This is a genomic window from Sphingomonadaceae bacterium OTU29LAMAA1, from assembly GCA_024072375.1.
GTDB lineage: Bacteria > Pseudomonadota > Alphaproteobacteria > Sphingomonadales > Sphingomonadaceae > Sphingomonas.
Window position 1 is genome coordinate 849,621 of record CP099617.1, and the last position, 115,343, is coordinate 964,963.

A 115,343-nucleotide genomic window follows, 5' to 3' on the forward strand; every position below is an offset into this window, starting at 1 on the left:
GCAACGTCTCGTAATGCTGGCGCGCGAGGATTTCCGTCGGCGCGAGCATCGCCCCCTGCGCCCCCGCCTCCACCGCGATCAGCAGCGCCATCGCCGCGACCAACGTCTTGCCCGACCCGACATCGCCTTGCAGCAGCCGCAGCATCGGCGCGGTCTGCGCCAGATCGCCCTCGATCTCCGCCACCGTCCGCGATTGCGCGCCCGTCGGCGTATAGGGCAGTTTCAGCAGATCGCGCAGTCTCCCGTCGCCGACCAGCGCCCTGCCCCGCCGCTTACGCGTATCGGCGCGAACGAGCGTCATCGCGAGCTGGTTGGCGAAGATCTCGTCGTAGGCGAGCCGCTCGCGTGCCACCTTGTCGGCGGGATCGTCGTGGATGCGCTGCAACGCCTCGCGCCAGTCCGGCCAGCCGCGTTTCGCCTTCAGCCCCGGCTCGATCCATTCGGGCAGGACAGGCGCACGGTCCAATGCCTGTGCTGCGAACCCGCCCAGCCGGCGTGAGGTCAATCCCTCCGACAGCGGGTAGATAGCCTCCCGCTCCCGAAAAACCTCATCCGGCTCACCCAGATCGGGATGGATGATCTGGAGCATCTCGCCATAGCTTTCGAGCTTGCCCGATACCCGCCGCGGCTCGTTCAGCGGCAACAGCTTCTTCACCCAGCCCGACGATCCGCCGAAATAGACGAGGCTGACGTAATTCCCCTTGGCATCGACAGCCTGCACACGCGTCGGCCCACGCCCGCTACTGGTCCGATAATCACGCGGCGTCAGCGTGATCGCGATCACCCGCCCCGCATCCGCCACGTCCAGTTCCTCCCGCGGCAGCCGGTCGATCCATCCGCTCGGCAGGTGGAAGGCGACGTCGACCACCCGCTCCAGCCCCAGCCGGTCGAGCGGCTTGGCGAGCGCGGGGCCGACGCCCTTCAGGGCGGTGACTTCGGCGAACAGCGGATTGAGGATATCGGGGCGCATGACTACATGGCTGCTATACCCGACCCGATAACCGCCGCCAGCGGTCATCGGGCTATTTGCATTGGAAGCCTGATGGATCACGCCATCCGTTTGAAACGCCTGAAGTTCCGAAGCTGGCATCGCGGCACGAAGGAGGCCGATCTGATGATCGGCGGCTTCTTCGATGCGCATGGCGCGGGCTGGACGCCGGAGGAACTCGACTGGTTCGAGGCGTTGCTGGAGGAACAGGACGTCGACATCATGGGCTGGGCGATCGGCTCGCTGCCCTGCCCGCTCGAATGGAACGGCCCGATGATGCAGCAGATGCGCTCGCTGAGTTACGTCCCGGTAACGCGGTGACGGAAGATAAGTAGCGATAGCCCCTCCCTTGCAAGGGAGGGGTTGGGGTGAGTGGAGACCTGGCGCTACGTCACCAGAGAGACCCCGATTGACCGTATCGCTTGGACCCAACCCACCCCCGACCCCTCCCTTCCAGGGAGGGGAGGAGCATAGATGCCCGACCTGAAGACCATCCTCGGCGCCAAGACCCAGCTGACGCTCGCAGGCGTTCCCGCCGGTTTCCAGCCTGCGCTGCTCGCCGATCTCGCGCGCGCGGCGGCGCATTCCGGCAAGGGCGGTCGCGCCGTCTTCATCGCGCCGGACGACGCGGCGATGCGCGCGATCGCCGCAACCGCCGCCTTCTTCGCGCCCGAACTGGAAGTCATCAACTTTCCAGCTTGGGACTGCCTGCCCTACGATCGCGCCAGCCCGACGCTGCGGATCATGGCCGAACGCATCGCTGCCCTGTGGCAGTTGCAGCGCGCGTCGAAGGCGCCGAGGCTCGTCCTCACCACCGCCAACGCCGCGACACAGCGGGTCCTGACCCCCTTCCGCATCCGCCAGCTGGTCGCGACGCTCGAACCCGGCGCACGCATCGACCGCGACGACCTCGCGCGACTGTTGCAGGCGAACGGCTACGTCCGCACCGAAACTGTCCACGATCAGGGCGAATATGCCGTCCGCGGCGGCATCGTCGATCTCTACCCCAGCGGCGAGGAACAGGCGCTGCGCCTCGACTTCTTCGGCGACGAGATCGAGACCGTCCGTACCTTCAGCCCCGAAGACCAGCGCACCACCGGCCGGATCGACGGCTTCACCCTCCTGCCTGCCTCCGAAGCGCTGCTCGATGAGGAATCGATCAAGCGCTTCCGCACCCGCTACCGCGACAAGTTCGGCGCGACCGCGACAGGCGATCCGCTGTATCAGGCGATCAGCGACGGACGCCGCCTCGCCGGCATGGAGCATTGGCTGCCGCTGTTCGAGGACAAGCTGGCGACTTTGTTCGACCACCTCTCCGCCGACGACGTCATCGTCCGGGACTTCGGCGTCCCCGGCGCGATCGACGCGCGGATGGAATCGATCGCGGATTATTACGAGAACCGCCAGCGCGCCGAGGCCGCCCAGCCCGGCAGCTATCGCCCGCTCGCCGCCAAGTCGCTCTACCTCGACGCGAAGGAATGGGCCGCCGGCCTCGACGCCGCGCACGCGCACCTGACCACGCCGTTCCACGAACCCGAAAGCGCCACCGTCCTCGACTTCAATGTCGATGGCGCCCGCGACTTCGGCCCCGAACGTGGCAACGGCACCAACATCTACGAAGCGGTCGTCGATCACCTGAAGGCCTTGCGCAAGCAGGGCAAGAAGCCGGTGCTCGCCAGCTATTCGATCGGCGCCCGCGAACGGCTCGGCAATCTGCTCAAGGACCACGGTCTCAACGGCGGCAAGGCGGCGGACAGCTGGCAGGAAGCGCTCGGCGTCGCGGACATCTCGAAGAGCGCCGGCGTCGCGCTGGTCGTGCTGCCGCTCGACCACGGCTTTACCGCGCCCGACGTGGCGGTGCTGACCGAACAGGACATGCTCGGCGACCGGCTTGTCCGCCGCGCCAAGCGCAAGAAGTCGGCCGACGCCTTCCTTGCCGAAATCGCCGCACTGACGCCGGGCGACCTTGTCGTCCACAGCGACCACGGCATCGGCAAATACCTCGGCCTGACCTCGATCCCCGTCGGCAAGTCCCCGCACGATTGCGTCGCGGTCGAATATGCCGGCGGCGACAAATTGTTCGTGCCGGTCGAGAATCTCGAAGTCCTCTCCCGCTACGGCTCGAACGAAGAGGGCGCGTCGCTCGACCGCCTCGGCGGCGAGGCATGGCAGCGCCGCAAGTCGAAGATGAAGGAGCGCATTCGCGAGATCGCGGGCGAACTCATCAAGACCGCGGCCGAACGCGCCTTGCACCCCGGCGACGTGCTGGAACCCGACGCGAGCGGCTACCCTAGCTTCGTCGATCGCTTCCCCTATGCCGAGACGGACGATCAGGACCGCGCGATCGACGATGTGCTCGGCGACCTGTCCGCGGGCAAGCCGATGGACCGGCTGATCGTCGGCGACGTCGGCTTCGGCAAGACCGAGATCGCCCTCCGCGCCGCGTTCGTCGCTTCGATGGCGGGCAAGCAGGTCGCGGTCGTCTGCCCGACGACGTTGCTCGCCCGCCAGCATTACAACAACTTCACCGCTCGCTTCGAAGGTTTCCCGATGAACATGGGCCGCCTGTCGCGGCTGGTGCCCGGCAACGAGGCGAAGCAGACGAAGGAAGGCCTCGCCGCCGGCACGATCGACGTCGTTATCGGCACGCACGCGTTGCTCGCGAAGAACATCGACTTCAAGCGCCTCGGCCTCGTCATCGTCGACGAGGAACAGCGGTTCGGCGTCACCCACAAGGAGCGGCTGAAGGCGTTGCGCGCCGACGTCCACATGCTCACCCTCACCGCGACGCCGATCCCGCGCACGCTCCAGATGGCGATGAGCGGCATCCGCGAACTGTCGGTGATCCAGACCCCGCCGGTCGATCGCCTCGCGGTCCGCACCTACATCATCCCGTGGGACCCGATCGTGCTGCGCGAGGCGCTGCTGCGCGAACATTACCGCGGCGGCCAGAGCTTCATCGTCACGCCGCGCGTCGCCGACCTGCCCGACCTCGAGGAATACCTTCGCAACGAGGTGCCGGAGATCCGCTACGTCGTCGCACACGGCCAGATGAGCCCGACAGAAGTCGAAGAGCGGATGAGCGCCTTCTACGACAAGAAGTTCGAGGTGCTGGTCTCGACCACGATCATCGAAAGCGGCATCGACATCGCCTCCGCCAACACGATCATCGTCAACCGCGCCGACCGCTTCGGCCTCGCCCAGCTCTACCAGCTCCGCGGCCGCGTCGGCCGGTCGAAGACGCGCGCCTACGCCTATCTCGTCACCCCGCCCGAACGGCAGATGACCGAGACGGCGGAAAAGCGATTGAAAGTGCTGTCCGACCTCGATTCACTGGGTGCCGGCTTCCAGCTCGCCAGCCACGATCTCGACATCCGCGGCGCTGGCAATCTGCTCGGCGACGAACAGTCGGGGCATATCAAGGAGGTCGGCTACGAACTCTACCAGGCGATGCTCGAAGAGGCGATCATGGACGCCAAGGCCGGTGGCCTCGCCACCCGCCCGCGCGATTTCAGCCCGCAGATCACCGTCGACGCGCCGATCCTGATCCCCGACGATTACGTCCCCGATCTCGACCTGCGCATGGGCCTCTACCGCCGCCTCAACGAACTGGAGGAACATCGCGAGATCGAAGCGTTCGCCGCCGAGATGATCGACCGCTTCGGCCCGCTGCCCGAGGCAACGGAAAACCTCATCAGCGTCATCATGATCAAGCTGAACGCAAGAAAGGCGTGCATCGCCAAGATGGACGTCGGCCCGCGCGGCGTGCTGGTCGCGTTCCACGACGACACCCCGCCCAATGTCGCCGGGCTGCTGGCGTACGTGGAGCGCCTCAACGGCGTCGCCAAACTGCGTCCCGACAGCAAGCTGGTGCTGCAACGCGCCTGGCCCGATGCCAAGTCGCGGCTCCACGGTGCATTACAACTATCGAGGGGGCTGGCAAAAGCGGCAGCCTGACCTACTCGGTCCTGCCCCCTTGGGAAAGGAATACAGGAATTCTAGCTGCTGTGGTCGGACACGACCTTCCAGCCGTCGGGCTTCCGTTCGAACAGCAATGAGGTCATGCCGGTAGCCTGCTTGCCACCGGGATAGGCCAGGGTCCATCGTGCCCATAGCATCCGGTGCGTTGCATCGACCCGCCGTGTTCCAAGCATTCGGAACGACAATCGGCCGCGTTGTTTCGTATCGGCGCCATAGGTCCTGGAATAACGCGCGGCGATGGCCGCCTTGCCGCGGACAAGCCCCTTGTCCGTGACGAACACGGCGTCGTCGGCATAGATGGCCAGGAACCGCGGCACGTCGCCTGTGCTCCAGCCGACGGCGCTGTCCTGCATCACCGCCCGTATGGCGGCGTCCGGGTCCTGCGTCCGGGCAACCGGCGCCGCAGACGTTGCGAGCACGATCAGAGGTATCAGCATTTTTCTGTCTCCAGCAATCGGATCAGTGATGCCTCATCCAGCGGCTCGGCCAGCAGATACCCCTGATAGAAAGTGCATCCTTCCTGCGCGAGCGCCCGACGCTGGGCCTCGGTTTCGATTCCTTCGGCAATCACAGCCAGCTCCAGCGAGCGTGCCAGCGTCATGACTGCACGCACGACACCGCGATGGCGGGCGGTGCCTTCAATGCCATGGACCAGCGCCTTGTCGAGCTTCAGGTAATCGAGCGGCAGTGCCGTCAGATAGGCGAGACTGGAATATCCGGTACCGAAATCGTCGAGGGCGACCCGCATTCCTGCGACGCGCAACGCGGAGAGTACGTCTGCGGCCGTCTCCAGATTACGGATCGCGCCGGTTTCGGTGATCTCCACCGTCAGCCTTTCGAACGGCACACCGCTCGCGGCGACGCGATCGAGGAACAATGCGGCGAAGCCCGGCCGACCCAGATCCCCCGCGGTCAGATTGAGCGACACGCGCAGACCGGAGAGGCTGCATGGCCAGCGCGCGACCCGGCCGAGCACCAGCCCCTGAATATGATCCGACAATGCGATGCCCAGATCGGCACGATCCGCCGCCGCAAACAGGGCGTCCGCGCCCAGCGGGCCGAGCCGTCCGTGATTCCATCGGGCGAGCGCTTCCACGCCCGTGACGTGACGCCCGTCGATAGGTGCTTGCGGCTGGAACAGCACGTCGATCTCGCCGCGCTCGATCGCCAGATGCAGGTCGATGGCAAGCGAGTCCAGCGGTGCGGCGCCTTCCGGTCCGGCGATCCGGATCATCGCACCATCGCTCGCCTTTGCCGCGACGAGCGCCTCGCCCGCGCGTCGCAACAGCCGGGCCGCGTCGTCACCGGAATCGCTTTCCGCCATGCCCCAGCGGCTGCCGAGCACCGCCTGTCGCACGCCTACCGCCAGCGGCCGCGCCAGGGCGGCATCCAGCGCCGCGGCGAGTCGGGCAAGAACAGCAGGGGACGCCGCCGCCGCAACGATGATGTCACCGCCCCCCGGCGTAATCACCATCGCCGCAGGCCCCAACAGGCTCTGCGTCACGGCCTCCACCTGCGCCCGCGCCTCGGCGATCAGCGTGTCGCCAGCGGCACGCCCGCGCGCGGCATTGAGAATATCGAGTCGCGACAAGGCGATCATCAGCACACCGACATGTGCACCCTCGCCCAGCCGCCCGGCGATCCATGGCCCGATGCCATCGTGCTCGATATGATCGCCGAAGCGTGATCCGCGACGGTCGGCCAGATCGCGCATCGCATGCCGGACCGCGAAGCGCAGGACGTGTCGCAACTCGTCCGCATCGCCGCGATCCACATAGAAGTGCGTCGCGCCGCCAGCGAGGATTTCGTCAAGGTCGCCGTTCTCCGCGGTCAGCACCAGCAGCACGCCGCCGGTGGCCCCGACCAGACCACCCAGCGCTCGCACGTCGGGCAGTGCCATGGCCACGTCGCGACGCGCGTCGACCATCATCACGCCTGCGCCGCTTGCGAGCGCGCGGCCGGCGACACCCTCACCGCCACCATCGGCAATGACGGACCACCCCTGATCCTGGCACTGATCCCGGACGAACGCGGTCAGTTCGTCCCGATCGTCGATCGATACGATGAACAGCGTCGCATGACCGGCGTCTTTCCCCATCGATCCCAGCGTAGGCAGGCGAACGTTAACCGGCAATGGAAAGCCGGCGGTCGAGGGCGAAATGGAACCGACTTGTCCCGCGACGGTTGACGGCCTAGCTCCGTGACATGACAAGCCCCCTGCCCCTTGACGATCCATCGCCGGTCGCCGGCCCTCGCGTCGGTGCGCCGATGGCCCTTGTCGATCCGCAGGGACGCACGATCCGATACCTGCGCATCTCGGTGACCGACCGCTGCGATCTGCGCTGCCGCTATTGCATGGCCGAACAGATGACGTTCCTGCCGCGCGCGAAACTGCTCAGCCTCGAGGAAATCGCGATCATCGCCGAACGCTTCATCGCGCGTGGCGTCAACAAGATCCGGTTGTCGGGTGGCGAACCGCTGGTCCGCCGCGATGTCGGCGACCTTGTCCGCCGGCTCGGGCGCCATGTCGGCGCCGGTCTCGACGAACTGACGATGACCACCAATGCCACGCGGCTGGCGCAATACGCCGCTGAGATGGTCGATGCGGGTATCCGTCGGATCAATGTCAGCCTCGACAGCCTCGACCCTGACCGTTTCCGCTACATTACGCGGCACGGCGACGTGACACAGGTGCTGGCCGGAATCGCCGCTGCGAAGGCGGTGGGGCTCGCGGTCAAGATCAACATGGTCGCTCTTGCCGGGCTTAACGAAGACGAGATCCCGGCGATGCTGCAATGGTGCGTCGATCAGGGCCATGATCTGTCGCTGATCGAGACGATGCCCTTGGGCGCGATCGACGAAGATCGGACCGATCGCTTCGTCCCCCTCACCCGCGTATTCGACGATCTTTCCGCTCGCTTCCCGCTGCTTCGTGATACCCATCGCACGGGCGGGCCCGCGCGCTACTGGCGGGTCGGCGACAGCGCAACCAGGCTCGGCCTCATCTCCCCCCTGACCGCGAATTTCTGTGATGGTTGCAACCGCGTGCGGCTGACGACCGAGGGCAAGCTGTACATGTGCCTCGGCCACGACGATCAGGTCGATCTGAAGGGGGCGTTGCGCGATGGCGGCATCGACGGCCTGGACCAGGCGATCGACCGAGGGCTGTCCCGGAAGCCGGCCCGTCACGATTTTCGAATCGAGGCGGGCGCCGCACCGGCGGTGGCACGCCATATGAGCGTTACCGGCGGATGAGCCTTTATGAGCGGCGGGCGCTGGTCGCCTCGCCCACTAGCCCCGCGCAGGCCGCGGCCGCCGAGCTGGCGGACGCCGCCGACTGGGTCGACCCCGCCGACGCCGACGTCATCATCGCGCTCGGCGGCGACGGCTTCATGTTGCAGACTTTGCATGGGCTGCTCGATCGTCGCAGGTTGGCGGTGCCGGTGTTCGGTATGAACCTCGGCACGGTCGGTTTCATGATGAACGAGTGGCGGCGCCACGGTATCGGCGAGCGGCTTGAGCGGGCAAAGCCGTTCAAGGTCACGCCGCTGGTCGCTACGGTCACCGGCGTCGACGGGCGGGTCCATCAGGCCCCCGCGATCAACGAGGTATCGCTGCTGCGCGAGACGCGTCAGACCGCCAAGCTGGAGGTGACGGTCAACGATCGCGTCGTGCTACCCGAACTGGCGTGTGACGGTATCCTGGTCGCGACCCCGGCGGGCTCGACCGCCTACAACCTGTCCGCGCAGGGACCGATCCTGCCGCTCGGTTCGAATATGCTCGCGCTGACGCCGATCAGCCCGTTCCGTCCGCGTCGCTGGCGCGGGGCGATTCTGCCCGACAAGACGCGCATTTCGCTGCGGGTACTGGATTCCGCCAAACGGCCGGTATCGGCGGTCGCGGACCAGCGCGAATTTCGCGACGTTGCCGAGGTGTCGGTCGCGATCGACCGCTCGCGCGAGCTTACCCTGCTGTTCGATCCCGAACATGCCCTCGACGACCGGATCACGATGGAGCAATTCGTCGCCTGAGCGCTGGTTCGCGAAAAACCGGCGATACGGGGTTGCATCACGATTTCTGCCGGGTATAGACGCGCTCCACGACGACGTTCCCTGATAGCTCAGCGGTAGAGCTCTCGACTGTTAATCGAGCGGCCGTAGGTTCGAATCCTACTCAGGGAGCCATTTTCCATATATCGTCGAATCAGGCTGGCCTCTGCGGCACGGGCTGCAATATCGCCCTTGCGATACGCCTTGCGAACCGACATCATCGCCCCAGACGAGGAACGCCGACGTTCCCTTTCGGAGAGGTTGACGATGATTGTTCTCGAAGTCGCGATCGGTGCCATGGCCGCCGCCCTGCTGGCTGTTCCCGTGCTGATGGCCGTGACCGGCAAGAGCAAGACGGCCACTGGAGACCCGCAGTCCCGCTGAACCACCCTCCGATCAATCGACGTTAACGGCGCGGTGGTCATTCTCGGGTATGTCGTCGCGAGACATATTTCCGGATCGACAGGATCATTCCCTTGGACACGCCGTCCCGTACCGCCAGTGCGCAACTCGTCGCATCGATTCACCAGCCGTGGCGCGCATCCGTGCACGAATGTCTCGATCGCTGGCGGCGTATGGACGCCGCGGCGCAGGCATCGGCGTATCTGGTACTGGAAGGCCCGGAGCCGAGCGTCCGACGAACCCTGAACGGTGCCGATATCGCAAGGCTGTGGCCACAGGCCTGACCGCCGAACCCACAACCGGCCATCTTGTAGGCCAGCTCTCGATGGGCGGGGTTGGTTTGAACGCATTCGGCCGGCATCGGTTGAATGAGTCGAACCGGAGGAACAGGCGATGAGACAGGCGACCGGCATGCTGCGCGTGAGCACCCGTCGGCAAGGACTGGTGGAGATGACCGCAGACGTTCGGCAATGGGTTGCTGCCCAAGGCTTTAGCCAGGGGCTATTGACGCTGTTCTGTCGCCACACGTCGGCATCGCTCGTGATCCAGGAGAATGCCGCTTCTGCCGTTCGGCGCGATATGGAGGCCTACTTCAGCCGGCTGGCGCCGGAAGGCGACATGTACGAACACGATGACGAGGGGCCGGACGATATGCCTGCGCATCTCAGGACGGCATTGACCGGGGTGCAATTGTCGATCCCGATCGTCGATGGCGCACCGGCGCTCGGCACGTGGCAGGGCATCTATCTGTTCGAACATCGCACCAGCCCGCACGATCGCAGCATCGCGCTGCACGCGATCGGCGAATGACCTTGCCCGCGCGCCGCCAGCCGCGGCGAAGCGTTGCGCGGCGGAGCCAAGTCGTTCATCGCTCGTTCCACTAGACACGACTACAAGCGGCAGAGTTCGCCGCATCCGCGAGCGAATGGAGAATTGGAGTCATGATGCATCTAGGCCGCAAGGCTGTGGTGGCGGCACTCGCCGCTTCCACCCTGATGGTCGCGGGCTGCGCGACCGAAACTACCTATCGCCCTGCCACCGGGCAGGGCTTCAGCCGCACCGGCTACAGCGATCGCCAGGTCGAACCGAACCGCTTTCTCGTCAGTTTCGCCGGGAACAGCGTCACGTCGCGCGATACCGTCGAACGGTATCTGCTGTTCCGTGCCGCCGAGCTGACGTTGCAGAACGGCTATGACTATTTCGTCATGGCGAACCGCGATACCGATCTGCAATCCCGTACGTACAGCACGCCCGGTTTCCGTGGCGGCTTCGGCTATGGCGGCTTCGGTGGCTATTGGGGCCCGTCATGGCGCTATTATGGCCGCGGGTTCGGGTGGCGCAGCTGGGACCCCTGGCTCGGTGGCGGCTTCGGTCCGTGGGGCAATGATTTCGACGTCCGCACCATCGACCGTTACGAAGCGACCGCCGAGATCGTGATGCGCAAGGGACCGATCCCGAGCGATAACCTGCGTGCCTTCAACGCACGCGCCGTCGTCGACAGCATCGGACCAAGCGTGGTGTTGCCGAAGTAACGTTCGCTTCCTCGGACCCGAAGAAAAAGGCCGGATCACCTGTGGTGTTCCGGCCTTTTCATGTCCGTTGCAGACGCCGCCAAAGCGACAGCCTGCTCCTCCGCCAAGGCGGAGGAGGCGTGAGACGTTACGCGGTCACCGCGCCGTGGCAATGTTTGTACTTCCGTCCGGAACCGCACGGGCACGGCGCGTTGCGGTTGACCCGCCCTTCCCAATGTTCGGGATTGTCGCCCATCGGCGCCTCCGGCTGCATCATCTGCATGGGTGGCATCTGCGTCGTGATCCGGCCCATCGTGCCCGCATCCACGTCGTTCGAATTGTCTTCGCCCGTGAACGGGTCGAAATGCGTGGTGATGAAATCAGGCAGCTCCGGGAGTTCCGGCGGCGCCTGCAGCTGGAACTGCGCATGCGCGATCGTCTTCGTCACATCCTCGCGGATCGCATCGAGCATCCGCTGGAACAGCGAGAACGCCTCCTGCTTATATTCGTTGATCGGCGTCTTCTGCGCATAGGCGCGCAGATGGACGACCTGACGCAGCGCATCGAGCGTCGCCAGATGCTCTTTCCAGTGATGATCGAGGTTCTGGAGCAAGATCGACTTTTCGACCTGCGTCCAGGTTTCGGGTTCCAACTCCGTCGCCTTGGCCGCGATCATCGCATCGGCGGCCTCGCGCACGCGCTCCTCGACCACTTCCGGATCGATCGCATCTTCCTTCAGCCATTCGTCGATCGGCACGTCGAGATTGAGGATCTCCGCCAGCCCCGTCTTCATGCCGGCGATATCCCATTGTTCGGGATAGGAATTGGGCGGGCACGCCCCGCCGACGATGACGTTGACCGTCTCGGCGCGCATGTCGGTGACGACGTCGCCGACCGCATCGGCATCCATGATGTCCGCGCGCTGTTCGTAGATCACCTTACGCTGGTCGTTCATCACGTCGTCGTATTCGACGACCTGCTTGCGAACGTCGTAGTTGCGCGCCTCGACCTTCTTCTGCGCGGTCTCGATCGCCTTCGACAGCCACTTGCTGCCGATCGCCTCGCCATCCTCGATATTGTTGCGCATCATCTTGGCGAACAGCGTGTCCGGGCCGAAGATGCGGAGCAGATCGTCGTCGAGGCTGAGGTAGAAGCGTGACAGGCCGGGATCGCCCTGACGGCCCGAACGGCCACGCAACTGGTTGTCGATGCGGCGGCTTTCGTGGCGTTCGGTGCCGAGCACGAACAGCCCGCCGGCGGCGAGCACCTCCTGCTTCTCGACCTCGATCTCGGCCCGGATGCGCGCGGCGACCGCCTCGTAATCCGGCGTGCCCTCATCGAATTCGGGATGCTCGTCGAGCATACGGAATTCCAGATTGCCGCCCAGTTTGATGTCGGTGCCGCGGCCGGCCATGTTGGTGGCGATCGTCACCGCGGACTTGCGGCCCGCCTGTGCGACGATATGCGCCTCCATCTCGTGGTAGCGCGCGTTCAGCACCTTATGCTCGACGCCCTCCTGCTGCAGGAATTCGCTGAGCAACTCCGACTTCTCGATCGACACCGTGCCGACCAGCACCGGCTGCCCCAGCGAAGCATGCTCGCGGATCTTCTTCGCGATCGCCCGGAACTTGTCGTTGGTATCCTTGTAGAATTCGTCTTCCTCGTCGACGCGCTGCACCGGCACGTTGGTCGGGATGGTGACGACGTTCATCTTGTAGATGTCGTAGAATTCCGCCGCCTCGGTCGCCGCGGTGCCGGTCATCCCCGACAGCTTGGGGTACATGCGGAAATAGTTCTGGAACGTGATCGAGGCCATCGTCTGGTTCTCGGGCTCGATGTTGACGCCTTCCTTGGCCTCGACCGCCTGATGCAGGCCGTCCGACCAGCGCCGGCCGTCCATCATGCGGCCGGTAAATTCGTCGATGATGACGACCTTGTCGTCCTTGACGATATAGTCGGTATCCGCCTTGAACATCATGTTGGCGCGCAGCGACTGGTTGACGTGGTGGACGACCTGCGTGTTCTCGAAATCGTAGAGATTGGCGCCCTCCAGCAGGCCTGCCGCCTCCAGCATCCGCTCGATCCGCTCCGTCCCGCTTTCGGTCAGGATGATCGACTTCTGCTTCTCGTCCTTCTCGTAATCGTCGGGGTTGAGCTGCTTCACGATCGCATCGACGCTCATGTACAGCTCCGACTTGTCGTCGGTCGGACCCGAGATGATCAGCGGCGTGCGCGCCTCGTCGATCAGCACCGAATCGACCTCGTCGACGATCGCCATCGCGAAGGGGCGCTGCGTCATCGACGAGCGTTCGTACTTCATGTTGTCGCGCAGGTAATCGAAGCCGAATTCGTTGTTCGTGCCGTAGGTGATGTCGCTGTTGTACGCATCGCGGCGCTGCTGGTCGGTGAGATTGGGGATGATCGTGCCCACGGTCAGACCGAGGAAGCGGTACACCTGCCCCATCCACTCCGCGTCGCGCGCGGCGAGATAGTCGTTGACGGTGATGACGTGGACGCCGTCGCCCGGCAGCGCGTTGAGATAGGTGGCGAGCGTCGCGACCAGCGTCTTGCCCTCACCCGTCCGCATCTCCGCGATCTCGCCGCGGTGCAGGACGATGCCGCCGATCATCTGCACGTCGAAATGGCGCATGCCGAGCACGCGCACCGCCGCCTCGCGCACCGTCGCGAACGCTTCGGGCAGCAGGTCGTCGAGCTTGGTACCGTTCGCCAATTGCTCGCGGAATTTGGTCGTCTGCGCAGCGAGCTGATCGTCGGACAGCGCCTGAAGCGTCGGTTCGAACGCGGCGATCTTCTGCACGATCGGGTTCAGGGATTTGACGTAACGGTCGTTGGACGAACCGAACAGGGATTTGGCAAAGCCGCCGAACATAACGATATTCCTGGTTCTGAAGCGCGCACGGCCCAATGAGACACGGGGGCGCGCAGCGTACATGGATCATGAAGATGTGGGATCGGCCGCAGCCGGTGCAACGTCGCGGCAGGCTATTCGCGCCGGCGGCTCGCATACAGCGGCGCGAATGACACGACCGCGCTGGCACGGGATATGACACCCGCAGCCAATTCGACCAGCGTGGCCAGCGCGTGCGGCGGCCGGCAGGATACCTGCGCGGCGCGCACTTGGGCCTGCACCGTCGCCGTGGCGCTGGCGACCGCATGCGCCGCCGCCGGTGCGCGCATCGCCGAGTGGCCGCCGGTCAGGGCGGACAGCAGCGCGGAGAGAAGCAGCAGCAGGTTCACGGGGTTCGCCATAGGATGCGGTCGCCGTCCCGTCCACTCCGGGCTGCGCGACCCAACACCCGAAATCCGCGATCAGTCGGGGATTTGCCATACGACCCGCCGCGTGAGGGTCCGCAGCGGCGCATCCGGAGCCGTCGCCGGATAGCGTGCGCTGCGCAGGATCGCGCGACACGCCGCACGGTCGAGGCTGGCGTGCCCGCTCGTCGCCGCGATCGTGCAGTCGGTCGCGCGGCCGTTGCTCGCCACCTGCCAGCGGATGGTCACGGTCCCTTCCTGGTTCCGGCGAAGCGCATCCGCCGGATAATCGTCCGCCGTGATCCATTCCGCGGGATCGGTGCTGCCCTGTGCCGCCCGCCTTGCGGACCGGTCCCAATGCGCCTCGCGTCGGGCGATCTCGCGCTCCATTTCCCGTTCGCGCGCCTCGGTCGTCCGATACACCACGATTCCGCCGACGATAAGGGCCGCAACCAGCAGCAGCGATATCCCGCCCAGTACCACGATCATCAGCGTCTTGCCGTCGCCGACGAGCCCCGCGCCCGGCGGTCTTGCGGGCCGAACATCACCCTTCAAGATGACAGGTGCCGGCGGAGGTTCATCGATCATGCGTCTTTGCCCTGTCTTGGAAGCAGCCTATGGCACGGCCATGTCTTCGTCCATCTCCCCCCTCGCCACGCCCTTCCCCGCCCTGCCGATGATCGCCGGCGTCGTGCCGCATGTCGCACGTGCGCAGTACAAGACGTGGGACCGCTGCGACCTGACCTTCGTCACGCTTGCCGAGGGCACTACCGTGGCGGGCGTGCTGACCCAGAGCCGCTGCCCCTCACCTGAAGTCGAATGGTGCCGCAAGGCGCTAACGCTGGGCACCGGGCGCGCGCTCGTGGTCAACGCGGGCAACAGCAACGCCTTCACCGGCAATCGCGGCCGCACCGCGGTGGAAGCGATCGCCGCCCGCACGGCACAGCACCTCGGCTGCCAGCCATCCGACGTCTTCGTCGCCTCCACGGGCGTGATCGGCGTCCCCCTGCCGGTCGACAAGGCGGAGGCGGGGCTCGACGCCGCCTTTGCGGCGCAGCCCTGCGACTGGCAGGCGGCAGCGGAGACGATCGGCACCACCGACACCTATCCCAAGGGCGCGATGACGACGGCGATCGTCGATGGTCGCACGGTGACGCTGGTCGGCATCATTAAGGGGTCGGGCATGATCGCGCCCGATATGGCGACGATGCTCGGCTTCGTCTTCACCGACGCCGCGGTGGAACCCGGCTTCCTGCAAGCCGCGCTGAACGCCGCCAATCGCAACACCTTTTCATGCATTACCGTCGACGGCGACACCTCGACCAGCGACACGGTGCTCGCCTTCGCGACCGGCGCGGCCGACAATGCGCCGCTCACCGGACCCGACAGCGACGGCGCGGACGCCTTCGCCGCCGCGCTCGCCGACCTTTGTGCGCAACTTGCGCTGCTGGTCGTGCGCGACGGCGAGGGAGCGACCAAGCTGATCGAGATTGCCGTCACGGGTGCGGAGAGCGATCGCAGCGCACACCGCATCGCCATGTCGATCGCCAATTCGCCGCTGGTGAAGACGGCCATCGCGGGCGAGGATGCCAATTGGGGGCGTGTCGTCATGGCGGTCGGCAAGGCGGGCGAGCCGGCCGAGCGCGACACATTGTCGATCCGTTTCGGCAATACTCAGGTCGCGCGCGATGGACTCGCGGTAGACGGCTATGACGAAGCGCCCGTCGCCGCCCATTTGAAGGGCCACGAGGTCGAGATCGGCGTCGACCTGGGACTTGGCGATGGCGTTGCGACGGTTTGGACTTGCGACCTGACGCACGGCTATATCTCGATCAACGCCGACTATCGGAGCTGACATGCGCCACCATCACCACGACGCCGTCGTCGCGCTCATGCGGCAGGTCGCGGCGGACATCGTCATGCCGCGTTTCCGGAACCTCGCCGCCGACGAGGTGGAGGAGAAAGCGGCGGATGACATGGTCACGGTCGCGGATCGGCTGAGCGAAGCGGCACTGACCGAAGGGCTGGCGGCGCTCGATTCTGCAATCCGCGTCGTCGGCGAGGAGGCGGTGGCGGCGGATGCCTCACTGGTCGATGGTATCGATCGCGGCGCGGTGTGGATCATCGACCCGATCGACGGCACCAACAATTATGCCAGCGGCATCGCCACCTTCGGCATCATGATCGCGTTGGTCGACGATGGCGAGACGCAGGCCGGCTGGATACTCGATCCGGTGACCGGGCGGCTGTGCCATGCGGTACGCGGCGGCGGTGCGTACATCGACGACGGGCGCGTCCATGCGCAACCGGGCAATGCCGAGCGACCATCGTCGGTGATCGCGACCTATCATTTGACCGACGACGAGCGAGCGGCACTGATCGCGCGCGCCGAAAAGGCCTTCACCGTCGCGCCGATGCCGCGCTGTGCCGCGGAGCAATATCCCCGGCTGGTGCTGGGGACCAACGACATCGCGCTGTTCCAGAAGACGCTGCCATGGGATCACGCGCCCGGATCGCTGTTCCTGCGCGAAGCCGGCGGCGTCGTCCGCCGTCCGGACGGGACGGATTACCGCGTCGGCGACCAACGCCGCGGCATGATCGCCGCCGCCTCGCCGGCGTTATGGGAACAGGCGCGAGAAGTCCTGTTCACCTGACCGATAAACAAAAAAGCCCCTCCCCTTCAGGGGAGGGGTTGGGGTGGGGGAAGTCTCACCGAGACGAAAGCTAGGTGACTCCTCCGCCCCAACCCCTCCTCTGAAGAGGAGGGGCTATCGATCGCGAATCCTTACGCCAGCGCGCCCTCGAGCCAGGCCTTCAACCGCCCCTTCGGCTCAGCACCGACCTTCGTCGCCGCCGGCGCACCCGCCTTGAACAGGATCATCGTCGGAATACCGCGCACCCCGTAACGCCCGGGCGCATCCGGATTCTCGTCGATGTTGAGCTTGGCGATCGTCACCTGCTCACCCAACTCATCGGACAGCTCTTCGAGGCTCGGCCCGATCATCTTGCAGGGACCGCACCACTCCGCCCAGAAATCGACGAGCACGGGGCCATCGGCCTTCAGCACGTCGGTGTCGAAGCTGGCGTCGGTAATTGCCTTGGTAGCCATGGATAATCTCCTTTGCACCCCATCTAGGGTGACGCGAACCGCCGCTCAACCGTCGACGCCCTAGCTTTGCTCCCGCGCCCGAAAGCGCGGCTTGTGACGATCCAGCAGCGCGGGCTCTAGCGCGAACAATCGCGGCCCGCCCGTGTACAGCAACGCCGCCTCGATCCGCCGCTCGGGAAAGATCGTCGCCAGCGCCGCCGCATAGGCCGCCATCTGGTCGAGGTGATAGGTCGGCACGTCCGCCAGCGTCTCCGGCACCCGCCGGCCGGTCTTGAAATCGACCACCCGCACGTGATCGTCCGCGATCAGCAGGCGGTCGACCGTGCCGGACACAACCAGCCCATTGGTGAGCGTCGCTGCGATCGGCGCCTCGGCAAGGCTGTTCGGCCCGAACAGGTCCGCAAACGCCGGATCGTCGAGGATCGCGAGCACGCTGCCGACGATCTCGCGCCGGATCGCGGCCTCGCTCACGCCACCAGCGGTCGCCAGCCAGCGCTCCGCACTCGCGGCCCGGTCGGCCGCCAACACGGGTGGCAACCGTTCGAACAGCGCGTGGATCAGGCGCCCCCGCTCGGCCGCAGCACGCATTGCCGGGCCGGGCGGCGGATCGCTCACCTCGTCCTCGCCCACAGCCGATGGCGCGAGCGGGCGCGACGGCCGGCTCTCGACGGGCGCCAGCCGATGCGCCCAGTCCGGCAGCGTCACCGGTTCTGCCGCATTCGCCTTCGCCGCAGCCCGCGATTTTGCTGGCGCCTGCACCTCGCTGCCGGTGAAGCTCCTGACGCCCTCCCCCTCGACACCCAGCGCATCCAGCGCCCGCGCCGCCGCCGCGTACCAGCTCGATACGGGCGGCTCGCCCTTCGCGCGGACTCCCAGCGCGCCGCCGATCACCAGTCGTTCCTCCGCCCGCGTCGCCGCGACGTAGAACAGCCGCCAATGCTCCTCGAGTTCGCGCCGCTCGATCGTCGCGATCGCCTCGTCCAGCGGCCCGCCCCGCTCCGCCGACCGCGGCCGGAAGATCGGAATCGGCTGCGCGCCCGGCTCCGGCGACCAGCGTACCAGGGTCCGCGGCGCCGCGGTCGGATCGACCGTCGCATCGGCCAGGATGACCAGCGGCGCCTGCAATCCCTTCGCGCCATGCGCCGTCATCACCCGCACGGCGTCCAGTGGCGCGGACGGATCGCGCACGATCTCGACATCGCCGCGATCGAACCAGTCGAGGAACCGCTGCAACGACGGCGTCGATGTCGTCTCGAACGACAGCGCCGCGTTCAGCAGTTCTTCGATCGGATCGCGCGCCTCCGCCCCCAGCCGCCGCAACAGCTTGCGCCGCCCGTCGAGCGTCCCCGACAGCAACTCCTCCAGAAACTGATACGGCGTCGCAATGTCCGCCCGCGACAGCATCGCCCGCAGCGGCGCGAGCCGCTCGTCGGGCAGCGTCAGCGTCAGATGCCGCCACAGACTGCCATGCTCGCGCGGCGCGGCGTGCATCAGCTCGTCCTGCGTCCAGCCGATCAGCGGCGACACCAGCAACGCCGCCAGCGACAGATCGTCCTCCGGCTGCAACACGAAGCGCACCGCCGCGAGCAGATCCTGCACCGCCAGCGGCGCGTTCAGCCGCAACCGGTCGACGCCGGCCACCGGCACACCCTCGGCATACAGCCGCGCGACGATCAGCGAGGCGAGGTCGCCGCGCCGCTTGACCAGGATCATCACATCCTCGGGCCGCAGCGCTCGGCCCTTGCTCTCCAGCATCAGCCCGCCGTGGATCCACTCGCGCACCGCCCGCGCGATCCGCACCGCCTGCTCGCGGACGGCGTCGTCGATCCAAGCCTCCTCGTCTTCCTCGCTCCCGCCGACGACCACCGGAGCCCACAGCTCGACCGTACCCGGCCCCGGCACCTCGCTGGCATGCTCCTGCACGTCGCCGATCGCGCCCAGCCCGGGCTCACCGGCGGCGGCGACCGCCGCATCGACGAACTCCAGGATCGGCCGCGTCGAACGGAACGAATGCGTCAGCGACAATCGCTGGAACGGCAGCCCGCGCTCCACCTCGGGCCAGTCCTCATTGCCCTCGACCTCCGCGGCACGATTGGCGAAATGCCCCTCCGCCCAACGGAAGTTGATCGGATCGGTCCCCTGAAAGCCGAAGATCGCCTGCTTGAAATCGCCCACGGTGAACAGCGTCCGCGTGGAGGGTGCATGCACGCCCCGACCGACGAAGAACTCGCCCGCCAGCGCCGTCACGATCCGCCATTGGTTCAGGTTGGTGTCCTGCGCCTCGTCGATCAGGACGTGCTCGGTTCCCTGATCCAGCTTGTAGCGGACCCATTCGCCGATACCCGGCTGCTCCAGCAGCCGCACCGTCACTCCGATCAGATCGTCGAAATCGACCGCCCCCGCACGTCGCTTCGCCGCCGCATAGGCCCGCGCATAATCGCGCCCCACCTCCAGCGCATCCGCCAACAGGTCGGCGTATGCGGCGCGTTGCGTCAGCGACAGCAGGTCGAGGCAATGGTCGCCCAGCGCCCCCGCCAGCTCGGCATAATCCGGCTCCAGATCAACCAGCTTCTTCGACGCCTTGCGCGGCTCGTTCTTGCCGGTCAGCACCACGCCCGCCAGCTCGCCGAGCGTCAGCGCGCGATCCTCCGGCGCGGCGGCAAGCCAGCGGTTCAGCGTCTCGGCATGCCCCACGCCCGTCGCCGTCGCCCAGGCGCCGTTCGCCGCCGCCAGCCGCTCGACCAGCGATTCGTCGATGCAGTCGCACCCCGACGCCAGCGCCTCGCCGATATCCCCCTGCGGCAGGTCGAGCGCCCGCCGCAGCCACGGCCCGATCCCGCTCGGCAACGCCTCCAGCGCCGCCAGCGACCGCGCACAGGCGAGCAGGAAGCTCTCCGCCCCCCCCTCGCCCATCCGCAGCGACAGCGCCCCGATCGTCGCGATCGGTGTCTCGCGGCCGTCCCGCTCGGCATCGACCAGCAGCATCGCCAGCGTTTCGCGCGCCAGCACTGCTTCCTCGCGCGCCTCCAGCGGTCGAAATCCCGGGGTCAGCCCCGCCTCGACCGGGAACGCCGCGAGCAGGCTCTGGCAGAAACCGTGGATCGTCTGGATACGCAGTCCGCCGCCCGGCGCATCCAGCACGCCCGCGAACAGCGTCCGCGCCCGCGCCTGCAATTCCAGCGTCGCGCGCTCGCCCAGCGCCTCCAGATCGGCGGCCAATTGCGGTCCCGGCATCCGCACCCAGGCGGCCAGCCGGTTGCTGATCCGCTGCGCCATCTCCGCCGCGCCTGCCTTGGTGAAAGTCAGGCAAAGGATCGCGCCCGGATCGACGCCGCGCAGCAGCAGGCGGAACACCCGCGCCGCCAGCACCTGCGTCTTGCCCGTCCCCGCCGACGCCGACAGCCAGACATGCGCCTGCGGATTGCTCGCCGCGGCCTGCGCCCCCTTCAGCCGGGGCAGCGTGGCGAGTTCAGTCCCGGCCATACCATTCGTCCCTGCGCATCAACTGGTCGTATTCGGCGTAAGGCGCATATTCCGGCACCAGCTTGGCGGTGAAAGGTGCATCGCCGGTCAGCCATTCCGCCGCCGCGTTCCTGAACTGCTCCATCGCGATGCCGACGAACTGGTCGGTCACGATCTTGTCGCGCTTGCCCTCCGCATCCACTGGACTCTCGATATAGCCGAACTGATCCCGCTTCTTGCCGAGAGACCAATATTCGAAGCCACCGGCGCGTCCCGCCACATCGGCAAACCCGCCGCGCTCTGCGATCGCCCCCAGCAGCCCCAGTTGCAGACTATACCCCGCCCGCACAGCGGCCGACGACGGCGGCTTGCCGGTCTTATAGTCGACGATCGCCAGACTGCCGTCGGGCAGGCGATCGACGCGATCGTAACGGCCCGACAGCTTCACCCCCGCCACCTCGATAAAGCCCTGCCCTTCGGCAGACGCGACCTTGCGCCCCTCGCCATCCTGCGTCGCGACGGTCCGCGCGATCCAGTCGATCGCCTCGACCAGCCGCGGCCGCCACAGCGCGCGCATCATCGGATGCGTTCGCTCGTCCTCCAGCATGGCATTCGCGCGGTTCATCAAGGCATCGGCGGCGCAGGCATCCAGCTTCCACCATTGCTCCAGGATGTCGTGCACCGCCGTCCCGCGCCACGCCGCGCTCGGATCGGCATCGACCGGATCGAGCGGCATCAGCTTCAGCACCCTCCGCGCGTAAAATGCATAGGGATCAGCCTTCAACCGATCGATCTCGGTCACCGATATCGCTTTCGGCCGCAGCACCGCCGCCGGCATCGGCGCGGGGCGATCGGCAGGCTCGTGCGCTTTGGGATCGTCGAGCGCCAACGCCCAGCCCTCCAGATCGCGCGCCCGCACGAAGCGGTCCCCCGCCATCGCCTGCAACCGCAACCACAGTCGCGACGCCAGCGCCGGCGAAGACGCATCCCGCCGCGCCCGCGTTACCAGCGCTTGCGGCGCGCCCAGCGCCTGCCCGAACTCATGCGCGGCGACACCCACCGCACGCTCCAACCCCGGCAGCCCCAGCGTCGCGCGTATCCGCGGCGCCAGCCACGGATCGGGCGCGGGCCGCCCCGGCCACACGCCCTCGTTCAGCCCGCCCAGCACCATCAGGTCGGCGGTCTGCAACCGCGCCTCGAGCAAACCATAGATCGCGATCCGCGGATGCCCGACGCCCGACCCCGGTCGCACCGCGACCTCATCCAGCAGCCCGCGCAGCAGCGGTACCAGCCCATCCGGCGCCACCCGCGGCGGCCCGACGACGGCTTCACGCTCCAGAGCGTCGAGGAACTCCGCCGCCGCCCTCCCCGCGGGCCCCGACCACAGATCGTCGCCGCACAAGGCCTGCGCCGTCTCGCGCAATACCGCGAGCAGCCCGCCGAGCGGCTGCGCCCCCTGATCGAACACCAGCTCGATCGGCTTCAGCAGCGCCACCGCCTCGCCGAACCACGCCGCCGCGCGATCGCGTTTATCGGCCAGCAGATGCCCGGTGATCCCGTCCAGCCCCGCCGCCGGCCGCGGTCCACGCAAACCGCGATCGACTCCGCGCGTCCCGTCCAGCCACGCGCCACGCACCGCACGATCGTTCGGATCGTTGCGCACCAGCGGATGCTTCAACAGCGCCAGCAGCGCCATCGGTGCGAACCGCTGCGCCGCCGCCTCCGCCAGCGCCAACAGCAGCGTCCCCGGCGGCAGGATCGACAGCGGCCGCCCCGCCGTATCGTTGGCATCGATCCCCCAGCGCCGCAGGTGCACCGCCACCCGCCGCGCCAGCGCCCGATCCGGCGTCACCAGCGCCGCCGTCCGGCCTTCCTCCTCCAGCGCCCCGCGCAGCGCGAGTGCGATCGTCTGCGCCTCTTCGGCCGGGGTCGCGAGTTCGGCCGCGCGGACACCGGTCAGCCGCCGGTCCTCCGCCTTCAACTCGGTCCATTTGCCCGTGAACGCCGCCGGAGCCAGCGCATTGGCGATCGCCCGCCCACGCACCGCGCCCGCATCCGGCCCCGCCGTCCCCGGCCAGTTCACGACCTCGCCGCGCCCGACGCTCATCCGGTCGAGCATCAGCTTCAGGTGGAATTGCGGATGCGTCTCGATCGACCGCGGCACCCGGCCCGTCTCCGGATCGGGCTTGTGCGGACCGAGCGCGTCCCATTCCTCCTGCGGCATCGCGAGGTCGAGGCCGGCGAACACCGTCATCCCCGCCGGCGCCTCGGCGACGCAGCGCAACAGCCGCATCACCGCCGGTGCCGGATCGGTGATGCCGGCCGCGCAGACGAAGCCGACGGGCGGCGCCACGCGCCAACGCCGCTCCAGCCGGTCGAGCAGCATCCGCCGCCGCGTCGCCGCATCGATCCGCCCCAGCCGCGCCAGTTCCTCCGGCCAACGCTCCAGCACGATCGTGAAGGTCGACAGCGCGCGCTGCCAATGCTCGGTCAGTTCGGGCGCGAGGTCGATGTCGCGCAGGCGCTCGGGCGCCACCTCCTCGACCAGCAACTGGTCCAGCGTGTGGCACAATTCGCCCGCCAGCCGCACCGCCTCCGCAGCATCGATCGGCACCCCGGCGCGCGTCCGCTCCTCGAACACCAGCCGCGCCAGGATCATCCACCGCTGCATCGCATCGACCGCGGGCGGCGGCGGGCTCGGATCGTCGACCGGATCGAGCGCCGCGCCGACCGCCTCGCCCAGATCGGGGCTGCCCAGCGTCACCAGCCGCGGCAACAGCAACCCGCCGCCGCTCGCCCGCACGAAGGCATCCGTCACCGCCCGCGCCGCACGGTTGTTGGGCAGCAGCACCAGCCCACGCGCCAACGCCATCGCATCGCCCGCCGTCCGCCGCATCAGCCCGGCAACCAGCGTGTCGGCAAACGCCTTGTGCGACGGAATGGTATACAGCTGCGGCTTGCGCCTATCAGCCATTGGCGATCACCGCCTCGGCCTTCGGGATCGCCGCGGGCGTGCCGACGTCGAACCACAGGCCCTGATGCACCTGCGCATAGGCCCGCCCTGCCTCGATCGCACGGCTCCAGAACAGGTTCGTCGAGAACGGCCCCTCCGGCCAGTCGCGGATGATGCGCGGGTGCAGGATCTGGATGCCGGTATAGACGAACGGCGCCGCCGCGCCTTCCTTGCGCCGTCCGACGATCCGGCCATCCGCGGCGACCCGGAAATCGCCTTGCCCGTTGTGGTTGTTGGCGCGCGCATACGGCACCACCAGCAGCAGCGCGTCCATGATCGCATCGTCCCAGCGCGATGCGAGCAGCTTGATCGCGTCGACCGGGCCGTCGACCCACAGATTGTCGCTGTTCACCACCAGCACCGGCGCATCGCCCAGCAGATCGCGCGCCTGCACAAGCCCGCCGCCGGTCTCCATCAACTGCCGCCGCTCGTCGCTGACCACCACCTCGATATCGTCGAAGCGGCCGGTGACATGCGCCTCCAGCGTATCGGCAAGGTAATGGACGTTGACCACCGCCCGCTTGACGCCGGCGGCACGCAGATGGTCGAAGACGTGGTCGATCAGCGGCTTGCCCGCCACCTCGACCAGCGGCTTGGGTCGTGTCGCCGTCAGCGGGCGCATCCGCTTGCCCAGCCCCGCCGCCATCACCATCGCCGTCGCCGGCACGATGCCGCCCGGATCGGGACGGATGGTCCTCTGCTTCGTCACGCGCTCAATGCCGCCGGATCGCCACGCAATTCGGGCGGGACGTTGTCGTCGAACCACCGTGCGACGGGCGCCAGCACCGGTTGCGACAGATCGCGCTCTAGATACGCCCAGACCCGCGGACAGAGCGTCGGATAGCGTAGCTTCCCGTCACGCTTCCACAGCCGCGTGAAGATGCCGATGATCTTCGCATTCCGCTGAGCCCCAAGCACATGATACGCCGCCATGAAATCGTCGCCGGCCCCGGTCGCCGCGCGATAGCGTTGCAGCATCGCCTCCTCGACGTTGGGATCGACATCGCGGCGCGCATCCTGCAACAGCGACACCAGGTCATACGCCGGATGCCCCGCCAACGCGTCCTGGAAGTCGAGCAGCCCCAGCGACTTGTCGGCACCGACCAGCATCAGGTTCTCGGCGTGATAGTCCCGCAGCACCGTCACCGGCTCGTCGATCAGCGCATGATCGAACACCGCGTCCCACGCCGCGCGATAGCCCTCGGCATCGACCTCCAACCCCACCGCCGGGCAGAACCATTCGACGAACAGCCCCGCTTCACGATGCAGCACCGCGCGATCGTACGGCTCCAGCCCCTCCGCCGGATGCGCGCGCAACTCCACCAGCAGGTCGATCGCCGCGGCGTAGAAGGGCAAGGCGGCATCCTCGCCCGCATCCGCCGTCTCGCGCAGCCGGACGTCACCGAAATCCTCCAGCAGCACCAGCCCCTGGTCGAGGTCGCTCGCATGGATTGCCGGCGCCGCGAACCCGCGCCCGCGCAGCCATTCGGCGATCGCGATGAACGGCCGCGGGTCCTCATGCGGCGGCGGCGCATCCATCAGGATCGCGCTGCGCCCTTCGCTCGCCACCCGGAAATAGCGGCGGAACGAGGCATCGCCGGCGACGGGGCTGATCGCGCCCGACCAGCCATGCTGCGCGAGGAAAGCGGGGGCGCCAGCGGGCGGGGTCATATCGGCCATCGCCGCCTCCAACCCGCCGGCACGTCCGCTGTCAAGATTCGTCCGCCGTCCGGTGCTGCGGTCAGGGTGAGCGCCAGCGCGTGCGGCCAATATCCCGGCGCCCGCTCTGGCCATTCGACCAGCAGCAGCGTGTCGGACAACGCCTCATCGAGCCCCAGCTCCGTCATCTCGTCCGGGTCCTCGATCCGATACAGATCGACATGCAGCACCGGCATCCGCACCTCCGACAGATCATAGGGCTGCACGATCGCGAAGCTGGGACTCGGTGCCTCGCCTTGCAGCCCGAGCGCGGCTAGCAGCCCGCGCGCGATGCTTGTCTTTCCCATGCCGAGCGAGCCCTGGAGGGTGATGACATCCCCCGGCTGCACCACTGCCGCCAGTGATGCGCCGAACGCCTCGGTCGCGGCGGCGTGGGGAAGGTGGATGCTCATACCACTACTCCCCCATCACCCCGGACGTGTTCCGGGGTCCACCCATCCGCAAAGGAAAGGTTCCCGTCTCCGAACCCTGCCGTCGCCGCAGCGTGGCCCCCGGAATACGTCCGGAGTGACGGGGGAAACGGAACGAACGCCATCTGCCTCACCGCCGCGGCAGCTCGACCGTCACCAGCGTCCCTTCGCCAGGCTCCGACACCAGATCGATCCGCCCGCCATGCGCCTCGACGAACTGCTTCGCCAGCGGCAGCCCCAGCCCCAGCGCCCGCTCGCCGGTCGGTTGCATCCCCGGCTCGCCGAATCGGTCGAACGCCTTGCCGACACTCTCGGCATCCATGCCAAAGCCGTCGTCCGACACCACGATCCGCGCGCCCGTCGCACTGCCGTCGCTGTGCAGCAAGATCCGCCCGCCCTCCGGCGTCGAGGCGACCGCATGCCGCAATAGATGTTCCACCACCTCACGCAGCCGCTTGGGATCGCCGCTCACCCGCCCGGTCGATCGCGCGAGTTCGACCGCGAAGTCGAGCTTGCGCCGCTTCGCCGCCGGCATGATCGTCTCCGCAGCCGCCCGCGCCACCGCGGCGAGATCGACGTCGGATTTCTCGATCTCGGCATCGTCGCCGCCCTGCGTCAGATCGAGCACGTCGTCGATCAGCAGACCCAGCCGTTCCACAGATTGCAGGATCGCCTCGACATAGCCCGCCGCATCCGGCGTCAACGCGCCCGCATAGCCGCCGTGCAGCATCTCCGCGAAACCGCTGATCGATGTCAGCGGCGTCCGCAATTCGTAGCTCATGTTGGCGACGAATTGCGTCTTGACCCGGTCCGCCGCCTCCAGCGCGTCGGCCCGGTCGCGCAACGCCTGCTCCGCGCGCCGGCTGTCGGAGATGTCGAGCATCGTCAGCAAGGCATTGCCGTCCGGCAGCGGCACCGCGGCGAATTCGAAATGACGCCCGTCCGCGAACGCTACCCGTCCGCCGCGCTGCTGCCGCTCGATCGTCGCCGAGCGCACCAGCTCCGGGATCAGCGCCGCGCGATTGGGCGTCGCGAGCTTCGGCGCGGCGGCCTCCGCGAAGGTATCGACACGCGGGTGGCTCGCCAAGAACTCCTCCTCGAATCCCCAGATCGCACCCATCCGGTTGTTCCACAGCTGCAACTTGCCGTCCGCCGCGAACACCGCCAGCGCCTCGAACAGATTATCGAACGTCGCGGTGCGCACCCGCAGCAGCGTGTCGCGCGCGCTCGCCAGCTGCACCTGTTCCGTCCGATCTTCGAAGATCGTCAGCAGCCCGCCATCGGGCAACGGCTGCGCCACCACGCGCAGGTGTGTGCCGCCCGGCAGGTGCCAATTCTCCTCCATCGCCGCCGCGGCGTCGACGTCTCCCGGCACGAACCACTCACGCCGTTCCGCCTTCCACCCCGGGAAGTCACGGACTTCGGGCAGGCGATTGGCCTCGCGCATCCGTTCCAGCACGCGTTCGAATTCCGGTCGGTCGGCCAGCCATTCGGATCGCATCGCGAACATGCGCCGGAACGGCTGGTTGCAGAATACCAGCCCGCGATCCGCGCCGAATTGCGCCACACCGGCAGAAAGCCGATCCAGCATCGCCCGCTGCGCTTCGGCGAAGCGCTTCGCGCCCGCACGCGACTGTTCCAGATCCTCGATATCGACCGCGAAGCCGGCGACGCCACCACTGATCAGCGGCACGTCATGGACCTGCAACGACCGGCGTTCGCCGTTGATCGTCGCCGGCAATATTTCCTGCTGCGGAACGCCGGTCGCCCGTGCCGCCTTGGCCCCGGCACGCGGACCGCCGCGGCCCGACCCTTCGACCAGTTCCAGCTCACGCCCGATCACGTCTGCCGCATCCCGCCCCTCGACGGCGCGGACGTAGGCAGAATTGACCATCGCCAGCCGCATGTCCGCCGCGCGATACCACATCGGCAGGGGCGCGGCCTCGATCAGGCCGGTCAGCGCCTCGAATGCGCCCGACAGTTCCGTGACCTCATCGGCCAGCCGCGCGATCTCCGCCTCGCTGTCGGTCGCGTCCAGCGTCCAGATGACGACCGCGCCGGTCGCACCCAGCGCACCGGGGGCGCGACTGCCCCGCACCGTGATCGACCGGCCGGAGCCTTGCGGGTGCAACGCACGTACGAACCCGCGACCGGCGCGCTGCGCCGCCTGCACATCGTTCGCGAGCGCCTTCGCCTCGGCTTCCGGTAGCCCTGTGCCCTCTTCCGCCAGATCCTGAAGAAAACGCGGCGCGACGCTCAGCCCCAGCCAGTCGACCAGCCGCGGTGGCATTTCTACCCGGCCATCGGCGCGCACCAGCATCGCCATCGCCGGCGACACGCTGCGCAGCGCCTCCGCCTCCCGTACGTGTGCGATCGATTCCAGCGCCTCGGCCCGCAGTCGCCAGCCGACGAACAGTGCATAGCCGGCACCGCCGACCAGCAGCGCGAGCACCGCGCCGCATACGACCGCCGCCATCACCGAAAGCTCGACCAACGCTTACCCCTCGTCGCGCCGGGAAACGGCGTGCTCGTGGCAAGCTGTAGAACGGAATATGGGGGACCGGCAACGCCATACGCCATACCCCCGAAGTCAGTCCTCCCCGCGAGGGGGAGGTGGGCAACGCACTCGATAACGGAGGACTTGGCTTAGCCCCCGTCACACTGCACCGCGCCACTTCTCCTTCGCGGGCAAGGACCGGACAGAAAAAAGGCGGCACCTTCCGGCACCGCCCTCTTCTTACCAAAACCGATCGCGTCCGATCAGTAGCGATAGTGGTCCGGCTTGAACGGCCCTTCGACCGGCACGCCGATGTAAGCCGCCTGCTTCGGGGTGAGCTGCGACAGCTTCACGCCGAGCTTTTCGAGGTGCAGCGCCGCGACCTTTTCGTCGAGGTGCTTGGGCAGGACGTAGACGTCGTTCTTGTAGTTCTCGCCCTTGGTCCACAGCTCGATCTGCGCGAGCGTCTGGTTGGTGAACGAGGCCGACATCACGAACGACGGGTGGCCGGTCGCGCAGCCGAGGTTCACGAGGCGACCCTTGGCGAGGATGATGATCTGCTTGCCGTCCGGGAACTCGACCAGGTCGGTGCCGGGCTTCACTTCGGTCCACTTGTAGTTCGACATCGCGGCGATCTGGATCTCGCTGTCGAAGTGGCCGATGTTGCAGACGATCGACATCGGCTTCATCGCCTTCATGTGATCGGCGGTGATGACGTCGGCGTTGCCGGTCGCGGTCACGAAGATGTCGGCTCGGGTCACCGCCTCGTCCATCGTTACGACCTCGAAACCTTCCATCGCGGCCTGAAGCGCGCAGATCGGATCGACCTCGGTCACCATCACGCGCGCGCCGCCGTTGCGGAGCGACTGGGCCGAGCCCTTGCCGACGTCACCGAAGCCGGCGACGACCGCGACCTTGCCGGCGAGCATCACGTCGGTGGCACGACGGATCGCGTCGACCAAAGATTCCTTGCAGCCGTAGAGGTTGTCGAACTTCGACTTCGTGACGCTGTCGTTGACGTTGATCGCCGGGAACGGCAGCTCGCCCTTCTTGGCGATCTCGTACAGGCGATGCACGCCGGTCGTGGTCTCTTCCGACACGCCCTTCAGGTTCTTGACCGTCTCGGTCAAATAGCCCGGCTTCTTGGCGATGAACGCCTTCAGCGCGCGCTGGAACTCGACTTCCTCTTCGTTCTCCGGCTCGCCGAGCGTGTGGCCAGCCTCGAGCTTAGCGCCCCACAGCGCGAACATGGTGGCGTCGCCGCCGTCGTCGAGGATGATGTTGGCGGTCTGGCCGTCGACGTCCGCGTCCCAGGTGAAGATGTCGCCGACGTAATCCCAATAGTCGGCCAGGCTCTCGCCCTTCACCGCGAACACCGGCACGCCGGTCGCGGCGATCGCGGCGGCGGCATGGTCCTGCGTCGAGAAGATGTTGCAGGTCGCCCAGCGCACGTCGGCACCCAGCGCGGTTAGCGTCTCGATCAGCACCGCGGTCTGGATCGTCATGTGCAGCGAACCGGTGATGCGCGCGCCCTTCAGCGGCTGCGACGCGCCGAATTCCGAGCGGAGCGCCATCAGGCCGGGCATCTCGGTCTCCGCGATGCGGATCTCGGCGCGACCGAAGTCGGCAAGCGCGATGTCCTTGATGACGTAATCGGTGTTTTCGACCGCGAGCGCAGTAGCCACGAGTCATGCTCCTGAAGATAATGGATGCCGGGCTCCTTAGCGGCGCCCCGACCCCAAATCAAATATAAAGATATCTTTATATGTCGCTCAGGCCGTTCCGGTCGTCGGTGCGAGCAGTCGCGTATCGATCCCGGCCTTGGCGAAAGCGCTCGCCCAGCGCGTCTCGGCGGCGCCGTCGAACAGCAGCGCCGTGTCGCCCTCGACATGGAACCAGCCCGGCCGCGACAATTCGCCGTCCAGCTGCCCGGCACCCCATCCGGCATAGCCCAGCGCCACCAGCCACCGCGTCGGCCCGCTCCCCTCGGCGATCGCCCGCAGCACATCGACCGTGCTCGACAGCGACCAGCGCCCGGCGACGTCGATCGTATCCTGCCCGCCCCAGTCGCCGGAATGCACCACGAAGCCCCGTCGCGGCTCGACCGGTCCGCCGAAATGCACCGGCGCATCGGGAGCGACCCCATGCGGGATGTCGAACTGATCCAGCAGGTCGTGCAACCCCAGCCCGTCGATCGTCGCACCGATGCCGATACCGATCGCCCCCTCCTTGTCGTGCGCGCACATCGCAATGACGGCGTGATCGAACCGCGGATCGATCATGCCCGGCATCGCGAGCAGGAACTGGCCGGAAAGATAGACAGGAGATTGCATCGCTTACGAACATAAGCATGTCCGTGGCCCGCGCCATGCTTGAAATCAGTCGCGCTTCGTCCGACGTGTGGCGCGCACCGCCGTCCGGCGTTCCTGCACCCCATTCCGGAGAACCCAAACGATGACGATCACCGTCGGCGACACCCTGCCCAGCGCCACCCTCGTCAAGGTCACGGCCGACGGCCCCGATCAGGTCGGCACCACCGATTACTTCGCCGGCCGCACCGTCGCGCTGTTCGCCGTCCCCGGCGCGTTCACGCCGACCTGCTCCGCCAAGCACCTGCCCGGCTTCGTCGAGAAGCATGCGGAGCTGAAGGCGAAGGGCGTCGACGAGATTGCCTGCACCTCGGTCAACGACGCCTTCGTGATGGGCGCCTGGGCCAAGTCGGCCGATGCCGACGGCATCACCATGCTGGCGGACGGCAACGGCGACTTCGCCGAAGCGCTCGGCCTGACGATGGACGGCAGCAAGTTCGGCATGGGCAAGCGCAGCCAGCGCTACACGATGCTGGTCGAGAACGGCGTCGTGAAGCAGCTCCACGTCGAGGAACCCGGTGAATTCAAGGTCAGCAGCGCCGAATACCTGCTCGGCGAGCTGTAAGGCACCAGTGCTCCTGCGGACGCAGGAGCCCAGGGTTTAGACGACAGCCGTTTGCGGGTCTGGCTCTGGGTTCCTGCGTTCGCAGGAACACTGACACCCCCGTCTTGCCTCCGTCACAGCCATTGCGTAACCATCCGCAATGACAACCGCATCCCAGATCGTCGCGGACCTCGACCGCCTCTACCGTGCCTCGGTCGACCGCCTTCAGGCCGCGCTCAACGCCTATCTCACCCATGGCACGCCGCCTTCGCCGCAAAGCCGCGTCGACGGCTCGTTCGCCTATCCCGTCATCCGCCTGCGCTACGCCAGCGTCGGCGACCGGCCCGCACCGCTGCGCTCGTTCGGCCGCCTCGTCTCGCCCGGCGAGTACACGATCAGCGTCACCAAGCCGGCGCTGTTCGCCGATTACCTCACCGAACAGCTCACGCTGCTGATCGAGGATTACGATGTCGAGGTCGAGGCGATCGAGGGACGGCAGGAAATCCCCTTTCCCTACGTGCTCGATCCCGGCCATGCGCTCAGCCTCGACACGGTGTCGGCAACCGAACTCGCCCGCCACTTTCCCGCTACCGAACTGGCGCATATCGGTGACGAGATCGCCGATGGCCTGTGGATCGCAGAGGGCGGCACCCGCCCGCTCGCGCTGTTCGACGCCCTGCGCACCGATTTCAGCCTCGCCCGCCTGCGTCATTATATGGGTACGCCGTCGGAGCATACGCAGCGCTTCGTGCTGTTCACCAACTATCACCGCTATGTCGACGAGTTCGTACGCTGGGGCGCCTCGCAGCTTGGTCCGGAAAGCCGCTTCACCGCGCTGTCCGGCGCCGGCAACATCGTCATCGACAACCCCGGCGACGTCGACAAGCTGGTCAACGACAGCGCGTGGCGCCGGCACCAGATGCCCGCCTATCACCTGATGGCGGACGACCGCACCGGTATCACCCTCGTCAACATCGGTGTCGGCCCGTCGAACGCAAAGACGATCTGCGACCACCTCGCCGTCATGCGGCCGGAGGCGTGGCTGATGATCGGCCATTGCGGCGGCCTGCGCCCGTCGCAGCGCATCGGCGACTATGTCCTCGCGCACGCCTATCTCCGCGACGACCATGTCCTCGACGACGTCCTACCGCCCGAAATCCCCGTGCCCGCGATCGCCGAAATCCAGCAGGCGCTCGCCCGCGCGTCGGAAATCGTCAGCGGCCAGTCGGGTGAGGAACTGAAGCGTCGCCTGCGCACCGGCACGATCGTCACCACCGACGACCGCAATTGGGAACTCCGCTATTCCGCCTCCGCATTGCGCTTTTCGCTGTCGCGCGCCGTCGGCATCGACATGGAATCGGCGACGATCGCGGCACAGGGCTATCGCTTCCGCGTTCCCTACGGCACCTTGCTCTGCGTTTCCGACAAGCCGCTCCACGGCGAGCTGAAGCTGCCGGGGCAGGCCAACCGCTTCTACGAACGCGCCATCAGCGAACATATGCGGATCGGCATCGAAACCTGCGAACAGCTCCGGCTGGAGGGTGAAAAGCTGCACAGCCGCAAGCTGCGCGCATTCGACGAACCGCCGTTCCGCTAAGGAATCCGGCGGCACCGGAAACCAACCGGGTCTAATGCGTTACGCTCCCGAACCAATCAGGGAGTTTACGCCCGTGGCCGACGATACCGACACGCCGAAGACCGATACGCCCGCCGCTACGCCCCGTCGTCGCGCACCGCGCAAGACCAGCGCGACGCGGAGCACGCCTGCCAAGGCGAGCACCGCGAAGCCACGCGCGCCCCGCGCCAAGGCCGAGCCATCGACGGTGGAAAAGGTCGAGACGGCGGTTGCCGATGCCGCCACCAAGACGACCCGCCGCGCCAGGGCGGCGGTCACCAAGGCCGAGGGGGCCGTCGCCTCCGCCGCCAAGGCGGTAAAGCCCCGCTCCACCAAACGGGCAGCACCGCGCACCGGTGCGAAGAAGCCCGGCCCGAAAAAGGCGGACAAGAATACCGGCACCAGCAAATGGGGTATCGCTGCGGTCGGTGCAGGGGTCGCCGCTGTAGGAGCCGCCGCAGCAGCAGCGCTGCTCACCCTGCGCAGCAGCACTCCGAAGGAGGGTGGTAAGAAAGCGCATACGCCCGACGGCAAGGATGCGTCCAAGTCGTTCCAGGCCGGCATCGCGGATGAGAACACGATTCCCGACAAGATTTGAGGGAATAGCTCCCTTCCGTGGAAGAGAGGGCACAGGGGATGGGTTGCGGCCTGCCGATACGGCACCGGCAATGCCAAGCCATGACGTATCGCGAGCACGCCACCCACCCCCAGCCCCTCCCTAAGAGGGGGGGAGCTAAAAGGGTTAGCTATTGTCTGGCCCCGACGGACTTCCAGGTCGGCAGCGTCAAATCCACTCCCCTCCCTGACAGGGAGGGGTGGGGGTGGGTGAATGCCGGGCGATATGGCAACGACCACACCTAACCTCGACGTATCGCCAATTCGCCACCCTCAAGACCAAACGAACTCAAGCCCTCACCACCCGGTCGCCTTGCCCTTGTTCTGCTGATCCAGCCACGTCTTCAACGGCGCGAAATACTCGACCAGCGCCTTGCCCGACATCTGCCGCGATCCGGTCATCACCTGCAACGCATCCGGCCAAGGCTTCGACTGCCCCATCGCCAGCATTGCGTTCAGCTTGTCGCCGACCGCCTTGTTGCCGAAGAACGAACAGCGATGCAGCGGCCCCTTCCAGCCCGACTGATCGCACGCCGCCTTGTAGAACTGGAACTGCAACACTCGCGCCAGGAAATAGCGCGTGTACGGCACCGTCGCCGGGATATGGTATTTCGCGCCCGCATCGAACTTGCTCTCGTCGCGCGCGACCGGCGGCTTGATCCCCTGATATTGCAGCCGCAGCGCATCCCAGCCCTTCTGGTAATCGCCCGTCGCAATCTTGCCCGAAAAGACGTCCCAACGCCATTTGTCGACCAGCAGCCCAAACGGCAGGAACGCGACCTTGTCCATTGCCTGCCGCAGCAGCAGCCCGATGTCCTTGTCCGCAGCCGGCACCTGCGCCTGGTTCAGCAGCCCGATCTTCACCAGATAATCCGGCGTGATCGACAGCGCGACGGTATCGCCGATCGCCTCGTGGAAGCCGTCGTTCGCACCGTTCTTGTAGAGGAACGGCTGGTCCTTGTACGCACGCTGGTAGTAATTGTGGCCCAGCTCGTGGTGGATCGTGACGAAGTCGTCGCCGTTCACCTTGGTGCACATCTTGATGCGGATATCGTCCGCATTGTCGATGTCCCACGCCGATGCGTGACAGATCACCTCGCGATCCGCCGGCTTGGTGATCTGCGAGCGCTGCCAGAACGTCTCCGGCAACGGCGCGAAGCCGAGCGACGAATAGAAGGCCTCGCCCTGCTTCACCATCTTGAGCGGATCGTAGCCCTTGGCCTTCAGCAACTCGCCCGTGTCGTAGCCGACATCCCCCGCCCCCTTCGGCGCGACGATGTCGTAGATGTTGCCCCATTCCTGCGCCCACATGTTGCCGAGCAGGTCGCTGCGGATCGGCCCGGTCTTCGCCTGCACAGCATCGCCGTACTTTTCGTTCAGCTTCCACCGCACATAGGTGTGCAGCGACAGGTACAGCGGCTCGACCTCCTTCCAGATCTGGTCGGTCAGCGACTCGAACTGCTGCGGTGTCATGTCGTAGCCCGACCGCCACATCGCGCCGACATCGCCGAAGCCCAGCTCCTTCGCACCGGCATTCGAGATCGCGGTCATCCGCGTATAGTCCTTACGCATCGGCGCGCCGACATTGTCGTTCCAGCTAACCCACATCTCCTGCAACTTGGCCGGATCGCGCGTCTCGCCCATCGCCGCCTCGATGTCCGATCCGTTGATCGGCTTGCCGTCGAGCGTACCCTTGCCCTTGCCGTAGCTCGACGACATGCGGGTGGTCAGCGTCGCCAGTTCGGTCGCCGCACCCGGCGTCGTCGGCGCGGGCAGGCCGACGCCGTTCTTCAGGATATCCAGCTTGCGCCGGGTATCGCCCGACACGCCGGCAAGGCCGTTGAAGCGCGCCGCGCCCTTCGCCCATTGCACCGCCTTCTCGGTCAATTCGGCGCCCGACTTGGCGGCGAGTGCGTCGGTGTCGTCGGTGATATAGGTCGCATTGACCCAGGCGGTCTGATTGGCGGGGATCGACATATCCGCCGCCTCCTTCTCGACCGCGGCGACATAGGCGTCGGCCTCGGCAGCGGTAGGCTTGGCGGCGGGCGAAGCGGTCTGCGCGGCAACGGGCGCGGCGAACAGCGCCACGGCGAGCGCGGCGGTGGAAACGAGACGCATGGAACGGAACCCCTGACAAACATCGTGTTGCCGCCACGATGCGCGCCTCACCCCATATCGGTCAAGCCGCCAGGAAGTCCGCGATCGCCTGTCCCAGCTCCGGCTTCGCCACCGCACTCATATGGCCGCCCGGCACCTCGCGGAATACCGCTTGCGGGATCGCATCGGCCAGCGCCGCGCCCGACCCGTTATCGTCGTCTTCCGACCCGGTGATCACCGCCACCGGCACCTCGATCGCCTCGACCGCCGCCAGTGGCGTATCGACGAACGTCTCCAGCACATTGAGCAACGCCACCGGATCGCCGCCCGTCGTCTTCAGGAAAGCCTCGGTCATCCATTCGTTGGTGCCGCGCTCGAAACTGCCGAGGTTGGTCAGGATATTGCGGAAATAGTCGCCGCGCCCGGAGGTTTGCAGGATACCGGCCAGCCCCATCCCCGACAGCACCGCCCGTCGCGGCGTCGCGCCGTTGACCAGCATCCGCATCGTCGTCCGCCCGCCGAGCGAATAGCCGCCCAGATCATAGTCGCTCAGCCCCAGATGCGCGATCAACGCCATGCCGTCGCGCATCAGCGCATCGGGCGGATAAGCCGATGGATCGTGCGGCCGGTCGCTGAGGCCATGACCGCGCAGATCGGGCATGATCACCCGGAATCCACGTGCGGCAACCTTCGCGGCATGGCCGTATTTTATCCAGTTCACCTCGGCGGTCGAGAAATAGCCGTGGATCAGCACCACCGGACGCCCCTCGCCCAGCTCGCGCCAGGCGATGCGGGTGCCGTCGAAGCTGGCGAAATACTGCGGGTCAGTCGGGGAGTCGGCCAAGGGTCTCGATCCATCTGTTGGCGATGCGTTCGTTCTGATCCGTTCGTTGGGTCGGAAGGCCGCGCGTGTCCAGCCATTGCGGGTGCCAGCTCTCCACCCCGCTATGTGCGACCGGTCGGAACGCCGAGGGATCGTCGAAGCTGCCGACGGTAAGATCCATCATGTCGTGGCCATCCGATTCGTAGGTCATCGGCGTACCACAGCGTGCGCAGAACCCCCGCTGTGCGAACGGCGACGATCGATAACGTTCCGGCTCCCGCGTCGTCCATGTGACCGCCGCCACCTCGACCAGCGTGAACGCGATCGACACTCCGCCGGTCGCACGCTGGCACATCCGGCAATGGCACAGATACGCCTCGTCATCCATCAACCGTACGGAATACCGGACCGTACCGCACTGGCATCCACCCGTCGCCACTCGCATACCGGCATATCCTTTCGCATATCCGGGCTAAAGGACCCTGGACCGTTTTGGTCTGTTCACACCCGCCCAAAGAGCATACTCTCCCTTCAAATATATAAGGAGAGCGATGATGGACAATGGTCTGCAATCCCATACCGGTGACGAAAGTCTCGTGATCCTGCAGAGTCTGCTATGCCTGCTGCGTGAAAAGAACGTCCTGAGCCGCGCGGATATCGAGGAGTTGACCGATCGCGTCGCGATGCGCGCCGCACAGGCAGAACGCGACCCGCTTCCCTGTTGCGCCGAAGCGACGCAGGCGGCGGCACGCGAGATGGCGAGGATCGGCGATTACGTCGGACATCGCTATGGCGGGAAGCACCGCCGCATCTGACGCCCCGCGCACGCGAGCCTTTCGTTCGCGTGCGACTGCTGTATGACGCGAACGTCGCCGGCTAGAGCGACGACATGACGCGAACGTCGCCGGCTAGAGCGACGACAGGGGAGAGTGCCTGACCCATCACGCATGAGGTCCGATGCAACCCCGCGAAGATTCCCTGCCGCTCGGCCGCCCGCACAGCGTCGCCGAAGACGCCTATGCCCTCGCGATCGGCTGCATCCTGCTCGTCATCGGGCTGATGTTCCTGAAGGCGGCGGGCCTCGTCACCGGCGGGGTCGCCGGCATTGCGCTGCTGCTATCCTATCGGCTTCCCATCCCCGCCGGCGTGCTGTTCACGCTCATCAACATCCCGTTCTTCGCCTTCGCTCACAAAGCGATGGGCGCCAAGTTCGCGGTGAAGTCGCTGCTGGTCAACTGCGGCATCGCGTTGTTCTCCGCGGTGTCGCGACTGTCGATCAACGTGGTCGACGTCCACCCCGCCTTCGCCGCGCTGGTCGGCGGCACGGTGATCGGCCTCGGCATCCTGGTCCTCGCCCGCCATCAGGCCGGGGTCGGCGGCACCGGGGTGATCACATTATGGCTTCAGAACACCCGCGGCTGGAACGCGGGCCGTACCCAGATCGCGATCGACATCGTGATCCTCGCGATCTCCATCCCCGTCATCAGCGGCCCGCAGCTCGGCTGGTCGGCATTGAGCGCAGCCGCCATCAGCCTGATCCTCATCGCTTGGCACCGCCCCGGGCGCTACATCGGCCATTGATCGGCAGGCAAGCGTGTGCGGATCGGCACCTGTCCCGTAGGACAGATGCCGTCACCCCGCTATCAGGCGCTCAGCCGTCCTTCTTCAGATGCCGCCGGCCGAGCAGCTCGGCGATCTGCACCGCATTCAGCGCCGCGCCCTTGCGGAGATTGTCGCTGACGCACCACAGGTTGAGGCCGTTCTCAACCGTCGGGTCCTCGCGAACGCGGCTGATGTAGGTCGCATCGTCGCCCGCCGCCTCGATCGGCGTGATGTAACCGCCATCCTCATGCTTATCGATCAGCATGATGCCGGGCGCCTCGCGCAGGATACGCTTGGCGTCCTCGGCCGAAATCTCGTCCGCGAATTCGACGTTGATCGATTCCGAATGGCCGACGAAAACCGGCACGCGGACACAGGTCGCGGTGACCTTGATCTTGGGATCGAGGATCTTCTTGGTCTCGACCACCATCTTCCACTCTTCCTTGGTCGACCCGTCGTCCAGGAAGCTGTCGATGTGCGGGATCACGTTGAACGCGATCTGCTTGGTGAACTTCTTCGCCTCGGCCGGGTCGCCGACGAAGATGTTGCGGCTCTGCTCGAACAGCTCGTCCATGCCGACCTTGCCCGCGCCCGATACCGACTGGTAAGTCGATACGACGACGCGCGTGATCCTGGCGAAATCGTGCAGCGGCTTCAGTGCGACGACCATCTGCGCGGTCGAGCAATTCGGGTTGGCGATGATGTTCTTGGCCTTGTAGCCGTCGATCGCCGCGGCATTCACCTCCGGCACGATCAGCGGCACGTCCGGGTCCATCCGGTACAGCGACGAATTGTCGATCACCGTGCAGCCCGCCGCGGCGAACTTCGGTGCATAGACCTTGGTTGCGTCGCTGCCGATCGCGAACAGCGCCATGTCCCAGCCGGCTGGGTCGAAATGCTCGATGTTCTGCACCTTGAGCATCTTGCCGGTGTCGCCGTATTCGATCGTCTCGCCCTGGCTGCGGCTCGACGCCAGCACCGCGATCTCGTCCGCCGGGAATTCGCGCTCGGCGAGGATGTTGACCATCTCGCGCCCGACATTGCCCGTCGCGCCCGCGACCACCACCCGATAACCCATGAAACCCTCCACTCGAATGCCCGCGCCCCTAACGGCGTTGCGTCAGCGCGTCCAACAGCTTCTCGTTTGTTGCGCGGATAGCCCCGCTTGGCGGGCGGGGCCGCGGCCACGCCACGCTCACTGCGCCGGCTTGTTCTTTACGTTGCGATCGAGGAACTCCAGGATCGTCCCCCACAGGTGCTGGCTCACCCCCGGCCCCGCCACGCGATGGGTATAGCCGGGGTAGAACATCATCTCGAACGGCGTTCCCGCGCCCTGCATCTTCGCGGCGACCTTGGTCGAATTGTCGAGGAAGACGTTGTCGTCCGCCATGCCGTGGATCAGCAGCAGCGGGTCCTTGATGTTCATCGCATCCTCGACCGCCTCCGACGAGGCATAGCTCTTCGGGTCCTTCGCCGGATCACCCAGATAGCGCTCGGTATAATGCGTATCGTACAGCTGCCAGTCGGTTACCGGCGCACCGGATACCGCCGCGGCATATACGCCGGGCGTCTTCTCCAGCATCTTCAGCGACATGTACCCGCCGTACGACCAGCCATAGGTCGCGATCTTGCCGCCGTCGACGAACGGCAGCGACTTCAGGTAATTCGCCCCCGCCAGCTGGTCCTCGACCTCGACCGTCCCCATCGCGTGATAGATCTGGTCCTCGAACGCCTTGCCGCGGTTGTATGAGCCGCGGTTGTCGATCTTGAAATAGACCCAGCCCTGATCGACCAGGAACTGCGGCAGCGCCCCCTGCCAGCCACGCGTCACCTGCTGGCCGGTGCCGGGGCCGCCGTAATGTTCGAAGAACACCGGATACTTCTTGCCTGTGACGAGCGGCGGGGTGATCATTTCCCAGTACAGCGTCGTGCCGTCCTTGGCCTTGATCGTGCCGAACTTTGTCGCCTGATGGCTTTGGAGGAACGGGAAGTATGGATGGCCCGCGACCACCGCATTCTCGTTGATCCACGCGATCCGCTTGCCGGTGACGTCCGCCATATAGACCTGCGCCGGCTGGGTCGGGTTCGACCGCGATACGATGAAGCGGCTCGCCGCCTTGTCCATGCTCGCGCCGTTGGTCCAGCCGAGCTCGGTCAGCCGCGACACGACGTTCGGTCGCGCGATATCGACGGAATACAGATGCTGCTCCAGCACGTCGTCCTTGGTGCCGGTGAAGTACAGCCGTCCCCCACCCGATCCTTTGGCGCCCTCATCGACGCCGGTCAGCCCCGTGACCACCCACGGCCCCTTGGTCAGCTGCGTCCACTTGCCGCCCGGCGTCCAGCGATACAGATGCCCGAAACCATCGCGCTCGGACCGCCAGATCAGGCTGCCGTCCTTCATCGGCTTGTAATCGTCGCTGAGGTTCAGCCAGCTCTTCGCGCCCGCCTTCTCGGTGAACAGCACGCTCGCCTTGCCCGTCTCAGGGTCGACGCGGAGCATGTCGAGCGTCTTCTGGTCGCGGCTCTGGCGCTGCACCAGCAAAGTCTTGCCATCGGGCGTCCAGTCGACCCGCGCCAGATAGATGTCGGGGTTGGCGCCGAGATCGACCTTCACCTGCCCCGATCCGTCCGGCCGCATCACGTACAGCTCGACCAGCACGTTCGGCGTCCCTGCGGCGGGATAGCGCTGCTCGTACGTCTTGGTCCCCGCCGCCCCGATCGACGCGCGGGTGAAGACATGCACCGGTGCCTCGTCGAACTTCTCGACCGCGATGAAGCGCTCGTCCGGCGACCACCAATAGCCGGTGCGACGATCCATTTCCTCCTGCGCGACGAATTCCGCCTCGCCGAAGTGGACCGTGCCGCCGCCGCCCTGCGTCACCGCGCGCGCATCACCGCCGGCGAGCGGCTGCGCGAACAGGTTCTGGTCACGTACGAAACTGACGTAGCCGCCTTTGGGCGACACCACCGGATTGAGCTCGCCGCCCGCCGTCGCCGTCAGCCGCCGCACCTTGCCATCCAGCGTCGCGAGATACAGGTCGCCGTCCAGCGGCACCAGGATCGACCGCCCGTCCGGCGCGAAGTCGTATGCCACGATGCCCTTCGACCCGCCGATCCGCGCCCGCTCGCGCTGCATCTTTTCCGCCTCGGTCAGTTCTGCGCCGGTGCCGACCTTCTTGCTGTCGACCAGCATCCGCTCCGCGCCCGTCCGCGTATCGCGCGCCCACAGGTCGGTGCGCTCCTTCTCGTCGGCGCGCGGGCGCAGGAACGTCAGCAGCGTTCCGTCCGGCGACAGCCGCACCCCGCGCGGCTGCGATCCCGACAGGTCGGGGCTGCCAAACACGCGTGCCAGCGTCAGATCACCCGCCCTCGCGTCGGTCGCCGTTTGCGCCACCACCTCAGCGCTCATCGCCATGCTCCCCGCCGACGCGAGTGCCAAAGCCACGATCCATCCCCGCATGTACCTTCTCCGAAAAACGTGCCGCCGTTCTTAGGCCACGTTCCGGCGACGTAAAGGTGCATTGAGACAGGGTTACCGTCGTATTCACCCTGTCTTTACGCGGTTCGGTATAGGTAGCGGGCGGACAAGAGGCCGGTCGCATCGGATGGGCGGGCGGCTTCGAACAACTCCGGGGTATCATGTTGGACACGGCACAGACGGGCTGGCACGCTAGCGCATGGGACATGGTGGCCCAGCTGGGCGAGGCCGACGGCAGCGTCACCCACCCCCACCTCGCCTATCTCATCTCGCCGGCCGCCCCTGCCCGCGACCTGTCCGACGCGGTGCATGCGCTGTGCGCCGTCCACGGCGACCATCCCGGTCTCGCCGGCGAAGCGCGCACGTCGTGCGTCCAGCCCGACGCCTGCGACTGGCTCGATGCCGTTGCCGAGGCATTCGTAGGCGAACGCGCCTATATCGCCCAGCTCGCCGCCGCCGCAGGCCCGCTGCCCTCCACCCCCGGTCAGGCCGAAACCGAAGCGGCGCTCATCACCAGCCGTCACGCACTCGAAATGCTCGCCAAATCCGAACGCCGCGGCTGCGCGACGGGTGCCGTCGCCGCGCTGGTGCAGGATTGGACGACGATCCGCCTGCTGCTCGACCGTGCCGCGATGCGCTTCGGCGTGGAGCCGGTTCCCGCGACCTTCCCGCCCCAGGCGGAAACCGCTGCCAGCGTCGCCATGCTCGGCGGCACACCCGCGACCGAACGCGCGGTCAGCTTCGGCGCGCAGCAGTTGCTGGCGCAGCACCGCGCGATCTGGGCGCTGCTCGAAGCACGCGCGAGCGCCCGCGAAGGCTGACCTTGCACCGGCGAAGGCAATCCGCCACGACGTACCCGACATTCAATTTCGGGAACGGCCATGAAGCGCTTCGAAGGCACGCAAAGCTATGTCGCCACCGACGACCTGAAGGTCGCGGTCAACGCGGCGGTCACGCTCCGCCGCCCCCTGCTGGTGAAGGGCGAACCCGGCACCGGCAAGACCGTGCTGGCGTATGAGATCGCCAAGGCGACCGGTGCCGAGCTGATCGAATGGAACGTCAAATCCACCACCAAGGCGCAGCAGGGCCTCTACGAATATGATGCCGTCGCGCGCCTGCGCGATGGCCAGCTCGGCGATGAACGCGTGCACGATATCGCCAACTATATCCGCAGGGGTAAATTGTGGGAGGCGTTCACCCGCCCGACCCCGCCGGTCCTGCTGATCGACGAGATCGACAAGGCCGATATCGAATTCCCCAACGACCTGTTGCAGGAACTCGATCGCATGGAGTTCCACGTCTATGAGACGAAGGAGACCGTGCGCGCGGTCGAACGCCCGATCGTCGTCATCACCAGCAACAATGAAAAGGAGCTGCCCGACGCCTTCCTGCGTCGCTGCTTCTTTCACTACATCAGGTTTCCAGACCGCGAGACGATGCAGGCGATCATCGATGTCCACTTCCCCGGCATCCAGAAGATCTTGGTCAGCAAGGCGATGGACATCTTCTACGACGTTCGCGACGTTCCCGGCCTCAAGAAGAAACCCAGCACCAGCGAGCTGCTCGACTGGCTGAAGCTGCTCCTGCACGAGGACATGCCACTCGACGTCCTCCAGAACCGCGATCCCACCAAGGCGATTCCGCCCCTCCACGGCGCGCTACTGAAGAACGAACAGGACATCATGCTGTTCGAACGGCTGGCCTTCATGGCGAAACGCCAGGGGCGCTGAGGCTCCCGATCCACGGCCGGTTCTGAATACATATCCGTCATCCCGCGAAATCCGTCATCCTCGCGATATCCGTCATCCCGGCGTTCGCCGGGATGACGGAATATGCTGGCAGCCTGGACTCTCATTCCGCCCCCGCAACGACCGGCAAATAATTGCCGGTTTCACGTCTGTTTAACCACAATCGCCAACCTGACAGTCATCCTGCCGGCCCTAAACCCACGCTATGCGGGGCTTTCTTCCCAGACGCGGCATCGCGGCCGCTGCAACATTGGCGGCAATGCTGCTTGCCGCCGGTCCTGCCGCATCGGCAGGTCTGCTCGATTACGTCGGGCAATGCGTCCCCTTCGCGCGCGCCGCATCCGGCATCCAGATCTATGGTGACGCGTGGACGTGGTGGGATCAGGCGAACGGCAAATACGACCGCGGCCACACGCCCCAGACCGGCTCCGTCATCGTCTTCGCCAAGACAGGTCGGCTGCCGCTTGGCCATGTCGCTGTCGTCAGCCGCGTCGTGGAAAAGCGGGTGTTGATGCTGACCCACGCCAACTGGTCGCGCCAGAACGGCGAGCGGGGCCATGCCGAACAGGACGTGACGCTCTACGACGTCTCCGACGACAACGACTGGAGCGAGGTAAAGGTCTGGTTTCGCGATGCCGACGGGCTCGGCGGCAGCATCTATCCGGTCAAGGGCTTCATCTACGGCGGGCGCCCCTCGCCCCAACTCACCAGTCGCAACCCCGACTATGTCGGCGCCCTGATCGACGCCTATGTTCCGACGGCGGGCCGGTAGACACGTCGCACCGCGCGCGTAAGATGCCGGCATGTTCCTCAACTTCCTCGACGAGCTTCGCACCGCCGGGATTCCGGCCAGCCTGAAGGAACATCTCGTCCTGCTGGAGGCGCTCGACGCCGGGGTGATCGATCGCACCCCCGAAGCCTTCTATTATCTCGCCCGCGCCACATACGTGAAGGACGAGGGGCTGCTCGATCGTTTCGATCAGGTCTTCGCCAAGGTGTTTCGCGGCATCACCACTACCTACGGCACGCAGGCGGAGGATATTCCCGCCGACTGGCTGAAGGCGGTCGCCGGGAAATTCCTGACGCCGGACGAGATGGAGCGCATCAAGTCGCTCGGCTCGTGGGACGAGATCATGGAGACGCTGAAGCAGCGGCTGGAGGAACAGCGGTCCCGGCATCAGGGCGGCAACAAATGGATCGGCACCGGCGGCACCAGCCCGTTCGGCAACGGTGGCTACAACCCCGAAGGCGTCCGCATCGGCGGAGAGGGCAAGCACGGCCGCGCGTTGAAGGTGTGGGACCAGCGCGAATTCAGGAATCTCGATTCGACCCGCGAACTCGGCACCCGCAACATCAAGGTCGCGCTCCGCCGCCTGCGCCGCTTCGCGCGCGAAGGCGCGGCGGACGAACTCGACATCCATGGCACGATCGACGGCACCGCGCGCCAGGGCTGGCTAGACGTGCGCATGCGACCGGAACGCCGCAACGCGGTAAAATTACTCCTCTTCCTCGACGTCGGCGGCTCGATGGACCCGTGGGTGAAGCTCTGCGAGGAGCTGTTCAGCGCCGCGACCGCCGAGTTCAAGAACCTCGAATTCTTCTACTTCCACAATTGCCCATATGAGGGGGTGTGGAAGGACAATAGCCGCCGCTTCGCCGAGCGCACGCCGCTGTGGGACGTGCTCCGCAAATTCGGCCACGATAACAAACTGGTGTTCGTCGGCGATGCGTCGATGAGCCCATATGAAATCACCCATCCCGGCGGCTCGGTCGAGCATCACAACGAGGAATCGGGCGCGGTGTGGATGCAGCGGCTGACCACCACCTATCCTGCCGCGGTATGGCTCAACCCGGTGCCGGACGGCCAATGGGGCTACAGCCAGTCGATCCGCATCCTGCGCGAATTGATGACCGACCGCATGTACCCGCTGACCCTCGCCGGCCTCGACGACGCGATGCGGGAACTGACGCGGAAACGATAGACTTGGATACGGGAGAAAGGCGATGCGCTGCCTGCCCCTGTTCGCCATCCTGCTGCCGACCACCGCCCTAGCCACGCCGGGCCCCAATCCCATTCCGAAAACGAACACGCCGGTTATCGGCAAGACGGGCGAACGCTGCCCGCGCGTCGCCAGCCGGCGCGTCGGCGACGTGACGCCCCCCGGCGCCCGCAAGCTCGGAGACATGCCGCCCGCCAAGCCGATTTATACCGTGGTGCGCGAAATCAACGGGTGTCCCATTCCGGTCAGCGTACGCCCGCGCTGACTTCGCGCCACCCCTCCCGTCATCCCGGCGAACGCCGGGACCCATGGACGCGGAACTTAGGTAGCGCTGACATCGTCAGCCGCTTCCAACCATGGGTCCCGGCGTTCACCGGGATGACGGGAAAGATGGATGGTCAGAGTATCAAACCCGGCTCACCACCCCGCCCATGATCGGGTCGCGCACACCGGTCGTCCCCGGGAAACTGATCGGCAGCCCCTTCAACGTCCGCACCGCCATATACGCGAAGCCCTCCGCCTCCATCGCATCGCCGTTCCAGCCCAGCGCATCGCTCGGCTCCGGCACCAGCCCGGTCCGCTCGGCGATCATCCGCAGCATTGTCGGATTGTGCCGCCCACCGCCCGCGACGATCAGCCGCCGCGGCCTTGCCGGCAACCGGTCGATCGCCTCATTGACGCTCGCCGCGGTGAAGGCCGTCAACGTCGCCGCCCCGTCCGCCGCCGCCAGTCCTCGGGCCGGCTGGATGGTGAAATCGTTGCGGTCGAGGCTCTTGGGGGGTGCCAGTTCGAAGAACGAATGGTCGAGCATCCCCGTCAACACCGCTTCGTCGACGCGGCCAGCCGCCGCCAGAGCGCCGCCCGCATCGAACCGCGCCCCCGTCTCCGCTTCGACCCAGCTATCGATCAATCCATTCGCCGGCCCGGTATCGAACGCGACCAGCGTACCGTCCGCCCCGACGAAGGTGATGTTGCCCACCCCGCCTAGGTTGAGCACCGCCACCGGCAGTTCCAGCCCCGCCGCCAGCGCGGCATGGTAGACCGGCAGCAACGGCGCGCCCTGCCCGCCCGCCGCCACGTCGGCGCTGCGGAAGTCGCTCACCACCGTCACACCGGTCGCCCGCGCCAGCACCGCGCCATCGCCGATCTGCCACGTCCAGCCCCGATCCGGCCGATGCGCAACGGTCTGCCCATGGTAGCCGATGACGTCGATAGCCGACGCTTCGACCCCGGCCTCGCGCAGCAGCTTGTGCACCGCAAAGGCATGCGTCCGGTCGATCAACTCCCCCGCCGCGACCAGATCAGGGCTCACCCGTGGCCGATCGAACGTCAGCGCCAGCGCGGTCGCCGCCGCCAGCTGCGCCCGCGCCGCATCGGAATAGGGCTCCCCCCGGAACACGACGGCACGCACCTGCCCCTCGCCATCCGTCTCGATCAGTGCCGCATCGATCCCGTCGAGCGAAGTCCCGGACATCAAACCAATCGCCAGCATGCACGCTTACTCCTTGTCCGCGCTCTAGCCGGACCATCTGGCGAAACCATGCGAAAACGACTATGTGAGCCGTTCTCATGGCAACTCGTCTTCCCTCCCCGCCGCGCGTCGGCATGGTTTCGCTCGGCTGTCCCAAGAACCTGGTCGACAGCGAACGCATCCTTACCCAGCTGCGCGCCGACGGCTATCAGATGTCGGCCAATTACGCCGGCGCCGACGTCGTGCTGGTCAACACCTGCGGCTTCCTCGACTCCGCCAAGGAGGAGAGTCTCGAGGCCATCGGCGAGGCGATCGCCGAAAACGGCCGCGTCATCGTGACGGGCTGCATGGGCAAGGAGGCAGACGTCATCCGCGCTCGCTTCCCGCAGGTGCTCGCCGTCACCGGCGCGCACCAATACGAACAGGTCGTCGAGGCGGTGCACGAAGCCGCGCCCGCCAACTTGTCGCCCTACATCGACCTGATCCCCGATGCCGGCCTGAAGCTGACGCCGCGCCATTACAGCTATCTCAAGATTTCGGAGGGCTGCAACCACCGCTGCTCCTTCTGCATCATCCCCAGCCTGCGCGGCGATCTCGTCAGCCGCCGCCCCGACGCGATCCTGCGCGAGGCGGAAAAGCTGGTCGCCGCCGGCACCCGCGAACTGCTCGTCATCAGCCAGGACACGTCGGCCTACGGCATCGATATCCGCAAGGAACCGCGGATGTGGAAGGGGCAGGAGGTCGTGCCGCACATGACCGATCTCGCCCGCGAACTCGGCAAGATCGCACCCTGGGTCCGCCTCCACTACGTCTATCCCTATCCCCACGTCGATCAGGTCATCCCGCTGATGGCCGAGGGGCTGGTGCTGCCCTACCTCGACATCCCCTTCCAGCACGCCGCGCCGTCGGTGCTCAAGCGGATGAAGCGCCCCGGCAACGATGCCAAGGTGCTGCAACGCATCCATCAGTGGCGCGACATCTGTCCCGATATCGCGATCCGCTCGACCTTCGTCGTCGGCTTCCCCGGCGAGACCGAGGCGGACTTCGAATACCTCCTCGACTGGCTCGACGAAGCGCAGCTCGACCGCGTCGGTGCGTTCCGCTTCGAACCGGTCGAAGGTGCGGCAGCGAACCTCCTGCCCGACCACGTACCGGAAGAAGTGAAGGAGGAACGCTACCAGCGCATCATGGCGAAGACCGCCGCGATCAGCGCCGCCAAGCTCGCCGCGAAGATCGGCCGCACGCTGCCGGTGATCATCGACGAAGTCGGCGAAGAAGGTGCGACCGGCCGCAGCCAAGCGGATGCGCCGGAGATCGACGGCCACGTCTTCCTTCGCGACGCCGCCCACCTTGCGGTCGGCGACATCGTGCCGGTCGCTATCGAGGACGCGGACGAACACGATCTGTACGGTGTGCCGCTCTGACGCAAAACCACGACGGTAACGGCTCTTAGCTCGCTCTGCTGGACGGGTCAGGAGCATCGGCGCAAGCTTTGGCGATGATGACCCGCCTCGCCATCGCCGGCTATCGATCGATCCGTGATATGACGGTCGATCTGGCGCCACTCACCATCGTCACTGGTCCGAATGGATCGGGCAAGTCGAGCCTCTACCGATCGCTTCGCCTGTTGTCGGACGTCGCGCAGGGACGGCTCATCGCATCGCTCGCTCAAGAGGGTGGCCTGTCCTCGGTGTTGTGGGCTGGACCCGAGAAGATCAGTGCCGACATGCGCAGCGGTCGCGTGCCGGTGCAAGGCACCCGTCGATCGGATCCCATCGCGCTCAAGCTGGGCTTTTCGGGCGCTGACTTCGGCTACGCGGTCGACCTCGGTTTGCCGGTCCCCGGTTCAGGATTCGCCAACGATCCCGAGATCAAGGTCGAGGCGATGTGGAACGGCGAACTGCTCGGCCGTGCCAACCTGTTTGCCGAGCGACGCGGCCCCCTGGTCACGCTGCGCACCAGCGAGACCGGCGAATGGCGACGCAGTCCCGTGGACCTGTCGTCCTTCGATACGATGGTGACCCATGCCGCCGATCCGAGGGACGGCCTCGAATTGCTGCTGATGCGGGAGCGGATGCGGAACTGGCGCTTCTACGATGCGCTCCGCACCGATCAGACCGCGCCTGCCCGCCGCCCGCAGGTAACGACCTACACACCCGTGCTGGCGAGCGACGGCAGCGATCTGACCGCCGCAATCTCGACGATCTATGCCATCGGCGATGGTGCTGCGCTCGACAACGCGGTCGACGACGCCTTCGTCGGCTCGTCGATCGAGTTCACCGCCAGCGGTCCCAATCATGCGACGATCGGCATGTGCCAGCCGGGGATGCTCCGTCCGCTGGGTGCGAGCGAACTGTCGGACGGCACGTTGCGCTACCTATTGTTGGTGGCCGCTCTTCTATCGCCACGGCCGCCCGAACTGATGGTCCTGAACGAGCCGGAGGCGAACCTGCACCCGTCGCTGCTGCCGGCGTTGGCCCGACTGCTGCTCGCCAGCGCGAAGACGTACCAGATCATCGTCGTGTCGCACAGCGGCGCTCTGATCGACGCACTCGGCGAGAGCGAGCAGGCGCGCAGCATCGCTCTCGCCAAGGACATGGGTGAGACGCGTGTTTCCGGCCAGCGCTTCGGTCCCGACTGGCGTTGGCCGAAGCGCTAGGGCCGATCGCCGGCGCCGACCGTCGACACGAAGGTGCGGCTGATGGGAATATCCTGTTGCGTAGCGGCGCGAATGTGGCAGCAAGCGGAGATGCTGTTCCGAACGCTCGCCGCCGCACTGGCGCTCACCGCCGCCCCCGCTACCCTCGCCGCGCAATCGCTGACGCCCGGCGAGTTGAAGGCCGTCGACAAGGTCGTGGCGGAATGCCTCGCCACCACAGGCACGCCTTCGGCCCAGATCGCGATCGTCCGCGGCGGCAAGGTCGTGCTGGTGAAGGCGTACGGCAAGCAATCCGACGCCACCCTCGCCCGCACCGACGCGCCCTATCAGATCGCATCGATCTCCAAGCAGTTCACCGCCGCCGCGCTGCTCCTGCTCGAGGATGACGGCAAGCTGTCTATGGACGACACCGTTGCCAAATACCTGCCCAGCATCAGCGGCGGCGACCGGATCACCATCCGCCAGTTGCTCAGCCACACCGCCGGCCTGCAGGATTACTGGCCGCAGGATTACAGCTTCGAAGCGATGGAAACGCCGACCAAGCCCCAGGCGATCGTCGATCGCTGGGGCAAGAAGCCGCTCGATTTCGCCCCCGGCACGCAATGGCAATATTCCAATACCGGCTATGTCGTCGCCGGCATGATCGCCGAAAAAGCAGCCGGCGAACCGCTGATGGCGTTCCTCGACCGGCGCATCTTCAAGCCGCTCGGCATCACGGCGTACGATCAGGACAAGGCGATCGGCGGACGCTTCCCGGTCGGCTACCACCGCAACGCCCTCGGCCCGGTCCGCGCCGCGCCGCCGCCCGCCGACGGCTGGCTGTTCGCCGCGGGCGAATTGTCGATGAGCGCCGCCGATCTTGCCAAATGGGATGTCGCGCGACTCAACCGCAGCCTGCTCCCCACCGACGACTGGGCGGCGCAGGAAAAGCCGGTGCTGCTCGCGGACGGCAGCACCACCAATTACGGCCTCGGCGTCAGCCTGGGGAAGCGCGCCGGCCAGCCTTATATCGAACATAGCGGCGAAGCGGTCGGCTTCCTCTCCGAAAACATCGTGTTCCCGGAGCAAAAGGCGGCGATCGTCGTCCTCACCAACGCCGATTTCGGCGATGCTTTCGTCGCGATCGCTGGCGGCATCGCCAAGGTCGTCGTGCCCGCGGGCGCGGACGCGATCGAGGCGGACAAGACCAGGGCCGCCCACGCGATGTACGATTCGCTGCGCAACGGCACGCTCGACCGCAAGCTGCTCACCGCCAACGCTTCCTATTATTTCACGCCTCAGGTCCTCGCCGACTACCGGTCCAGCCTGTCCGCGCTCGGCGAACCCACCGGCTTTGAACTCGCCGGGGCCAAGCGCCTGCGCGGCGGCTTCGTCCAGCGCCGCTACACCGTCACCTATCCCAAGCAGAAGCTGTCGATCGGCACCTTCGCCGAGCCCGACGGCGCGCAACGCTACGAACAATTCCTCGTCAGCCCGGCGAACTGAGATGCCCGATACCCTGCTCCAGCCCGACCGCGGCCAGCCCGCCCGTCCGATCGACCTGATCGCGGCCGATGCCTATGACGCATGGCTGTCGGTCCGGCCGCCGCGCGTCCGCGCCGCGCTCGCCGCGCAGCGCTTCACCGGCAAGCCCGGCACCCACGCCGTCTATGCCGACGAGGATGTGCAGGCCATCGTGATCGCCGACGCCCCCGGCCCGTGGACGCTCGCGAAGCTCGTCGAAGCGCTCCCTGCTGGCACCTATCGCGTCGCGGGAGACATCGGTCCCGCCGCGCTCGGCTGGCTGCTCGGCCAGTACCGCTTCGACCGCTATCGCAAGTCCGAAGACGCCGCTGCGCGCGTCCTGCTCACCACCGATGCCGCCGGGATCGAGGAAACTCTGCGCCTCGCCGCCGCGACCGCGCTGGTCCGCGACCTCGTCAACATGGGCGCCAGCGACTGCGGTCCCGCCGAACTGGAGGCGCAGGCCAAAACGCTCGCGCACCGGCATGGCGCCACGCTCATGGTCACCCGCGGCGATGCGCTTGCTACCGGCTATCCGATGATCCACGCGGTCGGACAGGCTGCGGTGAAGGAGCGCGCCCCGCGACTGATCGAGCTGGAATGGGGCGACCCTAGCCACCCGCGAGTCGCGATCGTCGGCAAGGGCGTGGTGTTCGATACCGGCGGGCTCGACATCAAGCCGTCGTCGGGCATGCGCCTGATGAAGAAGGACATGGGCGGTGCGGCGCACGCGCTGGCGCTCGCCAGCCTCGTGATGGCCGCGCGCCTGCCGATCCGGCTCCACCTGCTGATCCCCGCGGTCGAGAACGCGATCGCCGGCAACGCCTTCCGCCCCGGCGACGTGCTGCGCACGCGGCTGGGCCTGACCGTCGAGAACACCAACACCGACGCCGAAGGTCGCCTGATCCTCGGCGACGCCCTCACCAAGGTGGGCGAGGACGAGCCCGACCTGATCCTCGATTTCGCCACGCTCACCGGCGCCGCCCGCGTCGCGCTCGGCCCCGACCTGCCGCCGCTGTTCACCGACGACGAGGCGCTCGCCGCCGACCTGCTCGCCGCCGGCATTTCGCAGGACGACCCGCTGTGGCGCCTGCCGCTGTGGGACGGCTATGACGAGATGCTGAAATCCGACATCGCCGACATGGTCAACGCTCCCGATGGCGGGTTCGCCGGCGCGATCACCGCCGCCCTGTTCCTCCGCCGCTTCGTGCCGAAGGGCGTCGCCTGGGCCCATATGGACGTCTTCGCCTGGCGCCCCAGCGCCAAGCCCGGTCGCCCGAAAGGCGGCGACGCCTACGCCCTGCGCGCCTGCTATGCGATGCTGAAGCAGCGGTATTCGCGCTAACGTCCGGTCACGACATCCAGGCTCGCAGCCTCCCTTGCAGGACCGGAACTTCCCCAGGGCATCGTCACCCCGGACTTGTTGGGCGGCTATGCCCTTCAGACAAGTAACCCCTGCTCTTCCCCGGCCTCCGCTCGGGAAGGCACTTGTCTTGGTGGGATAAATACGGACTTGTTCCGGGGTCCACCGTGCCGCGAGGGGATCACGAGAGGCTCCAGCATCACGTGTGGCCTCACCCTCGAATACGTCTGGGTTCACCAAGTAAAACAGAACGACCGGCCGACCCCGAACACCGATCCGTCCGCGCTCACCCGTCGATCGTTGGCGGATCGATATCCCATTGCTGATCGCGCAGCACCGTCGATCGCACCGGCCGTCCGCCGACATCGCGCCAGGGATCGTAGCGAAAGCGCTTCTCGATGGCGCGGCAGGTCGCCTGGTCCATCAGCGCGTTACCGCTCGATCGCACGACGCTGCACCCGGTCACGCGCCCGTCCGTCTCGACGCGATAGCGCACGCCGACGACGCCGCGAAACCCGACGTCAAGGATTGCATCGGGGATATCCGAGCCCTTGATTCGCCCGCTGATCAGCCGCGGCACGCGTTCCAGCCCGCTGCCGTCGCCATCGCCGTCCCCGCCGGCGCCATTGCCGTTGCCGATCCCGCCCGCGCCGGTGCCCGGCCCCGCGCGATCCGATGCGCCGGACGTCGCCTGCACACCGATGTTGGGCAGCGGTGCGACCACGATCGGCGGCGGCGGCGCGATCTGGATCACGGGAATCGGCGCGGTCACCTCGGTCGCCTTCGACCGCAGGTTCGGCGGCGACGCCTTGCCGCTCGGCCGATTGATCTTGCGTGGCGGCGGGATCCCGCGCTCCGGCGGCGGGGGTTCGGGCGCGACGACGAACGTCGACAACGCCTCCTGCATCGCGACCGGCGCCCCCCTGAACGCCAGCCCCAGCACCAGTGCGTAGCCGAGCGCCACCACGATCGCCGCAGTCAGTGCCGCCGCACCGAGCCTGTCGCGCAAGGGGGTGGGAGCCGTCATCATCCCCAGATGATGCACCGCCCCGCCTTTCGCAACGCTGACCGGCGCGGCTCCTAGCGCTTCGTCACCCCGGAACAAGGCCGGGGTCACGGAAGACGCTTGGCCAGCCCGAGGCAATCAGCCCCTAAACCCCCGCAGCTGCCTTGATGATCGGCACCAGCTTCGCCGCGGTCAGGCTCGCGCCGCCGACCAGCGCCCCATCGACATTTTCACAAGCGAGGATCGTCGCAGCATTCTCGCCGGTCACCGATCCGCCATAGAGGATGCGGACCCCGTCCGCCGCATCGCCGATAAGCATGCGCAGCTTGGCGCGGGCGATGGCGTGGATCGCGGCGATCTGTTCCAGCGTCGGGGTACGCCCGGTGCCGATCGCCCAGCGTGGTTCGTAGGCGAGCGTGAACCAGCTGCCGTCCGCATTGTCCGGCACCGATTTCTCGATCTGCGCCTGCACAACGCGTTCGGCCCGATCGGCATCGCGTTCCGCCTCGGTCTCGCCGCAGCAGGATATCACATGCAACCCTTGCCGCCGGGCCGCCGCTGCCTTCGCCCAGGCGTCGTGGCTCGTCTCGCCCTGATCCGCCCGGCGTTCGCTATGGCCGACGATGGCGAACCGTGCGCCGGCCTCGGCCACCATCGCCGCCGACACGCAGCCGGTATGCGCGCCACTGTCCGCCTCGTGAACGTCCTCCGCGCCGATCTGCAAGGTGGGCGCGCGCTCCGCCGCCGGTGTGATCAGTGTGAACGGCACCGCGATGGCGACATCGATGCCGGGCGCCGCTGCCGCCGCGGCAGCGATGCCGTCGAGTTCCGACAGGCTCGCGCGCGAACCGTTCATCTTCCAATTGCCCGCCACGAGCTTGCGCCGCGTCATCCAGCCTCCTGTTTTACACGTTAAACAGGCAATGCCGCGCCACGTGCTTGATGGCAAGGCGCAGCCCCCCTAAAGCGAGGCCGATTGTTCAAGGGACGATGGCCTCTCCATGCTCAGCTTCTTTCGCCGGATCATCAATTCCAAGGCCGGCATCGTCGTCACCTTTATCGTGCTGGGCGTGATCGCACTGGCCTTCGCCGCGGGTGACATCACGGGCATGGGCGGCGGTGCGATGACGCTGTCGGGCGACAACGTCGCGACCGTCGGTGGTGGAAAGGTCGGCGCGGCCGAATTGCGCAGCCGCGTCCAGACCGAATTGCAGGCCGCACGCCAGCAACAACCGGCCGCGACGATGGAACAGCTGTTGGCGCAGGGCGGCCTCCAATCGGTGCTCGACCGTACGATCAACGGCATCGCGCTCGAGGAATTCGGTCGCGATCAGGGCATGGTCGTCAGCAAGCGGTCGATCGACGGCGTGATCGCGAGCATTCCGGGCTTGCGCGGACCCAACGGCCAGTTCGACCCGGCCAATTATCAGCGTCTGCTTGCCGATCAGAAGCTGACCGACGCTCAGGTTCGTACCGACATCGCCCGCGATATCATCGCGCAGCAACTGATGCTGCCGACACAGGGTGCAACCCAGGTGCCGATGAAGGTCGCACTGCCCTATGCCTCGCTGCTGCTGGAAAAACGGAGTGGTCAGGTCGCCTTTATTCCCGCCAAGGCGGTGGACACCGGCGCCGCGCCGACCGACGTCGAGCTCCAGGCGTTCTACCGTCGCAACATCGCGCGCTACACCGTGCCGGAACGTCGCATCATCCGTTACGCGCTCGTCTCGCCCGACCAGGTCAAGGCGCGCGCCGTACCGACCGACGCCGAGGTCGCCGCAGCCTATCGCCAGCAAGCGCCGCGCTTCGCCGCTGCTGAAAAGCGGACGATCAGCCAAGTCGTGATCGCCGATCAGGCTGGCGCGAACACCCTCGCCGCGAAGGTGAAGGGCGGAACGTCGATCGCCGATGCGGCCCGCGCCGCCGGTCTGGAGCCCGCCATACAAAGCGGCGTGACCAAGCAGGCCTATGCCGCCGCCAGCACCGCCGGGATCGCCGATGCCGCCTTCGCTGCGCAGCAGGGTGGCGTGATCGGCCCGGTGCGCGGTCCGCTCGGCTGGATCGTCGCCCGAATCGAAGGAATCGAACAGGTCGCCGGCAAGACGCTTGAACAGGCGAGGCCCGAACTGGTGACCGAACTGACGAAGCAAAAGCTGCAACAAGCATTGTCGGACGTGCACGACAAGCTTGACGATGCGCTCGCCAAGAACGCGACCTTCGATGAGGCGGTCGCCGATCAGAAGCTGGCGGCGCAGACCACGCCGGCGCTGCTCGCCGACGGCGGCAATCCCGATGCTCCCGCCGGCGCTGCCGATCCGGCGATCACACCGATCGTCGCTGCCGCCTTCCAGATGGCGGAAGGGGACCCTGCACAGCTGGTGCCGGTCGGTTCCGAGGGTGGCTTCGCGATGGTCGCGATCGGCCGCGTCGTCGGCGCTGCGCCACGACCGCTGGCGCAGGTGCGTGACCGCGTCGTCGCCGACGTGACCGCCGATCGCGCCCGCGCCGCCGCACGCAGGCTCGCCTCCGATATCCTCGCCAAGGTCAACAAGGGGACGCCGCTGGCGCAGGCGCTGGCATCGTCGGGCCGCACGCTGCCGCCGGTGCAGCCAGCCAGCGCGACCCGGGCGCAGCTGACGTCGGCTCAAGGCGACGTCCAGCCCGCGCTCGCACTGATGTTCAGCATGGCGAAGGGCAATGCCAAGCTGCTGGAGGCACCGAACAATGCCGGCTGGATGATCGTCAAGCTTGATACGATCATACCCGGCAATGCGGCAGGAACACCGGAAGCCGTTGCGGGCGCCCGTGGCAGCATCGCGCGGATCGTCGGCCGCGAATATGCCGAGCAATTCGCTCGCGCCGTCCGCATCGCCGTGGGTGTCAAGACCGATGCGGCAGCGCTCGCGAAGGTGCGCGCCGATCTGGCCGGCAACGGCAACTAGAGTGGACGGCTACCGCGCCAACATGGCGGCGCTGGCCGCAGGACGACCCGCGTTCGTCTGGCGGCGGCAGGTCGCCGACACGGAAACGCCGGTCGCCGCCGCACTGAAGCTGATCGAGGCCGGTCGGGGCGACTATTTGCTCGAATCGGTGGAGGGTGGCGCGACACGCGGTCGCCACAGCCTGATTGGACTTGCCCCGGATCTCGTCTTTCGCGCGCGCGGAAACGTCGCGGAGATCAATCGCCACTGGGCAACCGATCGCGACGCGTTCGAACCCGCCGGCCAGTCGACGCTGACGGCGTTGCGCGCATTGGTGGCGGAATGCCGTGGCGACGTACCGGCGGAGCTACCACGCGCGCTCGCCTGCCTCGTCGGGTATTTCGGCTACGAAACCATCGGCCTCGTCGAGCGGCTCGATCAGCCGGCCGCCGACCCGCTGGACCTTCCCGACATGCTGTTCGTGCGGCCCACCGTGATCTGCGTGTTCGATCGTCTGGCGGACGCTTTGTACCTCGTCGCGCCGGTATGGCCGGATGCGTCGCGCGACCCCGCGACCCTGCTGGCGGCGGCGGAGGAGCGGCTGGACGCAACCGCTGCGGCCCTCGCGAACACGCCCCTGCCCGCGCCTGTACGCGTCGAGCCGATCGAATCGGTCTACACGCCCGCGATGGCGCCCGAGCGCTACGCGGCGATGGTAACGCGGGCTCAGGATTACATTCGCGCCGGTGACGTATTCCAGGTCGTGCTGGCGCAGCGGTTTTCCACACCGTTCACGCTGCCGCCGCTCGAACTCTACCGCAGCCTGCGCCGAATCAACCCGTCTCCGTTCCTTTATCATCTCGACCTGCCTGGCTTCGCGCTGATCGGGTCGAGCCCCGAAATCCTCGTCCGCGTCCGCGACGGGCAGGTCACGATCCGGCCGATCGCCGGCACGCGGCCGCGGGGCAAGACCGCCGCGGAGGATGAGGCGAACCGCGACAGCCTGCTCGCCGATCCGAAAGAGCGCGCCGAACATCTTATGCTGCTCGATCTCGGACGCAACGACGTCGGTCGCGCCGCCGCACCCGGATCGGTTCGCGTCACAGCAAGCTACGGCATCGAATTCTACAGCCACGTCATGCACATCGTTTCGAACGTGGTCGGTGACCTTTCGCCGGCAGCCGACGCGATCGACGCGCTGTTTGCCGGCTTCCCCGCCGGCACCGTCAGCGGCGCGCCCAAGGTGCGCGCCTGCCAGATCATCGCCGAACTGGAACCCGAGCGGCGCGGCGCATACGCAGGCGGCGTCGGCTATTTCTCGCCCGACGGATCGATGGATTCCTGTATCGTCCTGCGCACCGCGATCGTGAAGGACGGGACGATCCACGCACAGGCCGGTGCCGGCATCGTCGCCGACAGCATTCCCGAATACGAACAGCGCGAATGCGAGGCGAAGGCAGGCGCCATCCTCGCTGCCGCGCGCGACGCTATCGCCCGGGCTGCGGAGGGTAGCTTCGCTCAATAGCTGGATTAGCCTGAAGCCACCCGCCTCCGCTCACGATGACGCGGGTCGCGGCACCTTCAGGGAACCTGGCTCTCCGCATCCCGCTGGGCACGCCGCTCCGCCGCCCACGCACGGTTCGTCGCCAGCGCACATCCGCTCTGACCGCCGGTACCGACCGCCGAGCATGTATCCGGCAGACCGCCAGCGACGCGGCTGACCTGATCCACCGTCGCCACGCGATTTCCCCAAGCCTGGTTCTGCGCCGGGATTGGACCGCTGTCACGGAACTGCTTCGGAATGCGATACGGTTGGTCGAGCGTCGAACAGACGACGATTTCGGTATCGCTGCTCTGCGGACAGGATTGCCCCGCACCTAGCGTGACGCTGCGCACACGCTGTGGCGGCGAGGATGCCGATGTGCCCGCCTGTGCGTCATCCGCTGGCGCGGTCTGCGCTCCCGCGATCGACGGCAGGCCGATCAGGACGGCGAAAAGCAACGGGCGGATCATGACGGGCGTCTCCTTCGCGGGCTCAACGTGTGGAAGGCACGATTGTCTCCCACGCTGCGGCGCCCCGTCCGCAATAGGACGCGACACATTGCCGCAAGATTGCGGGCTCGCAAGATTGCAACAGACGTTGCGCGGCGGTGGCCATCGGCTATGGCGGCGCGATGATCCTCGTCGTCGACAATTACGACAGCTTTACCTGGAACCTTGTCCACTACCTGATGGAATTGGGTAGCGAGGTCGAGGTGGTGCGCAACGACGCCATTTCGGCCGGCCAAGCGCTGTCATCGGGGGCGCAGGCGTTCCTCATTTCGCCGGGGCCCTGCACCCCGACCGAGGCGGGCGTCAGCCTCGACCTCGTCGCCGCCGCCGCGGACGCCGGCCGCCCGCTGCTCGGCGTGTGCCTCGGCCATCAGGCGATCGGCCACCATTTCGGCGGTCGGGTGGAACGGGGCGGCCTGATGCACGGCAAGACCTCGCCCGTGATCCACGACGGCACCGGCCTGTTTCAGGACCTGCCCTCGCCCTTCACCGCGACCCGGTATCACAGCCTGATCGTCAACGACGTGCCTGCGCCGCTGGTGGTCAATGCGCGGGCGGAGGACGGCAACGTCATGGGCTTCCGGCACGAGACGCTGCCCATCCACGGCGTTCAGTTCCACCCCGAAAGCATCGCCACCGAACATGGCCATGCAATGTTGGCGAACTTCCTGCGCATCGCCGGCATCCCCGTGAAGGCGCACGCGTGACCGCTTTCACGTTGCTTCCCGATCCATCGACCCCGCTGGCGCGGGAGACCGCGGCGCAGGCCTTCGCCGACATCCTCGACGCCCGCGCGTCGGCGGACGCAATCGGCGAATTCCTCATTGCCCTGTCCGATCGCGGCGAAACCAGCATCGAGATTGCTGAGGCGGCACGCGCCCTTCGCGAACGGATGATCCCGATCGCCGCTCCGGCAGGCGCCATCGACGTTTGCGGTACCGGCGGAGATGGTCACCACACGCTGAACGTCTCGACTGCGGTCGCGCTCGTCGTGGCGGCGTGCGGCGTTCCCGTTGCCAAGCATGGCAACCGCGCCGCCTCGTCAAAGGCCGGCGCCGCCGACACTCTGGAGGCGATCGGCCTCGACATGGCGATTGCCGGCGCGACTGCAGAGGGCAGCCTTGCCGAACTTGGCATCGCGTTCCTGTTCGCTGCGAACCATCATCCCGCGATGGCCCGGATCACGCCGATCCGCCGCCGCATCGGCAAGCGTACCGTGTTTAACCTGATGGGTCCGCTCGCCAACCCCGCGCGGGTCACCTGCCAGCTGATCGGCATCGCCCGTCCCGACTACGCCACCCTTTATGCCGGGGCGCTGGAGCAGCTCGGCAGCGAACGTGCTGCGGTCATCTCCGGGGAAGAGGGACTGGACGAACTGTCGACCGCCGGCCCAAGCCTCGCCGTGAATGTCGGCGCCGCCGCGCTGCCGGGCCGGATCGTGCCCGAAGATGCCGGCCTGCCCCGCCATCCGCTCGCCGCCATCCGCGGCGGCGATCCCGCCTATAACGCCGCCGCGCTGCGTCGGCTGCTCGCGGGCGAGCAGGGTGCGTATCGCGATGCGGTGCTGCTCAACGCCGCAGCCGCGCTGGTGGTGGCCGGACGCGGCGCATCGCTGGTCGCGGGCGCGCAGATGGCCGCGCATGTTCTCGACGATGGCAGCGCCGGTGCGCTGCTCGACCGCTGGATCGCCTACCGATGACCATCCTGTCCCGAATCATCGAAACCAAACGTGCCGAGGTCGCGGCACGCAAGGCGACGACCAGCCTCGCCGATCTGGATGCCCGGATCGCGGACGTTACCAAGCCGCGGGGATTTCGTGCCGCGCTGGACGGCCGGGCCGGTCTGGCGCTGATCGCCGAGATCAAGAAGGCCAGCCCTTCGAAGGGGCTAATCCGCGAAGACTTCGATCCGCCGGGGCATGCGCGGGCCTATCAGGCGGGCGGTGCGGCATGCCTGTCGGTGCTGACCGACGAGCAGTGGTTTCAGGGGTCGGACGATTACCTGATCGCGGCGCGTGCCGCCTGCGACCTGCCGGTGATCCGCAAGGATTTCATGGTCGACCCTTGGCAGGCGACCGAGAGCCGCTCGATCGGGGCCGACGCCATCCTGATCATAGTCGCAGCGCTCGACGACAACCAGATGGCGGAGATCGAGGCGTCGGCGATGGATTGCGGCATGGACGTGCTGGTCGAGGTTCACGACAGGCATGAATTCGAACGCGCCCTGAAGCTCAAATCGCGTATGATCGGCGTCAACAACCGCGACCTTCGCGACTTCACCGTCGATTTCGCCCGTACCTACGAACTGGTCGGCAAGGCCCCCAAAGGCTGCACCTTCATCGCGGAGAGCGGATTGGAAACGCGCGCCGACCTCGATGCGATGGCTGAACACGGCGTTCGCTGCTTCCTGATCGGCGAGGCGTTGATGCGTCAGCCGGATGTCGAGGCCGCGACGCGGGCGCTGATCGCATGACCGGCCTGACGCATATCGATGCGGATGGCGCAGCGCATATGGTCGATGTCGGCGACAAGGCGATCACGGCACGGCGCGCGGTGGCAACGGGTCACGTCGCCATCGCCGCCGACGCCTTACAGGCGATCCGTGACGGCGCCGCCAAAAAGGGCGACGTGCTAGCGGTGGCCCGGATAGCCGGGATCATGGCCGCCAAGCGGACCGCGGATCTGATCCCGCTGTGCCACCCCCTCCCCCTCACCCGCGTCACCGTCGATCTGGCGATCGACGCGACCGGTATCACCGTTACCGCGCTGACCGCCACCGATGGCAAGACCGGCGTCGAAATGGAGGCTCTTACTGCGGTCTCGGTCGCGCTGTTGACGATCTACGACATGGCGAAGGCGATGGACCGCGCGATGACGATCGGGGCGATCCGTCTGTTGGAAAAAGCGGGCGGGCGGTCCGGTGACTGGCACGCCTGACGTCATGCCGCTGATGCCGATCGCCGACGCGCAGGCGCATCTGTTTGCGATGGCGAAACCGGTCGAGATCGCGGAGGTGCCGCTCGCCGGCGCCGCAGGCCGCTGGGCAGCGAGCGATATATACGCCCGTCGCACCCAACCCGCGAGCGACCTGTCGGCGATGGACGGCTATGCGATCCGTTTCGCCGATCTCCCCGGTCCATGGACGATAATTGGCGAAAGCGCGGCAGGTCGACCGTCGGCCGGCACCGTCGGGCCGGGCGAGGCGATACGCATTTTCACTGGGGCGGCGATGCCGGATGGCGCCGACACCGTGATGATCCAGGAGGAGGTCGACGCCGATGGTGCGACCATCCGCCTGACCGGCGAAGGCCCGCTGACACGCGGCCGCAACACACGCCGGCGCGGTCTGGATTTTTCGGACGGCGACCGGATCGTCGTCGCGGGTGATCGCATCACCCCTGCCCGCATTGCAGTGATGGCCACTGCCGGCATCGCGAGCCTGTCGGTGCGCCGCCAGATCCGCGTTGCGATATGCGCAACCGGCGACGAACTGGTCGAACCCGGTAGCAACGACGTCGGCGCCCTGCCCGAATCGAACCGTGCGATGCTGTCGGCGATGTTCGCAGACCTGCCGGTTCAGATCGTTGATCTCGGCATTCTTCCTGACCATCTCACCACGTTGCGGGATGCGTTCGCGGCCGTGGATGCCGACGTGCTCGTGACCACCGGTGGCGCATCCGTCGGCGATCACGACCTCGTTCGCCCCGCGATCGAGGCAGCGGGCGGCGTCATCGACTTTTGGCGTATCGCGCTGCGGCCGGGCAAGCCGATGATGGCGGGCCGCCTCGGGTCCACCGTCGTCGTCGGGTTGCCCGGCAATCCGGTGTCGGCGTTCGTCACGGCGTTGCTGTTCGTCAAGCCATCGATCGCACATCTGTCAGGCGCGCGGAATCCCCTGCCGCATAGCACGCGGATCATTCTGGGCGAGGATCTGCCCCCGAACGGCGGACGCACCGACTATCTCCGCGCCGAGATTCGCGACGGCCGTGCTTATGCCTCGACCATACAGGACAGCTCGATGCTGCTGACGCTGGCGCGGTCGCAATGCTTGATCGTACGACCGATCGACGCCCCCGCCGCCCGCGTCGGCGACTCGGCGGAAATCCTCGTCATCGCTTGACGACGCTAATTGTGTTCCCTAGAAGTTCCGCGTCTGTTCTGACGGGGAAGGACCGCCCATGCTCACGCGCAAGCAGCACGAGCTCGTTTGCTTCATTAATGACCGGCTGGAAGAAACCGGTATCTCACCCTCGTTCGAGGAGATGAAGGACGCGCTCGACCTCAAGTCCAAGTCCGGCGTCCATCGCCTGATCAGCGCCCTTGAGGAACGGCATTTCATCCGCCGCCTCCCCAACCGGGCGCGGGCGCTCGAAGTATTGCGGATGCCCGAACGAACCGAGCGCAAGGCCAGCGCACCGGCGGGCACGCCGACGCCGACGGCCTCAAAGGGAGCGAACGTGCGTGCCGCTCCCTCGCCGGCCAATGATGTGATCGAGATTCCGCTGCACGGCCGCATCGCCGCCGGCGTGCCGATCGAGGCGTTCGAAGGCAGTTCGATGCTCGCCGTTCCTGCCGCGTTGCTGGGATCGGGCGAGCATTACGCGCTGGAGGTATCGGGTGATTCGATGGTGGAGGCGGGTATCCTCGACGGGGATTACGCGCTGATCCGCCGCACCGACGTCGCACGCGATGGCGAAATCGTCGTTGCCCTGATTGAGGATGCGGAAGCGACACTGAAATACTTCCGTCGCGAAGGGGCGATGATCCGCCTTGATCCCGCAAACCGCTCGTACGAGCCGCAGCGTTACGCGCCTGCGCACGTGCGGGTGCAGGGCAAACTCTCCGGTATCCTGCGCCGCTACGACTGAGCCGATCGTGCGCTAGGCGATCATGATGGCGGAACAAGATTGCGCTGTGTTTGGACGTGCCTCACCCGTCGTAAACGACCATCATCCCCGCTGCGTGGTTCACGTGGCGGCATGATGACGGGCGGGTTTAGCCACGGGTGGCGATCGGCCGGCTCACGGACTGTCGCGGCCACGTTGTCCTCGAACACCACCGCCACCCCGCCGGTACGCCGCAACGTCGGCGCATCCAGCTTCAGCCAGCGCGGTCTGCATCCCCGTGGCAAGCGGCGTTCGCTGACCACGATATCCGCCCGGCGGCAGGCGACGACCAGTTCCGGCCATGCCACCGGATAGGTGCTGCGGGTGGCGAGCACGCGCCACCGCCTGCCTTTAGTGACGATCTCAACGAGGCAGAGGTCACGCGTGCAGCCCGCGTCCGGCTGATCGGCCAGAAACAGTGGTTCCCCGTCGACCCCGCCGTTCTCGGCCAGCATATTGCGGGTGTAATCGCCCGCCCGATCGCGCAGCAAGGCCAGCCCGCCGCGTACCCGCGCCGCCATATGCCGGCCATCGTTCGTCACCAGCAAATCGGGTGGCGACGCCATACCGGCCCAGATCGCCCCGATCGCACAGGGGATCAGCCCCAGTCTGCGCCAGCGCGTTCGCCACAGGGCCAGCCACAGTCCGCCCGCCACCATGCACCCGAAGGCCGCGGCTGGCATCGACGGCACCGGCACCGCCGCTCCGGGTGCCGCTGCGACGACATGGGCGAGCCATAGCAGCAGTCGCAACGCCACATCGGTCAGCCACCACGCCGGCGCGCCGAGGCCGAAGACGTCGAGGATCAGTGCCATCGCCTCCAGCGGCATCACGACGAACGTCGTCAGCGGAATGGCGACGATGTTCGCGGCGGCGCCGTACAGTCCCGCCTTGTGGAAGTAGAAGACCGCGATAGGCATCAGCGCGGCCTCGACCGCGACACCAGTCAACAGCAGCGATCCAAACGCTCGCACCATCCGGCGGACCATACCGTCGTCCCGTGGGGCGAACCACGATGCGACGCGAGGATGCTCGTGCAACGCGACGATCGCGACGATCGCGGCGAACGACAACTGGAAGCTCGCCCCCATCAGTGCCTCCGGCCACGCCAGCAGCACGGCGAGCGCCCCCGTCGCGACCAGACGCAATGTCACCGCCTGCCGCCCCATCGCCAGCGCCGCCAGCACGAGCAGCGCGGCGACGCAGGACCGGATCGTCGGCACTTCGGCGCCGGTCAGCAAGGTATAGCCGATCGCGGCGCCCGCCCCCGCGCCCGCCGCCACCAGCGGCAGGCGTACCCGTATCGTGAGCCACGGCGAGAGGGCGAGCAGCCGCAGGACGACCGCCATCGTAGCGGCAACTGCGGCCGTGATATGCAATCCGCTGACCGACAGCAGATGCGCCAGCCCTGCCCGCCGCATCGCCTCGGAATCGGCTTGCGCGATCGCACCCTCGTCGCCGGTGGCGAGAGCAGCGGCGATGCCACCCCGGCTGCCCTCCAGCCGATCCGTGATATGCGTGGTCAGCGACGTCCGCAGATTGCCGACCGGCTTGCCCGATGCGATCACCGTTACCGGTGCGAAGCCGCGGCCGGTCGCACCGATCCCGGAAAACCACGCGACCCGCGCGAAGTCATAGGCGCCGGGCACCGACGCAGCGGGCGGAGGCATCAGCCTCGCCCGCAATACGACACGCGCGCCTTGCGCCAGTGTGGCCGGAACATCGGCCTGGGCCAGATTGACGCGGATGCGGGGCGGCAGGCCGATGCCCGCATCGGTCCGTATCGTCAGCCGCACCAGATCGCGCGCCGCCAGCGGTTCCAGCCGTTCCACTTGGCCGGCGACCTGCACGACCGCCGGTCTGGCGAGCACCGGCGCGGCGACGCGATCCGCACGCCACCACGTCAGCCCCAGTCCCGCCGCGACCGTCAGCGCTCCGATCGCGACGGCATGCGTCGCCCGTCCGCCCCGCGCCGCCGCGAGTGCTCCAAGGGCGATGGCAACGCACAGGAGGATCGCGATACGCCAATGCGGCGCATCCGGCAGCAGAAACCAGCCGGCGATACCGATACCCAGTGCGACCGGCAGCCACAGAACCACTTGATCCCGCTCGGCATCGAGCCACGCTTCGACACTATCGTGCAACGCCTGAAGCGTTTGCGGCGTTTGAAGGCGCTGGGGGCGCGTGCTAGGGGCCGCAGCGGCTGAACTGGCCATGACCTTACGAACTGTGGGAGCAGGCGCGGTTGAGCGCAATGATTGATCAGGACGCCGGCGCGGCGGCCCACCCGAAGACCGGTATCGTGACGCGTTTCGCGCCGTCGCCGACGGGATATCTGCACCTTGGCGGCGCCCGCACGGCGCTGTTCAATTGGCTCTATGCGCGCCATCACGGCGGCACGTTCCTGCTGCGGATCGAGGATACCGATCGCGCGCGATCGACGCAGCCGGCGATCGACGCGATCCTGTCTGGGCTGACGTGGCTGGGCATCGACTGGGATGGCGACGCGGTCTTCCAGTTCGCCCGCGCCGACCGCCACGCCGAGGTCGCGCACCAGATGGTGGCGAGCGGTCACGCATATCGCTGCTACATGACACAAGAAGAGATCGCCGCGCAGCGCGCTGCGGCGCAGGCGGCGAAGCAGCCGTTGCGCGTCCGCTCGCCATGGCGCGATCGCACGGATCATCCGGAGGGCCCGGCTTACGTCGTGCGGCTCAAGGCCCCGCAGGACGGTGCGACGACGATCGAGGATCGCGTGCAGGGATCGGTCACGGTCCAGAACGCCGAGCTCGACGACCTCATCCTGCTGCGATCCGACGGCACACCGACCTATATGCTCGCGGTGGTGGTCGACGATCACGACATGGGCGTGACGCACGTCATCCGTGGCGACGATCACCTCAACAACGCTTTCCGCCAGCTGCCGATCTACAAGGCGAATGGCTGGCCCGAGCCGATCTACGCCCACATCCCGCTGATCCACGGCACCGATGGCGCGAAGCTGTCGAAGCGGCACGGCGCGATCGGGATCGAGGCATATCGCGACGAGCTCGGCATCCTGCCCGAAGCGTTCGACAACTACCTGCTGCGGCTGGGTTGGGGCCATGGCGACGACGAGATCATCAGCCGCGAACAGGCGACCGAATGGTTCGACCTCGCCGGCGTCGGCAAAAGCCCCTCGCGCTTCGACATCAAGAAGCTGGAAAACCTCAACGGGCACTACATCCGTCAGGCGGACGACGCGCGGCTGGCCGGACTGGTGGCCGACATCGGTGGTTATCCGGATGTCGATCTGCTGACCCGGGCGATGCCGGTGCTGAAGGCGCGGGCAGCCAATCTCAACGAACTGAGCGACGGCGCCCGGTTCCTATTTGCGGTTCGCCCGCTCGACATGGATCAGGCCGCTCTGGACCTGCTCGGTGGCGGTGCGCCGCAGCTCCTCGCTGCACTGCACGCCGCGCTTGACGCGGTGCAGCAGTGGGATCAGGAGGCAATCGAAGCAGCGGTACGGCAGGTGGCCGACGGTCAGGGCGTCAAGCTCGGTCAGGTCGCCCAGCCGCTCCGCGCCGCTCTCACCGGGCGCAAGACGTCGCCCGGAATCTTCGACGTGCTCGCGCTTCTCGGCAAGGAGGAAAGCCTCGGCCGAATCGCGGACCGGATGACAGTCTGATAGGAAGGACGACGACATGACCGAAGCCGCCAAAGTATCCCTGGACGGTAAGGACCTCGAGTATCCGGTCATGTCCGGCTCGGTTGGTCCGGACGTCGTGGATATCCGTAAATTCTACGCGCAGACCGGTTCGTTCACCTACGATCCCGGCTTCACCTCGACCGCCTCTTGCCAGTCGGCGCTGACTTATATCGACGGCGACGAGGGCGTCCTGCTGCACCGCGGCTATCCGATCGGCGAACTCGCCGAAAATTCCAGCTTCATGGAAGTCGCCTATCTGCTGCTGAATGGCGAACTGCCGTCGGCGGACGAGCTGACCGGGTTCAACACGACGATCACGCGCCATACGATGGTGCACGAACAGCTCGCGGCGTTCTTCCGGGGCTTCCGTCGCGACGCACATCCGATGGCAATCATGTGCGGCGTCGTCGGCGCGCTGTCGGCGTTCTACCACGATTCGACCGACATCCACGATCCGGTTCAGCGCACGATCGCATCGCATCGCCTGATCGCCAAGATCCCGACGATCGCGGCGATGGCCTACAAGTACAGTGTCGGCCAGCCGTTCCTGTATCCCGATAATTCGCTGTCCTACACCGGCAACTTCCTGCGCATGACGTTCGGCGTTCCGGCCGAGCCGTATGAGGTGAACCCGGCGGTCGAAAAGGCGATGGACCGGATCTTCATCCTCCATGCCGACCACGAACAGAATGCCTCGACCTCGACCGTGCGTCTGGCCGGTTCGTCGGGCGCCAACCCCTTCGCGTGCATCGCGGCGGGCATCGCCTGTCTGTGGGGGCCGGCGCATGGCGGCGCCAACGAGGCGGCGCTCAACATGCTGCGCGAGATCGGGACGCCGGAGCGGATTCCGGAATATATCGCGCGCGCCAAGGACAAGAACGATCCGTTCCGCCTGATGGGCTTCGGTCACCGCGTCTACAAGAACTACGATCCGCGCGCGACCGTGATGCAGAAGACGGTTCGCGAGGTCTTCGACGCGCTGAAGGTCAACGATCCGCTGTTCGACACCGCGCTGCGGCTGGAAGAACTGGCGCTGTCGGATGACTATTTCATCGAGAAGAAGCTGTTCCCGAACGTCGATTTCTACTCGGGCGTCATCCTGTCGGCGATCGGCTTCCCGACCGAGATGTTCACCGTGCTGTTCGCGCTCGCGCGCACCGTCGGCTGGGTCGCGCAGTGGAACGAGATGATTACCGATCCCGACCAGAAGATCGGCCGTCCGCGCCAGCTGTACACCGGCCCGACCCAGCGTAGCTACATCCCGGTGGCGCAGCGCTGATGCGCCGGGCCCGACCGGTCCTCCTCTCCGTCGGCGTGTTGATGACGCTGATGGGATTGCTGTGGATCGGCCAGGGGCTGGGTTACGTCCATTGGCCGCAGTCGAGCTTCATGCTCGACCAGCGGCCGTGGGCCGATCGTGGCGCGGGGCTGGCGGTCGCGGGATTGTTGCTGATCCTCGTCGCCCGGCGGATGCGGCGGTAGGTCACGGCGTTCCTGCGAACGTGGGAGCATCAAAAGTCAGGCCGGCCCTGCGGACGCAGGAATATCAAAGGTCAGGCGGGCAGCGTCAGCGTGAAGCGCGCGCCGTCACCGGGCGTGCTCTCCACCGTCAGATCGCCCCCCATCGCGCGCGCCAGTCGCCGGGCGATATAGAGACCCAGACCGTTGCCACCGACTTCCGAGGGATCGACACGCTCGAACTTCTCGAAGATCCGCTCCTGATCCTGCGGCGCGATGCCCTTGCCCTGATCGGCCACCACCGCCTCGGCCATGCTTCCGGTCCGGGTCACGGTGACGCTGACCACCCCGCCCTCCGGCGAATACCGCACGGCATTGCCGATCAGATTGACCATGATCTGCAGCGCACGACCGAAATCGCCCGCCGCCGGTACGCGAAGATCAGGTAAGGGTCGCGCGATAGCCACCCCGGCATTGCCGGCGCGTACCGACAGCAATCCGGATGCCCGTCGCGCCACATCGGCAAGGTCGATCGGCTCGGTCTGCAGGGTAAAATCGGATCGTTCCACCGCCTGCAGATCGACCAGGTCGTCGACCAGCCCCAGCAGATGTCGGCCGGCATTGGCGATGTCCGATGCATAATCGACATAATCCCGCTGCACCGGCCCCTCGGCCTCCGCGTGGATCGTGTCGGCATGAGCGATGATCTTCGCCAGCGGACTACGCAAGGCCTTGTCCAGCCCCTGTGTGAAGCTGGCGGACACCGCCGGTGCGGCGGCCACGGGTTCCGCCTCCGCTTCCGCCGCACGTGCGGCACCGGTCAGTCCGGCGAATTCTCCGGCAGCGTCCTGTTTCACATCGGCTGTCAGCACCATACGCACATCGCCATAGCGCAATCGCGCCCGCTGCTCGCGCATCGGCTTGCGACGCGCGACCGCCTCCAGGATCGGGAGCGCACCGTCACCCGCCGCATCGAGTGTGAACAGGGCCGTTACCGGTTGGCCCAGCATCGACAACGCATCGACGCCGAACCGTCGCGCAGCATCGATCGACACGAACGTCAGCCGCAACCCGGCGTCGGTCTCCCATCCCATATCCTCGTCGTCCAGGACGATCGTGCTGCGGGCGGCAAGCGGCTGTGGCCGGACTTCCCGCCACCCGCTGACGGCCATACGAACGCCCTGCCCCTCCGGCTGGACCCGCACCCATAGATCGAGATCGGCGTCCTGATCGGCAACGCGGACGCTACGCGACACGAGGATGCCCAAGCGCGACGCCAGCCGTGCGACCGTCGCAAGTTGCGGCACTGCCAGTCGATCGCCCAGTGCCCCTCCGGCCTGATCGTTGAGTGCCATCAGCGCCGGGTCGGCTGCGATCAGGCGACCATCGCAATCGAGAGTTGCGTGACTGACCGGCACGTCCGGAAGACCATCGACCCTCATCGCGTCGCCTCCCGCGCCAATGCATCGATCGCCAGCCGCAGATCGTGGTGCAGCGTCAACGGCGCCAGCGCCGATCGGGCGGCGGCAAAAGGAATTGCGGCGATCTCGTCCAGATCGTCGGCGAATGCCTCGATATCGCGGCGGGGATCGGCATCGGCGAGTGCAAGCGCGATCGTCGCGATCGTCGCCCGGTCCAGCCCGGCCGCGCGCAATGCCAGCCAAAGCCGATCGCCTTCAGGTTCGAGTACGATCGCGCGTGCGCCTTCGAAATCCAGATCGACCGCCCGTCCCAGTACGGCGATGAAAACCAGCAAACGACGATCGCCGAGCGCATCGATCAATAGCTCGCCGATCTCGTCCGTCCGCGCATCGATCGCGGCGGCGAGGCGGACGGCGAGCGCCTCCGGCCGCTGTCCCTCGTCGTGTGCGGAGAGGCTGCGTTGTGCCGCCTCGACGATCGCGCGATCGACGATCGGGTCTTCGCCGACGGATGCGACCTGGCCTTCGCGGATCGACGCCGCAACCCACCAGACCAGTTGATGATGGCGTTCGGCCGGCAGTGCCCCTGACGGTATGCGGCCCTGTTCCGCTGCGGTTCGCCGTCGCGTCTCCGCTGACAGCAACGCCCGTGCGGCGGCAGCGACAACGCCATCGTCGACATCGGCCAGCCGTATCAACAGACTAGGCTGCTCCGGCGCGATGACGATCGGTGCCAGCGCATCGCCGATCAGCCCACATCGCACCTGCGCGATCACCTCGTCCATCAGCAGCCGATCACGCAACAAGCCCGCGCGCGACAGCCGCCGTACGACATCTTCATGACCGCGCAGCAGACCTTCCGCCAGCCGATCGACCCCTTGCCCCGCCAGCAGCCGGGCAGCGTGCCGGCGTATCTCGGTCTCGATTTCCTGCACGACCGCAGCGAGGAACCGGCCCAGCGTCAGCCGGGTCCGCTCGTCGAGCCGCACATCGTCGGCAAGAAAGAAATCATCGATCGCGCCCGACAGGCGCACGTCCGCTACTGCGCCCATCCGGCGAGCAGCGCTGATGCGGGTGCCGGGCGATGCACGCCCTGCCTGTTCCGGTCCGACCGACATGGCCTGACGCTTACCCTTCCATCATTAAAGGAGCGCTAAGGCTCCCGCCGCAATCGTTCGATCGCTGATGCTGCAGTCGCGGCGGCATAGGTCGCCGCGACACCCAGTCCCGCCACCGGAGCGGCCAGCACGGCACCCAGCCAGACCAGCGTCAGATACCCCGCGGCGCTGCCCCACCACGTCCGGCGTTCGATCCCGTCGGCAGCGCGTTCGGCGAACACCGCCAGCACGATGACGCCGATCGCCAAAACCCACGGCGCCCCGTCGCCGCTGAACTGCGACGCATCGTAGCCATAGGCTAGCGCCGCCAGCCCCGGGAGCGCAACGGCGGCGGCATCCAGCCCCCGCCGTACGGCCGGTTCGTCGCGCAGATCGGCGAGAATCGCACCAAGCGAGAACCCCATCGATGCCAGCACGCACAGCAGCAGCCCCGCGACCGGATGCGAGAAAGCCACCAGCGCCAGCCCCAGCAAACCGCCGGCACCGGCCCCTGCGGCCACCGCACCGGCGGGCACGCGACGCGGGACCAGCATCGGCACCAGCGCCCGGGCCAGCGGGGCGATGATGAAGCGTTCGAACCAGCCGCGGCGTCCGGAAATCATCGACGCCATGGCGGCCCGACTACGAATGTCCAGCGCCGCCCCCGAATGGCCCACGCCATGGCCCCCGCGCATCGCGTCGGGCTGCAGCACCACATGGACTGCCCGCGCCTGCGAAGCGAGCCGGACCAATGTCGATTGCACGTCGTAATCGCGCGGCATCGCGGCAAGCTCGCTCACCCGTCTCGGTTCCAGCCGTGCCACTCCGGCCCAGACCGTTCCGCCACCAAGCCGTTCATACCCCTGCCCCGCCTGATCCTCGGGCATCACCAGCAAGGCATCGCCGCCCTCGCGCGCCAGCATCGCCAGCGTCGCCTCGGTCGTGGTCAGCCCGTCGGCCAGCATCAGGATGCGCGATAGCGGATGCAACTTTTCCGCCGCTTCCGCCGCCGTGCGTACCGTATCCACCGCGATGCCACGCCTGCCGATCCGGGCAATGGCGCCGAGCAGTTCGGGGGTCAGTCGCGCAACGAGGATGACGATCTGCGATGCACCGGCGGCAAGCAGCAAGCGTGCTTGATATTCGACCAGCGTCACCCCGCCGAACGGTAGCGTCGCAGTCAACATCGCGGGTCGATCATCCGCATCGTGCATGGCGAAAAGGAGGCCGGCGAGCATTCTCCCGCTGTTAAGCGGAGTTGGTGCCGGTGCCTAGGGTCGAAACGGCATGCGCACGGCCGGGCCGGGCGAGTTCGACGGCGGTGACATCAAAGGCGCGCGACGGACCGCTTCAGCTTCGCCATCACTGCGGCATCGCCCATCCGATCGGATGCTTCCGCGGCAAGTGCCATCAGCCGGATCGCGCCGAAGCTGGCGGCAAGTCCCTTCAGACGTGCAGCGGCGTCCCGCCATTCCTCGTGCGTTCGGGCCGCTTCCAGCGCGGCCAGCGCGCGCCCGGCGCTTTCGACGAACGCCAGCCGCAGTTCGGCGATCAGCGCGGGTTCGTCACCCACTGCCGCCGCCAACGCCGCATCGATCGCACCCGGATCATAAGCCATGCCGGGGCTGTAGCGCGACGGTGCTTAATCAAGTGTTGCGGTTTCGCTTTATGACGTGCGCGAAGACGGTTAGGCTGGGCGCGTACGAACGGGGGTTCCATGATCATCGACATCCGGGCGGACGCCGCCGCCATCAGCGACGCACGGGGCCACGCAAGCCACGAATCGATGGGTGGGCACGCCCGCGAAGACCAGTACGAAAGCAGGGACGAGATGGTCTGGACCGAAGCCGTCGAACCGGAAACCCGCACGATCGGCTGGCTGGCTCCCGCCGTCGCGATTGGCGTCTGTGTGGCATGGCTCGTCGGGATGCTGTGGTTCGCACGGGATCAGATCGCATTCATGACGCCGGTGGCGCTTGCCCAGTTCCTCGCGACGCTGGCCGTCGTCCCGACGCTGGTAGGCGTGATCTATCTGCTCACGATGCGGACCAGCCGGCGCGAGGCTCGCCGATTCCATGAAACCGCGCACGGCATGCGGGCAGAGGCGGCGAGCCTCGAACGGACGATGTCCGCGATCTCGGCATCGCTCGACGCCAATCGTCGGCAACTGGCCGAACAGATCACGACGTTGATGGCGATGGGCGACGGCGCGAACGAACGGCTCACGGCGATCGGCCGCGGCTTGACGCTGGAAATCGGTCAGGCAGACGCTCATGCCAACGCACTGTCCCATGCGGCGACAGAAGCGCAGGCGAGCCTGGGCGTCTTGATCGCGTCGCTGCCGCGCGCGAAGGCCGATGTCGATGCGGTTCAGCAGATGCTCGAGCAGACCGGACTGTCTGCCAGCGCGCATGCGGCGGCGCTCGAGGCGCAACTCGCGGCGTTGGCCGAACGTGGTCGCGATGCCGATCTGGTGGCGGGCAGCGCTGCGCAGAAGCTCGCTGCACACATTACGCGTATGGAGGCGACCAGCGAAACCGCCGGTGCCCGTCTGGAAGCGGTAACAGCCGATATGTCGACGGCGGTCGATGCCCTCCTCGGTCGTACCGCCGACGCGGTGGACGAAGCGCGCAAGGGTATCGCGACTCAGGGCGATGCGATGCTGGCGATGCTGCGTGCCAATCAGGCTGCACTCGACAGCGCCGCCCGCGACAGTGCGGAGGCACTGGCCGAACGGATCGTCGCGGTAGAGGACGTCATCGATCGCGTCACATTGCGGCTGGAGGATCAGCGCGCTGCCAGCGACACATTGCTGGCCGGACTCGATGCCGGGATCGGCCGCGTCGAAAGCCGGCTCGACATCCTCCATACGCAAGGTAACGAACGCTCGCAGTTGCTTGCCGCATCGATCAGCGCGCTTGGCGGTTCCGCGGACGCAATGACCGAGGCATTGAAGGCCGGCGATGCGATGGCGACCCGCACGATCGGTACGACCGAATCACTGCTGATCGCGCTGGATGCGGCCGCGCGCGAGATCGACGAGACGCTGCCCGACGCGCTGACACGGCTGGACGTCAAGATCACCGCAAGCAAGCAGGTCGTGGGCGCCGCCAAGCCGGAACTGCTGGCGCTGGTGACGGCGGCCGAAAGCACGCACGACGCGATCGAGGCGATTGCCGGCGTGATCGCCGAACAGCGCCGCACGGTCGATCAATTATCCGGCACGTTGCTCCAGACCCTGAGCGACGGCCGCGCCAAGGCCGACGCACTGGGTATGATGGTCGATGAGACGATCGATCGCACGCATCGCTTCGCCGAAGAGGCCGCACCGCGTCTGGTCGATGCCCTGCTCCGCGTCCGGGACACGGCCGCCGTTGCGGCCGACAAGGCGCGCGAAACGCTGGCAACGGTCATCCCGGACGCTGCAAGCCAGCTGGAAGCGGCCAGCGCCGAGGCGATGCGCCGTGCCACCAGCGACACCGTCGAACGGCAGGTTCGCGCGATCGTCGACGCTACCGGCCACGCGGTGGATGCCGCCACGCGCGCGACGGACCGGCTGTCGGCGCAGGTGCAACAGATCCTCGATCAGACGGCGATCGTCGAAACGCGGATCGAGGACGCGCGTAGCGAACGGGACGAAGCCGAACGCGACACCTTTGCCCGTCGCGCATCGCTGCTGATCGAATCACTCCATTCGGCATCGATCGACATTACCAAGGCATTCGCGCCCGAAGTGTCGGACAGCGCGTGGGCGGCGTATCTGAAGGGCGATCGCGGCGTCTTCACCCGCCGTGCGGTGCGCGTGCTCGAACCCGGCGATGCCCGCGACATCGCGCGACTGTATGATGACGATACGCCGTTCCGCGAGGCGGTGAATCGTTATATCCACGATTTCGAAAGCATGTTGCGCACCATCCTCGCCCAACGTGACGGGTCGCCGCTCAGCGTGACCTTGCTGTCGTCCGACATGGGCAAATTGTACGTCGCTCTGGCGCAGGCGATTGAACGGCTGCGCTGATGCGCAATCGGTGGCTATTCAAGCCCGTCTGCGCAGATTTGCATTCGGATCGGCAAATTGGGTTTCCGATATCTCGCCACCCAAGGTTTGTTGAGCGGCTGTCCCCTATTCATACGGACCTCTTGCTCTTCCTCGCAACCATCGGGGCCAGTTACAGTGAAGCACGCTGTCGCCGACATCAGTAGCCGTAAAGCGCCTGCAAGCGGATTCCGGCCGATGCCAAGAGAGTATAGCCCAGACGATAAGAACTGACGCGTTATGGAAGCTCTGAGTAACCATGAGTACTGCGGCAGGCTTCCCGGTCTTTCTCGGCATAACCACGTATTCCGGAATATCGCCGGGTGAGACGTGCCAGGCTGAACATGCAAGCCCTTGATGCTGGTGTTGTCCGCCTCAATTGATCGTCGGTCGATCCTCGCACACCGGCTCGGCCGCCAGATCGTCGATCGCCATTGCGATCCGTGCCGCGATCTGATGCATGCCCTCACGGTCCATCAGGCGCAGGGCTCGCGCGAGGAGCTCAAGCGTCTGGAGGCAAGTCGGGTTCACGATGGCGGGCCTTTCGACGAGGGAGAAACGTAAACGCAGGATAGCCCCGTTCCGGTCCCTATAACCCGATGAAACCGCGCAATCGCCGACGCAGCAATGACATGTAATATTCTCGGCAGGTCGCCGGTCACATCTGTTTGTAGACCTCGTCACGATTGAACAGGTCGAGCATCTGCGGCGTCAACCAGCCATAGATATAATTGGCGACGAACAACGCGAACAACAGCGTTGCGACGATGGTCACGCGGACGAGCAGTCGACCAAGCCGGAATTCGTGCGGGGCGCTTTCCGCCTGTCCGGGGATGTGGTCACCCCCGGCCTCACGCGTCGTGCGCACGCCCCACGGCAGCACCAGAAACACCGAAAACGCCCAGAAGAGGACGTAGATCGCCAGCATCGACGTCCACTTCATCGCGGATTATGCCTCGACGATCAGCACATCGACGATCGGCTTCTTGCCGGTCCAGCGCGTCGCGACCTTGCGAACCGCGAGCCGGACGTCTTCGCGGCGCCGGTCGAGTTCCCGCTTCTGGCCCTTCAGCGCATCGGCAGCGGCTCCGGCAGCATCCTCGATGAACGCCGCACGGTCCTCCTCAACAGGCACGCCGTTGACGCGGATCTGCGGACGACCAAGCGGTTGGCCATTCTTGCCGATCGCCACCGCGACCGAGATCTGGCCGTTGATTGCGAGCTTGCGCCGTTCGTTGATCGTCGATCCGTCCGCGGGCAGGATGACGTCGCCGTCCAGCACCAGACGACCGACCGTCGCGTTGCCGATCTTTTCGGGCTTGCCGGGGATCAGGCGGACGACATCACCGTCGCTCTGCACCAGCGCGTGGGGCACCCCCTCGGTGAGCGCAAAACGGGCATGCTCCATCATGTGGCGCATCTCGCCATGAACGGGGATCAGCGTCTGCGGACGGATCCACTTGTACATCTGCGCCAGCTCGGGGCGGCCGGGGTGACCCGAGACGTGGACGTGCGCCTGACGTTCGGTGATCATCACCACGCCCTTGCCCGCCAGCGTGTTCTGGATCTTGCCGATCGCGACCTCGTTGCCGGGGATCTGCTTCGATGAGAAGATCACGGTGTCGCCCATCTCCAACCTGATCGTGTGCGATCCGTCGGCGACGCGCGCCAGCGCCGCGCGCGGTTCGCCCTGCCCACCGGTGGCGACGATCAGCACCTTGTTCTTGGGCAGGCGCATCGCGGTGTCGGGATCGATCGTGTCGGGGAAATCGGTGAGATAGCCCGTCGCCTGCGCGACCTTCAGGATCCGGTCGAGCGACCGGCCGGTGACGCACAGTTTGCGCCCCGTCTCACGCGCAACTTCACCCAGCGTGTGCAGGCGCGCGGCATTGGACGCAAACGACGTGACGAGCACGCGGCCCTTGGCCTTGGCGATCTGTTCGGCGAGGCCGCGGCGGACCGAGGCTTCCGACCCCGACGCTTCCTTGTTGAAGACGTTGGTCGAATCGCAGACGAGCACATCGACGCCAGCATCGCCGATCCGCGTCAGGTGTTCGGGGCTGACCGGCTTGCCGATTACCGGGGTAGGATCGAGCTTCCAGTCGCCGGTGTGGAACACGCGGCCCGCCTTGGTCTCGATGACCAGCGCATTGGGTTCGGGGATCGAGTGCGACAGTTCGACGAAGCTGACGCCGAACGGGCCGATCTGAACGCCGGCGACGCCGGTTTCCTTGTTCGGCTGGATGACCCGCAGCTTGACGCGGTTGGCATTGCCTTCCTCTTCCAGCTTGCCACGGATCAGACCTGCGGTGAACGGCGTCGCGTACAGCGGCACACCGAGGTCCTCGGCGAGGTACGGCAACGCGCCGATATGATCCTCATGGCCGTGGGTCAGGACGATGCCGACGAGGTCGTCGATGCGATCCTCGATGAACGACAGGTCTGGGAGGACGATGTCGATGCCGGGATAGGCCGCGTCAGCGAAGGTGACGCCGCAATCGACCATCAGCCATTTGCCGGCATGGCCGTAGAGATTGACGTTCATGCCGATCTCGCCGGAGCCACCGAGGGCGCAGAAGAGAAGTTCGTTGTTCTTGGGGGTCATTGATGACTTTCGTGAATTCGTTGTCGCCCGCAGGCCGATTGATGGCGCGAGCGCGTCTCAGCCGATATGGGCGTTTTGGTACATGATCGCCAGCCCCTGGATCGTCAGGTCTGGCTCGATGACGTCGAAGACGTCGGTGTTCTGTTCGAAGAGCGTGGCGAGGCCTCCGGTGGCGATCACCTTGGCCGGGCGGCCGATTTCCGCCTTCATCCGCGCGACCAGCCCTTCAATCATCGCGATATAGCCGAAATAGACGCCGATGGCCATCTGATCCACGGTGTTGCGGCCGATGACGCTGTCGGTGGCGGGCGCCTCGATCGCGATGCGGGGCAGCTTGGCTGCGGCGCTGACGAGAGCGTCGAGCGACAGGTTGATACCGGGGGCGATGATCCCGCCCTTGTAAGCGCCGCTATAGTCGCTGACGTCGAAGGTGGTGGCGGTGCCGAAATCGATGACGATCAGGTCGCCGTCGTGCAGTGCGTGAGCTGCGATGGTATTGACGGCGCGGTCGGCGCCCAGGCTCGTGGGCTCGTCCACGTCGATGGTGATGCCCCATTCGACCGGCGCGCGGCCGGCGATCAGGGCTTCGGTCTTGAAGTATTTCGCGCTGAGAACCTGCAGATTGTGGAGAGCGCGGGGCACGACGGTGGCGATGATGACCGCGTCGATCTGGCTGCGATCATAGCCTTCGAGCGCGAGGAGCTGGCTGAGCCACACCGCATATTCGTCGGCGGTGCGGCGCGGATCGGTGGCGATGCGCCAGCGTGCCTTGATGGTGCGGCCCTCCACCAGCGCGAACACGACATTGGTATTGCCGGCATCCACGGCGAGCAGCATCGTCAATCCCTCACAGCAGGAACACGTCTGCGGCGTGAATGACATGCCGTCGCCCCGACGCCAAGCGCAGGATCAGCGCACCGTCTGCGTCGAGGCCGTCGAACAGGCCGTCTTGGGCGCTGCCATCGGGTAAGCGGACCGAGAGTGCGGTGCCGATCGTATGCGCGGCGGCGAGCCATGCTGTGCGGATCGCCGCAAGGCCCTCCCCGCGCGAACGTGCGAGCCAGCGGGTGAAGGTTTCGGTGAGGACGTCGAGGAACAACTCCGGCGCGGCGGATATGCCTTGCGCGGCCAGACTGGTCGTCGGCCGGTCCGGCAGTTCAGGATGATCGGCGAGGTTGACGCCGATCCCGACGACTACCGCGTTGTCGCTGCGTTCTAGCAGGATGCCGGACAGCTTGGCGCCTGCCACCAACAGGTCGTTGGGCCATTTAAGCTGCGCGCCGATACCGAAGACACCGACCGTTTCGTGCAACGCGACCGCCGCGACCAGCGCCAGCGTGGCCGGAGGCGGATCGCTCGGCCGCAGACGGACGAGCGTCGAGGCGTAGAGGTTGCCGGCGGGCGAGGTCCATGCCCTGCCCTGCCGTCCGCGGCCGGCGGTCTGGCGCTCGGCCCGGAGCCACAGCCCCTCCTCCGCGCCCTGCCGGGCGAGGAGGAGCATATCGGCGTTGGTCGATCCCGTCTCCGCGACGGTCCGGATCGTCAAATCGCGGGAAACAGCGCGCGGGCCGCCGCCATCGTCCAGCCGCCGAGCAGCGGGATGGCGAGATAGCCGAGCGGCGACACGAAGGCTGCGGTGAGGACGATCAACCCGCCCTCGACCGGGCTGTTGCCCTTGGCGAACGCCGGCGCGGGTTCGTCGAAGTACATCGTCTTGACCACGCGCAGGTAGTAATAGGCGCCGATCGTCGAGGCGGCGATGCCGATCACCGCGAGCGGGAACAGGCCGGCGCGGACGGCGGCGTCGAACACCGCGAACTTCGCGTAGAAGCCGAACAGCGGCGGGATGCCGGCCAGGCTGAACATGAAGATGGCGAGCGCTGCGGCGAGGCCCGGGCGGGTCCGCGACATGCCGGACAGCGCGGCGATCGTCTCGACCGGCTGACCGTCGTCGTCACGCATCTGGAGCACGACCAGGAACGAGCCGAGCGTCATGGCGATGTAGATCGTCATGTAGACGAGCACGCCCGACACGCCCTCAGGCGTGCCCGCCGCGAGGCCGACCAGCGCGAAGCCGACGTTGTTGATCGACGAATAGGCGAGCAGCCGCTTGATGTTGGTCTGACCGATCGCCGCCACCGCGCCGAGTACGATCGAGGCGAGCGCGGCGAAGATCACGATCTGACGCCACTGATCCGTCGCCGGACCCATCGCCTCGACGGCGACGCGGACCGCGAGGCCCATCGCCGCGACCTTGGGAGCGGAGGCGAAGAAGGCGGTTACCGGGGTCGGTGCGCCTTCGTAGACGTCGGGCGTCCACATGTGGAACGGCACCGCCGAGATCTTGAACGCGATGCCCGCGAAGACGAAGACGAGGCCGAACAGCAGGCCGAGCGAATTGCCCTCCGCATAAGCCGCAGCGATTCCGGGGAACAGCGTCGTACCCGAGAAGCCGTACACAAGACTGATGCCGTAGAGCAGGATACCGCTGGCGAGTGCGCCAAGCACGAAATACTTGAGCCCCGCTTCGGCCGAACGCGTGTCGCGGCGCATGAAGCTCGCGAGGACGTAGGCCGACAGCGATTGCAGTTCGAGGCCGACGTAGAGCGTGAGCAGATCGCTCGCCGACACCATCATGCCCATACCCGCTGCGGAGAGCAGGATCAGGACCGGATATTCGGGGCGGAGATCGTCACCGCTGGTCCGTTGGAAGAAATCTGGCGCCATCAGGATGCCGACCGCGGCGGCGATGAAGATCAGCACCTTGGCGAAGGCAGCGAAGGCGTCGGCGCGGTACAGGCCGTCGAACGCGGGTCCACCGGAGCCGGCCGGCCCGAGCAGGGCAAGGCAGGCACCGCCCAGAATGACGACGGCCGTCCACGAGACCGCGCGCGTCGAGGCCGGGCCGCCCCAGGCGCACACCAGCATCAGGACGATCGCGCCCAGTCCGAGGATCACCTCGGGCAGGGTCATGGCGAGATTGGCGGCGTAATCCATCAGTGGGCTTGTCCGTGGGCGGCGGCATGCGCCGCAGTTAGGGGCTTGCCGGCAGTCGGCTGGGAATCGGAGGCGGGCGTCGCGCGGTCGATCCGGGCGAGCAGCACGCCGACATCCTTGCGCATCGGGCTGAGGAAGCTTTCGGGGTAGACGCCCATCCACAGCGCGACCGCGGCGATCGGCGCCAGCAGCCAGAGTTCGCGGTGTGACAGGTCCTGCATCTCGCGCACATCCTCCGACTTGATCTCGCCGAAGACGACGCGGCGGTAGAGGTACAGCATGTACGCCGCGCCGAGGATAATGCTGGTCGTGCAGAGCAAGGCGATCCAGGTCGACACCTGATACGTGCCCATCAGCGCCAGGAACTCGGCGACGAAGCCGCTGGTCCCCGGCAGGCCGATCGACGCCATGGTGAAGAACAGGAAGAACAGCGCATACCGCGGCATGTTGATCGCGAGGCCGCCATAGCGGCTGATCTCACGCGTGTGCAGCCGGTCGTAGATCACGCCGACGCACAGGAACAGCGCGCCCGACACCAGCCCGTGGCTGAGCATCATGATCATCGCGCCCTCGATCCCCTGCCGGTTGAAGGCGAAGAGGCCGATGGTCACGATCGCCATGTGGGCGACGGAAGAATATGCGATCAGCTTCTTCATGTCGGCCTGCACCAGCGCAACGAGCGAGGTGTAGATCACCGCCACCGCCGACAGGCCGAAGATCAGCCACGTCAGCTCGCCCGAAGCCTCGGGGAACATCGGCAGGCTGAAGCGCAGGAAGCCATAGCCACCGAGCTTGAGCAGCACGCCTGCCAGGATGACCGAACCCGCGGTCGGCGCCTGCACGTGTGCGTCGGGTAGCCAGGTGTGGACGGGCCACATCGGCATCTTGACCGCGAACGAGGCGAAGAAGGCGAGCCACAGCCATGTCTGGACATGCGCCGGGAAGTCGTACGCCTGCAATGCCGGGATGCTGGAAGTGCCGGCGGTCTGCGCCATGTAGAGCATCGCGACGAGCATCAGCAGCGAGCCGAGCAGCGTGTAGAGGAAGAACTTGTAGCTCGCGTAGATGCGGTTCGCCCCGCCCCAGATGCCGATGATCAGGTACATCGGGATCAAACCGGCTTCGAAGAACAGGTAGAACAGGAACAGGTCCTGCGCCGCGAAGGTGCCGATCATCAGCGTTTCGGTCAGCAGGAACGCCGCCATATATTCCGGCACGCGATTGGTGATCGCACGCCAGCTCGCGCCGATGCAGATCGGCATCAGGAACACGCTGAGCATGATCAGCATCAGCGCGAAACCGTCGATACCGAGGTTCCAGCCGAAGAAACCGAGCCGCGGCCCCTGCTCGACGAACTGCCACTGCGCTCCGCCGATGTCGTAATTCGCCCACAGCATGATGCCGAGCACGAAGTCGACCAGCGTCGCGGCCAAAGCCAGCATCCGCGCGGTAGCGGCGGGAACGAACAGGCAGGCGATCGCTGCGACCGCGGGGATCAGCAGCATGATCGAGAGAATGGGGAACCCGCTCACTGTGCGATCGCCCAGGTGACGACGGCGGTCAGACCGATCAGCATGACGAAGGCATAGGTATAGACATATCCGTTCTGAAGCCGGCCCGCGAGACGGCTGGAGAGCTGCACCACCCACGCCGAGCCGTTCGGCCCGAACCGGTCAATCGTCTGTTCGTCACCGCGGTGCCACAGCAGGCGGCCGATGGCGAAGGCGGGACGGACGAAGATGAGGTGATAGAGTTCGTCGAAATAATATTTGTGGACGAGGAAACGGTAGAGGATGCGGAACTGATCCGCGACCGCGGCCGGGAAGCTCGGCGACTTGATATAGGCATACCAGGCCGTGAACAGTCCGAGCAGCATCGCGATCGTCGCCGACAATTTGATGATCGTCGGAACCTCGTGCATCGCGTGCATCAAATGCTCACGGAAGGCGATGTCGCCCTTCCAGAACGTCTCGCCCGCTTCCGGCTCGATGAAATAGCCGTGGAAGACGAAGCCCGCCGCGATCGCGCCGATCGACAGGAGGATCAGCGGCACCAGCATCGGCCACGGGCTCTCGTGCGGATGATAGCCACCGGTGCCGGCGGGCAGGTCCTGCTGCGACGGGCCGTGCGTCGACGGATGATCGCCGCTGTCCTCGGCCTTGGCCGGATTGGCATGCGCCTCATCGGCGTGATGACCGGCGTGACCATGGGTATCGCCATGCGCGTGGTCGTCATGCGCGTGATCATGGCCGTGCGAGTCATGGAGCGCGTGCTGGATATGCTCCGATGCGGCCCAGCGCGGTGTCCCCCAGAAGGTGAGGAACATCAGGCGCCACGAATAGAAGCTGGTGATCAGCGCGACGAGCACGCCGACGAACCACACGCCGGGCTCGCCCGCGGCCCAGCCGGCCTCGATGATCGCGTCCTTCGAATGGAAGCCCGCGAAACCGATGCCGAGCGGGTTGCCGAACACCGCGGGCAGGCCGACGCCGGTGATCGCCAGCGTCCCCATCATCATGCCCCAGAAGGTGAGCGGGATGCTTTTCCGCAGGCCGCCGTAATAGCGCATATCCTGCTCGTGGTGCATCGCGTGAATGACCGAACCGGCACCGAGGAACAGCAGCGCCTTGAAAAAAGCGTGCGTAAACAGGTGGAACATCGCCGCGCCATAGGCACCGACGCCTGCGGCAAAGAACATGTAGCCGAGCTGCGAACAGGTCGAATAGGCGATGACGCGCTTGATGTCGGTCTGCACCATGCCGACGGTCGCGGCGAACAGGCAGGTCGCGGCGCCGACGAACATCACGACATGCAATGCGGCCGGCGAGGTTTCGAACATCGGCGACAGGCGGCACACCATGAACACGCCCGCGGTGACCATGGTCGCCGCGTGGATCAGCGCCGACACCGGGGTCGGGCCTTCCATCGCGTCGGGCAACCAGGTGTGGAGGCCGAGCTGCGCCGACTTGCCCATCGCGCCGACGAACAGCAGCAGGCAGAGCACAGTCATCGTATCGACCCGCATGCCGAGGAAGCCGATCGTCGATCCGGCCATGCCCGGCGCGGCGGCGAGGATCGCGGGGATCGATACGGTGCCGAACACCAGGAAGGTGCCGAAGATACCGAGCATGAAGCCGAGGTCGCCGACGCGGTTGACGACGAATGCCTTGATCGCGGCGGCATTGGCGGAGGGCTTGCGGAACCAGAAGCCGATCAGCAGGTAGCTGGCGAGGCCGACGCCTTCCCAACCGAAGAACATCTGGACCAGCGTATCCGCGGTCACCAGCATCAGCATCGCGAAGGTGAACAGCGAGAGATAGGCGAAGAAGCGCGGCTGATCCGGGTCCTCGCTCATATAGCCCCAGCTATAGAGGTGGACGAGCGCCGAGACGCTGGTGATGACCACCAGCATGATCGCGGTCAGCTGGTCGACGCGCAGCGACCAGTCGACCGCCATGTCGCCGCTGACGATCCAGGTCAGCACCGGCACGACCGTGGCGGTGTTGGTGCCGGCGAGGAAGCCGAGGAAGATCGGCCACGACAGCAGGCACGATGCGAACAGCGCGCCGGTCGTGATCAGCTTTGCCGGCACGAAGCCGATCGCCTTGTTGCCGAGCCCCGCGACCATCGCGGCGAGCAGCGGCAGGAACACGATGAAGAGGATGGAGGTCACCGGTATTTAGCCCTTCATCCGATTGACGTCGTCGACCGCGATCGTGCCGCGGCCACGGAAGTAGATGACGAGGATCGCGAGTCCGATCGCCGCTTCGCCGGCGGCCACCGTCAGCACGAACATCGCGAAGATCTGCCCGACCAGATCATGCAGGTACGCCGAGAAGGCGACGAGGTTGAGGTTCACCGCGAGCAGGATCAGCTCGATCGCCATCAGAATGACGATCAGATTCTTCCGGTTCAGGAAGATGCCGAGCACGCCCATCGTGAACAGGATCGCCGCGACGACGAGGTAATGGGTAAGACCGATCACAGCTGGACCCCCTGGCCGATCGGCGGCTGGACGTTGCGCGTCGCATCCTCTGGACGGCGGCCGATCTGGCGGAACGGCGACTGGGCGCGCACTCCGCCACGCTGCCGATGCGTCAGCACGATCGCGCCGATCATCGCGACGAGCAGGACAAAGCCCGCCGCCTCGAACACAAACAGATAGCGCGTGTAGAGCAACGTCCCCATCGCCTGGATGTTCGGGACGGCGCTGTCGATCGGCGCGATCCGCTGGCTGATCTTGAGTCCGCCGGCGTTCCAGGCGCCGATGCCGATCAAGATTTCAGCGGCGAGCGCCACCGCGAGCGCAAGGCCCAGCGCGGCATATTGCGCAAAGCCGGCGCGCAGTTGCGCGACCTCGATATCGAGCATCATGACGACGAACAGGAACAGCACCGCGACCGCGCCGACGTAGACGATGACGAGCAGCATCGCGATGAACTCGGCACCGACGAGCACCATCAGTCCCGCCGCGTTGAAGAACGCGAGGATCAGCCACATCACCGAATGCACCGGATTGCGCGACGAGATCGTCATCGCGCCGGATCCGATCACCACGATGGCGAACAAATAGAAGGCAATTGCCTGGATCACGATTGGGTCGGCCCCCTAAGCCCGGAATCGAGTGCGGCGCGCATTAACGGTAGGGCGCATCGGCGGCAAGGTTCGCCGCGATTGCGCTTTCCCAGCGGTCGCCGTTATCGAGCAGCTTTGCCTTGTCGTAGATCAGCTCTTCCCGCGTTTCGGTCGAGAATTCGTAGTTCGGCCCCTCGACGATCGCATCGACCGGGCACGCTTCCTGACACAGGCCGCAGTAGATGCACTTGGTCATGTCGATATCGTAGCGCGTCGTGCGGCGGCTGCCGTCGTCGCGCGGTTCGGCCTCGATCGTGATCGCCTGCGCCGGGCATACCGCCTCGCACAGCTTGCATGCGATGCAGCGTTCCTCGCCATTGGGATAGCGGCGCAACACGTGCTCGCCGCGGAACCGCGGGCTGATCGGGTTGCGTTCGTAGGGATAGTTGATCGTCGCCTTGGGCTTGAAGAAATACTTCAGCGTGAGGGCGTGCGCCTTCACGAATTCCCACAAGGTGAACGACTTGACGATCTGTGCGACGCTCAAGATCCAAATCCTACTACTCGGTCGATCATCACGACCAACAACCCGATACCGACGCCTGCCAGCGCCCGGTCACGCAACGCCTGCGGCCGGAGGCCACGGGCGATCAGCCAGTTCGACACGCCGCTCATCCGGGCAGGCCCACGCGCATCAGCATCAGCACACCCGACACGAGAAATACCCAGAACAGCGACAGCGGCAGGAATATCTTCCACCCCAGCCGCATCAGCTGGTCGTAGCGATACCGGGGAACGGTTGCTTTCACCCAGCTGAAGACGAAGAAGAAGAACAGGATCTTCGCGAACAGCCAGATGATGCCTGGCACGTAATAGAGCGGTGCCCAGTCGATCGGCGGCAGCCATCCGCCCCAGAAGAGCGTCGCGTTCAGCGCACACATCAGCAGCACGTTGGCATATTCGCCGAGCCAGAAGAGCGCGAAGCTCATCGAGCTGTATTCGGTCTGGTAGCCGGCGACGAGTTCCGATTCGGCCTCGGTCAGATCGAACGGCGCGCGACCGGTTTCCGCCATGCCGGAGATCAGAAAGACGATGCTCATCGGGAACAGCAGCGGGTTGAAGCCGAAGCCGTTGACCGGAAGCCACGGATAGATCGCCTTCTGCGCCATCACGATCGCGGACAGGTTGAACGTTCCCGCCCACAGCACGACGGTGATGAGCACGAAGCCGAGGGCAACTTCGTAGCTGACCATCTGCGCCGCGGCGCGCAGCGCGGAATAGAAGGGGTACTTCGAGTTCGACGCCCAGCCCGACAGGATGATGCCGTAGACGCCGAGCGACGACGCCGCGAGCACGTAGAGCAGGCCGACGTTGATGTCGGCGAGCACCGCGCCCTCGGCGAACGGCACCACTGCCCAGACGATCAGCGCGACCGTGAAGGTGATGATGGGCGCCATCAGGAACAGGCCGCGGTTGGCGGCGGACGGGATGATCGTCTCCTGAAGGAACACCTTCAGGCCGTCGGCGAACGACTGGAGCAGGCCGAACGGCCCGACGACGTTGGGGCCGCGGCGCAGCGCCATCGCCGCCCAGATCTTGCGATCGGCGTAGATGATCATCGCAACCGCCAGCATCAGCGGTAGTGCGATGACGAGGATGCCGACGATGGTCGCGGTGAACCACGCCCATTCGTACGACATGCCGACGGTGGAATTGAAGAAGTCGGTCACTCCGCGGCCTCCGCGAACGTCTCGCCATGGACCAGTTCGGCCGAGCAGCGCTGCATCGTCGGCGATGCGCGGCAGATGGCGTTGGTCAGATAGAAATCCTTGATCGGATAGCCCGACAGGCTCCCCTGCCCCGCTGCGTCGAGCACAGGCGGGTTCCATTCGAACGTGGCGAGACCGGGCGTGCGCAGCGCCGGCACCTCGGTTCCCATCGCCTCGCGCAGGCCGGCGAGGCTGTCGAACGGCAGGGTATGGCCGAGAGCGTCGGACATGGCGCGGAAGATCGCCCAATCCTCGCGGGCGTCGCCCGGCGGGAACACCGCGCGCTCGCCACGCTGCACGCGGCCTTCCAGGTTCACCCAGGTGCCGGACTTCTCGGCATAGGTGGAGCCCGGCAGGATCACGTCGGCATGGTGTGCGGCCCTGTCGCCATGGTGGCCGACATAGACCTTGAAGCCGCCGAAGTTATCGAAGTCGACCTCATCTGCGCCGAGGAAGAAGGTCACGCCGGCGTTCGCGAGATCGGCGATGCCGCCTTTCTGCGCATAGCCGAGCATCAGTCCACCCATGCGGCTTGCGGCCATGTGGACGACGTTGAAGCCGTTCCAGCCTTCACGAACGAGGTTGAACTGCTTGGCGAACGCAAGCGCGGCACCATGGCCGCCCTTCAAAGCGCCTCCGCCGACGATCACCATCGGCTTCTTGGCACCCGTGAACAGCTTGGTAGCCGCTTCGGGCAGGTTGCCGAGGATCGACAGGTCCGCACCCAGCCATTCGACCTTGTAGGTCAGCTCGGTTTCCGGGCCGATCGCGAGGACCTTCGCGCCCTTCTTGATCGCCTTGCGGATGCGGGTGTTCACAAGCGGCGCTTCCCAGCGCAGGTTGGTTCCGACCAGCAGGATCGCGTCCGCCTCTTCGACGCCGGCGATCGTGGTGTTGAAGTTCACCGCACCGAGGCTGGACGTATCGTAGTCCATCCCCGTCTGCCGCCCTTCGAGCAGTGACGAGCCGAGCTTCGCGAGCAGCGCCTTGGCTGCATACATCGTCTCGCAATCGACGAGATCGCCGGCGACAGCAGCGACGTTCGAACCGGCGGCACCGACCTTCGCCTTGATGACGCCGAATGCCTCATCCCAGCTTACAGGTGCGAGCTTGCCGTCGCGGCGCACGTACGGGCGATCGAGACGGCGACGCACCAGCCCATCGACGTGATGGCGGCTCTTGTCGGTCGCCCACTCCTCATTGACGTCCTCGTTGATGCGGGGAACGCAGCGCAGCACCTGACGGCCGCGGCTGTCGAGGCGGATGTTGGTGCCGACCGCGTCCTGCACGTCGATGGTGAGCGTCTTCTTGAGCTCCCACGGACGCGCTTCATAGGCGTAGGGCTTGGACGTCAGCGCGCCGACCGGACACAGGTCGACGACGTTGCCGCTGAGTTCGCTGGTAACGGCCTGTTCGAGATAGGACGTGATCTGCATGTCCTCACCGCGATAGATGGCGCCGATTTCCTCGACCCCGGCGACTTCCTCGGCGAAGCGGACGCAGCGGGTACACTGGATGCAGCGGGTCATGATCGTCTTGACGATCGGCCCCATATATTTCTCGGTGACCGCGCGCTTGTTCTCGGTGTAGCGGCTATGGCCCTTGCCATAGGCCATCGACTGGTCCTGCAAGTCGCATTCGCCGCCCTGATCGCAGATCGGGCAATCGAGCGGGTGGTTGATCAGCAGGAATTCCATCACGCCTTCGCGCGCGTTCTTCACCATCGGGCTGGTGGTGAAGACCTCCTGATTGTCCGCGGCGGGGAGCGCGCACGACGCCTGCGGCTTCGGCGGCCCCGGCTTCACCTCGACGAGGCACATGCGGCAATTGCCCGCGATCGACAGCCGTTCGTGATAGCAGAAGCGCGGGATTTCCTTACCCGCGGCTTCGCACGCCTGGAGGACTGTTGCGCCCTGCGGCACCTCGACCTCGATCCCGTCTACCTTCAGCTTGGGCATTATTCAGCAGCTTCCTGCATCGGCGTCAGATCGCCGCCGCTACGTTCGATGATCCGGCGCTCCAGTTCGGGGCGGAAATGTTTGATGAGACCCTGGATCGGCCATGCCGCGGCATCGCCGAGCGCGCAGATGGTGTGGCCCTCGACCTGCTTGGTCACCTGATGCAGCGTATCGATCTCGGCGATGTCGGCATCGCCGGTGCGCAGCCGCTCCATCACGCGCCACATCCAGCCGGTGCCTTCGCGGCACGGCGTGCACTGGCCGCAGCTCTCGTGCTTGTAGAAATACGAGATGCGGCTGATCGCGCGGACGATGTCGGTCGACTTGTCCATGACGATGACCGCTGCGGTGCCGAGGCCGGAACCGACCGCCTTCAGGCCGTCGAAGTCCATCGGCGCGTCGATGATGTCCTTGGCCGGCACGAGCGGCACCGACGACCCGCCCGGGATCACCGCGAGCAGGTTGTCCCAGCCGCCGCGGATGCCGCCGCAATGCGTCTCGATCAGTTCGCGGAATGTCAGACCCATTTCGTCCTCGACGACGCAGGGTTTGTTCACGTGACCGCTGATCTGGTAGAGCTTGGTTCCCTTGTTGTTCTCGCGGCCGAAGCTGGAGAACCACGAAGCACCACGCCGCAGGATCGTCGGCGCGACCGCGATCGATTCGACGTTGTTTACCGTCGTCGGGCAGCCATAGAGGCCTGCACCCGCCGGGAACGGCGGCTTGAGGCGTGGCTGGCCCTTCTTGCCCTCGAGGCTTTCAAGCATCGCGGTTTCTTCGCCGCAGATGTAAGCGCCGGCCCCACGGTGGACGAAAACGTCGAAATCGTAACCCGAACCGCTGGCGTTCTTGCCGATCAGGCCGCGGTCGTACGCCTCCGCGACCGCCGCGAACAGCGTCTCCGCCTCGCGGATATATTCACCGCGGATGTAGATATAGGCGGCACGCGCGCGCATCGCATAGCCGGCGATCAGCGCACCCTCGATCAGCTTGTGCGGATCGTGACGGATGATCTCGCGGTCCTTGCAGGAACCGGGTTCGGACTCGTCGGCGTTGATGACGAGGAAGTTCGGCCGGTCCGGCTTCGGCTCCTTGGGCATGAACGACCATTTGGTGCCGGTCGGGAAACCCGCACCGCCTCGGCCGCGAAGCCCCGACGCCTTGATCACGTCGATGATCGCGTCCTGGCCGAGCGCCATCAGCGCCTTGGTATTGTCCCAGTCGCCACGCTTCAGCGCCGCTTCGAGGTTCCACGGCTGGAACCCGTAGACGTTGGTGAAGATGCGGTCCTTGTCGGCGAGCATCAGGCCCATTCGCTCCGATAATCGTGGTTGGCGTCGACCATCGCGGTCAGCGTCGTCGGGCCGCCTTCGGGGCAGCTGGTCTGGCGACCGATCGTCGAGCCGGTTTTGGGCTGCTCGCCCTTGGCCAGCGCCTCGAGCACCGCGACGGTGCGGTCATAGTCGAGGTCTTCGTAATTGTCGTCGTTGATCTGGACCATCGGCGCATTGGCGCAGGTGCCGAGGCACTCGACCTCGGTCAGCGTGAACATGCCGTCGGGGGTCGTACCGCCCTTGACCAGCCCGCGGTTCTTGCAGGCAGCGAGCACGTCGTCCGACCCGCGCAGCATGCATGGCGTCGTGCCACAGACCTGCACATGATAGCGGCCGACCGGCGCGAGGTTGAACATCGTGTAGAAGGTCGCGACCTCGAACACGCGCATGTACGGCACACCGATCTGGCGCGCGACGAATTCGATCACCGGGACCGGCAACCAGCCCTGCGTATGCGTTTCCGCGCCGACCTGCCGCTGGGCGAGATCGAGGAACGGGATCGACGCCGACTGTTCGCGGCCCGCAGGATAGCGCGAGAGGATCTCGTTCGCCTTGCGCTGGTTGTCGTCGTTCCAGGCGAAGCCGCCCCAGCGTGCGCGGGTCTCTGCTTCGTCGGGGATCCGGGGTGCTTCAGCCATCAGCGGTCACATTCACCAAAAACGATATCCATCGCGCCGAGGATCGCGGTCGTGTCGGCCAGCATGTGGCCTCTGGACATGAAGTCCATCGCCTGCAGGTGGCTGAACGCGGTCGGGCGGATCTTGCAGCGGTAGGGCTTGTTCGAGCCGTCGGAGACGAGGAACACGCCGAATTCGCCCTTGGGGCTTTCGGTCGCAACGTACACTTCGCCGGCGGGGACGTGATAGCCCTCGGTATAAAGCTTGAAGTGATGGATCAGCGCCTCCATCGACTGCTTCATCTCGGCGCGCTTGGGCGGGACGACCTTGCGGTCGGACGAGGCGATCGGCCCCTCCGGCATGTCGCGCAGGCACTGCTTCATGATCCGCGCTGACTGGCGGACCTCCTCGACGCGCACCATGAAGCGGTCGTAGCAGTCGCCGCGGGTGCCGACCGGAATGTCGAATTCCATGCGATCGTAGACGTCGTAGGGCTGCGACTTGCGCAGGTCCCATGGGATGCCGGCGGCACGGATCATCGGGCCGGAGAAGCCCCAGGCGATTGCATCCTCGCGGCTGACCGTCGCGATGTCGACGTTGCGCTGCTTGAAGATGCGGTTGTCAGCGACGAGGCTGATCGCATCCTCGAACAGGCGCGGCAGGCGCGTGTCGAGCCAGTCGGCAATGTCCGTCAGCAGCTTTAGCGGCACGTCCTGATGGACGCCGCCCGGCCGCATGTAGTTGTGGTGCATGCGCGCGCCCGAGGCTCGCTCGAAGAAATTGTAGCAATCCTCGCGAATCTCGAACAGCCACAGGTTCGGCGTCATCGCGCCGACGTCCATGACGTGCGAACCTAGGTTGAGCATGTGGTTCGAAATGCGGGTCAGCTCGGCGAAGAACACGCGCAGATACTGGGCGCGGATCGGCACCTCGATATCCAGCAGCTTCTCGATCGCAAGCACGAAGGTGTGCTCCATGCACATCGGCGAGCAGTAATCGAGGCGATCAAAATAGGGGATCGCCTGCGCGTAGGTCTTGTATTCGATCAGCTTTTCGGTGCCACGGTGGAGCAGGCCGACGTGCGGATCGATGCGCTCGATGATCTCGCCGTCCAGCTCCATCACCAGCCGCAGCACGCCGTGCGCCGCCGGATGCTGGGGACCGAAGTTGATCGTATAATTGGAAATGGTAACGTCGCCGGTGGTCGGATCGCCCGCGTCGGTGACGTGCATCAGTTCGTCGACATAGTCGCTCACTGGTTCTGTCCTTCACCCTTGGTCGGCACCACGTCGGCATCGGCGGGCTTCTCAGCGGCCTTGTTGCCCGCGTCAGCCTTGCCTGCACCGGTGTCGGCGGTGCTGTCGGTCGTCGTCTTCGCGTAGGGTTCGCTGCCCGCCTTCGGCGTTTCGGTCGGCGCCTTGGTCGCATCGGCCTTGACGATGTCGTCAGCCTTCAACGGCGTCGGTGCTCCCTTCGCTTCTGGCAGCATGCCCTTTTCGTCACCGGGAAGCACGTATTGCGCACCCTCCCAAGGAGACTGGAAGTCGAAGTTGCGGAAGTCCTGCGCCAGACTGACGGGCTGATAAACGACACGCTTCTGCTCTTCCGAATAGCGCATCTCGACGAAGCCGGAGAGTGGGAAGTCCTTGCGCTGCGGATGGCCGCGGAAACCGTAGTCGGTCAAGATGCGGCGCAGGTCGGCATTGCCGGTGAACAGCACGCCGTACATGTCGTACACTTCGCGCTCCAGCCAGCCGGCGACCGGCCAGATGCCAGTCACCGACGGCACCGGCTTCACGTCGTCGGTCGAAACGTGGACGTGCAGGCGATGGTTTCGCGTCAGCGACAGCAGGCAATAGACGACTTCGAACCGCTCCGGGCGCTCCGGGTAATCGACGCCGGCGATCTCCATCAGCTGCTGGTATTCCAGCCCCGGCGTGTCGCGCAGCTTGGTCAGCGCGTCGACGATAGCCTCGCGCTCGACGTAGAGTGCGACTTCGCCAACCTGTTCGACGGCGTCAATCAACGCCGTGCCGAGCGTGATCCGCACCGCCTCGATCGTTTCGCCGTTGAGGTTCGCCGCATAGGCGGGAGCGGGCGCCCTCACCGTTCGACGCTCCCCTGACGGCGAATCTTCCGCTGCAACTGCATGATGCCGTACAGCAGAGCCTCCGCGGTTGGCGGGCAACCGGGAACGTAGATATCGACCGGCACGACGCGATCGCAGCCGCGCACCACCGAATAGCTATAGTGGTAATAGCCGCCGCCGTTGGCGCAGCTACCCATCGAGATGACGTACTTCGGCTCCGACATCTGGTCGTAAACCTTGCGGAGCGCCGGCGCCATCTTGTTGCAGAGCGTACCCGCGACGATCATCACATCCGACTGCCGCGGCGATGCGCGTGGCGCCGCGCCGAAGCGTTCGAGGTCGTAGCGTGGCATGTTGACGTGGATCATTTCTACGGCGCAGCATGCCAGGCCGAACGTCATCCACCAAAGCGAACCGGTTCGCGCCCATTGGAACAGCTCCTCGGTCGACGTGACGAGGAAGCCCTTGTCGGTCAGTTCACCATTCAGGCTGTCGAAGAACCCCTGATCCGGCGCGATCGCCGTGCCTTCGGGGTTATTGACCAATCCGATGGGACCGGAGTGTGCCTCTACTCCCAATCCAAAGCTCCCTTCTTCCAGGCATAGACGAGGCCGAGGGCCAATTCGCCGATGAAGATCATCATGGAGATCCATGCGGTCCAGCCGATGCTGAAAACCGAGACCGCCCAAGGATATAGGAACGCGGCTTCGAGATCGAAGATGATGAACAGGATGGCAATCAGATAAAATCGCACATCGAACTGGCTGCGCGGATCCTCGAACGCGGGAAAGCCGCATTCATATTCCGACAGCTTCTGTTCGTTGGGCTTGTTCGTGCCGGTCAGCTTGGCGACGGCCATGGGCAGGAACACGAAGGTGCTCGACAGCGCCAGGGCGACACCCAGGAACAGCAGGATTGGCAGGTATTGGGACAGATCGACCAATGGGCTTCTCGCAAGTGCGAAGGATGTGGGGTCGCTTTAGGCCCGTGGGGTGGGACGGGCAAGGCCGGGAGGGTGTGAGAATCACTCGCAATTAAGCAAGAGTGAATGACCGACACGGCTCGCCCCTGCCCTCACCCTATCGCCGTCTTCGCCGTCTCTTCCCTCTCCCGTCGGGAGAGGGAGGGAGGCGCGAAGCGCCGGAAGGGTGAGGAAAGCAGTTGGCGGCGATCAGCGCAGCGCGCCAGCCACCAGCTTGTGCAGCTTGACGTGCAAACCATCGTTCGCAGCGAGGAACTCGTTCCGCTCCATCGCACGGTCGCTGCCGCGGAAGTCGGTGACGTAGCCGCCCGCCTCTTTCACGAGCAGCATGCCCGCAGCAACATCCCAGGGTTTGAGGCCCGATTCCCAATAGCCGTCGAAACGCCCTGCCGCGACCCATGCAAGATCAAGCGATGCCGCGCCGAAACGGCGAATACCGGCGACTTCCGGTGCGATCGCACCGAAAATGCGGCTCCATTCGACGAAATTGCCGTGGCCGAGGAACGGGATACCCGTGGCGATCAGCGCCTCGGACATGTCCCGGCGGGCCGACACGCGCAGACGCTGGTCGGTCAGCCACGCCCCCCGGCCTTTTTCGGCCCAGAAGCTCTCGTCGGTCAGCGGCTGATAGACGAGCGCGGTCGTGATCTCGCGCTTGCCCGCCGGGGTCGCCTCCTCGACCGCGATCGAAATCGCGAAATGCGGGATGCCGTGGAGGAAGTTGGACGTGCCATCCAGCGGATCGATGATGAAGCGCGGTTTGTCGGGATCGCCCGCGACCTCGCCACCCTCCTCCATCAGGAAGCCCCAGTCGGGACGCGCGCGGCTCAGTTCCTCGTACAGCGTCTGCTCGGCGCGCTTGTCGGCGATCGACACGAAGTCGGCCGGGCCCTTGCGGCTGACCTGGAGGTGCTGGACCTCGTTGAAGTCGCGGCGCAGCGCCGTGCCGGCCTTGCGGGCGGCGCGTTCGATGACGGTGAAGAGGCCGGAATGGCTGGGCATTTTGCAGCTTTCTAGCCCCTCCCCTTCAGGGGAGGGGTTGGGGTGGGGGAGTCGGGAGTGGAGAGACACAGCAGCTGCGCCGCACTGCCCCACCCCAACCCCTCCCCCGAGGGGGAGGGGCTATAGACGGGTCAATCCGCGCGGCGGACGTACGTCTGTTCGTACACGTCGACGACGATCTTCGTGCCCGCGCCGATATGCGGCGGCACCATCACGCGGACGCCGTTGTCGAGGATCGCGGGCTTGTAGCTGGACGAGGCGGTCTGACCCTTCACGACTGCATCGGCCTCGACGATCATCGCCTCGATGGTGCTCGGCAGTTCGACCGAGATCGGGCGCTCGTCGTACAATTCGAGCACGACGTCCATGCCGTCCTGCAGGAACGCCGCGGCATCCCCGAGGATGCCGGCGTCGAGCGTGATCTGTTCGTAATTGTCCTTGTCCATGAACGTCAGCGCTTCGCCGTCGCGGAACAGGAACTGGAAGTCCTTGGTGTCGAGGCGGACCCGCTCGACGCTTTCGGCGGAGCGGAAGCGGACGTTGTTCTTGCGACCGTCGATCAGGTTCTTCAGCTCGACCTGCATGTACGCCCCGCCCTTGCCGGGCTGCGTGTGCTGGATCTTGACGGCGCGCCAGATGCCGCCCTCATATTCGATGATGTTGCCGGGACGGATGTCCACGCCGCTGATCTTCATGGTCTGAACCTGCTGGAAAGAGCGATTGCGGCACGCGGGTCACGCGCACCTCGATGCGACGCCCTTTATCGCGTGGACCCGCGGGCGGCAAGCATCGGGTCGGGATTCACATCCTCTCCCTCGTACCAGCGTTGCTGCGGGCGCATCCGCTGCATCCCGAAATGCAGGTGATAGTTGCCGGGTCCGGCATCTCCGGTGTCACCGACGAAAGCGATCTGCTGACCGATGCTGACCTTCTGTCCTTCTCGCAGACCCGGCACATAACCGGCGAGATGTGCGTAATAATAAATCCAGAGCCGATCGGCAGACCGGATGTAGACGGTGGTTCCGCCGAGATTCGACTGGAACAGCTTTTCGACCGTGCCCGAGGCTGCCGCGAGGACGGGCGTGCCGCCGGGCGCGAGGATGTCGGTGCCATGATGGCCGCGCGTGCCGCCGCCGCGAGGATCGTTCCAGCTATCGACGAGCGCCGCACGGGTCACACCGGCGACGGGGATGGTAAGTATACCGGCATCGTCCGCAGGTAACGGCGCAATGCTCTCGGCGCGCGGACCGACGGGCTGGCGAGACGCGGTGCCAAAGCTGGTCATCGACAGGAATGCGGCAATGACCAGCATCATGCCGATCAGAATGGCCCAGCCCAGCCGCGTCACACGCGCCGGCCCGTCATCGTGGTTGCAGTGGGAACGCGATCACCCGCCCAATACTTCACCGAAGGCCCTCACTGCCTCCGCTTCATCGCAGCCCCATACTGCACCACAGACTGCGAGGAAGTCGGCGCCCGCGGCCACCAGCGGCGGCGCGTTGACCGGCGTGATCCCGCCGATCGCGACGCTGGGCAGTTCGAACATCGATGCCCACCACGACAGGATCGAGAGGTCGGGCTGGTGTTTCACGGTCTTGGTCGTCGTCGGGAAGAACGCTCCGAACGCCACATAATCCGCGCTCCCCTCGCCTGCCTCCATCGCCAGATGACGGCTGTCGTGACAGGTCACGCCGATCTGCACGTCCGGCCCCAGACTATCGCGCGCCTCGCGCGGATCGCCGTCGCCCTGACCCAGATGTACGCCATCCGCGCCGAGCCGCTTGGCGAGCGCGATACTGTCGTTGACGATGAACGCGACCTCCCGGTCGGCACATATCCGTTGCAAAGGCTCGGCCAGCGCCGCGGCGGCATGCTGGTCCACGTCCTTGATGCGGAACTGGAAAGCGGCGACCGGCCCGGCATCGAGCGCCCGCGCCAGCCGGTCGGCGAATGCGCCGGTCACGTCGAGCGGGGAGATCAGGTACAATTGGCACGGCGGCCGGCGATCGCTGCGCCGGAAATGTTCGGCAAAGGCGGGATCGAGCGGGCCGAGGGGATCGTCTTCAGTCATTGCTGCCCCCTACAGCCAACACCGCCCCGGCGAAAGCCGGGGCAGTGTCGTATCGATCAGGCCGCTTCACCCTTGTAGATCGCGATGATCTTCTCGAGCATCGCGAGCGCATCCTCGCGGCTGCGCTGGAAGGTGTTGCGGCCGATGATCGAGCCGTTGCCGCCACCGGCCAGGATGTCGCGCGCATCCTGATAGACCGCATCGTTGCCCTTGGCCGCGCCACCCGAGAAAACGACGATGCGACGGCCGGCGAAGCTCGACTGGACGACGTGCTTGACGCGATCCGCCTGGTTCGACCAGTCGGTGCCCTCATAGGCCTTCTTGGCTTCGGCCTGTTCGATGTGCGCGGTCGGCAGCTTCACCTTGATGATGTGCGCGCCGAGCAGCGCCGCCATGTGTGCGGCATAGGCGCCGACGTCGAGTGCCAGTTCGCCGTCCTTCGACAGCTTGCCACCGCGCGGATAGCTCCAGATGACGGTGGCGATGCCGACCGATCTCGCTTCTTCGGACAGTTCGCGAATCTCTTCCATCTGTTCGAAAATGCCGTCCGAACCCGGATAGATGGTGAAGCCGATCGCCGCGCAGCCGAGGCGCAGGGCGTCGCCGACGCTGGCGGTCACCGCCTGATCGATGCTTGTCGCCCAGCTGTTCGAGCTGTTGACCTTGAGGATCGTCGGGATCTGGCCGGCGAACGTGTCCGCCCCCGCTTCGAGCGGACCGAGCGGCGCGGCATAGGCCGACAGGCCGGCGTCGACCGCGATCTGATAGTGATAGTGCGGATCGTAGGCGGGGGGATTGACTGCGAACGAGCGTGCCGGGCCGTGCTCGAAGCCTTGGTCTACCGGCAGGATGACGAGCTTGCCGGTGCCGCCAAGCTTGCCCTGCATCAGGATGCGGGCGAGGTTGCCCTTTACCGCGGGGCTGGTGGCTTCGTACTTGTCGAGGATGGCTTTTACGGCGGGTGTGACGGTCGTCATGGGGTTCGCTCCTTGGGGTTCGTATCTGGGTATTAGAGCATCAGCCAGCGCCGCAGCGCCTGGTCGATCTGCTCCATCCGGGTGGGGCTGGCGTGGCCGATCACCGCGGCGATCCGGTCGCGCGCAACGCTGGTGACGCGGTCGACCTGCACCTCGCATTCTGCAGTCAGGCCATTGTGTTCACGTGGCGACATCGCGACACGGAACAGCGCCTCGCCGCCCATGATGCTGGTCAGCGGACAAACGGTGATCGTCGCATGGGTGGCGTTGAACAGGTCGGACTGGACGACGACGCACGGCCTCTGGGGCGCGCCATCGGGGCCGTCGACCAGCACGATGCCGCCATGCTTCACTTCCACGCGGCGGCGTCCTGCCAAAAAACGCTGTCGTCGGCGGATTCGCGTCCGGAGGCGCGCGTCGACTGCCGCCGCGCTTCGCGCCGATATGCCTCGTCATGCAGGTCGACATAGCGGCGCACCGCCTCGCGCGCGATATCGCTCTTACTGCGGCCCTGCGTACGCGCAACCGCGGCAAGTCGCTCTTCCAACTCTGTGTCGAGACGCACTCCGAGCATGCAGGCTCCTGTTTAACGCGTTTAACATACTGACGGGCGGCGGGGTGCGCAAGCGGCAACCGGACACGAAAACACCCGCACTTCCCGGTGGAAGCACGGGTGTTTGGCTGTCTGTGTTACAAGCCGTGCTACAAGGGCGTCAGCCCATCAGTGCGGCGACGCCAGGCAAGTCTTTGCCCTCCATCCATTCGAGGAACGCACCGCCGGCCGTGGATACGAAGGTGAAGCGATCCGCCACGCCGGCCTGGTTCAGCGCCGCAACGGTATCGCCGCCGCCCGCGACCGAAACGAGGCTGCCGTCCTGTGTCAGCGCCGCCGCCGTCCGGGCGAGGCTGACCGTCGCGATGTCGAACGGCGGCGTTTCGAACGCACCCATCGGGCCGTTCCAGACGAGCGTGCGGCAGTTCTTGAGCACGTCCCCCAATGCCTCGACGGCGCTAGGACCGACATCGAGGATCATCTCGTCCTCGGCGACTTCGTGCACGTTGACGGTGCGGACCGGCGGGTTGGCGCGGAATTCCTTCGCCACCACCACGTCGTAGGGCAGATGGACGGTGCAGTTCGCCTTGTCGGCCGCCTCCAGGATCTCGTCCGCCGTACCGGTAAGGTCGTGCTCGCATAGCGACTTGCCGACGTTCACCCCGCGCGCGGCAAGAAAGGTATTGGCCATGCCGCCGCCGATGATGAGGTGGTCGACGCGCGTGACGAGATGCTTGAGCACGTCGAGCTTGGTCGACACCTTCGCGCCGCCCACCACCGCCGCGACCGGATGCTCCGGCTTGCCGAGCGCCTGCTCCAGTGCGTCGAGTTCGGCCTCCATCGCGCGGCCGGCGAAGGCGGGCAATACCCTGGCCAGCCCCTCGGTCGAGGCATGGGCACGGTGGGCGGCGGAGAAGGCGTCGTTGACGTACAGATCGCCCAGTTTGGCGAAGCGTGCGACCACCGCAGGATCGTTCTTTTCCTCGCCGCCGAAGAAACGCGTGTTCTCGAGGATCGCGATATCGCCGGGCTGCAACGTGGCGACCGCGTCCTCGGCGCCTTCCCAGTCGATGTAGCGGACCTCGCGGCCGAGCACGTGGGCATAGGGTCTTGCGAGCATCGACAGCGACATGTCCGCGCTCGGCACGCCCTTCGGTCGACCGAAATGCGCGAGGATTAGCACGATCGCGCCGCGATCGGCGAGTTCGGTGACGGTCGGCAGCGTGGCGCGCAGCCTTGTGTCGTCGGTGACCGCCCCGTCCACCATCGGCACGTTCAGATCCTCGCGGACCAGCACCCGCTTGCCGTTGATCTCACCCATATCGTCGAGCGTCTTGAAGGGCTTGGTCACGTCGTCTTCCTTCGTATCTGAAATGTCAGGGGAGTATCGTCACCGTGTCGCCGATCGCGATCCGCCCGGCGGCCCTTACTCGCGTACAGGCCCCGCCGCGCCAATCGGGGGTCAGCGCTGCCTTCAACCCCGTGGCGATCGTTTCCATACGGCTGCACGGATCGCATTCGACGGTAATCTCGAATTCGGCGCTGCCGATCGCCACGCGAATACCCGGCACCTGCGGGATGTCGATCCCGTCGAGCAACAGGTTCACGCGCCGCTCCTGCCACGGAATCGTATGGCCCAGCTCGGCCATCGCCGCGTCCCAGTCGACGCGCTCCATCATCGTGACCTGCCGCTTGCCGCGCCCGCCCGGCTTCACCGCGCCGCGGAAGTCGCCCTGCAGGCCGCCGTCGAGCGTTACGTCGACGGCCTTGAGCAATTCCATCGGCGCCTTGGGAAAGGCGTGCCGGGCGATGCCGACCAGCACGCCCATATGCTTAGAGGAAGCTCGCCATCACGGTCGCGGTATCGACCATGCGGTTCGAAAAGCCCCATTCGTTGTCGTACCAGCTGACGACGCGCACCAGCTTGCCGTCGAGCACCGCGGTCTCCAGGCTGTCGACCGTCGACGACTGCGGGGTATGCATCAGATCGATCGAGACGAGCGGCTCGTCCGAAAACACCAGCACGCCCTTCAGCGGGCCGCTCTCGGCCGCGGCCTTCAGGATGGCGTTGACCTCGTCACGCGTCGTGTCGCGCTTGGGCGTGAAGGTCAGGTCGATCAGGCTGACGTCCGGCACCGGCACGCGGATCGCCGAACCGTCCAGCTTGCCTTTCAGTTCGGGCAGGACTTCGCCGACCGCACGGGCGGCACCGGTGGTGGTCGGGATCATCGACATCGCGGCGGCACGGGCGCGGCGCAGGTCCGGATGGATCTGGTCGAGGATCTTCTGATCGTTGGTATAGGCGTGGACCGTGGTCATCAGGCCGCGTTCGATACCGATCGCATCGTTCAACACCTTGGCGACGGGCGCGAGGCAGTTCGTCGTGCACGATGCGTTCGACACGATCGTGTGATCGGCGGTCAGCTTGTCGTGGTTGACGCCATAGACGACGGTCAGGTCGACGCCCTTGCCGGGTGCCGAGATCAGCACCTTCTTGGCGCCGGCATCGATGTGCTTCTGGCAGGCGACGTTGTCGGTGAAGAAGCCGGTGCATTCCAGCACCAGATCGACGCCCAGTTCCTTGTGCGGCAAATTGGCGGGATCGCGCTCTGCGGTGACGCGGATGCGCTTGCCATCGATGACGAGATCGTTGCCCTCCGCGGTGACGGTGCCGGGATATTTGCCGTGGACGCTGTCGCGGCTGAAGAGCCAGGCGTTCGACTTGGCGTCGGCAAGGTCGTTGATCGCGACCAGCTCGAGTTCGCTGGAATTGCGCTCGATGATCGCGCGCGCCACCAGGCGGCCGATGCGTCCGAAGCCGTTGATCGCAACCTTCACCGTCATTGTGGCTCTCCTCGCGTGGGATTGTACGTGCGCGACAGATATGGGGCCGCGCCGGGCGGGCAAGCCTTTGCGAGGGGGCGCCCCGTCCTGTCAACCGCGCGTTCGTCGCGTCGGCGGGATTGCGGGTCATCGCAACGCGTCTTGCCGCCCACCGTTTGCACGCTTACCTCGTTGCGCATGGCCGAAAATTCTACTGCCGTCGATCGGATCGACGCCGCGATCGCCCGTATCGAATCCGCTATCGATGCCCGCGCAAAAGCAGGTGACGCGCTGGCGCGGCGGCATGCCGCGCTGAAGGCACGAATGGCCGAGGCGGTCAGTGCGCTTGACGACGTCATCGCGCGCGGAACGGCATCCTGATGGCCAACGTCACGCTCGATCTCGGCGGTCGTCCGCACACGGTCGCCTGCCGCGACGGCGAAGAAGCGCGGCTGCAACAGCTCGGCCGCATGCTGGAGGATCGCTGGCCTACGGCATTGCGCGCGGCGGGCGGCGTTCCGGGTGAACGGGCCATGCTGTTCGTGGCGCTGATGCTGGCGGACGCACTCGACGATATCCAGCAACGGCCGCCCGAGGGCGCTGTCGTCAGCGAACCGGCACTGGCCCGTATCGCCGATCGCCTCGAAGCGCTGGCGAATGCGCTGGAGCACGCACCGCCGGCGGCATGACGGCGTGCCGTCGGGTCAGCGCAGCCGCCTGACACGTACCGACCGCCGTCCCGGCGCGGTCGCGATATAGCTTCCCAGCGATCCCGCCTTGATCGTCACCACGTCGCCACGCCGGGGTGACAGCATCGATTGTTCGGTCGTCTCCCACAGCCCGCCGCCGTCGAGAGCGAAGCGAACGAGGCCACCGGGCAACGGCGAAGAGGACGTCATCGTACCGACCAGCTGCTTCAGCTGATCGTCGCCTTCACCATCCCCGAACAGCCTGATCGACGGCAGCGAAAATCCGAACAGCGACCGCTTCGCCTGCTGCACCTCGCCGCGATCGAGCACCACGATCGATTTGTCGCGACGTGCCTCGACCACCGCCGCCGCGGTCCGGTCGAAACAGGCAAGCCTGGCTTCCGCGGACGGTATCGTCCGACAGCCCGCCAGTTCGTCGATCAATTTGGGGGTTCCGCCGCCCAGCGCCTGGGCCGCAACCAGCCCGATCATCCACATCGTCATGCCGTTTCACCCGATCTCACTAAGCAGCAGTGTCGGCCGTGCGTGGCATGGAAGCAACCCTGCCAAGACGGTCCCCGCGCAAACTGTTGCACCACAGCAACTACCTTGATCCAAATCGTTGCACTCCGACACATGGCCATTGCGGCCCCATCCTTGCCCTGCTCTAACCGGTCACAGAACCGGGTGGTTAACATCCGGCAGAACCGCCGGTCTTCAGGGACGGCAACAGGGGTTTTTGACCATATGACGTCACGTTTTCGTACGCGCCTGCTGAACACGAGCCTGTTCGTCGGCGCCGCAATGGCTGCAACCCCCGCCCTGGCGCAGGTCACTCCCGCGACGCAGGAGACGCAGCAGACGTCGACCGATCCCAATACGCCCCCGCCGGCCACCGAAGGCCAGGACATCGTCGTTACGGGCACGCTGATCAGCAACCCGAACCTCGTCTCGTCGAGCCCCGTCAGCGTGGTGTCCGAGAACGAACTGACGCTGCGTAACATCAACAACGTCGAGCAGGTCATCCGCGAACTGCCCGGCGCCGTTCCCGGAATCGGTGCCGCCGTGAACAACGGCAACGGCGGCTTCGCGAGCATCAACCTTCGCAATCTCGGCGAGCAGCGCAATCTGGTGCTGATCGACGGTGATCGCATCGTCCCAGCGGCATCCGGCGGCACGGTCGATCTCAACAACATCCCTGTCGCACTGTTGCAGCGCGTCGACGTGCTGACCGGCGGTGCATCGACCAGCTACGGTGCCGATGCGGTCGCGGGTGTCGCCAACTTCATCACCAAGAAGAATTTTGCCGGTTTCGAGGCTTCGGCGAGCCAGCAGATCAGCGAGCGCGGCGACGCGAACTATCTGCGCGCCGACGTGACGATCGGTGCCAATTTCGACGACGGTCGCGGTAACGCAGTGCTGAGCATCGGCTATCAGGAAGCCGACCCGCTGTATCAGGGCAAGCGCGACGAATCGGTCTTCACGATCGGCTCGACCAACGGCGTCGCTTCCGGTGCGTCGCCGACGTCGGTGCCGACCGGCGTCGATTTCGGCAATGGCCAGGGCCAGCTGCAGCTGAACCCCGGCAACACGGCGCTCGTCGCGGCCTATGCGCCTTTCAACTTCAGCCCGTACAATATCTTCCAGACGCCGTTCAAGCGCTACAATATGTTCGCTCAGGCGAATTATGAGATTTCGGACAATCTGGAAGTCTACACGCGCGGTCTGTTCTCCAAGAACACTGTCCAGACGATCATTGCGCCGTCGGGCATCTTCGCCGAATCGCTGACGATCCCGGGCTTCAACCCATATCTGTCGACGACCCTGCGCGACCAGATCTGCACGCTCAACAACATCGCGATCGGCGCGGCCTGCAACACCAACGCCGCGATCCCGCTGCCGGCGGTGTACCGTCGTACGGTTGAAGTCGGCCCGCGTGTCTCCGAATACACCACGCAGGTCTTCGACTATAAGGCCGGCTTGCGGCTCCGCTTCTCCGATCATGTGAAGCTGGACGTATCGGGCAGCTATGGCGAAAACGACCTCAACCAGACCCAGTCCGGCTACGTCCTGCGGTCGCGCGTGCAGCAGGCGCTGAACGCCAACAACACGACCACCTGCCTCGTGACGACGAACAACTGCGTTCCGCTCAACCTGTTCGGCCAGGCCGGCTCGATTTCGTCCGCACAGGCCGGCTTCCTGAACGGCCAGAGCACGATCCAGATCAAGACGGCGCTTTCCCAGGCGAAGGCCGTCCTGAACGGCGACTTCGGCACGACGATCCCGAGCGCGAGCGAGCCGATCGCATTCGCCGCGGGTGCGGAATATCGCAAGTATACCTACCGCCGCATTCCGGATGCCTTTGCGCTGTCGCCGGGCGAGCTTGGTGGTGCCGGTGGTGCGATCCTGCCGTTCGCAGGCAGCTACGACGTGAAGGAAGCCTTCGGCGAAATCATCGCGCCGCTGGTCGCCGACAAGCCGTTCTTCTACTCGCTGACCCTCGAAGGCGGCGTCCGCTATTCGCAGTATCAGGTTCAGGCGGCGAACAACCCGAGCTTCAACGCCACCACCTTCAAGGGTGGCGCGACGTGGGAGCCGTTCAAGGAGCTGAAGTTCCGCGGCAACTACCAGCGTGCGGTACGTGCGCCGAACATCGCGGAACTGTTCACGCCCTCGGTGACGGCACTCGACAACCTGTCCACTGATCCGTGCGCGGGTACGGCACCGGTCGGCAATGCGAACCTGACGCTCGCCTGCCGCAATCAGGGCGCGCCGGCTTCGTCGATCGGTCTCATCCTGACGCCGGCTTCCGGTCAGGTGAACGTGACGGGTGGTGGCAATCCCAACATCCGGCCGGAAACCGCCAACACCTACACCCTCGGCGTCCTCATCCAGCCGCGTGGTCTGGTGCCGGGGCTGAGTGTCGGGCTCGATTACTTCAACATCAAGGTGGAGAACGCGATCACGTCGGCGACGCCGAACGATATCCTCGCCAACTGCTTCGGCGCGACGCCGGGTTCGATCACCGCGGCGCAGGCTGCATCGGCGGCCTGCACCTCGATCCGTCGTAGCACCACGAACGGTCGTCTCAGCGGTTCGACCGCCACGGTGGCCGGCCTGCCGCAGCCGCTCACCAACAACGGCCGCCTGGCGACCGACGGTATCGACCTGACCGCCAACTATGCGCACGACTTCGGCGACTTCGGTCTTGACGTCGGCTTCCAGGGCACCTGGACCGCGCATCGTTACTTCCGTGCGTCGGAGACGGCCTACAACCGCGACTGCATCGGCTATTACAGCGTCAACTGCGCGTCGATCCAGCCGGAATACCAGTGGAACCAGCGTACCAGCCTGTCCTTCGGGCCCGGCACGTTGTCGCTGCTGTGGCGTCACATCGGTGCGGTCCAGTACGAGGGTCAGGCAACGGACTTCGCGGCACGCGGCTTCACCGCTGCTAACCGCAACCTGTTCAACGGAACCGTCACCGGACCCAGCCCGGTTGCGGGCAAGGCCTATAACTTCAACCGTATCGGCGCGTACAATTACTTCGACTTGTCTGCGCAGTTCGAGGTCAACGAGAACCTGACGCTCACCTTCTCGGGTCGCAACATCGGCGACAAGAAGCCTCCGATCGTCGGCTCGTCGGCCGGTGCCACCGCTTTCAACAGCGGCAACACCTATCCGTCGACCTATGACGTCGTCGGTCGCAACTACAGCGTATCGGGTAAGCTGCGCTTCTAGGCGCCGCTCGCGATGTGACGACTTGAAAGGGGCGGCCTGCGGGCTGCCCCTTTTTTTTCGAACCGCTCTGCCCACCGGTTTCAAGGACCATCGAACGGCATGTCACAGTCCTCAGGTGCGATCCCCTCCTCGGCCGACTTGCAACGCTACGTCACGGCGGCGCTGGACGCGCGTCGACGCGGTGACGCTGCGGAGGAACGACGGCACCTCGATGCTGCGTTGGCGATCGAACCGGCGAACCCGCAACTGCTCAACGCGCGCGGCATGTGTGCGCTCGCGATGAACGACGCCGCAGACGCCCGTGCCCGATTCCAGGCGGCGACTGCGAGCGACCCGGACCAGCCGATCCTGTGGATCAATCTCGCCACTGCGTGTCGGTCGTTGAATGACGATACCGGGGAAGAGGCGAGCCTCGATCACGCGCTGGCGATCGACCGGCTCAACCTGACCGCGCAGATCAGGCTGGCCGATCTGCACCAGCGCCTGCACCGCACGATACGGGCTGTGCAGAGTTGGTCCAATGTCGTTCAGATGATCGCGCCCATGACGGATCGGTCCCCGGCGCTGGAGGACGCACTGACCCGTGGCCGGACCTATCTCGCTGCGCAAACATCGGCGTTGGGCGAGACATTGTCGGCCACGCTCGGCGACGCGATTACTGCTGCCGGTCCCGACGCTCGGCGCGTGACGGCATGTCTCGACAACCTGCTGGGCCGCCGACGCATCTATCCGAACGTCTGCGCCGGCCTCCATGTCCCGTTCCTGCCAGCCGACGAGTTTTTCGATCCACGGCTGTTTCCGTGGTTCGGTGCGCTCGAACGCCAGACGGATGCGATCCGCGCAGAGGCGCTATCACTCGTCGAACGCGGCGTGCCGGGTATCCGCCCGTACGTCCGTCAGGACGCGGGCGTACCACCAAACCAATGGTCCGCGCTCGACAACAATCTGGACTGGAGTGCCTGTTTTCTGTGGGAATATGGCGTACGCGACGATGCGATATGCGCGTTATGCCCGCAGACGGCAGCAGCACTGGCGGCAATCCCGCAGAACGACAGCCCGGGCAAGGCACCCACCGCCTTCTTCTCCATCCTGCGACCACACGCGCATATCCCGGCGCATACCGGGGTCACCAACAGCCGCACGATCATACACCTGCCGCTGGTGGTGCCGGACGATTGCCGCTTTCGGGTCGGCGGCGAAACGCGACGCTGGCAGGAAGGCCGCGCCTTCGGGTTCGACGATACGATCGAACACGAAGCTTGGAACGACAGCGACGCGTCACGGATCGTACTCATCTTCGACGTATGGAACCCGCATCTGACGGCACAGGAACAAGCCATGCTGAAAGAGGTGTTCCGCATAACGGGTCAGGGCGTCGACGAGGCTTGATCTGGGCGATTGTCTCCCAGCGGTCCGAACCGCGTTTCCAACGGCTCCCGGTAATGCCGCCATCGGCCTGACGAGCGGGAATGCAGCCGCTGCCGCACCTGCCATACGCTGGCCGTGCGCACCATATTGGTCGCAGCCTCCGGCATCAGCACTGCATCTTCCCACGCGAGGCCGCAGAATTGCAGGAGCGCTGCGATCGTCGGCTCGGGATCACGAACCAGCGCATCGTATGAGATGTCATGGATATCCCCCGGATACGTCGCGCGCCAATACGCCATCAGCCGGCCATATTGGTCCAGCCAATGGGCGATATCCTCCAGGTCGCGACCGTAGCTGACGCTATCGTCGAAATGGTTGAAATACACCGACAGCATCGTGTCGAAACGGTCACGCACCGTGTGAACGATACGCGCGCCGGGGAACAGGCGCTTGATCAGCCCGATGTGGAGAAAATTGTCGGGGCGCTTGTCGGTCAGCAAATCAGCACCGGGATGAAGATCGCGTACCTCCGCAAGATACGCGTCGCGCAACGTCGCACTCTGTTCATCGGACATGACGGCCAAGACTTCGGGATAGCCCGGCAGCCTCGCGGCGATCGACGTCAGGATATCCAGTTCGCCGCCGCTGGTGACACGGCTGTGCCGGGACAGAATCTGTTCGACCAGGGTCGAACCCGACCGGAACATGCCGCAGATAAAGATCGGCGATGATCCGTTGCCGCGTGGCTCGGGGGTGGGCGGTGTCGCGACGAGCCGGTCGACATATGCCGCGTGCCGAGCGCGATCGTACCGGTGTTGCGGCGGTGCCATCGTCGATGCCGCGCGATTCGCTGCGGCAAAGCACGCGAACGCCTCGTCGTACCGGCCTGCGGCATCATGCGCAGCGCCGAGCGCGAAGCCGATCTCGGCCGTATCGGGAAGGGCCGGCGCGGCCGAAGCGAGCACGGACTGCAATCGCGGGATCGATGCGTCGCCCCGCCCCTCGAACAGATCGATCGCCGCCAGTCTGGCGTGCGCCCGACCGTTCGCAGGATCGATCGCCAACACCTGCCCATAGCTGTGCCGCGCGGCCGCCGCGTCTCCGCGATCCTCCAGCAGATTGCCGAGGTTCAGCCATGCGGGCACGAACCCGGGCGCGATCGCCAGCGCAAGGCGTAGTTCCGCCTCGGCATCGCCGTCGCGCTCGCGGAACTCCGACAGGATGACGGCGCGGTTGAGATGGACCTCCTCGGGATGGTCGATACCGGCGCACAAGGCCTGTCCGTAAGCCGAGAGCGCGTCGTCGAAGCGGCGAACGCAGCGCAGGAGGTAGCCTAGGTTATACCAGGAGACGGGGTCGCCGGGCGAAAGAGCGAGCAGATCGTGGAACGCAAGGATGCCGTCTTCTAACCGCCCGTCGGCAAGCGCGCGATCGGCCCGTCGTCGCAATTCGAGGATCGTCGTCATCTGCCGGTCTTGCGTCCGTCCGGACCGGCGAACAAGCCCGGTCGCAACACGTAATCGACCGGCGCCCCGCATCACCCTCGCTTTCACGACCGCTTGTCCCTAGTCGTACGGCGAGATCGAACGGGACGGTGACGGGGCGACGATGGCACGGTGGCGGCAGTTCTGGATCGGGCTTCTGGCGATGCTCGCCTGCGCCCTGCCCGCCACGGCACAGCCTTCGCCGACCGACACCGCATCGCGGACGCTGGTGACGGCGGAAATAGACCTCAACGCCGTCGATCGTGCACTGGACTCGCGCATTGATCGGGATGCACGTGCCACACTGCGCGAACGTGCGCTGACAGCGCAGGGCAACGCCAGGGATGCCGCGGACCAGCTTCGTACCCAGCTTGCGTTGATCGATGCACGGATCGCCGGGCTGGGGCCCCCGGTCGCCGGCGTCGTCGAAGCGGCGGATATCCGGGTGGAACGGCGTGACCTTGCGCAGGCGCGCAGCTCGCTCGATTCCAAGGTCAAGCGCGGCCAGTTGATCGCGGTGGAAGCGGGGCAGCTCGTCGCCGAGATCGACCAGACGCAAGCGGCGGAGATCGGCCAGCGTATCTCGGTCCGTGCACCGTCGCCGCTATCTCCGCGCTTCTGGAGCGAACTGTTCGCCGCCATCCCGCGCGATGCGCGCCGGGTGTCGGTCTTTATGCAGCGGGAATGGAGGCAGGCGGATGCCGGCCTGCGCGGCAGCTTTCCCTGGGGTGCTCCGCTAGGCGTACTCGTAGCAATAGTGCTGCTGTTCCCCGTTCGACAGGCGTTGCGCGGCGCCGGTCAGCGCTACCTGATCGCCGATGCGCCCGGACATCGCGTACGGCGCTCGGTCAACGCACTGTGGAGGGTGCTGACCGGCACGGCGATGCCCACGATCGCTGCGTTTCTGTTCGTGCAGGGACTGCGGTGGTCGACACTGCTGTCGCCGACATGGAACACGCTGGCCGACACACTTGTGATCGCCAGTGGCTTCGCGGGCTTCATCGCGTCGTTGGGGGCGGCCTTTCTAATGGCCAGCCAGCCGTCCTGGCGGCTGGTTCCGCTCAGTGATCAAGCTGCGACGGCATTGCGGCCCGTGCCGTGGGCCTTTGCCACGTTGACGTTCGTCGTGTTCCTGCTCGGTGCGTTCAACACCGCGGTCGGAGCAAGCGGCGCGGCGCTGCTCGCGACGCAGGTGGTCGAAGTGGTCGTGCACCTGCTGTTGATCGGCGGTACCTTGCTGATCGTCGGGCGATTGCGAACACTCGAGGCCGCCGACGGCGAGAGCGATGCCGAAGCCGCGACGAGTGCCGGCGTGGGCGCGATCACGCTGACGCTATGGCTGGTGGTGACCGGTGCGGCGCTCGCGCTGCTGGCGGGATATGTCGGCTTTGCCATCGTCGTGATGCAATTCGTCATCTGGGCAACGCTGCTGGCGATCTCCACGTTCCTGCTGATGATCGTCATCGACGATTCGGCGACCAGTCTGTTCCAGCGCAACAGCCGCGCCGGCCTGACGCTACGCCACGGCCTCGGCATCGGCGCGAGCGCGATCGATCAATTCGGCGTATTGCTGTCCGCGGTATTGCGACTTGCGATCATCGTCGTGGCGCTGGGCTTGATGGTCTACCCGTTCGGCGCCGGCTTCGGATCGTTCCTCGACCGCGTCGGCGGTCTGGCCCGCGGCGTCGAGATCGGCGGCATAGCGATATCCCCAGGCACGATCGTCCGCTTCGTCGCCGTACTGGCGCTGGGCCTGTTTCTCGTCCGCCAATTCACCGGCTGGCTGGATCGCCGCTATCTGCCGAGCACCGACCTCGACGGATCGGTCCGCAACTCGATCCGGCTGGTAGCGCGTTACATTGCCATCGCACTCGCCATCGTGTGGTCGCTCGCCTCGCTCGGAATCGGGATGGAGCGGATCGCGCTGCTGCTGTCGGCGCTGTCCGTCGGCATCGGCTTCGGCTTGCAGGCGATCACCCAGAATTTCGTATCGGGACTGATCCTGCTGGCGGAGCGACCGATCAAGATCGGTGACCTGATCCGTGTCGGCACCGATGAGGGCGACGTCAAGAAGATCAGCGTACGTTCGACGGAAATCGAACTCGGCGATCATTCGACCTTGATCGTGCCGAATTCGGAACTCATCACCAAGTCCGTTCTCAACAAGACGCTGGCGAACCCATTGGGTCGCGTGCAAATCCAGTTTTCGGTGCCGATCTCCAGCGACGCCGATCGCGTGCGCGAACTGGTTCTGTCCACGTTTGCGGATGAGGCGACGGTGCTCGATGTGCCAGCACCGGCGGTGCTGATCGACGGCATCGCCGACGGCCGCATCCTGTTCAACTGCATGGCGCATGTCGCGTCACCGCGCGTGTCCGGCGAGGCGCGCAGCAACGTGCTGCTCGTCCTGCTGCGCCGCATCCACGAGGCAGGCATCGAGCTGGGCACCGTACCGCAGCGGCTGGAGTTGGTCACGCCGCCTCCGGGTCGCCGCGATGACGACTGACCCCGTTCAGCCGATCATGCGCGTCCCGGCCTGTTTCCATGCGAGATAGCGTTCGCTGGATGCCGCCGGGGTAGCCGAATCGCTTTCAGCAGGCGCGGCGGTTCCGGTCAGCAATTCGACCACCGCGACCCGGGCGCGGAACACGCGGCTGCGTACCGTTCCCATCGGCACACCCAGCCGCGAGGCCGCCTCTTCGTACGAGAGCCCTTCGTGCGCGACCAGCATCAGCGCTTCGGCCTGACCGGGCGTGATGCTGCCGAGCGCCGTATCGAGATCTGCCAGCATAACGCCGGATTCCTGATCCGCCGGCGTCGTGAGCCGATCGTCGTCAAGGTCGGGGTTCCACGACACATTGCGCACGTTGCGGCGCCGGTCGCTGAGGAACAAGTTGCGCAAGATCCGGAACAGCCAGGCGCGAAAATTGGTGCCGGGCTGGAATCGGGTGCGGGCCGCCCATGCGCGGGTCATCGTTTCCTGTACGAGATCGTCACCGTCGCCCTGATCGCGCGTCAGATGCCGGGCATAGCGGCGAAGAGCCGGCAGCACCCCGTTTATGGCAGACACGAAACCCCGTTCCGAAAGGACGTCGTACGAGGAGGCGGCAATCGTCATGGTGGTGCTTATCGATCGAAAACAGGAAACGCGACGACGCGCATGCGCGTGGCCATGCAAAAGCCGATCAGGCGTCTCGCCCGTCCCGCTCGTGCATCGTCAACCGATACAATACGGCTTGGTTCCTTTATTTTTGATGCACCGCAGCATTTATTTCATGCCGTACAGGGTCAGAAAGGCATCGAACCGGGCGGCAAAAGCCCGGTCCTCGCATAGACCATCGAGCGCCAAATGCGGATCGAGGCTGGCGCGCAACCGGTTCACCGGGCCGCTGAGCAGATCGAACAGCATATGCGCCATCTGTTCGGCATCGCCGGATCGGAGCAGCTCGCGTTGCTGTGCCCGGACGATAGCACAGGTCATCGGTGCCATCAGCATCGCATGCCAATGCCGCTGACGGCGTGCGAACTCCGCATCGGTGAGCGATGCATGATTGATGAAGATGGCCAGTCCCATATTCTCCGGCTTCAGCAGCATCGCGAACAGGTGCCGGGCAAACGCCCGCAACCCCTCGACCGGCTCCGGCGCGGTCCCGGCAGTATCCGAGGCAAACGCATGCAATTGTGCCATCTTGTGCTGGATCGCGGCATCGATCAACGCGTCCTTGCTCGGGAAGCGACGATAGATCGTCTGTTTGGTCACGCCGATGTCCTGCGCCAGCGCGTCGATCGACAAGGTGGCGTACCGTGCGTCGCGCAGTGCGTCGATCGTGCGATCGAGGATCATCACCTCGATTGCCTGTGCCTCTTCACGGCTCGGGCGCCCCGCCCGACGCTGGGGCGGCTCGGTCATGATCGTCGCACGCTGGTCTGTCATGTGCGTGATGTTCGCAGGTGATCCGGGAAAAGCAACACGGAGCGGCATTCGCATATGCCCGATGAATGTGCCGTGTCCGCGCTGCGGCATTGCCGCGTGCGCGTCCACCCACTACCGGCGGGCAGACCGGGAAGCGAAGGAACGGATGTGGCGTCGAACCGCGTTGACATGGCAGCCGGCGATCACGTCGTCATCATCGGTGGCGGTTTTTCGGGAACGCTGCTCGCGATCAACCTGCTGCGTCACGACGGAACCCGCGCCACCCTGATCGAACGCAGGGCCGCGCAAATGGCGCGCGGCGTCGCCTATAGCGCGGCGCACAACGAGCATCTGCTGAACGTTCGCGCCGGCAACATGAGTGCATTGCCGGACGATCCAGGCCATTTCGTGCGCTGGCTCGAAAGCCGGGATATGGGAGACGCCGGAACGTTCGTATCGCGCCGCGTCTATGGCACCTATCTGCGCGAGATGCTGGATGACGCCGCCGCGTCGCACGGCGACCGGCTGACGCTGATTGATGCAACGGTCACCGATCTGACGCGGGATGCGTCGGGTATCGTGGCGGCGACCGGGGACGGACGCCGCATCGCCGCCGACGTCGCGGTGCTCGCCGTCGGCAATCTGCCACCCCATACCCCGCCGGGACTGGATCCCGACGCGTTGCCGAACTGCTATCGCGCCGATCCCTGGGCCGGCGACATCGCCGACGGGCTGGACGACAAGGATCGCGTCGTATTGATCGGCACCGGACTGACCGCGATCGATGCGGCGCTGATGCTCGACGCAGCAGGTTTCCGCGGGCCGATCCTCGCCATCTCGCGGCGCGGGCTGGTGCCACGCGCGCATGCCGATGCGCCGGGCCGGCCCGGCCTTCGCGAAAAACCCGCCGGCGAAGCCTCTGCATTGATCCGCTCCGTCCGCACCCGCGCTGCCGACATCGGCTGGCGGGCGGCGGTCGACGAATTACGGCCGATGACGCAGATCATATGGGGCGCGGCGAACGGCATCATGAGAGGGCGCTTCCTGCGCCATTTGCGACCCTATTGGGATGTCCACCGGCATCGACTCGCGCCCAAGATCGCCGCCCGTATCGATCGGTTGCGCGATGACGGACGCCTGCAATTCGCGGCAGGCAAGCTGGTGTCGGCGGCAAGCGATGGCGACGGTGCGATGCTGCGCTGGCGACCGCGTGGCTCGGATGCGGTGGAGACGGTACGGGTGGCCCGCATCGTCAATTGCACCGGGCCGCAGGGAGACCTGCTGCGATCGGACGAGCCTCTGCTGCAACGCCTGCTCGCCGACGGCATGATCCGTCCGGATGCATTGCGGATCGGACTGGACGTCGATGCCCAATCGCGGGTGATCGACCGGTCCGGCCAAGTGGACGAGCGGATGTATTGCATCGGCCCGATGACGCGCGGCGAGTTATGGGAGGTGGTGGCGGTGCCGGATATCCGCCAGCAGAACTGGACGCTCGCCCGCCGCCTCGCCCACGCGCAATGGGTGGGTGGCGAGGGATTGTGACTCGCCCCACCCCGCCGAACCGAGGCCACCTGTCGATCCGGCGAAACGCCACCGCTTGCTACCGATAGCGATCAGGCGGTAGTCGCGACGCGTCTGTAGATGACCGGAGCCTGCCTATCATGAAGACCCGCGCCGCCGTCGCGTTCGCCGCGAAGCAGCCGCTCGAGATCGTCGAGCTGGACCTCGAAGGCCCGAAGGCCGGGGAGGTGCTGGTCGAGATCATGGCGACCGGCATCTGCCACACCGATGCCTATACGCTGGACGGTCTCGACAGCGAGGGGCTGTTTCCCAGCGTCCTCGGCCACGAAGGGGCCGGGATCGTGCGCGAGATCGGCGCGGGCGTGACGAGCGTTGCGGTCGGCGATCACGTCATTCCGCTCTACACGCCCGAGTGCCGCCAGTGTAAGTCGTGCCTCAGCCAGAAGACCAACCTGTGCACCGCGATCCGCGCGACGCAGGGCAAGGGGCTGATGCCCGACGGCACGACCCGGTTCAGCTACAAGGGGCAGCCGATCTTCCATTACATGGGCTGTTCGACCTTCTCGAACTTCACCGTGCTGCCGGAGATCGCGGTGGCCAACATCCGCAAGGACGCTCCGTTCGATACCAGCTGCTACGTCGGCTGCGGCGTGACGACCGGCGTCGGCGCGGTGGTCAATACCGCCAAGGTGCAGGTCGGCGATACCGTCGTGGTGTTCGGGCTCGGCGGCATCGGCCTGAACGTCATTCAGGGCGCGAAGCTGGCCGGCGCAAAGATGATCGTCGGCGTCGACATCAACCCGGACCGCGAGGAGTGGGGTCGCCGCTTCGGCATGACGCACTTCGCCAATCCGCGCGATGTCGGCGATATCGTCCAGCATATCGTTGCGCTGACCGATGGCGGGGCGGATTATTCATTCGACGCAACCGGCAACACCGATGTGATGCGACAGGCGCTGGAATGCTGCCACCGCGGCTGGGGCACTTCGGTCATCATCGGCGTCGCCGAGGCCGGCAAGGAAATAAGCACCCGCCCGTTCCAGCTGGTGACGGGGCGCAACTGGCGCGGCACCGCGTTCGGCGGTGCCCGCGGACGGACCGACACGCCCAAGATCGTCGACTGGTATATGGACGGCATGATCCAGATCGATCCGATGATCACGCACCGGCTGACGCTGGACGAGATCAACAAGGGGTTCGACCTGATGCATGCGGGTGAAAGTATCCGCAGCGTCGTGATCTACTGAACGCCCGCCCGCTCTCCGGATGCCCGGCACTTGTTCGCTGGCTCGCCTCACGGCAAGGAACACGCAAGGGCAAGATCGAAACCGGGGTGGCCCAATTGCCCGTGCGCCACCCCGATAAACAGGAGAGAGTATGTTCAGCCATATCATGATCGGC

The 115,343-nt window shown here is 66.2% G+C and carries 105 protein-coding genes and 1 tRNA gene (2 of these 106 cut by a window edge); 45 read left to right on the top strand and 61 right to left on the bottom strand.

Features of this window, described 5'->3' with window-relative positions; genetic code table 11:
* Positions 1 to 970: the 5' portion of an ATP-dependent DNA helicase RecG gene (gene recG, locus NF699_04320; GenBank protein ID USU05921.1), read on the bottom strand. The gene continues 1,082 nt to the left of window position 1, outside the view; only the first 970 of its 2,052 coding nucleotides appear in the window; its start codon is at positions 968 to 970; its stop codon lies off the left edge, out of view.
* A gap of 72 nt (positions 971 to 1,042) precedes the next feature.
* Between recG and NF699_04325 the strand changes: the two genes are divergently transcribed.
* Both NF699_04325 and mfd read left to right on the top strand, forming a co-directional pair.
* Entirely contained in the window at positions 1,043 to 1,309 is a 267-nt protein-coding gene (locus tag NF699_04325; GenBank protein USU05922.1) for a succinate dehydrogenase assembly factor 2, read from the top strand.
* 153 nt (positions 1,310 to 1,462) lie between these two features.
* Positions 1,463 to 4,945, top strand: a complete 3,483-nt coding sequence (mfd, locus tag NF699_04330; protein ID USU05923.1) for a transcription-repair coupling factor — start codon at positions 1,463 to 1,465, stop codon at positions 4,943 to 4,945.
* Between the two features lie 41 nt (positions 4,946 to 4,986).
* On the opposite strand, the gene NF699_04335 is transcribed toward mfd, so the two are convergent.
* Together NF699_04335 and NF699_04340 are read right to left on the bottom strand one after the other, a co-directional pair.
* On the bottom strand, positions 4,987 to 5,406 hold the full coding sequence (locus NF699_04335) for an SgcJ/EcaC family oxidoreductase (GenBank protein ID USU05924.1): 420 nt from the start codon (positions 5,404 to 5,406) through the stop codon (positions 4,987 to 4,989).
* Positions 5,400 to 7,067, bottom strand: coding sequence for an EAL domain-containing protein (locus NF699_04340; protein USU05925.1), 1,668 nt, complete (start codon positions 7,065 to 7,067; stop codon positions 5,400 to 5,402). The genes NF699_04335 and NF699_04340 overlap by 7 nt, the downstream gene beginning before the upstream one ends.
* Positions 7,068 to 7,237: 170 nt before the next feature.
* Between NF699_04340 and moaA the strand changes: the two genes are divergently transcribed.
* The 6 genes from moaA (at position 7,238) to NF699_04370 (ending at position 10,952) form a co-directional block, all read left to right on the top strand.
* Positions 7,238 to 8,224, top strand: coding sequence for a GTP 3',8-cyclase MoaA (gene moaA / locus NF699_04345; protein ID USU06991.1), 987 nt, complete (start codon positions 7,238 to 7,240; stop codon positions 8,222 to 8,224).
* A complete protein-coding gene (locus tag NF699_04350; protein ID USU05926.1) occupies positions 8,221 to 9,000 on the top strand; it encodes an NAD kinase in 780 nt (259 codons plus the stop codon). The genes moaA and NF699_04350 overlap by 4 nt, the downstream gene beginning before the upstream one ends.
* A 78-nt stretch (positions 9,001 to 9,078) precedes the next feature.
* A tRNA-Asn gene (locus NF699_04355) sits at positions 9,079 to 9,153 on the top strand.
* A 341-nt stretch (positions 9,154 to 9,494) separates the two neighbouring features.
* Positions 9,495 to 9,704 carry a hypothetical protein gene (locus NF699_04360; GenBank protein ID USU05927.1) on the top strand — a complete coding sequence of 70 codons (210 nt, stop codon included), beginning with the start codon at positions 9,495 to 9,497 and terminating at the stop codon, positions 9,702 to 9,704.
* Between the two features lie 109 nt (positions 9,705 to 9,813).
* Positions 9,814 to 10,230 (top strand): secondary thiamine-phosphate synthase enzyme YjbQ, encoded by a 417-nt coding sequence (locus NF699_04365; protein ID USU05928.1) that lies wholly within the window; start codon positions 9,814 to 9,816, stop codon positions 10,228 to 10,230.
* Positions 10,231 to 10,361: 131 nt separating this feature from the next.
* Positions 10,362 to 10,952, top strand: coding sequence for a hypothetical protein (locus tag NF699_04370; protein ID USU05929.1), 591 nt, complete (start codon positions 10,362 to 10,364; stop codon positions 10,950 to 10,952).
* Between the two features lie 127 nt (positions 10,953 to 11,079).
* On the opposite strand, the gene secA is transcribed toward NF699_04370, so the two are convergent.
* The 3 genes from secA to NF699_04385 all read right to left on the bottom strand — a co-directional run bounded on the left by secA (position 11,080) and on the right by NF699_04385 (position 14,792).
* On the bottom strand, positions 11,080 to 13,821 hold the full coding sequence (gene secA / locus NF699_04375) for a preprotein translocase subunit SecA (GenBank protein USU05930.1): 2,742 nt from the start codon (positions 13,819 to 13,821) through the stop codon (positions 11,080 to 11,082).
* Between the two features lie 113 nt (positions 13,822 to 13,934).
* Positions 13,935 to 14,189 (bottom strand): hypothetical protein, encoded by a 255-nt coding sequence (locus NF699_04380; GenBank protein ID USU05931.1) that lies wholly within the window; start codon positions 14,187 to 14,189, stop codon positions 13,935 to 13,937.
* A 72-nt stretch (positions 14,190 to 14,261) separates the two neighbouring features.
* Complete coding sequence (locus NF699_04385; protein USU05932.1) at positions 14,262 to 14,792, bottom strand: energy transducer TonB; 531 nt, start codon at positions 14,790 to 14,792, stop codon at positions 14,262 to 14,264.
* Between the two features lie 40 nt (positions 14,793 to 14,832).
* Here NF699_04385 and argJ point away from each other — a divergent pair, with 40 nt between their 5' ends.
* Positions 14,833 to 16,059, top strand: a complete 1,227-nt coding sequence (argJ, locus tag NF699_04390; GenBank protein USU05933.1) for a bifunctional glutamate N-acetyltransferase/amino-acid acetyltransferase ArgJ — start codon at positions 14,833 to 14,835, stop codon at positions 16,057 to 16,059.
* Between the two features lies 1 nt (position 16,060).
* A complete protein-coding gene (locus NF699_04395) occupies positions 16,061 to 16,858 on the top strand; it encodes an inositol monophosphatase (GenBank protein USU05934.1) in 798 nt (265 codons plus the stop codon).
* A gap of 131 nt (positions 16,859 to 16,989) precedes the next feature.
* On the opposite strand, the gene trxA is transcribed toward NF699_04395, so the two are convergent.
* From trxA to NF699_04440, 9 genes are all read right to left on the bottom strand, one after another.
* Positions 16,990 to 17,313: a thioredoxin TrxA gene (trxA, locus tag NF699_04400; protein USU05935.1), complete on the bottom strand. Its 324-nt coding sequence runs from the start codon at positions 17,311 to 17,313 to the stop codon at positions 16,990 to 16,992.
* A gap of 60 nt (positions 17,314 to 17,373) precedes the next feature.
* Positions 17,374 to 20,796, bottom strand: coding sequence for a double-strand break repair helicase AddA (addA, locus tag NF699_04405; protein USU05936.1), 3,423 nt, complete (start codon positions 20,794 to 20,796; stop codon positions 17,374 to 17,376).
* Positions 20,783 to 23,749, bottom strand: a complete 2,967-nt coding sequence (gene addB, locus NF699_04410; protein USU05937.1) for a double-strand break repair protein AddB — start codon at positions 23,747 to 23,749, stop codon at positions 20,783 to 20,785. Before addB ends, addA begins: the two co-directional genes overlap by 14 nt.
* A complete protein-coding gene (locus NF699_04415; protein USU05938.1) occupies positions 23,742 to 24,497 on the bottom strand; it encodes a nucleotidyltransferase family protein in 756 nt (251 codons plus the stop codon). Before NF699_04415 ends, addB begins: the two co-directional genes overlap by 8 nt.
* Complete coding sequence (locus NF699_04420) at positions 24,494 to 25,459, bottom strand: phosphotransferase (GenBank protein USU06992.1); 966 nt, start codon at positions 25,457 to 25,459, stop codon at positions 24,494 to 24,496. The genes NF699_04415 and NF699_04420 overlap by 4 nt, the downstream gene beginning before the upstream one ends.
* The gene (tsaE, locus tag NF699_04425) at positions 25,456 to 25,899 is read right to left on the bottom strand and encodes a tRNA (adenosine(37)-N6)-threonylcarbamoyltransferase complex ATPase subunit type 1 TsaE (GenBank protein USU05939.1); all 444 of its coding nucleotides are present in this window, start codon (positions 25,897 to 25,899) and stop codon (positions 25,456 to 25,458) included. Before tsaE ends, NF699_04420 begins: the two co-directional genes overlap by 4 nt.
* 148 nt (positions 25,900 to 26,047) lie before the next feature.
* Positions 26,048 to 28,411, bottom strand: coding sequence for a PAS-domain containing protein (locus tag NF699_04430; GenBank protein USU05940.1), 2,364 nt, complete (start codon positions 28,409 to 28,411; stop codon positions 26,048 to 26,050).
* A gap of 266 nt (positions 28,412 to 28,677) precedes the next feature.
* Entirely contained in the window at positions 28,678 to 30,099 is a 1,422-nt protein-coding gene (gene ahcY, locus NF699_04435) for an adenosylhomocysteinase (GenBank protein USU05941.1), read from the bottom strand.
* 87 nt (positions 30,100 to 30,186) lie between these two features.
* On the bottom strand, positions 30,187 to 30,747 hold the full coding sequence (locus NF699_04440) for a YqgE/AlgH family protein (GenBank protein ID USU05942.1): 561 nt from the start codon (positions 30,745 to 30,747) through the stop codon (positions 30,187 to 30,189).
* A 121-nt stretch (positions 30,748 to 30,868) separates the two neighbouring features.
* Between NF699_04440 and NF699_04445 the strand changes: the two genes are divergently transcribed.
* From NF699_04445 to NF699_04455, 3 genes are all read left to right on the top strand, one after another.
* Positions 30,869 to 31,348, top strand: coding sequence for a peroxiredoxin (locus NF699_04445; GenBank protein ID USU05943.1), 480 nt, complete (start codon positions 30,869 to 30,871; stop codon positions 31,346 to 31,348).
* Positions 31,349 to 31,487: 139 nt separating this feature from the next.
* Complete coding sequence (locus NF699_04450; protein ID USU05944.1) at positions 31,488 to 32,924, top strand: AMP nucleosidase; 1,437 nt, start codon at positions 31,488 to 31,490, stop codon at positions 32,922 to 32,924.
* Between the two features lie 73 nt (positions 32,925 to 32,997).
* Entirely contained in the window at positions 32,998 to 33,540 is a 543-nt protein-coding gene (locus tag NF699_04455; protein USU05945.1) for a hypothetical protein, read from the top strand.
* Between the two features lie 314 nt (positions 33,541 to 33,854).
* On the opposite strand, the gene NF699_04460 is transcribed toward NF699_04455, so the two are convergent.
* The 3 genes from NF699_04460 to NF699_04470 form a co-directional block, all read right to left on the bottom strand.
* Positions 33,855 to 35,675, bottom strand: a complete 1,821-nt coding sequence (locus tag NF699_04460) for a M2 family metallopeptidase (protein USU05946.1) — start codon at positions 35,673 to 35,675, stop codon at positions 33,855 to 33,857.
* A gap of 61 nt (positions 35,676 to 35,736) precedes the next feature.
* The gene (locus NF699_04465) at positions 35,737 to 36,498 is read right to left on the bottom strand and encodes an alpha/beta hydrolase (protein ID USU05947.1); all 762 of its coding nucleotides are present in this window, start codon (positions 36,496 to 36,498) and stop codon (positions 35,737 to 35,739) included.
* The gene (locus tag NF699_04470; GenBank protein ID USU05948.1) at positions 36,479 to 36,865 is read right to left on the bottom strand and encodes a GFA family protein; all 387 of its coding nucleotides are present in this window, start codon (positions 36,863 to 36,865) and stop codon (positions 36,479 to 36,481) included. The genes NF699_04465 and NF699_04470 overlap by 20 nt, the downstream gene beginning before the upstream one ends.
* A 163-nt stretch (positions 36,866 to 37,028) precedes the next feature.
* On the opposite strand from NF699_04470, the gene NF699_04475 reads away from it, so the two are divergent.
* Both NF699_04475 and NF699_04480 read left to right on the top strand, forming a co-directional pair.
* A complete protein-coding gene (locus NF699_04475) occupies positions 37,029 to 37,292 on the top strand; it encodes a hypothetical protein (protein ID USU05949.1) in 264 nt (87 codons plus the stop codon).
* Between the two features lie 142 nt (positions 37,293 to 37,434).
* A complete protein-coding gene (locus NF699_04480; GenBank protein USU05950.1) occupies positions 37,435 to 38,058 on the top strand; it encodes a YitT family protein in 624 nt (207 codons plus the stop codon).
* Between the two features lie 70 nt (positions 38,059 to 38,128).
* Here NF699_04480 and NF699_04485 read toward each other — a convergent pair whose 3' ends face one another.
* On the bottom strand, positions 38,129 to 39,157 hold the full coding sequence (locus tag NF699_04485; GenBank protein ID USU05951.1) for an aspartate-semialdehyde dehydrogenase: 1,029 nt from the start codon (positions 39,155 to 39,157) through the stop codon (positions 38,129 to 38,131).
* A gap of 117 nt (positions 39,158 to 39,274) precedes the next feature.
* Positions 39,275 to 41,497 (bottom strand): DPP IV N-terminal domain-containing protein, encoded by a 2,223-nt coding sequence (locus tag NF699_04490; GenBank protein ID USU06993.1) that lies wholly within the window; start codon positions 41,495 to 41,497, stop codon positions 39,275 to 39,277.
* 269 nt (positions 41,498 to 41,766) lie between these two features.
* Here NF699_04490 and NF699_04495 point away from each other — a divergent pair, with 269 nt between their 5' ends.
* The 5 genes from NF699_04495 to NF699_04515 all read left to right on the top strand — a co-directional run bounded on the left by NF699_04495 (position 41,767) and on the right by NF699_04515 (position 45,573).
* Positions 41,767 to 42,381 carry a hypothetical protein gene (locus NF699_04495; protein USU05952.1) on the top strand — a complete coding sequence of 205 codons (615 nt, stop codon included), beginning with the start codon at positions 41,767 to 41,769 and terminating at the stop codon, positions 42,379 to 42,381.
* Positions 42,382 to 42,441: 60 nt separating this feature from the next.
* A complete protein-coding gene (locus tag NF699_04500; GenBank protein USU05953.1) occupies positions 42,442 to 43,290 on the top strand; it encodes a MoxR family ATPase in 849 nt (282 codons plus the stop codon).
* A gap of 223 nt (positions 43,291 to 43,513) precedes the next feature.
* A complete protein-coding gene (locus NF699_04505) occupies positions 43,514 to 44,080 on the top strand; it encodes a CHAP domain-containing protein (protein ID USU05954.1) in 567 nt (188 codons plus the stop codon).
* 31 nt (positions 44,081 to 44,111) lie between these two features.
* Positions 44,112 to 45,290, top strand: a complete 1,179-nt coding sequence (locus NF699_04510; GenBank protein ID USU05955.1) for a VWA domain-containing protein — start codon at positions 44,112 to 44,114, stop codon at positions 45,288 to 45,290.
* A gap of 22 nt (positions 45,291 to 45,312) precedes the next feature.
* Positions 45,313 to 45,573, top strand: coding sequence for a hypothetical protein (locus tag NF699_04515; protein USU05956.1), 261 nt, complete (start codon positions 45,313 to 45,315; stop codon positions 45,571 to 45,573).
* Positions 45,574 to 45,714: 141 nt separating this feature from the next.
* Here the strand turns inward: NF699_04515 and NF699_04520 are convergent, their stop codons facing one another.
* The gene (locus NF699_04520) at positions 45,715 to 46,800 is read right to left on the bottom strand and encodes an anhydro-N-acetylmuramic acid kinase (GenBank protein USU05957.1); all 1,086 of its coding nucleotides are present in this window, start codon (positions 46,798 to 46,800) and stop codon (positions 45,715 to 45,717) included.
* A 77-nt stretch (positions 46,801 to 46,877) separates the two neighbouring features.
* On the opposite strand from NF699_04520, the gene rimO reads away from it, so the two are divergent.
* The 4 genes from rimO (at position 46,878) to NF699_04540 (ending at position 52,286) form a co-directional block, all read left to right on the top strand.
* Complete coding sequence (rimO, locus tag NF699_04525) at positions 46,878 to 48,203, top strand: 30S ribosomal protein S12 methylthiotransferase RimO (protein USU05958.1); 1,326 nt, start codon at positions 46,878 to 46,880, stop codon at positions 48,201 to 48,203.
* A 74-nt stretch (positions 48,204 to 48,277) separates the two neighbouring features.
* Positions 48,278 to 49,438: an AAA family ATPase gene (locus NF699_04530; GenBank protein USU06994.1), complete on the top strand. Its 1,161-nt coding sequence runs from the start codon at positions 48,278 to 48,280 to the stop codon at positions 49,436 to 49,438.
* Positions 49,439 to 49,528: 90 nt separating this feature from the next.
* Complete coding sequence (locus NF699_04535; protein ID USU06995.1) at positions 49,529 to 50,923, top strand: beta-lactamase family protein; 1,395 nt, start codon at positions 49,529 to 49,531, stop codon at positions 50,921 to 50,923.
* 1 nt (position 50,924) lies between these two features.
* Positions 50,925 to 52,286 carry a leucyl aminopeptidase family protein gene (locus NF699_04540; GenBank protein USU05959.1) on the top strand — a complete coding sequence of 454 codons (1,362 nt, stop codon included), beginning with the start codon at positions 50,925 to 50,927 and terminating at the stop codon, positions 52,284 to 52,286.
* A 304-nt stretch (positions 52,287 to 52,590) separates the two neighbouring features.
* Here NF699_04540 and NF699_04545 read toward each other — a convergent pair whose 3' ends face one another.
* Together NF699_04545 and tpiA are read right to left on the bottom strand one after the other, a co-directional pair.
* Positions 52,591 to 53,331, bottom strand: a complete 741-nt coding sequence (locus NF699_04545) for an energy transducer TonB (protein USU05960.1) — start codon at positions 53,329 to 53,331, stop codon at positions 52,591 to 52,593.
* A gap of 124 nt (positions 53,332 to 53,455) precedes the next feature.
* Positions 53,456 to 54,202: a triose-phosphate isomerase gene (gene tpiA / locus NF699_04550; protein ID USU05961.1), complete on the bottom strand. Its 747-nt coding sequence runs from the start codon at positions 54,200 to 54,202 to the stop codon at positions 53,456 to 53,458.
* Positions 54,203 to 54,311: 109 nt separating this feature from the next.
* Between tpiA and NF699_04555 the strand changes: the two genes are divergently transcribed.
* Complete coding sequence (locus tag NF699_04555; protein ID USU05962.1) at positions 54,312 to 56,252, top strand: SurA N-terminal domain-containing protein; 1,941 nt, start codon at positions 54,312 to 54,314, stop codon at positions 56,250 to 56,252.
* A gap of 22 nt (positions 56,253 to 56,274) precedes the next feature.
* The gene (gene trpE, locus NF699_04560) at positions 56,275 to 57,756 is read left to right on the top strand and encodes an anthranilate synthase component I (protein ID USU06996.1); all 1,482 of its coding nucleotides are present in this window, start codon (positions 56,275 to 56,277) and stop codon (positions 57,754 to 57,756) included.
* A gap of 56 nt (positions 57,757 to 57,812) precedes the next feature.
* Here trpE and NF699_04565 read toward each other — a convergent pair whose 3' ends face one another.
* Entirely contained in the window at positions 57,813 to 58,244 is a 432-nt protein-coding gene (locus NF699_04565; GenBank protein USU05963.1) for a hypothetical protein, read from the bottom strand.
* A gap of 161 nt (positions 58,245 to 58,405) precedes the next feature.
* On the opposite strand from NF699_04565, the gene NF699_04570 reads away from it, so the two are divergent.
* Genes NF699_04570 through lexA form a run of 6 tightly spaced genes read left to right on the top strand, consistent with a single transcriptional unit; the run spans position 58,406 to position 63,150 of the window.
* Complete coding sequence (locus NF699_04570; protein USU06997.1) at positions 58,406 to 58,990, top strand: aminodeoxychorismate/anthranilate synthase component II; 585 nt, start codon at positions 58,406 to 58,408, stop codon at positions 58,988 to 58,990.
* Positions 58,987 to 59,982, top strand: a complete 996-nt coding sequence (gene trpD, locus NF699_04575) for an anthranilate phosphoribosyltransferase (GenBank protein USU05964.1) — start codon at positions 58,987 to 58,989, stop codon at positions 59,980 to 59,982. Before NF699_04570 ends, trpD begins: the two co-directional genes overlap by 4 nt.
* Positions 59,979 to 60,755, top strand: coding sequence for an indole-3-glycerol phosphate synthase TrpC (gene trpC, locus NF699_04580; protein ID USU05965.1), 777 nt, complete (start codon positions 59,979 to 59,981; stop codon positions 60,753 to 60,755). Before trpD ends, trpC begins: the two co-directional genes overlap by 4 nt.
* On the top strand, positions 60,752 to 61,219 hold the full coding sequence (gene moaC, locus NF699_04585) for a cyclic pyranopterin monophosphate synthase MoaC (GenBank protein ID USU05966.1): 468 nt from the start codon (positions 60,752 to 60,754) through the stop codon (positions 61,217 to 61,219). Before trpC ends, moaC begins: the two co-directional genes overlap by 4 nt.
* Before the next feature lie 4 nt (positions 61,220 to 61,223).
* On the top strand, positions 61,224 to 62,402 hold the full coding sequence (locus NF699_04590) for a molybdopterin molybdotransferase MoeA (protein ID USU06998.1): 1,179 nt from the start codon (positions 61,224 to 61,226) through the stop codon (positions 62,400 to 62,402).
* Positions 62,403 to 62,460: 58 nt separating this feature from the next.
* On the top strand, positions 62,461 to 63,150 hold the full coding sequence (gene lexA / locus NF699_04595) for a transcriptional repressor LexA (protein USU05967.1): 690 nt from the start codon (positions 62,461 to 62,463) through the stop codon (positions 63,148 to 63,150).
* 20 nt (positions 63,151 to 63,170) lie between these two features.
* Here the strand turns inward: lexA and NF699_04600 are convergent, their stop codons facing one another.
* Entirely contained in the window at positions 63,171 to 65,267 is a 2,097-nt protein-coding gene (locus NF699_04600; protein USU05968.1) for a ComEC family competence protein, read from the bottom strand.
* Between the two features lie 155 nt (positions 65,268 to 65,422).
* On the opposite strand from NF699_04600, the gene gltX reads away from it, so the two are divergent.
* From gltX to NF699_04615, 3 genes are read left to right on the top strand one after another with little or no spacing between them, the layout of a single operon-like run.
* Positions 65,423 to 66,838, top strand: a complete 1,416-nt coding sequence (gltX, locus tag NF699_04605) for a glutamate--tRNA ligase (GenBank protein ID USU06999.1) — start codon at positions 65,423 to 65,425, stop codon at positions 66,836 to 66,838.
* 16 nt (positions 66,839 to 66,854) lie between these two features.
* Positions 66,855 to 68,138, top strand: coding sequence for a citrate synthase (locus tag NF699_04610; GenBank protein ID USU05969.1), 1,284 nt, complete (start codon positions 66,855 to 66,857; stop codon positions 68,136 to 68,138).
* Complete coding sequence (locus tag NF699_04615; GenBank protein USU05970.1) at positions 68,138 to 68,341, top strand: hypothetical protein; 204 nt, start codon at positions 68,138 to 68,140, stop codon at positions 68,339 to 68,341. Before NF699_04610 ends, NF699_04615 begins: the two co-directional genes overlap by 1 nt.
* Positions 68,342 to 68,412: 71 nt before the next feature.
* On the opposite strand, the gene NF699_04620 is transcribed toward NF699_04615, so the two are convergent.
* From NF699_04620 to NF699_04635, 4 genes are all read right to left on the bottom strand, one after another.
* A complete protein-coding gene (locus NF699_04620) occupies positions 68,413 to 69,759 on the bottom strand; it encodes an ATP-binding protein (protein ID USU05971.1) in 1,347 nt (448 codons plus the stop codon).
* The gene (locus NF699_04625) at positions 69,756 to 70,856 is read right to left on the bottom strand and encodes a DUF2336 domain-containing protein (GenBank protein USU05972.1); all 1,101 of its coding nucleotides are present in this window, start codon (positions 70,854 to 70,856) and stop codon (positions 69,756 to 69,758) included. The genes NF699_04620 and NF699_04625 overlap by 4 nt, the downstream gene beginning before the upstream one ends.
* A gap of 35 nt (positions 70,857 to 70,891) precedes the next feature.
* Positions 70,892 to 72,022 carry a hypothetical protein gene (locus NF699_04630; protein USU05973.1) on the bottom strand — a complete coding sequence of 377 codons (1,131 nt, stop codon included), beginning with the start codon at positions 72,020 to 72,022 and terminating at the stop codon, positions 70,892 to 70,894.
* Positions 72,023 to 72,162: 140 nt separating this feature from the next.
* On the bottom strand, positions 72,163 to 72,453 hold the full coding sequence (locus tag NF699_04635; GenBank protein USU05974.1) for an Hpt domain-containing protein: 291 nt from the start codon (positions 72,451 to 72,453) through the stop codon (positions 72,163 to 72,165).
* Between the two features lie 99 nt (positions 72,454 to 72,552).
* Between NF699_04635 and NF699_04640 the strand changes: the two genes are divergently transcribed.
* Positions 72,553 to 74,853 carry a hypothetical protein gene (locus NF699_04640; GenBank protein USU05975.1) on the top strand — a complete coding sequence of 767 codons (2,301 nt, stop codon included), beginning with the start codon at positions 72,553 to 72,555 and terminating at the stop codon, positions 74,851 to 74,853.
* Between the two features lie 375 nt (positions 74,854 to 75,228).
* Positions 75,229 to 75,435 (top strand): hypothetical protein, encoded by a 207-nt coding sequence (locus NF699_04645; GenBank protein USU05976.1) that lies wholly within the window; start codon positions 75,229 to 75,231, stop codon positions 75,433 to 75,435.
* 94 nt (positions 75,436 to 75,529) lie between these two features.
* Here the strand turns inward: NF699_04645 and NF699_04650 are convergent, their stop codons facing one another.
* The 28 genes from NF699_04650 to gap all read right to left on the bottom strand — a co-directional run bounded on the left by NF699_04650 (position 75,530) and on the right by gap (position 101,244).
* Positions 75,530 to 75,814, bottom strand: a complete 285-nt coding sequence (locus tag NF699_04650; GenBank protein USU05977.1) for a DUF1467 family protein — start codon at positions 75,812 to 75,814, stop codon at positions 75,530 to 75,532.
* A 6-nt stretch (positions 75,815 to 75,820) separates the two neighbouring features.
* Positions 75,821 to 77,476 carry a ribonuclease J gene (locus NF699_04655; GenBank protein ID USU05978.1) on the bottom strand — a complete coding sequence of 552 codons (1,656 nt, stop codon included), beginning with the start codon at positions 77,474 to 77,476 and terminating at the stop codon, positions 75,821 to 75,823.
* Positions 77,477 to 77,533: 57 nt separating this feature from the next.
* Positions 77,534 to 78,313 carry a type III pantothenate kinase gene (locus NF699_04660; GenBank protein USU05979.1) on the bottom strand — a complete coding sequence of 260 codons (780 nt, stop codon included), beginning with the start codon at positions 78,311 to 78,313 and terminating at the stop codon, positions 77,534 to 77,536.
* Positions 78,314 to 78,323: 10 nt separating this feature from the next.
* A complete protein-coding gene (locus NF699_04665; GenBank protein USU07000.1) occupies positions 78,324 to 78,977 on the bottom strand; it encodes a biotin--[acetyl-CoA-carboxylase] ligase in 654 nt (217 codons plus the stop codon).
* A gap of 41 nt (positions 78,978 to 79,018) precedes the next feature.
* Positions 79,019 to 80,473, bottom strand: a complete 1,455-nt coding sequence (nuoN, locus tag NF699_04670; GenBank protein ID USU05980.1) for an NADH-quinone oxidoreductase subunit NuoN — start codon at positions 80,471 to 80,473, stop codon at positions 79,019 to 79,021.
* Entirely contained in the window at positions 80,473 to 82,005 is a 1,533-nt protein-coding gene (locus NF699_04675) for an NADH-quinone oxidoreductase subunit M (protein USU05981.1), read from the bottom strand. The genes nuoN and NF699_04675 overlap by 1 nt, the downstream gene beginning before the upstream one ends.
* Entirely contained in the window at positions 82,002 to 84,146 is a 2,145-nt protein-coding gene (nuoL, locus tag NF699_04680) for an NADH-quinone oxidoreductase subunit L (protein USU05982.1), read from the bottom strand. Before nuoL ends, NF699_04675 begins: the two co-directional genes overlap by 4 nt.
* Before the next feature lie 6 nt (positions 84,147 to 84,152).
* Positions 84,153 to 84,458 carry an NADH-quinone oxidoreductase subunit NuoK gene (gene nuoK, locus NF699_04685; GenBank protein ID USU05983.1) on the bottom strand — a complete coding sequence of 102 codons (306 nt, stop codon included), beginning with the start codon at positions 84,456 to 84,458 and terminating at the stop codon, positions 84,153 to 84,155.
* Entirely contained in the window at positions 84,455 to 85,066 is a 612-nt protein-coding gene (locus NF699_04690; GenBank protein USU05984.1) for an NADH-quinone oxidoreductase subunit J, read from the bottom strand. The genes nuoK and NF699_04690 overlap by 4 nt, the downstream gene beginning before the upstream one ends.
* Positions 85,067 to 85,109: 43 nt before the next feature.
* Positions 85,110 to 85,595 (bottom strand): NADH-quinone oxidoreductase subunit NuoI, encoded by a 486-nt coding sequence (nuoI, locus tag NF699_04695; GenBank protein USU05985.1) that lies wholly within the window; start codon positions 85,593 to 85,595, stop codon positions 85,110 to 85,112.
* Positions 85,596 to 85,719: 124 nt separating this feature from the next.
* Positions 85,720 to 86,748, bottom strand: a complete 1,029-nt coding sequence (gene nuoH / locus NF699_04700; protein ID USU07001.1) for an NADH-quinone oxidoreductase subunit NuoH — start codon at positions 86,746 to 86,748, stop codon at positions 85,720 to 85,722.
* A 26-nt stretch (positions 86,749 to 86,774) separates the two neighbouring features.
* A complete protein-coding gene (gene nuoG, locus NF699_04705; GenBank protein ID USU05986.1) occupies positions 86,775 to 88,775 on the bottom strand; it encodes an NADH-quinone oxidoreductase subunit NuoG in 2,001 nt (666 codons plus the stop codon).
* Complete coding sequence (nuoF, locus tag NF699_04710; GenBank protein USU07002.1) at positions 88,775 to 90,079, bottom strand: NADH-quinone oxidoreductase subunit NuoF; 1,305 nt, start codon at positions 90,077 to 90,079, stop codon at positions 88,775 to 88,777. Before nuoF ends, nuoG begins: the two co-directional genes overlap by 1 nt.
* A complete protein-coding gene (locus NF699_04715; GenBank protein ID USU05987.1) occupies positions 90,079 to 90,747 on the bottom strand; it encodes an NAD(P)H-dependent oxidoreductase subunit E in 669 nt (222 codons plus the stop codon). Before NF699_04715 ends, nuoF begins: the two co-directional genes overlap by 1 nt.
* Complete coding sequence (locus NF699_04720; GenBank protein USU05988.1) at positions 90,747 to 91,982, bottom strand: NADH-quinone oxidoreductase subunit D; 1,236 nt, start codon at positions 91,980 to 91,982, stop codon at positions 90,747 to 90,749. The genes NF699_04715 and NF699_04720 overlap by 1 nt, the downstream gene beginning before the upstream one ends.
* Positions 91,979 to 92,833: an NADH-quinone oxidoreductase subunit C gene (locus NF699_04725; GenBank protein ID USU05989.1), complete on the bottom strand. Its 855-nt coding sequence runs from the start codon at positions 92,831 to 92,833 to the stop codon at positions 91,979 to 91,981. The genes NF699_04720 and NF699_04725 overlap by 4 nt, the downstream gene beginning before the upstream one ends.
* Positions 92,830 to 93,303 (bottom strand): NADH-quinone oxidoreductase subunit B, encoded by a 474-nt coding sequence (locus NF699_04730; protein USU07003.1) that lies wholly within the window; start codon positions 93,301 to 93,303, stop codon positions 92,830 to 92,832. The genes NF699_04725 and NF699_04730 overlap by 4 nt, the downstream gene beginning before the upstream one ends.
* A gap of 80 nt (positions 93,304 to 93,383) precedes the next feature.
* The gene (locus NF699_04735) at positions 93,384 to 93,758 is read right to left on the bottom strand and encodes an NADH-quinone oxidoreductase subunit A (GenBank protein USU05990.1); all 375 of its coding nucleotides are present in this window, start codon (positions 93,756 to 93,758) and stop codon (positions 93,384 to 93,386) included.
* Between the two features lie 228 nt (positions 93,759 to 93,986).
* A complete protein-coding gene (locus NF699_04740; protein ID USU05991.1) occupies positions 93,987 to 94,799 on the bottom strand; it encodes an inositol monophosphatase in 813 nt (270 codons plus the stop codon).
* A 131-nt stretch (positions 94,800 to 94,930) separates the two neighbouring features.
* Positions 94,931 to 95,494, bottom strand: coding sequence for an elongation factor P (gene efp / locus NF699_04745; protein USU05992.1), 564 nt, complete (start codon positions 95,492 to 95,494; stop codon positions 94,931 to 94,933).
* A 65-nt stretch (positions 95,495 to 95,559) separates the two neighbouring features.
* Positions 95,560 to 96,147, bottom strand: a complete 588-nt coding sequence (locus tag NF699_04750; protein ID USU05993.1) for a M23 family metallopeptidase — start codon at positions 96,145 to 96,147, stop codon at positions 95,560 to 95,562.
* 39 nt (positions 96,148 to 96,186) lie between these two features.
* Positions 96,187 to 96,870 carry a thiamine phosphate synthase gene (gene thiE, locus NF699_04755; GenBank protein ID USU05994.1) on the bottom strand — a complete coding sequence of 228 codons (684 nt, stop codon included), beginning with the start codon at positions 96,868 to 96,870 and terminating at the stop codon, positions 96,187 to 96,189.
* 56 nt (positions 96,871 to 96,926) lie between these two features.
* On the bottom strand, positions 96,927 to 97,847 hold the full coding sequence (locus tag NF699_04760; GenBank protein USU05995.1) for a class I fructose-bisphosphate aldolase: 921 nt from the start codon (positions 97,845 to 97,847) through the stop codon (positions 96,927 to 96,929).
* A 32-nt stretch (positions 97,848 to 97,879) separates the two neighbouring features.
* Positions 97,880 to 98,206 carry a type II toxin-antitoxin system PemK/MazF family toxin gene (locus NF699_04765; GenBank protein USU05996.1) on the bottom strand — a complete coding sequence of 109 codons (327 nt, stop codon included), beginning with the start codon at positions 98,204 to 98,206 and terminating at the stop codon, positions 97,880 to 97,882.
* A complete protein-coding gene (locus NF699_04770; GenBank protein ID USU05997.1) occupies positions 98,197 to 98,421 on the bottom strand; it encodes a ribbon-helix-helix domain-containing protein in 225 nt (74 codons plus the stop codon). Before NF699_04770 ends, NF699_04765 begins: the two co-directional genes overlap by 10 nt.
* Before the next feature lie 139 nt (positions 98,422 to 98,560).
* Positions 98,561 to 99,751 carry a phosphoglycerate kinase gene (locus tag NF699_04775; GenBank protein USU05998.1) on the bottom strand — a complete coding sequence of 397 codons (1,191 nt, stop codon included), beginning with the start codon at positions 99,749 to 99,751 and terminating at the stop codon, positions 98,561 to 98,563.
* Between the two features lie 25 nt (positions 99,752 to 99,776).
* Positions 99,777 to 100,229, bottom strand: coding sequence for an MOSC domain-containing protein (locus NF699_04780; GenBank protein USU05999.1), 453 nt, complete (start codon positions 100,227 to 100,229; stop codon positions 99,777 to 99,779).
* A gap of 4 nt (positions 100,230 to 100,233) precedes the next feature.
* Complete coding sequence (gene gap, locus NF699_04785) at positions 100,234 to 101,244, bottom strand: type I glyceraldehyde-3-phosphate dehydrogenase (protein ID USU06000.1); 1,011 nt, start codon at positions 101,242 to 101,244, stop codon at positions 100,234 to 100,236.
* A gap of 177 nt (positions 101,245 to 101,421) precedes the next feature.
* On the opposite strand from gap, the gene NF699_04790 reads away from it, so the two are divergent.
* Both NF699_04790 and NF699_04795 read left to right on the top strand, forming a co-directional pair.
* On the top strand, positions 101,422 to 101,604 hold the full coding sequence (locus NF699_04790) for a hypothetical protein (GenBank protein USU06001.1): 183 nt from the start codon (positions 101,422 to 101,424) through the stop codon (positions 101,602 to 101,604).
* The gene (locus NF699_04795; protein USU06002.1) at positions 101,604 to 101,912 is read left to right on the top strand and encodes a cell division protein ZapA; all 309 of its coding nucleotides are present in this window, start codon (positions 101,604 to 101,606) and stop codon (positions 101,910 to 101,912) included. Before NF699_04790 ends, NF699_04795 begins: the two co-directional genes overlap by 1 nt.
* 15 nt (positions 101,913 to 101,927) lie before the next feature.
* On the opposite strand, the gene NF699_04800 is transcribed toward NF699_04795, so the two are convergent.
* Positions 101,928 to 102,416: a hypothetical protein gene (locus NF699_04800; protein USU06003.1), complete on the bottom strand. Its 489-nt coding sequence runs from the start codon at positions 102,414 to 102,416 to the stop codon at positions 101,928 to 101,930.
* Between the two features lie 243 nt (positions 102,417 to 102,659).
* Between NF699_04800 and NF699_04805 the strand changes: the two genes are divergently transcribed.
* Positions 102,660 to 105,653 (top strand): TonB-dependent receptor, encoded by a 2,994-nt coding sequence (locus NF699_04805; protein USU06004.1) that lies wholly within the window; start codon positions 102,660 to 102,662, stop codon positions 105,651 to 105,653.
* A gap of 99 nt (positions 105,654 to 105,752) precedes the next feature.
* On the top strand, positions 105,753 to 107,042 hold the full coding sequence (locus NF699_04810; protein ID USU06005.1) for an aspartyl/asparaginyl beta-hydroxylase domain-containing protein: 1,290 nt from the start codon (positions 105,753 to 105,755) through the stop codon (positions 107,040 to 107,042).
* On the opposite strand, the gene NF699_04815 is transcribed toward NF699_04810, so the two are convergent.
* Positions 107,021 to 108,487 carry a sulfotransferase gene (locus NF699_04815; protein USU06006.1) on the bottom strand — a complete coding sequence of 489 codons (1,467 nt, stop codon included), beginning with the start codon at positions 108,485 to 108,487 and terminating at the stop codon, positions 107,021 to 107,023. The genes NF699_04810 and NF699_04815 overlap by 22 nt on opposite strands.
* 142 nt (positions 108,488 to 108,629) lie before the next feature.
* Here NF699_04815 and NF699_04820 point away from each other — a divergent pair, with 142 nt between their 5' ends.
* Positions 108,630 to 111,011 (top strand): DUF3772 domain-containing protein, encoded by a 2,382-nt coding sequence (locus tag NF699_04820; protein ID USU06007.1) that lies wholly within the window; start codon positions 108,630 to 108,632, stop codon positions 111,009 to 111,011.
* Positions 111,012 to 111,017: 6 nt separating this feature from the next.
* Here the strand turns inward: NF699_04820 and NF699_04825 are convergent, their stop codons facing one another.
* Together NF699_04825 and NF699_04830 are read right to left on the bottom strand one after the other, a co-directional pair.
* Positions 111,018 to 111,623: a sigma-70 family RNA polymerase sigma factor gene (locus NF699_04825; GenBank protein USU06008.1), complete on the bottom strand. Its 606-nt coding sequence runs from the start codon at positions 111,621 to 111,623 to the stop codon at positions 111,018 to 111,020.
* 150 nt (positions 111,624 to 111,773) lie between these two features.
* Positions 111,774 to 112,439 (bottom strand): TetR/AcrR family transcriptional regulator, encoded by a 666-nt coding sequence (locus NF699_04830; GenBank protein USU06009.1) that lies wholly within the window; start codon positions 112,437 to 112,439, stop codon positions 111,774 to 111,776.
* Between the two features lie 168 nt (positions 112,440 to 112,607).
* On the opposite strand from NF699_04830, the gene NF699_04835 reads away from it, so the two are divergent.
* From NF699_04835 to NF699_04845, 3 genes are all read left to right on the top strand, one after another.
* Entirely contained in the window at positions 112,608 to 113,963 is a 1,356-nt protein-coding gene (locus tag NF699_04835) for an FAD/NAD(P)-binding protein (GenBank protein ID USU06010.1), read from the top strand.
* A 119-nt stretch (positions 113,964 to 114,082) separates the two neighbouring features.
* Complete coding sequence (locus NF699_04840; protein USU06011.1) at positions 114,083 to 115,189, top strand: S-(hydroxymethyl)glutathione dehydrogenase/class III alcohol dehydrogenase; 1,107 nt, start codon at positions 114,083 to 114,085, stop codon at positions 115,187 to 115,189.
* A gap of 130 nt (positions 115,190 to 115,319) precedes the next feature.
* Positions 115,320 to 115,343, top strand: partial view of a VOC family protein gene (locus tag NF699_04845; protein USU06012.1) — the 5' portion only. 360 nt of this gene lie beyond the right edge of the window; 24 of the gene's 384 nt are visible here — the first part of the coding sequence; it begins with the start codon at positions 115,320 to 115,322; its stop codon lies beyond the right edge, outside the window.

Coding starts and splice junctions, on each gene's coding strand:
- NF699_04325 (USU05922.1), top strand. CDS start 1,043: ATGGATCACGCCATCCGTTTGAAACGCCTGAAGTTCCGAAGCTGGCAT.
- NF699_04480 (USU05950.1), top strand. CDS start 37,435: ATGCAACCCCGCGAAGATTCCCTGCCGCTCGGCCGCCCGCACAGCGTC.
- NF699_04715 (USU05987.1), bottom strand. CDS start 90,747: ATGGCTGAAGCACCCCGGATCCCCGACGAAGCAGAGACCCGCGCACGC.
- nuoN (USU05980.1), bottom strand. CDS start 80,473: ATGGATTACGCCGCCAATCTCGCCATGACCCTGCCCGAGGTGATCCTC.
- thiE (USU05994.1), bottom strand. CDS start 96,870: ATGACTGAAGACGATCCCCTCGGCCCGCTCGATCCCGCCTTTGCCGAA.
- efp (USU05992.1), bottom strand. CDS start 95,494: ATGAAGATCAGCGGCGTGGACATCCGTCCCGGCAACATCATCGAATAT.
- NF699_04365 (USU05928.1), top strand. CDS start 9,814: ATGAGACAGGCGACCGGCATGCTGCGCGTGAGCACCCGTCGGCAAGGA.
- tsaE (USU05939.1), bottom strand. CDS start 25,899: ATGAGCATCCACCTTCCCCACGCCGCCGCGACCGAGGCGTTCGGCGCA.
- NF699_04565 (USU05963.1), bottom strand. CDS start 58,244: ATGATCCGCCCGTTGCTTTTCGCCGTCCTGATCGGCCTGCCGTCGATC.
- tpiA (USU05961.1), bottom strand. CDS start 54,202: ATGACGCGGCGCAAGCTCGTGGCGGGCAATTGGAAGATGAACGGTTCG.
- NF699_04740 (USU05991.1), bottom strand. CDS start 94,799: ATGCCCAGCCATTCCGGCCTCTTCACCGTCATCGAACGCGCCGCCCGC.
- NF699_04615 (USU05970.1), top strand. CDS start 68,138: ATGCGCCGGGCCCGACCGGTCCTCCTCTCCGTCGGCGTGTTGATGACG.
- trpC (USU05965.1), top strand. CDS start 59,979: ATGACCATCCTGTCCCGAATCATCGAAACCAAACGTGCCGAGGTCGCG.
- NF699_04570 (USU06997.1), top strand. CDS start 58,406: ATGATCCTCGTCGTCGACAATTACGACAGCTTTACCTGGAACCTTGTC.
- NF699_04515 (USU05956.1), top strand. CDS start 45,313: ATGCGCTGCCTGCCCCTGTTCGCCATCCTGCTGCCGACCACCGCCCTA.
- trxA (USU05935.1), bottom strand. CDS start 17,313: ATGGCTACCAAGGCAATTACCGACGCCAGCTTCGACACCGACGTGCTG.
- NF699_04335 (USU05924.1), bottom strand. CDS start 5,406: ATGCTGATACCTCTGATCGTGCTCGCAACGTCTGCGGCGCCGGTTGCC.
- addA (USU05936.1), bottom strand. CDS start 20,796: ATGGCCGGGACTGAACTCGCCACGCTGCCCCGGCTGAAGGGGGCGCAG.
- NF699_04825 (USU06008.1), bottom strand. CDS start 111,623: ATGACGATTGCCGCCTCCTCGTACGACGTCCTTTCGGAACGGGGTTTC.
- NF699_04500 (USU05953.1), top strand. CDS start 42,442: ATGAAGCGCTTCGAAGGCACGCAAAGCTATGTCGCCACCGACGACCTG.
- NF699_04770 (USU05997.1), bottom strand. CDS start 98,421: ATGCTCGGAGTGCGTCTCGACACAGAGTTGGAAGAGCGACTTGCCGCG.
- NF699_04620 (USU05971.1), bottom strand. CDS start 69,759: ATGAGGGTCGATGGTCTTCCGGACGTGCCGGTCAGTCACGCAACTCTC.
- lexA (USU05967.1), top strand. CDS start 62,461: ATGCTCACGCGCAAGCAGCACGAGCTCGTTTGCTTCATTAATGACCGG.
- NF699_04795 (USU06002.1), top strand. CDS start 101,604: ATGGCCAACGTCACGCTCGATCTCGGCGGTCGTCCGCACACGGTCGCC.
- moaC (USU05966.1), top strand. CDS start 60,752: ATGACCGGCCTGACGCATATCGATGCGGATGGCGCAGCGCATATGGTC.
- nuoH (USU07001.1), bottom strand. CDS start 86,748: ATGTCGTACGAATGGGCGTGGTTCACCGCGACCATCGTCGGCATCCTC.
- NF699_04470 (USU05948.1), bottom strand. CDS start 36,865: ATGGATGACGAGGCGTATCTGTGCCATTGCCGGATGTGCCAGCGTGCG.
- NF699_04450 (USU05944.1), top strand. CDS start 31,488: ATGACAACCGCATCCCAGATCGTCGCGGACCTCGACCGCCTCTACCGT.
- NF699_04800 (USU06003.1), bottom strand. CDS start 102,416: ATGACGATGTGGATGATCGGGCTGGTTGCGGCCCAGGCGCTGGGCGGC.
- NF699_04640 (USU05975.1), top strand. CDS start 72,553: ATGATCATCGACATCCGGGCGGACGCCGCCGCCATCAGCGACGCACGG.
- NF699_04635 (USU05974.1), bottom strand. CDS start 72,453: ATGGCTTATGATCCGGGTGCGATCGATGCGGCGTTGGCGGCGGCAGTG.
- NF699_04475 (USU05949.1), top strand. CDS start 37,029: ATGATGGACAATGGTCTGCAATCCCATACCGGTGACGAAAGTCTCGTG.
- moaA (USU06991.1), top strand. CDS start 7,238: ATGGCCCTTGTCGATCCGCAGGGACGCACGATCCGATACCTGCGCATC.
- NF699_04540 (USU05959.1), top strand. CDS start 50,925: ATGCCCGATACCCTGCTCCAGCCCGACCGCGGCCAGCCCGCCCGTCCG.
- rimO (USU05958.1), top strand. CDS start 46,878: ATGGCAACTCGTCTTCCCTCCCCGCCGCGCGTCGGCATGGTTTCGCTC.
- mfd (USU05923.1), top strand. CDS start 1,463: ATGCCCGACCTGAAGACCATCCTCGGCGCCAAGACCCAGCTGACGCTC.
- NF699_04830 (USU06009.1), bottom strand. CDS start 112,439: ATGACAGACCAGCGTGCGACGATCATGACCGAGCCGCCCCAGCGTCGG.
- NF699_04630 (USU05973.1), bottom strand. CDS start 72,022: ATGTTGACTGCGACGCTACCGTTCGGCGGGGTGACGCTGGTCGAATAT.
- NF699_04420 (USU06992.1), bottom strand. CDS start 25,459: ATGACCCCGCCCGCTGGCGCCCCCGCTTTCCTCGCGCAGCATGGCTGG.
- NF699_04530 (USU06994.1), top strand. CDS start 48,278: ATGATGACCCGCCTCGCCATCGCCGGCTATCGATCGATCCGTGATATG.
- addB (USU05937.1), bottom strand. CDS start 23,749: ATGGCTGATAGGCGCAAGCCGCAGCTGTATACCATTCCGTCGCACAAG.
- NF699_04490 (USU06993.1), bottom strand. CDS start 41,497: ATGGCGATGAGCGCTGAGGTGGTGGCGCAAACGGCGACCGACGCGAGG.
- NF699_04805 (USU06004.1), top strand. CDS start 102,660: ATGACGTCACGTTTTCGTACGCGCCTGCTGAACACGAGCCTGTTCGTC.
- NF699_04660 (USU05979.1), bottom strand. CDS start 78,313: ATGCTGCTCGCCGTGGATGCCGGCAATACCAATGTCGTGTTCGCGCTG.
- NF699_04460 (USU05946.1), bottom strand. CDS start 35,675: ATGCGTCTCGTTTCCACCGCCGCGCTCGCCGTGGCGCTGTTCGCCGCG.
- NF699_04535 (USU06995.1), top strand. CDS start 49,529: ATGCTGTTCCGAACGCTCGCCGCCGCACTGGCGCTCACCGCCGCCCCC.
- NF699_04370 (USU05929.1), top strand. CDS start 10,362: ATGATGCATCTAGGCCGCAAGGCTGTGGTGGCGGCACTCGCCGCTTCC.
- NF699_04625 (USU05972.1), bottom strand. CDS start 70,856: ATGTCGGTCGGACCGGAACAGGCAGGGCGTGCATCGCCCGGCACCCGC.
- NF699_04665 (USU07000.1), bottom strand. CDS start 78,977: ATGCTCCTCCTCGCCCGGCAGGGCGCGGAGGAGGGGCTGTGGCTCCGG.
- NF699_04760 (USU05995.1), bottom strand. CDS start 97,847: ATGACGACCGTCACACCCGCCGTAAAAGCCATCCTCGACAAGTACGAA.
- NF699_04835 (USU06010.1), top strand. CDS start 112,608: ATGGCAGCCGGCGATCACGTCGTCATCATCGGTGGCGGTTTTTCGGGA.
- NF699_04820 (USU06007.1), top strand. CDS start 108,630: ATGGCACGGTGGCGGCAGTTCTGGATCGGGCTTCTGGCGATGCTCGCC.
- NF699_04810 (USU06005.1), top strand. CDS start 105,753: ATGTCACAGTCCTCAGGTGCGATCCCCTCCTCGGCCGACTTGCAACGC.
- gap (USU06000.1), bottom strand. CDS start 101,244: ATGACGGTGAAGGTTGCGATCAACGGCTTCGGACGCATCGGCCGCCTG.
- argJ (USU05933.1), top strand. CDS start 14,833: ATGTCTTCGTCCATCTCCCCCCTCGCCACGCCCTTCCCCGCCCTGCCG.
- NF699_04650 (USU05977.1), bottom strand. CDS start 75,814: ATGAAGTGGACGTCGATGCTGGCGATCTACGTCCTCTTCTGGGCGTTT.
- NF699_04520 (USU05957.1), bottom strand. CDS start 46,800: ATGCTGGCGATTGGTTTGATGTCCGGGACTTCGCTCGACGGGATCGAT.
- NF699_04790 (USU06001.1), top strand. CDS start 101,422: ATGGCCGAAAATTCTACTGCCGTCGATCGGATCGACGCCGCGATCGCC.
- NF699_04440 (USU05942.1), bottom strand. CDS start 30,747: ATGCAATCTCCTGTCTATCTTTCCGGCCAGTTCCTGCTCGCGATGCCG.
- NF699_04395 (USU05934.1), top strand. CDS start 16,061: ATGCGCCACCATCACCACGACGCCGTCGTCGCGCTCATGCGGCAGGTC.
- gltX (USU06999.1), top strand. CDS start 65,423: ATGATTGATCAGGACGCCGGCGCGGCGGCCCACCCGAAGACCGGTATC.
- NF699_04545 (USU05960.1), bottom strand. CDS start 53,331: ATGACGGCTCCCACCCCCTTGCGCGACAGGCTCGGTGCGGCGGCACTG.
- NF699_04780 (USU05999.1), bottom strand. CDS start 100,229: ATGGGCGTGCTGGTCGGCATCGCCCGGCACGCCTTTCCCAAGGCGCCG.
- nuoG (USU05986.1), bottom strand. CDS start 88,775: ATGCCCAAGCTGAAGGTAGACGGGATCGAGGTCGAGGTGCCGCAGGGC.
- secA (USU05930.1), bottom strand. CDS start 13,821: ATGTTCGGCGGCTTTGCCAAATCCCTGTTCGGTTCGTCCAACGACCGT.
- NF699_04555 (USU05962.1), top strand. CDS start 54,312: ATGCTCAGCTTCTTTCGCCGGATCATCAATTCCAAGGCCGGCATCGTC.
- NF699_04815 (USU06006.1), bottom strand. CDS start 108,487: ATGACGACGATCCTCGAATTGCGACGACGGGCCGATCGCGCGCTTGCC.
- NF699_04655 (USU05978.1), bottom strand. CDS start 77,476: ATGACCCCCAAGAACAACGAACTTCTCTTCTGCGCCCTCGGTGGCTCC.
- NF699_04340 (USU05925.1), bottom strand. CDS start 7,067: ATGGGGAAAGACGCCGGTCATGCGACGCTGTTCATCGTATCGATCGAC.
- NF699_04495 (USU05952.1), top strand. CDS start 41,767: ATGGTGGCCCAGCTGGGCGAGGCCGACGGCAGCGTCACCCACCCCCAC.
- NF699_04485 (USU05951.1), bottom strand. CDS start 39,157: ATGGGTTATCGGGTGGTGGTCGCGGGCGCGACGGGCAATGTCGGGCGC.
- NF699_04445 (USU05943.1), top strand. CDS start 30,869: ATGACGATCACCGTCGGCGACACCCTGCCCAGCGCCACCCTCGTCAAG.
- NF699_04510 (USU05955.1), top strand. CDS start 44,112: ATGTTCCTCAACTTCCTCGACGAGCTTCGCACCGCCGGGATTCCGGCC.
- NF699_04590 (USU06998.1), top strand. CDS start 61,224: ATGCCGCTGATGCCGATCGCCGACGCGCAGGCGCATCTGTTTGCGATG.
- NF699_04505 (USU05954.1), top strand. CDS start 43,514: ATGCGGGGCTTTCTTCCCAGACGCGGCATCGCGGCCGCTGCAACATTG.
- trpE (USU06996.1), top strand. CDS start 56,275: ATGGCGGCGCTGGCCGCAGGACGACCCGCGTTCGTCTGGCGGCGGCAG.
- NF699_04385 (USU05932.1), bottom strand. CDS start 14,792: ATGATCGATGAACCTCCGCCGGCACCTGTCATCTTGAAGGGTGATGTT.
- NF699_04645 (USU05976.1), top strand. CDS start 75,229: ATGCTGGTGTTGTCCGCCTCAATTGATCGTCGGTCGATCCTCGCACAC.
- NF699_04840 (USU06011.1), top strand. CDS start 114,083: ATGAAGACCCGCGCCGCCGTCGCGTTCGCCGCGAAGCAGCCGCTCGAG.
- NF699_04610 (USU05969.1), top strand. CDS start 66,855: ATGACCGAAGCCGCCAAAGTATCCCTGGACGGTAAGGACCTCGAGTAT.
- nuoF (USU07002.1), bottom strand. CDS start 90,079: ATGCTCGCCGACAAGGACCGCATCTTCACCAACGTCTACGGGTTCCAG.
- NF699_04350 (USU05926.1), top strand. CDS start 8,221: ATGAGCCTTTATGAGCGGCGGGCGCTGGTCGCCTCGCCCACTAGCCCC.